Genomic DNA, 115343 nt, shown 5'->3' with positions numbered 1-115343 from the left:
GCTCGGTGCATTTCTAAAACAAATAAGGGCGCGACGAAACTCGCCGCGCCCTGATTACTCTGCTGTGGCCGTCACTTTGTAAAAACGGCGCATCACAATAGGGGTCAGGTACATCGGGATTTGATAAGCCCCGATGAACACCAGAAGTGAAGCGGTGACCTCAGATGGCAGCGCGATCAAAAAAATCGCGACATTCCGGTTTCCAGCGACAATGGATAAAGCGGTGGTTTTGTCTGCAGTCAAATGATTGCGCGCCAGAAAAAACATCACCAGTTGTGCGCCGAAATTGATCAAAAACGCAAATCCGATCCAAAACGCGGCAAGACCCGGATCGGTAAGGGCTGCTGCGGTTACGGAAGGCATCAAACCGATCACAAAGACTGCAAGGGTAATTGTTGCCAACCCTTCCAGGTTTTTGAGTGCGGTTTCGGACGGGTTTCTCAGAAAAAAACGCCGCAACAGCACTCCAGCGACAGTTGCCCCCGCTATGGTCAGAAAAAGGCGTAAAACTGCGATCAAAACGGATTGAAAATCACCCAACTCTGGTACTAGCGCGAATATCGGAAAGACCGTCAGCGGTAGAACCGCGGTCCCGATAACCATCAAGCGCAAGGCGTATTCTGGTGGGTGCCCCATCATCAGGCACATATTAGCACTGCCCGAGATGGATGGGGCCGCCATCATAATCAACAGAGATAGAAAGACCGGCGTGCCGGTCCATCCACCGATCAGGCCAATAGTCACTACGACCAGCGGCAAAATCAGCTGAAACGAAATCACTGTATTTCCAACCTGGCGTAGTTCGACCAGAGACCCCAACAGCAGAGACGGCTCAATGCGAAGGACGGTCAGAAACAGCAGCAGTGCAACTAGCGGCGGCAAGACTGCCCGCATCGGTTCGGCCAACGCAGGCAGCAGCAATCCTGCGGCCAACCCTGCGACCAGAACATAAGGACCGTTGCGCGCCGCAAGATGAAGAGGGTTCAACGCCCCCTACCCACCCGGGCTTTGTCTGAGGTTTTCCGGCAACCACGTAGCAAGTTCCGGGAACCAGATCAGGACGAAGACCATCAGCACCATGATCAAGAACATCGGTATCGCGGCTCGGGCGATATAACTCATCTCATGGTTAGTCATGCCTTGCATCACAAACAGGTTGAAGCCGATCGGCGGTGTGATCTGCGCCATTTCAACAACGACCACGATGAAGATACCGAACCAGATCAGGTCGATACCCGCATCCCGGATCATAGGCTCGACCACGGCCATCGTCAGCACAACTGAAGAGATGCCATCGAGGAAGCAACCCAGGATGACATAGAAGACCAAAAGAACCATCAACAATTCAAACCGTGTCAGCTCCCATCCGGCGATCAGGTCAGCCAACCCGCGCGGTAGGCCGGTAAATCCCATGGATAAGGAAAGGAACGCAGCCCCGGCCAGGATAAGGGCGATCATCGCGCTGGTTCGGGTTGCCCCCATCAGGCTTTCCGTAAATGTCTTCCAGGTCAACGACCCCTGCCCCGCGGCCAGCAGCAGACCACCGATCACACCAAAGGCGGCGGCTTCGGTCGCCGTGGCATAGCCAAGGTACATGGAGCCAATCACCACCATGATCAGCAGGATCACCGGCAACAAGAAGCGTGAGTTTTTGAGCTTTTCAGAAAAGCTCAGTTTGCCCTCACTGTTAGGGTTCCAGTCTTTACCCAATTTCGAATAAATTGCGACATATCCCATGAACATCGTCGCCAACACCAATCCGGGCAGGATGCCCGCAAAGAACAGTTTGGTGATCGATTCATTGATGGTCACGCCATACACGATCAGCGTCAGCGACGGTGGGATCATCAAACCCAACGTCGCGGCACCTGTAAGTGTACCAATAATCATCCGTTCGGGGTAATTGCGTTTGCGCAGTTCAGGAATCGACATCTTACCAACTGTAGTCAGTGTGGCCGCTGACGAGCCGGACACGGCCGCAAAGACCGTACAACCCACGATATTGGTATGGACCAACCCGCCTGGCAAGGGCGCCATCCACGGCGAAAGCCCTTTAAACATGTCTTCCGATAATCGCGTTCGATACAGGATCTCGCCCATCCAAATGAACATCGGAAGTGCGGTCAAAGTCCAAGAGGAGGATGCCGACCAAATGGTCGTGATCATCACGTCGCCTACGGGGCGGGTCGTGAAAAGCTCCATTCCTACCCAGGCAACGCCCATAAGCGCCAGCCCGACCCAGACGCCGGTACCCAGAAGGGTGAACAGAACAAACAGGAAGAGGATGATAACAGACAGGTTTTCCATGAGCTCACTCCCCGTGGCTCTGATCGGCCAGATCACGGACGATGCGGTGATCGCCACGGAACAGGACGTGGATCAGATGGTCTGTCAGGGCGATTGCAAGAATGACTGCGCCAATCAGCATTGCAGACTGCGGAATCCAAAGCGCGGTTCTGTCCTGCCCTTGGCTGATGTCGTTGAATTTCCAACTCCAATAGACAAAACGATAAGCATACCAGCAAAAATACCACATCACCGCCGCGCCAACAGTAAAGCACCAAATTTCAAGGATGCGCCGAACCCGGTCGGGAACCGCATTGAGCAGGATAGAGACACGAATGTGGCTGCCACGGTTCAGCGCATTGGCAAAAGCCAGAAAAGACGCGGCGGCCATGGCATAGCCCGCGTAATCGGGGGCACCGGGGAAAACTTCACCAGTCCAGCGGGCAAGCATCTGAACAACGATCAGCAGCAAAATCGCGATCAGGCTAAGTGCCGCCAAAACCCCCGCCGCCAGATAGATGAAATCCAATACGGACCTGAGCCCTCGTAGCGCTGCCATGCTATCCCCACTATTGGTGTATTGATGAAAACGGGCGGCAGATTGCTCGACCGCCCGGCTCTGGACAATTACTGAGACGAATTGAATGCGTCGACGATGGCTTTGCCCTCGTCTCCGGCGGCCTCTAGCCACTCGTTCGTCATGGTAACGCCGATTTCTTTCAGCTCGTTGGTCATCTGCTCGGATGCCGGGCCTACTGTCATGCCGCCGTCACGCAGACCTTGCAAAGTGAAGCCAGTGTATTCCTTTGCACGCCAGTTGCCTGCGTATTCGGCAAGCTCTGCGCAGCCCTTGATGACGTTCTTGTTGGCATCAGACACGCCGCCCCAAACGTCTGAGTTCACCATGACGTAGTTGCGTGGCAGCCAGGCATCCACTTCGTAGAAGTAGTTCAGGCTTTCCCAAACCTTGCGGTCGTAGCCGGTTGAACCAGAAGACACCATTGAATCCGCGACACCAGTGGCAAATGCCTGGCTGATCTCGGCGGCCTCGATTGTCACCGGCAGCATACCGGTCAGTTCTGCCAAACGAGACGTCGCGTTATTGTAGGACCGGAATTTGATGCCTTCCATATCCGCGACCGAGGTGACCTCATCCTTGAAATACAATCCTTGCGGCGGCCATGGCACGGCATACAGCAACGTCAGGTTCTGTTCAGCCAGTAGTTTCTCGATGGATGGCTTCGCGGCCTCCCAAAGTTTGGCGCTGTCGTCGAACGAGGTTGCAAGGAAGGGGATCGAGTCAAACCCGAACAATGCATTCTCATTCTGGTGGCCGGACAGCAGACGCTCGCCAATTGGGGCCTGCCCGGTCTGAATGGCGCGCTTGATGTCGGCCCCCTTGAACAGCGAACCCGAAGGGTGTGTGACGATTTCAATCTCACCTCCGGTGCCCGTCGTCACGCATTTGGCAAATTCCGCACCTGTGGCTGAATGGAAGTTCGACGCCGAATATGCCATCGGCATATCCCATTTCTCGGCCGTCGCCGGTGCGGTTGCTGCGGCTGTCAAAGCGGTTGCCGCCAAAAGGCTTGTCAATTTCTTCATCTTTTTCTCCCTGTTTAATTTTGTGTTTCCGGCCTGTTTTACCGTTGCTTCTTAAGTCACGTAGCGAGATGGCGCATAAACGCTCATGTCCGCGTTTGGGGTCCTGCCCGCGATCATCTGCGCCAGTAGACGCCCTGTTTTCGGCCCGCCCGTCAGGCCGATGTGATGGTGGCCAAAACCCATATACGCACCGTCAACCCCCGGCACCTCGCCAATGATCGGGATCGAGTCTGCCGGCGCAGGCCGGTGCCCCATCCATTCCACTTCGTCCTTCCATGTCACGCCCGGAAAGGCCGCCCGAGCGTTCTTGCGCATCAGTTCGAACGGCGCGCGCGAGGGCGGCGCGTCCAGCCCGCCGAATTCCACAATCCCGGCCAGCCGAATGCGGCCATCCATCGGCGTGGCAACGAACTTGCCCGAAGCAACCATAACCGGACTTTTCGGCATCGCGGAAGGTTCCACTAATTCAAGATGATAACCACGTTCTGTCTCTAGAGGAACAGAAACACCCAATTTGCTGGCCAAAGGCCCGGACCAGACACCAGCAGTGACGATGGCAGTGTCGCAAGCGATTGTCTCACCGGCCGCCCGTACGCCAATGACCTTGCCGTTATCGCGGACAACATCTTCTACTGCTGCGCGGATAATCCTGCCGCCGTTGACTTCGACATGCGCGGCCAGGTCTTTCACATACCGTCCGGGGTCAGTGATATGTCCGTGATCAGAGAATTTAGCAGCAAACCCGATATCCTTGCTGAAGATCGGGTCATAGGTGTGGAAGGCGTCGCCCTCGAGTTCCTGCCATTTAAACCCATTCTTGCGGCGGACATCCCAACCAAAGGCGTCGCCTTCAAAGTGCTGGCGGTTTTCATAGAGGAACAGATAATCCGAAGGCACGATCCATTTTTCGGCAGCCGTTCCCTGAGCCAACGCTTGATGGTCATCCAAGCTGTCCCCAACAATAGGGGTCAGTGCTGCGGCGATCCGTTCCACATCGCTTGCGTTGGCGTGTTTCAAATAACGCGTCAGCCATGGCAACAGCTTGGGCACATAACCCCATTTCATGAACAAGGGCTGCGACGGATCAAACAGCATTTTCGGTGCTTTTTTTAACAAACCCGGCACCGTTACCGGGATGATCGAGCACGACGCCAGCACGCCGCCATTGCCATGCGAGGTGCCTTCGCCCGGTCCGGCCTTGTCGATCAGGATGACATTATGCCCGTCACGCTGCAGCCACACGGCGGCAGACACGCCGACAATTCCGGCGCCGATAATCGCTATGGTTCTGGATTCGCTCATCCCCCCACCACTTTCGAGACGGCATAGTGGTCTAGCTTGGCAACATCCGGCCTTGCGCCCAAACCCGTTCCGTCAGGCACAACGACATGCCCCTGCTTTATCTCGAAGGGTTCTTCGAGGATATCCTCGGCCAAAAAGTAAGAGGCCTGATAGAATTCGCAGCCCAGTGTAATTTCCGGCGTCGCGGCGATCATATGAGTTCCGGCCAGATGTGCCAAACCAGCTTCGAACATATCCCCGCCATAAGCGCTGAGACCATGTGCAGCGGCTACACGTGCAACTGTTTGCCCACGCGTTATACCGCCGGATTTCATGATTTTGACTGATACGCCGTCGCAAATACCCTCACGCGCGGCCCGTTCCATATCCTCTGGTCCAAAAACACTTTCGTCGGCCAGCAATGGGACATCTGTCAATTGCCTCAGCCTCGCCATCATGCCGTAGTGGTGTGCGCGAACAGGTTGCTCGATGAAATCTGGATGAAACTGCGCGACGTCTCGCACTTGAGCCGGCGCATCCTCGATCGTCAGGCCCTGATTATAGTCTACACGTACCGAGAACTGTGGATATTGCTTCGCCAAATGCTCAAGCCGCATAATATCGAAGGCATGGTCCTTGAAACCTGTCTTCAACTTCACAATCCGCACGCCATCGTCCTGCAATCGCGCAAGCAGATCGATATCCTGCGCAAAATCGGGGTTCGCGACAGAACAACTCAGCGGGATCGTGTCACGGCATTTTCCACCCAACAAAGACCAAACAGGTACGGCGCTGATCCTGCCCGTCAAATCCAAAAGTGCAGTTTCCAGCGCCGCTTTGGCCTCGGTGCAATGCGCCACTGCGTATGCGGCCCGCGACATGATTGCAGCCCTGTCAGCGACTCGCGCGCCCATCACCAACGGCCGGAGATAGCGATCCAACGCGGCATAGGTTGCTTCGGGCGTTCCTGTGAATACCGACCAGGGTGAGGCTTCACCGTATCCCTTGCTGCCATCCTCGGATGTCAGGCGCAGAATAACGACCTCGCATACGCCTTCGACAGACCCAATGCCGTGGTCCCGGCGGGATGTGACAGGCAGTTCAAGATGCCACAGGTCATAGCCGATGATTTTTTGTGACAGATCGCCCATTCGTCCTCCCCAGCGATGGGTGGCAGCCTGCCTTGACCAATATATCATTTCAAATACTATATTTTCATAAGTCCATCATAAGAAATGATGAGGTAGACTGTGTCTTTGCGTTTTCGTCAGTTGCAGGCGTTCCATGCCATCATGGAAACCGGAACCGTGACAGCGGCCGCCTCTGTGCTGGGAATCTCGCAGCCGGGTATCAGCAACCTTCTGGCTCAGCTGGAGCGGGAGGCTCGGCTGCCCTTGTTTGAACGCAACAAAGGACGTCTTTTGCCGACGCCAGAGGCCGAGCTTTTGTATCGTGAGGTCGATACAGTCGTTCGTGGGCTGGACCATGTCGCGCAGGCTGTCTCAGATCTACAGAACAAGCACCCCGGTCAATTGCAGGTCGCCGCTCCTCATCTACTCTCGTTTGGCTTCATGCCCCAAGAGATTGCGCGTTTTGCCAGATCGCGCCCCAACCTGTCCGTCAGTTTTCAGTCCCAGTACTCGTCGAAAATTCAGGAGTGGGTTATCTCTGGCCTGTTCGAGATTGGTATCGTCGAGATGCCAATTCTACACGACACACTGAACTATCAGGTCTTTCATTTTGAAACGATGGCGACATTCCCGGAGGGAAGCCATCTGGCCGCCCATGACGTTCTGACACCAGAGTTATTGGAAAACGAACCCTTTATTGTCATGGGCCCTGAACATCAAACCCACCGTCGGACGCGCGACATTTTTCAGGTTGCCGGACGCGCGTGGCAAACGCGAATTCACACGCATTTGTCAGAAAACCTGCTGAGCTTTGTAAAACAAGGCATGGGTGTCGCGATGATCGACCCATTCACCGTTACCTTCGATGGAGAGAGCGGGTATCAAACCCGCCCTTTCAAACCTGCAGTCACGCTGGACCTTGCGATTATCACTGCAAAGGGGCGCCCTTTGTCGACGATTGCGCAGGAATTCTTGGCCCAGTTGACTCCATCAATCGCGTCTTACGCTACCCACTCCGAAACCGGTGCCGCCGCTTCGTGAAGCGGCTGCGAGTGAATGTCGACCAGCGTCGGACCATCGTGTTCAACTGCCAGTTTCAATACACGACGCAGGTCGCCCGGGTCTTTCACCGTCCAAGATTTGACGCCAAACGCTGAAGCAACCGCAGCGTGATCGGTTCGGTTGAAGTCCACGTTGTAATAACGTTGACTAAATCCCGCATCCTGTCCGGCTTTGATCCAGCCAAAGACCGAGTTTGAGAATACGATCGAGGTAATGGGCATCTTGTGCCGCACCATCGTTTCAAACTCACCGCAAGTGAAGCCGAAAGAGCCATCCCCCATGACAGACAGTGTCTTCACCGACGGTCGGCCCACGTGGGCCCCCATAGCAGCACCCAGCGAATATCCCAGCGCACCATGCGCCCGATTGGTGATAAAATGGCGCCCCGGCTTACGCCAGCGGTAATGGGCACTGAAGTAGGGGCATGGGGTGCCCGGATCAGCGACGACAATCGCGTCGTCGTCCAAAATGTCCGCAAGAGCTGCCATAACTGCTTCTGGCCGGATCGGGGTTTCGCGGCTGGTCGCAAGCGGAACAAACGCGGCCAGCTTGGCCTCCCAAGCCGCACGGGCCTGTGCCGCACCGTCGAAACCTGGCAAATCACCCCGCGCCTCAAGCGATCGCGCCAATGCCTCAAGTGCCAAACGGGCGTCGGCACAGATGGCGACTTCGGTTTGATAATTCGCTCCGATCACCATCGGATTGCTGTCTATGTGGATAATCGTGGCGTCCCGCCCGGGGCTGCGCCAGCGCTCGGTCGTCACCGATCCCGCTCGGCATCCGACAAATACAACAACATCTGCCTGATCAACAACGGCGCGCGTAGCCGGAACACCACCGTTCGACCCAACGACGCCCAAGGCAAGCGGGTCAGTTTCCGCAATAGATCCTTGGCCGGAAACCGTTGTTGCAATCGGGATATCCAAAAGAGCTGCGACTCGACGCAACGCCCCCTCGGCGCCGGAAAGAACCGGCCCGCCGCCACAAACGATGACTGCCGATTTGGCTTTGATCAGGAGGTCAGAAGCTGCTTCAATGGCGTCCAGATCCGGCCCTGCGCGTTCCGCAGGATAACTGCGGTGGCGTGTGTCTGCCCAGATTTCAGCCTCGTCCACCTGCCCTTTTTGCGTGTCAAAGGGCAATGCCAGATGTGTCGCGCCTGGCGTTCCGGTCGTCATTGCCCGAAAAGCCGTGCGCACCATTGCCGGCAGGCGCGTGGCGTCATCGAGGGACGTGTTCCACTTTGCCAGTGGCTTGAAAAGCGCGGCCTGATCCAACTCGGTCAACGGGTACTTTCCCCGACTGGTCGTCGCCACATCAGAGGTGATCGCCAAAATAGGAACCGAGCTTTCGCTGGCCTCAACAACGCCCGGCAGAATGTAGGTCGCACCGCCACCGGACGGACCCTCGCAAACACCCGGCTTTCCGGTCACGCGCGCATATCCGTCGGCCATATAGGCCGCGTGACGCTCATCTCGCGTCAGAATGTGCTGAATGCCATGATCCATGCGTGCCAACGCGTCATAGAATGGCAGCGTTGTATCGCCGCACAGGCCGAACATGTGTTTCACACCGTGTGCTTCCAACATGCGCACCATTGCTTCGGCTCCTGTCAGATAGTTCGTCCCGGTCATGGCTGGGTTCCTTTGGTTTACATTGCACACAGCGCTGTATACAGTTTTGTATATTGATTTCAAGAGCGACCTGTGTCACGCCTTGAAAAACTGGAAAAGGCAGTACTTATGGCGGGTCCGCGCGTTGACGACATCTATGATCAGGTAAAGGCGATGGCCGTCTCGTTTCGTCTGCGACCAGGTGATCGGTTGAATGAAGTGGCGCTGTCGAAGGAATTGGGCGTCAGCCGTACACCCCTACGCGAAGCGCTGAATAGGCTAGTGGCGGAACGCCTGTTTGATTTTCGCCCCGGCCAGGGGTTTTTCTGTCGCCCGCTGGATGCGCAAAGTGTGTTCGACCTGTTCGAACTACGCCAAATCATCGAATCCGCCGCAGCGCGCAGCGCCTGCGCCAAAGCGTCAGACGAAGATCTGAAAGCTCTACGTGACGAGCTTTATTCGACCGGCATCGACATAACCGGCCTGACAGTCGAAGAGGCCGTTAGCAGGGACGAGGCTTTTCATTTGGGCATCGCCAGACTTTCGGGCAACAACGAAATGATTCAGACCCTTACCCGGATCAACGAACGCATCCGCTATATCCGTTGGATTTCCATGAGCTTGGATCGCGTCCAACGCTCGAAAGGCGAGCATAAGAGGGTCATGCAAGCTTTGATGGATCGTGACGCGGACGAAGCAGCGCGCGTGTTGAGTGCGCACATTTCCAAGCGAATGGATCAGGTTCAGGAATCGGTGCGCCACGGGATATCCAGCATCTACATGGAAGGGCCCGAAGAAATCTCGGCGCGCGTTATTGAGGAGACGCACGGATGATCGCCCAAGGCGGAAAATCCATTTACGGAGCGTCGGTCGGCATTCTTATGCTGGACGCTCAGTTCCCGCGCATACCCGGAGATATGGGCAATGCGGTGACATGGCCGTTTCCGGTGCTTTATCGCATCGTTCGGGATGCTTCACCAGATCGGGTGGTTCGGCGCCGAGCTGACGGCATGTTGGACGCCTTCGTTGAAGCAGCGCGTGAACTGGTCAAGGATGGCGCGGATGGCATCACCACGAATTGCGGGTTTCTGTCTCTGTTTCAGAAAGAACTGTCCGAGGCTGTGCCAGTCCCGGTTGTGACATCCTCGTTGATGCAGGTCGAAATGGTGAATCGAGTTCTTCCCGCCGGTAAACGCGCCGGAATTCTGACCATATCGGCATCCACACTGACCAACGATCACCTGCAAAGCGCCCACGTTCCGGACGACACACCCATTGGCACCACCGAAGGCGGGCGCGAATTCACTCGCGCAATACTGGGGAACGAACCTAGCCTGGATGTCGAAAAGGCGCGTGCAGACAATGTTGATGCAGCGCTCGCGTTGCAGTCTCAAAACCCTGACCTTGGCGCAATTGTTCTGGAATGCACGAATATGTGCCCTTACGCGTCAGATATTCAGCGCGCCACGGGATTGCCCGTCTTTTCGATCGTGACGTTGGTCAGTTGGTTTCAAGCCGGACTTTTGCCGCCGCGCTTCCCCGATCCTTAGGGAGAGCAACGGCCGTTCGAATCCACAAAGTCGTGCATTGCGCTTACCGGTAAAAACCCGTAAGCGTCCAGCCCGCCGGTCGCAGCCTACCCGGCTATCAAAACAAGGACTGAAAACATGAATACTACATTGGTCTGCTCCGGCGGACTGGATTCCGTGTCGCTTGCCCATGTGTTGGCCGCGGAAGGAAACCTCTCGCGGCTTGTGTCTTTCGACTATGGCCAACGCCACACCAAAGAACTGACCTTCGCTGCCCTCTGCGCGCAGCGGCTGGACGTGCCCCATCACGTGATTGACCTGCGTTCCGTAGGTGCATCGCTGACGGGTTCGGCCCTGACCGACGACGTGGACGTACCTGATGGCCATTACGCGGAAGAAACGATGAAGGTGACGGTTGTTCCCAATCGCAACGCGATCATGCTGACCATCGCTTATGGTGTGGCAGCAGCGCAGGGGGATGATGCGGTGGCTGCTGCCGTACATGGCGGGGACCACTTCATCTATCCCGATTGCCGCCCCACATTCACCGATGCGTTCGACACCATGCAACGCGCAGCGCTGGACGGCTATGCCGAGGTCGCGCTGCATGTGCCGTTCGTGCACCGAAGCAAAGCCGACATTGTCCGAGAAGGCGCGCGCGTGGACACTCCGTTCGATCAGACATGGTCCTGCTACAAAGGCGGTGACCAGCATTGCGGCCGATGCGGAACATGCGTTGAACGGCGCGAGGCGTTCGAGCTGGCCGGAGTGCCGGACCCAACCAAATACGACGACACCGAGTTCTGGAAATCAGCCATCGCAGGAGCAAGTGTCTGATGTACCGGATTACAAAAGAGTTTCACTTTTCCGCCTCACATCAGCTGACCCACTTGCCTGATGATCACCAATGTGCCCGGATGCACGGCCATAACTATATTGTCGTGGTCGAATTGGCCGGACGCGAATTGAACACGGATGGGTTCGTGCGGGATTACCACGAGCTGAAACCGCTTAAGACCTATATCGACGACGAATTTGACCACCGGCACCTGAACAGTGTGCTGAACGTCGTTTCGACTGCCGAAAACCTAGCGCGCCATTTCTTTGACTGGTGTGCAGCCCGCTGGCCGGAAACCGCAGCGGTGAAAGTGTCCGAGACACCCAAGACTTGGGCCGAGTATCGCCCATGACGTTAAGGATATCCGAGATTTTCGGCCCTACAGTGCAGGGTGAAGGCGCGCTGATCGGTCAACCGACAGTGTTTGTACGGTCTGGGGGGTGCGATTTCCGATGCAATTGGTGTGACAGCCTGCACGCCGTCGACAGCGCCTATCGCCAAGATTGGACGCCGATGGAGACCGAGGCTGTTTGGTCCGAGGTCCAGCGTTTATCAGGTCGACGGCCTCTGACCGTGTCCTTGTCTGGTGGCAATCCTGCCATTCAGGACTTTGGCCCCCTGATCCGGCAGGGCGTGGCTGAAGGTTATGCCTTTGCGTGCGAAACCCAAGGTTCGATCGCGAAGCAGTGGTTTGCCGACCTCGCCATGCTGGTTCTCAGCCCAAAACCGCCCAGCAGTGGCGAGGATATGGATTGGACCGCGTTTGAGGCGTGCCTCGACGTACGCCCTGCGCAAACTGTCCTAAAGATCGTGATCTTTGACGATACGGATTTCTGTTGGGCACAAAGCGTTGCGAACCGGTATCCGGACCTTCCCCTTTACCTTCAACCCGGCAACCCGGAAACCGACCCGACCAGCCCGGTTGATTTGACCAAAGCCACCAGCCGTATGGAATGGCTGATCGATAAGACTCTAAATGCCGGGTGGTTCGCACCCCGCATTCTGCCGCAGCTGCATGTGATGATCTGGGGCAATAAACGCGGCGTCTGACCGCAGGAGCATAACATGACTGATAGTATCTACAGCAACCTCACCCAGTTGGGCGGAGACACCAAAATTCCAGCGAGTCCGGAACAGGCAGTTCTGGAACGCGTACAAAATCCGCAGGCTGATGTGGACTACAATGTGCGCTTTACGGCACCCGAGTTCACCTCGCTGTGCCCGATGACGGGCCAGCCGGATTTTGCCCATCTGGTGATTGATTACGTACCTGATCAATGGTTGGTGGAAAGCAAGGCGCTAAAACTGTTTCTCGGCTCTTTCCGCAATCACGGCGCCTTTCACGAAGATTGCACCATCTCGATTGCCCGCCGCCTGCAGGAGTTTCTGGAACCAAGGTGGCTACGCATCGGAGGTTACTGGTATCCGCGTGGAGGCATTCCGATCGACGTGTTCTGGCAAACTGGGCCGCTGCCCGAAGGGGTATGGATCCCAGACCAAGGTGTACCGCCTTACCGTGGGCGTGGTTAACCCACTCGAAACGTGATTTTGTGAGGGCCAAGCCTGATTGAACAATCAAAGGCCCTTACGCTACGCCTTCGCTGTGTTCGTAATTTTGTTTCGCTTACATTCAATATTTTGAAACATCATGACAACCATTCTACGATGGGTTAGATGTTCTTTTAATGTAAGAACATATTCCTGGTGACGTTTGTGGAACAGGTGGCCTTTAATTTTGAGATGGGTGTCGTTTGCGCCCTTCTTGCTTTCACCGTTTTTCTCTTTGTATCTGAAATCGTTAGAATTGACCTTTCTGCCATACTTGTATTGGTCATTATCGGCCTGCTCAGTTACGTGCCTGGGCTCGAAAACCTCGCCAACGTGCCGCACCTTTTTGATGGTTTCGCATCCAACGCGGTGATTTCGATTATCGCCGTCATGATTGTTGGCGCGGGCCTCGACAAGACCGGCATAATGAACAAAGTAGCCGCCGTTATTCTGAAGTACGGCGGTACATCAGAGAAACGTGTGCTGCCCATTATTTCAGGCACTGTCGGTGTTATTTCATCGTTCATGCAAAACGTTGGAGCCGCCGCCCTGTTCCTTCCGGTCGTCAGTCGAATATCCTCTCGGTCAGGCATCCCGCTTTCGCGCTTGCTGATGCCTATGGGGTTCTGCGCCATCCTTGGTGGCACAATGACGATGGTCGGTTCTTCGCCGCTTATTCTGTTGAACGATCTGATCCAGACTGCAAACAACGGCCTGCCCGAAAGTCAACAAATGGCGCAATTTGGCCTGTTCTCTGTAACGCCGATCGGGGTTGTTCTGATTCTGACCGGTATCGCCTATTTTCTTCTGCTCGGTCGTTGGGTTTTACCGGGTGATGAGGGATCCGAGAACACGGGAACAGGACAGGGAACACAGGAGTATCTGCAACGGGTCTATGGCCTGAAAGCGGATGTTTTTGAAGTAATTGTGCCAGCCGAAAGCCCGTTGGTTGGGCAGATATTGGCTGACATAAACCACGAAAACCACCTGTACATCATCTCCACATTCTATCGCGGAAAGACCTCGATGGTTCAGGTCTTGACGGCTGAAATTGCAGCACCATGTCGGTTGGCGATTATCGGCCGGCGTTGGGTCGTTGAAGAATTCGCCGACAAATACGGGCTGACCGTTCTTCCAGAGCTCGACATTTTTGTCGAAGAGTTCGCTCCAACCAATGCCGGAATCGCCGAAGTTGTTGTGACACCGGACAGCAAGCTGATTGGAAAATGCCCTCGTGAGCTTCTGTTTCGCAAGACGTATGGCATGTCGTTGCTTGCCATCCACCGCGGAGAGGAAACGCTCAGCCATGTTGAATCCGACACGCACGAGTCCACTCAAATCGGGCTTGAGGAGTTCCACGCAGGCGACATGTTAGTCGCCCATACCCGCTGGGACAACCTGATGCGGATCAAGCGCGACCCCGACTTTGTGGTCGTGACCACCGACTTCCCCCAAGACGAGCTTCGCCCACAAAAGGTCGGTTGGGCGCTGGCATTTTTTGCCATTTCCCTGTCGATGATCCTGTTCACCGACATTCGCCTGTCCCTCTGTCTTTTGACGGGAGCCGCGGGAATGATGTTGTCTCGAGTGCTGAGCGTTGACGAAGCCTACCGCGCCGTTGGGTGGAATACGGTCTTTCTGCTCGCATGTCTTATTCCATTAGGTCAGGCCGTTCAGAATACCGGCACGGCAGCGTGGATCGCGCAGCAAATCATGATCATTCTGGATGGATGGCCGATCTGGTCCCTTCAGGCAGGAGTTGCGGTTTTGGCGACAGCATTTTCGTTGGTGATGTCCAATGTCGGCGCCACCGTTCTGCTAGTGCCATTGGCCGTTTCAATTGCAGTGGCAGCTGGCGGTAATCCAGCTGTCTTTGCTTTGACGGTAGCCATATCAACCTCGAACAGCTTCATTATCCCAACTCATCAGGTAAACGCCCTGATCATGGGTCCTGCAGGGTACAAGGTGATGGACTTCGTGCGCTCAGGCGGGGTTATGACCATTTTGTTTCTTGTTGTGTCTCTCCTCATGCTCAATCTGCTGTACTGACTATTCGAATGCACGGGGATGGTTCCGCGATTGCTGCAGAAGGGATGGTGTGAGATCGCTCCTTAGGCGCAAGCTAGCGTTCACTGAATGCGCGTTCCATTGTCATCTGAATCGGTTTAAACAGGTAGGATAGTAGTGTCTGTTCGCCCGTTGTCATCTCTGCAACAACAGTCATCCCGGCCTGAAGCGGACGCTCCCACGGACCCGTGCCGACCTTCGCTTCGGTCAGCTCAAACGAAGCTCTGAAATAGGTTTCACCGTTTTGTTCATCCGTCTGAGCCACAGGGTAGATGGATAGCAGGCGTCCTTCGACCTTTCCGAAACGACGCGCATCGAACGTGTCTACGCTTACTGAAGCCGGCTGATCAACCTCAACATGGCCAATCTCGGAATTTGCGATACGTGCTTCAACGATCAAGGCCTGGCGAGTCGGCAAAATTTCAAAGATCACCTCGCCGGGCGCTATGACTTCCCCCGGGTTTGGATACGTTATTGCCTGAACAATTCCACGTGCCGGGGCCGAAATACGCAATGCAGCCAATTTTGAGTTCACGACATCCAGTGAAACTTCTAATTCCGCACGCTTTTGCTCAAGTTCGGCCCGACGGGTCAGCAGCTCATCTCGCAGGGCAAGTGTTTCTTCGGCTTTGGCTGCGCGTGTTAACATCAGCGCACTCTGGGCTTCCGCCAGACGGACCTGAGCGTCAGAAGCCGCTGCGCGCACCACATCCACTTCATCCTCTTCCTCAAGGAAATCGCTCAGAGACTTTAAACCTTGCGCCCGCAGTTGCGCGTATCTTTCCAGAATCTCTTCTTTCTTTCGGACACGATCCTGAGCGAAATGCGCGGCCCGTGCCAGAAGATCCAATGTTTTTTCTTGCTGTTCGATCGATGCCGACTGAATGCGTTGGCTTTCCGCGTAAAGTTTCAGCCTTGCAGCAGCGGCGACCAGGCCTTTGCTATTAAGCGCGGCTATCTCCGACCTTTCAGGTAGAGCCTCCTGATCCAGCACCGCCAGTACAGCAGCCACTGTGGCTAGGTCTCTCTGAACCGCGGCAAGCTGGCCAGATGTGACATCCCTTTCCCGAGTCAGATCCGGGTGTTGAAGCTCAACCAGCAAATCCCCGGCCTCAACCAATTGGCCATCGCGGACATGAACGGCTCTGACAATACCGCCCGGCATCGTTTCAATTTGTGGATATGCGCCAACAGGCAGGATAGTCCCTGGGGCGCGGGTGATTTGGGGAACGGCAGTTTGCCCCGCCAGAACCACAAGACACACGACCATGGTCGAAACCGCAAGCGAGAGGAATGCCGCAAACCGGGGCCGCCTCATTCGACGACTCCAGTTTGCGCGACCCATCGGACCGGATTCGCTAGTTTTCTTAGAAGCTGTGCCCACTATGCCCTCCCAAGCGTTTTCAATACGACCTGAAGTTTCTTGCGACCGGCATCACCTGTGCTGTTCACGACGACCCTGTCGCCATTCAGAAAGATGAACCGGTCAGCTATTTGCATGAAGGAACGATCAGCAGAAGCGATGACCAAAGTACTACGCCCCTGCTGCGTGCGGATCCAATTTTTGAAACACACCCGGCGATGGTTAGACAGACCGTTGGTTGGCTCAGAAAACAAATAGATCGAGGAAGGGCGCGCCATACTGCGTGCAAGGGCTAGTGACTTCAACGTTGCCGAAGGCATCTGCGCCAAATCAACATCCGTTAGCCGGGTGTCAATGCCTTTTGGCAGAAGGCTTTGGTCATCCAACAAATCCATATCAGCCAAAGCACTCATTATGCTGTCGTCAGTAAGAGACGGTGAAGCCAGTCGAAAATTCTGGGCAACGGTGCCGTAGAACAAAGAAGTGTCGTAGGTCGCGTAAGATATGGTTTTCCGCAACTCGTCCCGAGCTATCTGGCGAATGTCGATGCCGTCATGTTCAATCGTACCGGCCAAAGGTGAATAGAACCCGTCGATCAGATCCAGCACGGCAGTACGACCGGCCGCATCGCTTCCCATGATCAAAACCACTTCGCCTGGGTCACAATTGAAACTGGCTTGCGAAAGGACTGGCGCATTCAAAGGGTCTGGCCGGTAAGTGACTGAAGAAAGTGCAATCGCGCCAGTAAGCGTCTTTTGGTGCGTTTGCTCCAGCCCCACCTCGACCTCTTCGCCAAGATCAAGGACCCGGTCTGCCTGACGTCGACTGTTTCGGAAAGACAGCAACTGGGGGAAGCTGGAGTACAGAGACTGAATTGGCGCGAGAATTTTGGACACCAAGGCAATCGAGGCAATTAACGCTCCAAAGCTGATATCGCCGCGCAATGCGCCATGCGCGCACAAGATTATGGCCCCCATCGTGGCAAGTGCCGTAACTGACTGAGCCAATGACTGCGCAAGCGCCTGAAATTGACGGCTGCGGCGCGCTGCTGCTTCTGCTCGCTCTGCAAGAGGCATACAACGATACAGCCATTGCTTTTGCATACCAAGACCGGCAATGGCACGCTGATGCACAATAGCGTCCTGAACGGCTGACTGGCTTGCCGCGCCGGCGTCGGCCGCTTTTTGATCCAGCCGTTTTTGGTGCGGGATGATAACTGCGCCGAGCAAGACCAATATCGCAGCCAACCCGAGTGTCAGCAGCCCGACCTGCGGTGCGAGATATGCAAGAACCGCAAAGAAGATCACCACGAAGGGAAGATCCAGAAGGGTCGTCATAATCTGCCCGGTGAACGCATCGCGCAAAGATTCAAATTGGCGAAAGCGCGATAGCTGTTGACTTACATCCGCCTTCCGGAGTTGGCTCAGCGGTAGAGACATCAGCTTGCGAAACAGCGCAATCATCAATTGCCTCTCGCCACGCCAGCCTACATATGCGAGCGCTCGCGTGCGTGCATGGCGAAAGCACAGGTCCGACGCCCCGACGATCACGACACCGATCATCAAAGACATTAACAAACTGACGGAACCTGACGGGATCACCCACTCATAGATACCCATGATCAACAGGGGCGCCATAAGCCCTAGAATGTTTGACAGCAATGAGGCGGTGAATAGCCAGGGTAACATCGGACCCAACTCTGCAAAGGCAGAGCGGACACTCGTGAACCGTCGGTCAGCTCGGTGATGCGTGAAACGGTCGATCCGGATAACCGTGCACCATTGACGACGAGGCCGGAGGTGCCTCAAATCCGGGTTCTGATCGTCGCTGATCTGCAGTGTTTCGCCTGACTGGCTAAACGCCAGGTAGCATGCACCATTGTCCGGTATGATCAACGCCGGGCATTCGTGGTTGGTGATCTCGTGTTCACGACATCTGATCTGCGTGTAAGGAATATCGAGGTTATCCAGCGTCTCAAAAATGTCGCCCGGACGGAGTTGATCCAGGGTGTGCGGAAACGCCTCAAGCAGTCTGTCTTCAGTATTGCGCCAGCCACCAGTCAATAACAGCTTAAACAGCAAGCCGCTTGCCATCTGAGTATTCATTACGGTCATGCGGCACCTCTTTTCCAAGCCACCGCCGCCGCGCGTTCAAGATTTGCGTCCACTGCCCACGCTGCCAAATCCAGGGCGTTTGAAGTACGCAGGCGAACGCACTTGTCCGTTAGCTGCCTCAACCGAGGGTCCAGGCTGGCCATAAGTATCGTGGGTCTGGGTGAAACAGATTGGAGGTAATCAGCTAACGCCTGACGCTCCTTGGTATCAAGAACCGCTGTCGGTTCATTCATCAAAAGCACCCGCGGCTGCAGTGCCAAGGCTCGTGTCAATGCTATGAGGTGCCGGTTCACTGGATCGGCCTCAAAGCCGGTTCCGGTGTTGAGTAGGGTCGCATAGCCCATGGGCAAGCGGTGAATCCGGTTCTCTAACCCAAGTGCGACGGCAACCTGTTTGGCACGATCAACCGTGGCTGCGTCGCCGAAGGCGCTGATGTTTTCAAGAATTGTCCCCGACAGGATCGCAGGGTCGGTTTCCAACGCGACCAGCGCGTCGTGCCCGCGCCATCCAATCAGCTGCGAGGCTGGCGCGTCATCAATGAACAACCCACCCTCATCAGGCTCACGTTGCCCCGTCAATGCGTCAAAGAACGCTTCGGCCATCCAGCTTGCTTCGGGTTCGATCAATACGCCCTGTCCTTGGTCCACCTGAAAGCTTACTGGAGCAAAGCCTTCTTCTTTCGCCCGATGAATGGACATACCGGACGCTTTGATCTGACCCATTTGATAGTTGTAAAGTCTCGCGCATTGACCAGTTTCAATCTTCTCCATTTCGGTCAGACGTGCCCTTGCAAGGCTTGAGTTTTCAGACTGAACCCACATCGCCATGAGTTTGGTCAGAGGTTGAATAATCCGGCCATTCAACAACATGCAGGCGGCCAATTCGGCGACACCGATCAGGTCGATGATCACCAGATAGGCCCCCACCAATCCCATTGCAGCGACAGCCATCTGAGAAAAAATGGCTCCGAAGCTTTGCGAAAAACCTGCGAATTGAATCAATTTTCTGCTGATATCGACGGTCTGATCCTCAAGGAGTTCAAAGCGGCGGGCCATTTGTGGCTCCATCCGGTTTGCCTTGACCGTGGGCATGTCGGACAAGATCTCAGACAAAAATGCGTACCGGCGTGTATCCAAGGATTTGCGGCGCTTAAACAGAGCCCACTGCCCCCGCTTCATGACAGTTGCAAAAACGATAACGACGCAGAATGCAGCCAGCGGCACCAAGACCACCCACCCCCCGATTAACGCGATCAGAATTGCGAACAAGACCGTAAACGGGAGATCAATCGAAAGCGTTTGCTCCTGCCCTGAATGGTAGTCCCGTAACTGGCCAATAGCTGCGTAGCGTTCGGAATAATTGCTCACAGGCTCGCGCGAGAAGGCCAAAGAATTCGCGTTCAACACTTTGGTCAAAAAGCGGCGATAGTTCCAAATGGCTGCCCCTTCGGCCGTGGTCGTCAAGAGGACGGCACGGCAGTGCCGCAACAACAATTCCATGCCTGCACCGATCACCAGCACAACGGTCAAAATACGAAGGGTTTCGTTAGACTGGAACGGAATGACACGGTCGAATATCAGCAGGATGGATATCGGCATCAGCAAAGACAGAATATTCATAGTCAGGGAGGCAACCCAAAGCGGGATGTCAAAATGCTGTGCCGAGATACGACCGACAAATCCACGCGGTTCCATGATGGTTCACACCCCTTGGTCTTTTTTGCAGGAGTGGCCGGTTGACCTTTAAAACTCGTAAACCCGATGGCCAGTGATTTTTAAAAACTTCCTTTAAATTTAATCGCTTAATTGCCCCCATTAGGCGAACGCATGCTACCAAATATTGTGAATCAGCTGCTGTTTGGGGATTTGTGTCATGGGTAAACTGGAAAACAACCTGGATTTTCACGCAAAGTCCGCGCGGGCGGCTATGGACGAAAAGCAGGAAATCGCCTCTCATCTTTCCCGCAATGCAACCGGACCAAGTGAAGATCCCACGCGTAGTACATTGCACACAGGCCGACAATTCTCTGGTACGTTGGACAGAAAAGCTCTGAGTGAGGGGGCGCCCGACCAGCTGAGCCCTCAAACAGTTCATCAGCAACAATCCAGCAGTGAGACAGGCGCTAACACCGTCACCACTCTGCATACTTCAACGAATAAGGCGAATGGCAGGACGGCCCAGATTGGCGAGGCAGACGAAAAGGGAAGTTTCGAAAATACCGCTGCGGCGGAAACATTCAGAACTGCGATCTCAACTTCCCAAACGATCGAAAGTGTGGACAAAACAAACGCCACCGGGCCCGCTTCTCGTCCAGATTTGCTCGAATTGTCCGATATGGATGCAACCGAGATAGCATCACCAGACACACGGCCGGAAAACAGCGCGCCGCAAGCGATCACTTTGGACAATTCTTCTATCGCTGAGAACGCTGAGGGTGCGGTGATCGGGAACATCTCCGTTGGGGATCCGAATACCTCTGACACTCACAGCTTCGATGTCTCAGATGACCGATTTGAAATCGTGGATGGCAAGTTGCAGCTGAAACCTGACATTTCGCTGGACCATGAAAAAGCGGAACTCATCGAGGTCGACGTCACTGTCACGAACGCTAGCGGGGTCTCTCTGACAGAGCGCTTCAACATCGACGTTCAGGACATGAACGAGGGTCCGACGGGTCTGGCGTTGGACAACTTCACTGTTGCCGAGAACGCTGAAGGTGCGGTGATCGGGAACATTTCCGTTGTGGATCCGGATGCCTCGGACAAGCATAGCTTTGCAGTCTCAGACGACCGATTTGAAATCTTGGATGGCAAGTTGCGGCTGAAACCCGGAATTTCGCTGGACCATGAAGAAACGGAACTCATTGAAGTTAACGTTGAGGTCACGGACGCTGGCGGGATCTCTCTGACAGAGCGCTTCAATGTGGACGTTCAGGATATGAACGAGGGTCCGACGGGTCTGGCATTGAACAACAGTGCCGAAAACCTAATCCAGAATGGTAGCTTCGAAGAGTTTGACCTGAACAAAGGCAAGTGGAAAGGCTTCGGTGCGGATGAAAGCGGGTCCTGGCAGGACGCGCATGGACTGGAAATCTGGGATCATCTCGGCGGCATAAAAGCGTCCGATGGCGATCAGTTGCTTGAGATGGATCATGGTCGAGGTATCGACAGCATTTCTCAGGTCATCCAAACAGAAGCCGGTCAGCTTTATGACCTGGGGATCGACCTGCGTGAGCGTCTCGCAGGCGGAACCGATACTGTCGAGGTCTTATGGAACGGTAATCTGATCGCTGAGCTGGATCCGCAATCCGCTGATTGGGAGACATTCCAGCTGCAGGTCGTTGGAACAGGTCAGGACACGCTGGAACTGCGCGAACCTGAGGGCCAGAACGATACCTATGGTGCGTTAGTCGATAACATCACGTTGACCAGCGCCGAGCAGACGGTGGCTGAAAATGTCGATGGTGCTGTTGTGGGTCAACTCAGTTTCGATGACCCGGATCAGCACGACACTCATCGGTTCGAAATCTCGGATGACCGGTTCGAAGTCGTCGACAATCAATTGCGCCTAAAGCCCGGCGTTGCGTTGGACTATGAAGAGGCGACATCCGTCACCGTTGATGTATCGGTGATTGACGAAGGCGGGTTGCGTCAGACCGAAAACTTTACAGTAAACGTGACCGATACTGCCGAGATGACGTTTTCGTCAGGTTTTCATGCCAAATACTTCGATGTTGATCAGCGCCTTTCAAAGCTGGATGATATCAACTGGATAGCCGATCCAACGCATGAGGAAGTTACTTCTGAAATCAACTACGCCAACGCTCGAGACTCATTCTGGGATGAAGGCTCAAAAGACACTTTCGGCGTGCAGATCAATGGCAATATCGAGGTCGAGGAAGGCGGAGCATTCACCTTCTTTTTGGGTGCCGATGATGGCGCGATGTTGGTGATCAACGGAAAACCGATCGTTGATAACGACGGCCTTCACGGATTTCGGACACGAACCGGTGAAATTGAGTTGGAACCGGGGACGCATTCGATCGAAATCCGTTACTTCGAAAATTACGGGCGGGCGGGACTGAAGCTTGAATGGGAAGGCCCCGGTCTGGACGGGAGAGAAATGGTCACGGCGCCAGACCTATCCGAAGCACAGACCGTATCCGGCATGCCGCTGGCGATCGATGTGGATATGGGACCACTTGCCGTCACCGATAAAACCGCATTCGAACTGACAGGATTGCCAGCTGGAACAATTGTCGAGGCCGGTGGCGCTACGTTCACGGCTAACGTGGACGGGATGGCAGCGCTGGATGGCTGGCAAGGTGGGATGTTCACCATTACTACGCCGTCAGAATTTCAAGGAACGGTTGAAGCGGCCCTGCGTCATTCTACGCCAACCGGAGAGAACAGCAGTAACGACGGCGTGCAAAGCCTGACGTTCGAAGTTGCTGCGGCTGACCTGACGCCGCCTGAGGCGAAGATAGTGGGCGGATTTCATGCCAGCTATTTCGACATGGACAACAGGTTGTCGAAGTTGGACGATATTGACTGGTCCGCGGAACCCTCCCACCAGGAATTTGTGCCTGAAATCAACTATGAAAACAGTCGGAGCTCGTTTTGGGAAGGCGGCTCAAGGGACACGTTTGGAACAAAGCTCGAAGGTAAAATCACCATAGAAGAAGGCGGTACCTACACGTTTTTTGCTGGTGCGGACGATGGTGTCGCGGTCTTTGTCAACGGTGCAAAGATCGTGAACAATGATGGTCTGCATGGGTTTCGAACGCGGTCCGGAGAAATCGATCTGGACGCGGGCACCTATGACATCGAAGTCCGGTATTTTGAAAACTACGGCCATGCTGGGTTGAAATTGGAATGGGACGGGCCGGACACAACTGGGCGCGAGCTTTTGCAGGCAGACCCACAACCGACAGCCGACGAAACCGGAACATTTGAGTTGGGAATCCAACTGGACCATGCAAGTGATCAGGCATTGGTCTCACTGGAAGGTTTGCCGCCAAATACGCTGCTGATCAGCGGTAAGGATGCAGTGATGACGGATGGCGGACCTGCGGATCTTTCCGGCTGGGACCTCGATTACCTGCAGATATCTCCGCCGCCGGGTTTCGAAGGCGCAATCGAAGGGGATATTCTGGTGGCGGATACCGGGTTTAATGGCGCGCAATTAACTTCAGAGTTTCCATTTGCGCTGGAAAACGGGCCGACCGATGGGGCCGCAAAGGGCACCAGCGCTGATCTGCCTGAAACGCTTGGGGCGACAATGCAGGTCGAAACGCCCGGGCCCTGGCACGTGGAACTGACGCAAAGCGATGCCGAAAACGACGGCGATGTCATGGCAGAGGCGGTGTTGAATTGCCCGGGCTCTGAGATATCGTGTATTGAGACCGAAGCCAATGAGCGCATTGACTGGTAGCTGCATTCAATATCGTTTTCGGGCCACAATCCATGTCGGGTTATATGTAAGTGAGACGCCAGACTCGGTTTTGAAATTCCGGGTATAACGCGCAGTAAAGTCGGCCAGACTGGTTTTTGTCCAGACTTTCTGTGCGCGCCCGTTGACCCCAGTTCTTCGAAGATGCTTGAGAACGTCTCGCGGCGTATCAAAGTGCAGGACAGAAAGAGTTTCGCCGCCGGTGATGATTTCCAACTGGTCTTCAATCGCTGCCGCCAGTTCTTCAGATCGACGCAGGCCCGGCGCGCTGGCTGTTGACCCTACCTTGACCAGTTCGCGGTACTGTTCCGGTCCAAATCCTGAAACCGCCAGCCACCCTCCCGGGGTCAATGCCTCGGCCGCGCGCTGCAAAAAGGTTGCGGGGTCGTACAACCACTGGATCATGGACGCCGACGTAATCAGATTAGGCTGAGGCGGCCATTCGATGACGTTGGCGTCGCCGCACAAGAAATCTGCGCTGGCCGCCATTGCGGTGACGGCTGCCTCGGGTGACAGGTCATTGATCGTCAGGTGCCCAATGTCGAATGCACTTGTCATCAGATTCGTGAGGTGGCCGGTGCCACATCCAAATTCCAATGCGGTCGCGAAGCAACGCGGTGCGCCGCAGACCCGCATTTCACGGATAAGGCGATCGGCGATCTGGGCCTGTTGGCCGGCTGCATCGTGATAGCTGCGAAAACTGCGGCTGAAACTTCGCTGGACGCGGTCTGCAATGTGGGCGTTCATGCGATCCACTCTCTCCAACTTTGACCGTCGCGAAACGGGACGTGAGGAGCGTCTATGCCACGCGCTGAGGACTGTTGGTGCGCCCACGCCGCCTGTTGCGCAGAGCTTGGGATAATTCGGTCCCGCTGTGGTATCCAAATCCGGTCAAATGCGACCTCGGGTGCGTTACCGCGGTCGATCACGGCGTGCAGCTCTGACCGCGCGGCCTCAGGATCGATTTCGGGAACCGGCCCGTTCACCCCGGCGCGGCGACAGAACTTTGCGAAACTGGCTTCGGTCAGGTTATCCGCAGTGGCGCGGATCATATCTGGCGCAATACCGCGCGCGGGATCAGCCGGAAATAGTGTACCGCTAACCGCAATCAGCCGGTCAGGACTAAAACCTGTGTGAGCCAACCAATGAGCCGCGGAGGCGACGCCAAAAGAAAAGGCTATCAAATTGACTCGATCATATTGCGCGATGTCAGACAGAGGATTTCCAAGGTCGTGATAGTCGTCGACAAACAGTACATCGCCGTCTGCCGCGAGCCCGGCGAACGGTGCAACTCCCAGAGCCCAACCTCCAAAAATCAGGATCAGTTCTTCCGTGCCTGAGCACGACAACCACCTTTGTTTCATGACAGGCCTCGGACAAGCGACACCATCGCCGATGTTACGCGGCTCAATTCATCGGCAGAGATTACATAGGGCGGCATACAATAGATGTTGTGGGCGAATGGGCGCAACCACACGCCGGTCTCGGGTGCTAAAGCATGTGCAACCGCCGGATCGACCCAATGCTCCATTTCGATAACACCGATTGCTCCAAGCACGCGGACATCAACCACACCGGGCAATTCACGTGCCGCGGCAAGCTCTTGCTTCATCTGGTCGGCAATCGCGCGCACCTCGGCGCGCCAATCTCTGACCGATAGCTGTTCCAGACTCGCCACTGCAGCTGAACAGGCCAGTGGGTTGGCCATATACGTCGGGCCATGCATCAGGACGCTGGCTTCGCTTTCACCAATTCTGCGCGCAACGTTCTCTGTCGTGGCGGTTGCAGCCAGCGTGATATGGCCACCTGTCAACGCTTTACCCAAACAGATGATGTCGGGAACCACCTCGGCATGATCCATTGCAAACAGTTCGCCCGTGCGGCCAAACCCGGTTGCTATTTCGTCAAAAATCACAAGAATATCATGCGCTTTGCACAGTTCTTGCGCTCGTTGTAGCCACTTGGGGTGATAGAAATACATACCACCCGCACCCTGCACCACCGGCTCAAGGATCAATGCTGCAATGTTTTCGGCTTTGGTCTCCAGCAACTCTTGCAACGCATCCAGCCCATTCAAGGTTGGATCATCCGTCCATTCCTGTTCCAACGAGATTGGTGGACGTGGCAAGAAATGCTGGATTGACAGAGCACCACTGAACAACCCGTGCATCCCGTTCACAGGATCGCAAACGCTCATCGCTTTCCAGGTGTCCCCGTGGTATCCGCCGCGAATGGTCGCGAATTGCTTCCGACCAGTATGACCCAGTGCCATCTGATACTGCACCGCCATTTTCAAGGCGACTTCAATCGCAACCGATCCGCTATCGCTGTAGAAAACTCGGTCGATCCCACCCGGCAACAGCTCGATCAGCTTCCGACCCAGGTCAATTGCGGGCTGATGCGTCAGGCCGCCGAACATGACATGTGGCAATTGGTTTAGCTGTTCCTGCATCGCAGCAATAATGGCCGGGTGACGATGACCATGCACCGCACACCACCAGGACGACATAGCGTCAATCATGCGGGTGCCATCGTCGCGTGTCAGCCAAACCCCTTCCGCTTCGGTGATCAAGTGCATCGGTCCGGGGTTCAAAACATTTGTATAAGGATGCCACAAATGGCGGGCGTCAAATTCCAGTCCGGTCACAGGGCCCTCCGAATTGTTCCCATGTCGATTGCTTCGAAGGCATCTGACAGCGTTTCCCGTGAGAGGGTTTCAAGATGTGGTAACCGACCCAAATGGGTGATCTGACACATCTGAGCGATGGTCTGTTCAACGTCCGGCACAGCATCGCCAACAAACGCGACACCGACGACGTTACATCCCGCGTTCCGCAAGGCCATCAGAGACAGGCTTGTGTGGTTGATCGTCCCCAACGCGGTGCGCGCCACAAGAACCACGGGTGCTTGCCACTCTGAGATTACATCAAGAAAGAACGTCGAGCGATTCAGCGGCACCATGACCCCGCCTGCCCCTTCCACGACCAAAGGTCCCTTGACCTGAGGCAGCGCCAGCCGATCAGGCAAAATCTCAACACCCATGTCTTCGGCCGACAAATGCGGCGAGGCCGGCATGTTCAGTCGATAGGCTTCGGGCACGACTTCGGCACCCGAAAGCGCCATGACTGTTTCTGTATCCGTCGCATCCTCAAGCCCCGATTGCACTGGCTTCCAATAGGTCGCGCCAAGAGCGGCTGTCAGCCCCGCCGCAAAAACTGTCTTTCCGACACCGGTGTCAGTGCCTGCCACGATTACAGCGCTCATGCCGCCTCCGCCTGTTGCTGCGCCAGTGTTTCGAACAAGTCGTTTATGTCCTCCTTGCCAACGTTACCGGTGATCGAAACACGCAACCGCGATGTGCCGCGTGGCACGGTCGGCGGCCGGATACCACGGACATCAAAACCTTTGGCCTGTAGTTTTTCGGCCGTTTCCATGGTTTTGGCGTCATCACCCAGAATGATGGGGATAATGTGACTGTTAAGCGCCTCTTTGGGTATTCCGAACTGACGTGCGATGGTATGCGCGTGGCGGGTTCGGGACTGGGCGTTCAGTATCAACGAACGATCCGTTTGCAGATGCTGCAGCACCGCCCGAACCAGGGCCGCATTGAAGGGCGACGGGGCTGTCGCGAAGATAAACGGCCTCGCGCGGTTGATCAGTGTTTCGATGATCACCCGCGGGCCGCAAATCAACCCGCCCGAAACCCCCAATCCTTTCCCGCAGGTGTGCAGAGTCAGCAGATCAGCCTCCAGGCCATGTGCCAAGCCTCTACCGTTCGGACCAAAAACTCCGGTCGCGTGGGCCTCGTCCACGACCAATATGGCGCCATGTCTAAGGGCGAGATCCGATAGCGCGTTCAGAGGCGCAATGTCGCCTTCCATGGAATAGATGCTTTCCACGGCGATCCAGATTTGGCCCGTTCCGCCCTCTGCCAACCATTCCTCAATTGTCAGGCGGGCCGCTGCCACATCGTTGTGGGCAAACGCACGTGTTTGGGCACGCCCCATACGCATGCCTTCATGCGCACTGGCATGAACCAAAGCGTCATAAAGGATCAAGTCTTCGGCTGCTGGGAGGGTCGAAAAAATTGCCTGATTTGCCTGAAAACCCCCGCCCATGAACAAAGCCGCCTCAGCGTTGAAAAACGCGGCAGCCTCATGTTCCAGCGCCTCATGCTCAGGGTGATTGCCCCGCAACAGACGAGAGCCCCCGGATCCCAATGGCACACCCCGCCCCAATGCCTTTTGGGCGGCATCCCGCAGGAGCGATGATTGTGCCAAACCAAGGTAATCGTTGGAAGCAAAGTCCCGACCGCACCGAGGTGCCAACACCCGGCGACGATGCCGGGTGCCCAGCAATTCAAGCATCGAGCTCAAACGACTCAATGCCTTCATTCAGCAGCGTCCAGACAAGATTTTTCAACTGACGTTTCTGCCTGTAGACCCAGCTTCTTGAATAGAATGGCGTCAGTGTCTTCTTCGGGGTTTTCGGCCGTCAAAAGCGTTTCACCAACAAACATTGAGTTAGCGCCAGCGAAGAAGCACATGGCCTGCAATTCATCAGTCATGTCGCTGCGCCCTGCGGACAGGCGAACATAAGACTGCGGCATCATTATCCGCGCCACGGCTATTACCCGCACAAAGTCGATCGGGTCGATGGGCTTCGCGTCTGCCAATGGTGTGTCTTCCTGCGGCATCAGCATGTTGATCGGCACTGAATCCGGTGCCGGGTTCATATTGGCCAAAGTGACAAGCATATCGACCCGGTCCTGAACCTCTTCGCCCATTCCGAGGATACCGCCGGAACAGACCTTGATACCCGCTTCCTGCACACGGTTCACCGTGTCTATCCGGTCTGCAAAGGTGCGAGTGGTGATGACTTCGGGATAGTACCGCTCGGACGTGTCGATGTTGTGGTTGTAATAATCAAGCCCGGCGTCGCGCAAACGGACCACCTGATCGTCGTCCAGCATGCCAAGGGTCATACATGTTTCCATCCCCATCTCGCGCACGCCTTCGACCATGGCAACAAGGGCATCCATATCCCGGTCTTTGGGTTCGCGCCACGCAGCGCCCATGCAGAACCGGGTTGCCCCACCGTCGCGCGCCTTGCGCGCTTCGGTCAGAACGCGCTGAACCTCGATCAATTTGGAGGCCGACAGCTTTGATCCGTTCCGCGCCGATTGCGAGCAATAGGCACAATCCTCGGCGCATCCACCGGTTTTGATCGACAATAGTTTGGATGTCTGAACCTTGTTGGGATCAAAGTTTTCGCGGTGCACTGTCTGAGCGCGAAACAGCAGATCCATCAACGGAAGGTCATACAACGCTTGCGCAGCTTCGCGGGACCACAGCGGGGAGGTGTTTTTCATTTTATAGATACTTTTCGAAAACTCTCATGGCTGTGCATACTTTTATAGATAAAGATCACGATCACAACAAGAATCTGGCCATTGCGTCACTCGGGCGGAATTATGCGAATGCCTCCTGCGGTACGCACGTCCGCACTAGGCCCGGCGAGAAAAGCCCCCGTCTCAAATCGACACATATTGCTATGATTGGGCAAGCAGACCACAATGGTATTCAGTACCTGATTACCCCTCATGGGCCGCGCCGCTGTAAACGCGTCGAATACCAGTGTCACACGTTTGTATTGCAAGTCATGCACAAGGCGCGTCGACCAACATATTGAAAGGATCCGAATGACCTCCTCCAGCCACTTTTTGATGTCTCGTCGCCAGTTCCTTGCCACAACAACCGCCAGCGCCGCGGCAATCACTCTGCACCCGTTTTCGGCCGCTGCCGGTGACAATCAGGCGCATCTGCGGATCATGGAAACAACCGATATCCATGTGCATGTGTTCCCTTACGATTACTACGCGGACAAACCGCGCGATACCGTGGGCCTGTCGCGCACGGCATCGATCATCAACGATATTCGGTCCGAGGCGACCAATTCGTTGCTGGTAGACAATGGTGACTTTTTGCAGGGAAACCCGATGGGTGATTACATCGCCTATGAACGCGGCATGAAGGAAGGCGACGCCCACCCAATCATAACCGCCTTCAATACAGTCGGCTATGACGCTGCGACCTTGGGCAATCACGAATTCAACTACGGCTTGGATTTTCTGGAAAAGTCGCTCGCTGGCGCTGATTTCCCTGTCGTGTTGGCCAACGTCGCCAAGGAACAAGGTGCAGGGCCGCGCGATGATAAGACCCTGGTCAAGCCTTACGCCATTCTGGACCGCGAAATTGAAATGGGCGACGGCAGCAAGCACCCAATCAAGGTCGGCGTCATTGGCTTTACCCCACCTCAGATCATGAATTGGGATCGCAAGCATCTGGAAGGCAACGTTCAGGCCCGCGACATCGTCGATACGGCGAAAGCCTATGTACCAGAAATGCAAGAGCAAGGTTGCGACCTTATCATCGCCCTGTCGCATTCAGGTATCGGTGAGGCAGACCACGCCGACGGGATGGAGAACGCCTCAGTCGCGCTGGCTGGCGTCGATGGCATCGACGCGCTGGTCACAGGCCACAATCACCTGGTCTTCCCTTCGCCCACCTTCGCGGATCGTCCGGGCATCGACGTCGAAAAAGGCACGCTGTTGGGTAAACCTGCGGTCATGGGCGGATTCTGGGGCTCGCATCTGGGCCTGCTTGACCTACTGCTGGAACGCAGCGGGGACGAATGGCGCGTCGTGACAACGACGTCCGAGGCGCGCCCGATCTCAAAGCGCAACGAAGACCGCTCGATCACCGCGCTGGTTGGCGACGACCAGACCGTTCTGAATTCGGTTGCCAAAGATCACGACGAAACACTGGCATATGTGCGCCGCGCCGTTGGCAAGACGTCTGCGCCTTTGCATAGCTATTTTGCGCTCGTCGCGGATGACCCGTCGGTGCAAATCGTGTCGATCGCGCAAAAGTGGTATGTCGAAGAGATGATGAAGGGCACCGAACACGAGGGGCTGCCAATCCTATCGGCCGCTGCCCCGTTCAAGGCCGGTGGCCGTGGTGGACCAGAATACTATACCGACGTCCCAGTGGGCGATGTAGCCATCAAAAACGTAGCTGACCTGTACCTCTATCCAAACACTGTGCGGGCGGTTCGCGTGAACGGCGCGCAGGTCCGGGGCTGGTTGGAGCGTTCGGCGGGTATGTTCAATCAGGTCGAGCCCGGCTCAGCTGACGCAATCCTGCTGAACCCGGAATTCCCGTCCTATAATTTTGACGTAATGGACGGCGTGACCTATCAGATCGACCTGTCCCAGCCTTCGCGCTTTGGGCCAAAAGGTGAAGAGTTGAACCCCGACGCCGCGCGGATCGTGAACCTGTCCTTCAACGGCACTCCGATTACCGACGATATGGAGTTCATCATTGCCACCAACAATTACCGCGCTTCGGGCGGTGGCTCATTCCCGGGTGCGATGGGTGACACGATCGTCTTCGAGGCGCCGGATACCAACCGCGACGTCATCGTACGTTACATTGTCGAACAGGGTACGATCGATCCAAAAGCCGACGCCAATTGGTCTTTCGCCCCACTCGCGGATACTACGGTTCTGTTCGAAACCGGACCAAAGGCCCGCGACTATATGGACGATGTCAAAGGGGTGGCGATCGAAGATGCCGGCGAAGGCTCCGATGGCTTTGCCGCGTTCCGCATCAAACTATAAGCCAAAGAGGTTTTCTCAAGGCCGCCGTCTTTTCCAGAGGACGGCGGTCGCTCACTACAGAAGAACGGTTGTTTAACCCCGAAGTCCGGGTTGCTGTGCATTCAGTCAAGCTCGCCGCTTTCTGACATCAAAATAGCCAGCGGTCGCGTGGAATGAATTTGCGACAAGATGATCATCACAACGGCGGTCAACGGTATTGCCAGTATGGTGCCTGCCAATCCCCACATCGCAGTCCAGATCGTAAGGGAAAACAGCACCATGAACCCGCTCAGGTTCACCGAGTTTCCGACCAATCGGGGCTCAAGGAAATTTCCGACAAACAGCTGCGCCGCCATAAGCGCGACCAACGCAACAACTGCGTGCCAGATACCGCCGAATTGCACGAGGCTGAGCATGACGGGAAACAGGACGCCCACGATAGAACCCAGATACGGAATATAGTTCAGGAGCCCAATCAAAATGGCCCAAAACATCGCGAACTCGATTCCAAGCAACAGCATGATCACATATGAGATCACGGCCAGGATGACGTTGATCAGAGTCTTGGCGCTCAGGTAGCTGCCGATTTTCTGGTTAATCTGAGCGACGATTTTCAACGACCGGTCTGCTGTTTCAGCATCACCCAGCGCCTTTCGAACCTTTTCCGGCATGTCATCCAGATCGGAAAGGATGAACACGATATAAAGGATCGTCATCATCAAGACCGTGCCGAAACCCTGGACCGTAGACAGCGTTCCCTGAACAAATCCCAGGATATTGAAGTTGCCAGCAAGCGTCTGTTCAATCGTGGACCAGTCCGGCAGTTTTTTAACGCCCAGCATGGCCATTGCCGAGTCAAGCAGCGCCTTCAGGTTGGTTTGATACTGCGGGATGTTCTGTGCGACTGCTTGTGCGTTTGCCTCAAGGAATACTCCGATCAGAACCAGCATCAGAAAGATGGCAAGCAGCGCAAGCAAACGGCGGCCTCTGCGCGGAATGTGTCGCAACCCTGGAACACGGCCGATTGTCGAAGCGGTCGAGTCCAGAATGTAAATCCCGATAATGCCCAACAGGACCGGTAGAAAGATGCTTTTGCCCAGCACAAGTAGCCAACCGATGACGAACGCGACGATCAGGCCAGATGCAAGTTTTGTCACGTTAAACTGCAGGATATCTTCGCTTTCGGTCGGACGCATGGTTCCTTTTGTGCCGGGTTCAAGTTTTATATTCAACTTTTATTCACGCAGATTGGGGACCTTAAGCGCGGTGACGGCTGCCCGGTGCAGGAGGTGTTTCGCGACCGCCGGCAAAACACTGCGCGATCGACATCCATTCCGCAGCAACCGGCCCCTCTACCTTCAGCGATGTATCCGCAATGTTGCGTGTTTGGGCTGATACCTGCGCGAACTCCACCGCAGATCCTGTTATCCGGTTGACCCCTTGTTCACCGAACTCCCACAAGGCTCCGGACGGTGCGGTCAATTCCAATCGTGGCATCGCCTCTGGTACGGGTTTGCTGTTGACCTGATAGGCCCAACCAAACGTGTTAATACCCAGAATGACGATGTTTTTTATCCGGTCCCGTTCGACGCGCTCTATGCCAAGAATATCAAAAACCTCTTGTCCATGCGCCCATGTTTCCATCTGACGGGCGGTCATTGACGAGCGCACCGACATATCCGGGCCGGCCCATTTCACCCGGTGTTTGGGGTTGAGATCAGCCCACCGTTTGCCAATGTCCGTGTAAAGTGCCCGCCACGCTTCGCGCAGCTCGTTCCCACGCAGCAAGATCGCTTTATTTTCCGCCGCACGTAGCCCTTCAGCCTTTGCTTGGGTGAAAAGTGCCCCAATCCGTGCAGTAAACGCGTCAGGGTCCTGAAGCGACAAATCGGCCATTTGGTTCCAATAGTGCAGGTGCACCAGAACGTCGTTCAACGTCCATCCCTTGAATTGGGTTTGGGTGGACCATTGGTCGCCCGAAGCATCGGCCAGAATGGCAAACAATGCCTCGCTTTCTTCCAGAAAATCGGTTGCCTGTTGCACTGCGTCTTCCTTCGATCTTGTTTTGGCTGTCTTCGATGGGTCTGGATGCCTTTGGAGAGAGGCGACAGCCGATTCACATCCAAATCCATCTACGTTTCATCAATCTCGATCAATACATCCCCCGCATTCAACTGCTGGCCAACCTCAACATGGACAGAGGTGACGACCCCATCAACGCCAGCGGTGATCTGGTGCTGCATTTTCATGGCTTCGAGAACAGCCAACCGATCTCCCTTGGACACGTTCTGACCCGGTTTCGCGGACACCTCGACCAAGGCGCCCGGCATGGGGGCGGTAACGCGGCCGCCAGCAACGGGTTCCGCACCCAGCGCACCCGGGCGCAGGCGTCTAAAAATCAAACGTTCGGGGCCAATGGCGATCTGGGCTGTGTCGTGCGTTATGTGTGTGGCGGCATCTACGGTCTGGGCATTTATGCGCGCGCGAACCTTTCCGTTGTCACACTTGGTGCACGAGACATCATACGAGTCGCCATAGACCCAAATCGTCCACCCACCCGGGCGGGCGAGTGCGCGCGTTTGTATCTCCGTGTCTCTATAAGCAAACGTCGTAGCAAACGGCGGCAACGCCGCACTGGCCCAACCAAGCTGGTCGGCTGAGACATAGCCCGCCGTTGCCCTGGCACGGGCCTGATCCGCATCCAACAACAGCGCTGTCGCCAATGCGATGTCTCGGGCATTTACTTCGTACGCAGGAAGGCCTTCGGGATAAGTCCGATCCAGAAACGTTGTCGTTGCTTCGCCGGAGATGAAGAATTTGTGCTGTAAAATATCGTCCAAAAACGGTGCATTCGTTACCGTTCCCAGCAAAATGGTTTCTTTCACAGCCATAACCAGCCGCGTGCGTGCCGTTTCGCGGGTTGGGCCATGCGCAATGATCTTTGCGAGCATTGGGTCATAGAAAGGAGATACATCTTGCCCTTGTTGGATACCTGCATCCACACGCACACCGTGGCCGGATGCAGCTTGCCAGAAATCAATTGGGCCGATTGCCGGAAGAAACCCGTTCGCGGGGTCTTCGGCATAAAGGCGCACTTCGATGGCGTGGCCATCCAGGGTGATGTCTTCTTGGGAGACTGAAAGTGCGTCACCTTGTGCGACTGAGATCTGCAGCGCCACAAGATCAAGGCCCGCGACCATTTCGGTAACCGGATGTTCAACCTGCAGACGGGTGTTCATTTCCAGGAAATAGAACGTGCCGGATGGTTCCAGAAGGAATTCCACGGTTCCGGCGCCGCAATAGCCCACAGCACGGGCGGCCTCAATCGCCACAGCCCCCATTTGGGCACGCAATTCTGGCGTCATGGCCGGGCTTGGGGCTTCTTCGATAACTTTCTGGTGGCGGCGCTGAACCGAGCACTCTCTTTCGCCCAGATGAATCACGTTCCCATGCCCATCGGCAAAAATCTGAAATTCGATATGGCGCGCATCGCTGATCGCTTTTTCAAGGATCAGCCCGCCGGATCCAAAAGCGCTCTCGGCCTCAGATCTTGCGATTGAAATCGTCTCGGGAAGTGCCTCAGCGGACTGGACGAGACGCATCCCGCGCCCGCCCCCTCCTGCTGCGGCTTTAACCATGATGGGGAAGCCAATTTTGCAGGCTTTTGCTGTCAAAGCGGTATCAGATTGTTCATCGCCTTCATACCCCGGCACGCAGGGCACACCGGCATCTGTCATCAGGCGTTTGGCAACGGCCTTGTCGCCCATCAGCCGGATTGCCTCGGGTTCGGGTCCGATAAAAGTTAGGCCCGCAGCGCCAACTGCCGCCGCAAACTCTGCGTTTTCGGACAAAAACCCGTAACCCGGGTGGATCGCCCCTGCCCCGGTTTCCTGCGCGGCCTCAATGATCTTTTCAGCTTTCAGGTAGCTGTCTCCGACCGGTCCTTCCCCGATCCAAATCGCTTCATCGGCAAGGTCGACATGCGGGGATTGTGCGTCAGCGGTTGTGTAAACTGCCACGGTGCGCAGTCCAAGCGACCGGGCAGTTCGCAGGATACGCACCGCGATTTCACCGCGGTTGGCAATCAGAAGCGTATCAAAAGTCATGCCTCAACCCCTGCCGTTCTTTGTTTTGGATGGGAACTTCGCGAATTGTTCAGCATGGTCAGAACCTGTGCACCCCGTACGAACTGGGTTTGACCGTCCGCGCACGACCTTCAAGGCAGGTTTCAAGGCAAAAGCCCAGCACACGCCGTGTGTCGCGCGGGTCAATTACGCCGTGATCTATGCACCGACCCGAGGTGTAGAACGCATTCTCCTGTTTGGTGAAGTGCTGCGTAATTGCTGCTTTTTGTGCGGACAACTTGGCTTCGTCCGGATCAATCCCCTTCCGTTTGAACCCAGCCCGCGCGACCATTTCCATCGTTCCGGCTGCCTGCTCGCCACCCATCACACCCGTTGCTGCATTGGGCCACGCAAACAAGAAGTCCGGGTCATAGGCATAGCCGCACATTCCATAATTGCCCGCACCGAAACTTGCCCCGATATAAAGCGTGATCTTTGGCACGTTAACCGAAGTGACGGCCTGAATCATCTTGGCGCCATGTTTGATCATGCCGCCCTGTTCATATTGCGTACCGACCATAAAACCCGTTATATTGTTCAAAAAGATCAAAGGGATATCAGCCTGTCCGCACAACTGAATGAACTGCGCGGCCTTGTTTGCCCCGGCGGGATCAAGTGGTCCGTTGTTTCCTAGGATGCCCAGGGCGATACCGTTGAGCGCGGCCTGCAAACAAACCGTCGCCGGACCATAACCGGGTTTGAAATCCTCAAAGTCCGAGCCATCCACGATACGTGCAACAACTTCGCGGACGTCATAGGGAACACGGTAATCGGTTGGGACAAGACCCGCGATCTCATCCGCATCGTATTTCGGCGGCTGTACCTCTTTGCTGCGACGCACGGGCAAAGATTTGTTCCAATCTAACCGAGCCATTACGTTCCGCGCGATTTCGATTCCGTGCGCATCGTCCTCGGCCAGGTAGTCGACCAGCCCAGATGTGCTGGCGTGCATCTCGGACCCGCCCAGATCGCGGTCATTGGCTTTTTCACCTGTCGCTGCGTGGACCAGCGCGGCCCCAGCTAGTGCAGCCATACCATTATTCTTTACGCCAACCACATAATCCGCAAGACCGGGCATATAGGCCCCACCGGCGGTTGACGGGCCGTGTAGTACTGCAATGTTGGGCAGGCCAGCGGCCGAATGGCGGGCAAGGTTGCGGAACAGTTTTCCGCCATTGGCCCAGAACTCGACCTTGTATTCCATCAAGTTTGCGCCAGCGCTTTCGACAAGATGCACGAATGGCAGGTTCTGTTTCCATGCCATGTCCTGCGCGCTCAGGAATGCTGCGGCCGACATTTCGACCATTGCACCAGCCTTTATCCCCGCATCATCGACGATAATCATGCAACGCACACCGGAGACAAAGCCGATACCGACGAGGAGCGACGCGCCCGGAACAGATTGTTCCGGATCATCGACATCGACGCAATAGCCTGCCAAACCATGCAGCTGTAAAAAAGGCATTCCAGGATCCAGCAACTGGGCCAGTCGGTCACGGGGTGTGATCTGACCCCGGGCCTCCATCCGTTCGCGCCGTTTTTCTGAAAGGGCGATTGGACGTGCTTCAAGTGCGCGCATCTCATCGACCAGCGCCAGCATATCGGCCCGGTTTTTCGCAAAGACCTCAGAGTCGCGGACGATCTGGCTGACAAAACCCATCAGACGCCTCCTTGTTCGGGGTGTACGAATAACTCTGCCGGAATCCTGATCGGTGTGGCCAGCAATATCTGAGCAAAGCTTTTACCTTGTGCGTCATTACGCAAGGAAGCTATGCCGCCGCCACCCAGCGCATTGTTCAGCAAAATGTTCATGGAATGCGTACCGGGCAGATAGAAACGATCGACCCTGCCACACAAGGAGTCAGAGAATACGTCTGCCAGCGATGCTTCGGTCAGCGCTGCCCAAATGTAGGGGAGATATGCTGCATGACGCGCAATTACCCCAATGTTCGCAATATCGCCTTTGTCGCCAGACCTTGCCCATGCAAGATCTTCTAAGGGGCGTGTGACCCACTTTTCTACGCTTTCATTGGCCGGTTCCGGCGCTTTGATCCCAACAGGCACTGGCTCTTGCGGGGAGGTCTTTGGCGGTGTGTAAGCGACGCTCTCGCCGTCCATCGTCACACGAAGGTTTACAGTGTCCGCGGGCACCAGAAAGGAAAACAGAGCGACTACCGGCGAAGGTTTTGGACGCCCTCCCCCGGTAAAAATATGCAATCCCGGTGGCGCAGCCAGTGCTGCACCGGTCATCTCACGCAGGAAGACGCCAACGGCGCGGGGATCGTCGTGCTTCACAGCCGCCTTAAGTGAGATCTCTTCATATTCACCGGTGCCGGGCCGTCCGCCGAAAGCCTCAACCGAAACCTCACGATAATCGGGGGCACCCATTCGGTGTAGTACAGCGCGTGCGCGATCCAATCCCGCTTGGGCAAATGCATCCGATTTTTGTCGTGCCTCGCGCCCGTTGATCAGAAACGTCATTCCCGCGCGAAACCCATCTGCCCAAGTGGCAGACACCTTTAGCTGCCCAGTCGGTGCGCGGCCCTTTGCGCCCGAGACGGTTACTTGGTCCGGCGTTGATTGTTCGATCCTGACATCGGAAAAGTCGCAAACCGCGTCCGGCAAGACATAGGCTCGTGGATCGCCGATCTCATACAGCATCTGTTCACAGACCGACGCAGGGGTCACACATCCGGTCGTACCATCCGGCTTTGTCAGGGCGATTTTGCCATCACCGCTGATCTCGGCGATCGGATAGCCAATTTTGGCGATGTCACCTGCCAATTTCCAGTCCGTGAAATTGCCTCCGGTCGCTTGGGGACCGCATTCCAGAAGATGCCCCGCCAGCGACCCGGCAGCCAACAAGTCATGGTCTTCGTGCCGCCAACCGAAATGAAACATACAAGCGGCCAGCGTTAGTGCGCTGTCGACGCAACGGCCTGTGATGACTATATCAGCGCCGGCCTGTAGCGCCGCCAATATTGGCCCCGCACCGATATATGCATTGACCGAGGCGATTTTCTCAATCGGTGGCATGGGCGCACCGGAGAACATCTCGGTCCGATCAGCGAACTCAGCCGCATGGGGCAGCAGATCGTCGCCTTCGACAACTGCTATTTTCAAGTTCAATCCCAATTCAGCAGATTTGCCCCGCAACGCATCGGCGCAAGCTTTTGGGTTAACACCGCCTGCATTTGACAACACCTTTACGCCACGCTCGGCGATTTTGCTCAAGTTTTGAGCCATAACTTCTGAGACGAAATCGACCGCGTAGCCCTTTTCGGGATCTTTCAAGCGCGCGCGAGCCATGATCGACATGGTGATTTCGGCGAGGTAGTCGTAGACCAGAAAGTCAATCTGTGGGGCACGCAGCAATTGCTGTGTTGCATGAGGGGCATCCCCCCAAAACCCGCTTGCTCCTCCGATCCGCAGAGAATGTGTCACGCCACGTCTCTCCCGTTTTGGCGCGATCTGCAGTTTACAGACCGACTGTTCTGTTTTTATGATTTGCCGATCACGCTGGTCAACGATGATCTGCCACAGCGACGCCACGGAAGATGACGGAAACGATTCAAAAGAAACCCTCGGTCCAGGATCAAAGATCCCGGGATATGCAGGCAAAAATCTGCAATGCCACGGTCACGTGCCTTGATCAGATGGGATATGCAGAGACAACCTTTGCCAAGGTGCAGGCCAAAGCGGGTATCTCGCGTGGCGCAATTACGCATCATTTCCCTACGAAACAGGCTCTGGTCGCTGCGACCGCCTTGCGACTGCTGAGCAAAGCGCAAATCCCGCCGGGGTCTCAGGATCGCGCACCTCAGCCGGTTTATGATCTGATCATGTCTGCCTGGGCCAATATCGTAAATTCCGCAGGCGGGCGCGCCATAGTCGAAATTCTGGTTGCTTGCCGTACCGACGTGGAACTGTTCGGACTGCTCGAACAAAGCCTGAGAGATTGGGACAAATCGAACCTGAGCCTGATCTCAGCCCGATACGCCAGCATATCGGGCGACCGTGATGATACCGCGCTTTTGTGGAGTATCACTCGAAACTTCCTGCGCGGCTTGCTGTTACATGAGAAATTTGTGTCCTCGCCGGAATACCTGACTCAGATGATGGATCGCTTTGCCCGCATGATGGAAAGCCAGCTTCAGCCCGTGCCGGAACATTACGTCGAGGAGGTCGAATGACACTGCCATCCCCTTTCATGACACCGGAACGTGACGCTTTTCGCCGGAACTTTAGTCGCTTCGTCGACACTGAAATCAAACCTCACATTGACCAATGGGAGGCAAATCGCGGCGTCCCTTGGGAACTGCATGCCGCAATCGCCGAGTTTGGGGTCTTCGGCTTTGGGATTGATGAGAAATATGGTGGTCTCGGTTTTGACAACGCGTTCATGCGCCATGACTACAGCGAAATCCTGTTTGGCTGTGGTGCATCCGGTATCGGTGCCGCAGTCGGCGGGCGTACGATTTCAATCAGTCCAATTGCAAGATTTGCTTCGGAAGAATTCAAAGAGAAGGTTCTGCCCGAGATTATCTCGGGACGCATGATGTCGGCGCTTGGGATCACCGAACCGGGCGCAGGTTCTGACGTGGCCAATATTCAAACCCGAGCCGAGCGCAAAGGCAGTAAGTGGATACTGAACGGGGAAAAGACCTATATCACCGGAGGGATGGATGCCGAATGGTTTGTGATCGGCGCCCGTACTGGTGGACCTGGTTTGACCGGTATCTCGTTGTTCTTAGTCCCTCATAATGCGCCCGGGTTCAGCCGTACACCATTAGGTGGCAAGATGGGGTGGCACAGCTCACAGCAGGCGACACTACATTTTGATTGCTGTGAGTTGGATGCAAACGCGCTTCTTGGGCCCGAGAACAAGGGCTTCGTAGCAATCATGGACAATTTCAACTTTGAACGGCTTGGCCTGACGTCCGCTTCGTTAGGCATGATGAAATTGTGTTTCGGCAGCGCACTGGACTGGGCTCGCGAACGTGAGACATTCGGAAAACGGCTGATCGAACATCAGGTTATTGGACACAAGTTTGCGGAAATGTCCGCTCGAATTGAAATGAACGAGGCATATATCGAACGCATCTGCTGGGCGATTGAGCAGGGCCTGATGCCCGTGGCTGAACTTGCCAAGGCCAAGGTGCAGGCCACCACGTCGCTGCAGTTTGTTGCATCCGAGGCCATGCAGATCTTTGGTGGTGCCGCCTATATGCTGGGCAATCCGGTCGAACGAATCTGGCGCGAGATTAAAATCATGGCGATTGGTGGCGGATCCGAAGAGATAATGCGCGATTTGGCAGTGCGCCAAATGGGGTTAGCAGGGCAATAGTTGCTTTTTTTAGGCCTAAACGGGCATCGCGAAGCTGAAGAAGTCGCCGTCAGCGCCACATCAGCCAAATTCCTTGCGCCGCAACTACTCTTTAAAAGCAATGCGGAATTGAACAATCAATTTTGACAACCTACATAACACCAGACTTAGCATACGAGGGGCTTATGGATTTCTGGTTTTTTGTTGGGCTTGGCCTGTTCGTATGGGCCGTTCGTGATTTGGTTTTTGGTTCGACCTACTTGTGGGAACGGGTCACCCGGGCAGAAAATCCAGGAACATATTGGGTATGCGTGCTGGTTTGGTTTGCCGTCGCGGTGGCAATTTTATTCACGTCTCCCACGATCTACTACCTGTTCTCATGACGACACGCCTCATGCGAAACGGCATGTAACCCTGCTTTTGAAGCCATAGCGATCTGGGTTGTCGCCCCAGCTGCACCTGAACAGAAGTTTGCTGCACGGTAATGCATGAGTGTTCAGGAGCTGAAATCCAGTCGACCTTCGAGCACAAGGCTGTGACGTTGGCCAAATGCCATGCTCAGCCGGACCGCAAAACAAAAACCCTTGGGAAAACTTTGGTGCGGGTGGAGGGACTTGAACCCCCACGCCTTGCGGCGCCAGAACCTAAATCTGGTGCGTCTACCAATTTCGCCACACCCGCAACCCAGGCACTCAGTGCCAGAATGTGGGCGTCAATAGCAAAGCTTGCAGCGGAGTGCGAGAGGGAAAATCGCGTTGCATGCAAGATTATTGATGACAACAACGCAATATATTCCCGAGCCGAACGCCGAGCACCTGTAACCTTTGCCGGGAGCTGCCGCCAAGCGGGCCTTGGATAGGCCCAATGTGTTGCTGCGTTGGAAACAAAACAATCGTCCGTTCAAATTACGCTTCAAACAGATCAACAGAATTCCCTTGTCAATTTAGACTGTTTTTATTGTCCCTTTCCTGGCAACATTCCAAGACATTTGGTGATAAAATGAAAACAAGCTTACGTTGAGCATCTCCTTCCCCTCTGGAAAAGCTACCAATGGCGAAAACTCAAAAGCATTCACGACAGGTATTTGTTTTACAGTTGTCACTTGCGTAATCTTGGCTTTAGAAATTTACTAAAACCTATTTAAAACATTATGTTAAGTGGGCTTCACAAAATGTGTCGCTCGCGCATCTCTTTAAAAAGTCAGTTCGCTCAGACTGCGAGCTAAAAGTATTTTTGCCTAAATCGATGTCAAAAATACGCCCATAGGTTGAAGGATAAAAGCAATGCACAACACATTTGCGCCACAATTCAAACGCCAAAATATCTTATTCGCGTCAAAATAAGACCGCCTTGAAAGTCATTGATGAGCGGCAGGAGTTAATGAGTCTTTTTGCCCTCGGGCGCTGTACGAGTTTTTTTCGCTCAACTCCAGTACAAGGGTCTGAAACGTGACCAATATGATGAACTCCGCTGCTGCCGAGCAAGAAGCCGTTGGCCTTGCGCGTGAAAGTTTTCTTGGTGAACTCAAATCCCTGAACCGCGACCATCCGAACACCGGGTTTGGCGTGTCATTGCGCACGCGATCCGGGCGGCGATACCTGCTTGCCAATTCGCGCATGCCATTGCCTGAAACCAAATCTGAGGGCTTTCCGACGGGGCGTCGTCTCGCCCGACTTGAAAACAGCGAGCGTTTCAGTTCGATCGAAGTTTTGGCCGATTGCCACACCTTCGAATCGATTTCTCCGGGGGCCGAAGCCGCAATCCTGGGTAATGCGCTGAATCTCATCGCTCGAATCGACACCATGACCAGCACGCCAACGGACACGTTGGCCGCAACAGGAACCGGAGGCTGAACATGGCGCGCAACGACCATCTTTTGTCAGTTGGCAATGAGGCACTGACGCCCATGACGTCGGCGATGACTTCGCTGACCGCACAGATTGATCAATTGACAGAGGTGGCGGATGCGCGTTCGTCCGCTCGACTTGCGACGCTCAAGACGCGGATGGAGAATTTCACGGCCAGCGTAACTATGGTCGGGCAGGTCAAGGCCGGTAAGTCCTCGATCGTGAACATCCTGGCCGGGCGCCCCGCCCTGCTGCCGTCGGATGTGAACCCGTGGACGTCAGTGGTGACCACACTAAACATCAATACCCGCACCGAAGGGGACAAACGCGCAAAGTTTACCTTCTTCGAACAGGAAGAATGGGACAACTTGATGGTCGGCGGCGGCCGTCTGGGTGAACTGGCAAACCGTGCCGGTGCAGATGACGAGATGGATGACATTCGCCGCCAGATTGGTGAGATGAAGGCCAAATCCGAATCCCGGCTGGGCCAGCATTTCGACCTTATTCTGGGGCAAAGCCATCAGTATGATTACTTCGATGAAGAACTGATCCAGCGCTATGTCTGCCTGGGTGACGAAGACGATCCGGACATCAACCCAAAGACCGGGCGGTTCGCTGATGTGACGAAGTCGGCGGAATTGTATATGGACATTCCGCAATATCCGATTTCGTTGAAACTGTGCGACACGCCGGGTGTCAACGATACCTTTATGGTCCGCGAGCAGATTACTCTGCGCAGCTTGCGCGGATCAGAGGTCTGCGTTGTTGTTCTGGCTGCCAGCCAGGCGTTGACGACAATGGACATGGCGCTGATGCGGATTATCGCGCAATTCGAAAATCGACAGATCATCCTGTTTGTGAACCGAATTGACGAACTGGCAGATCCGGTCAATCAGGTCCCGGAAATCCGTGATCGGATCCTGGATACGCTCAAACAGAACAATATCGATTCCAGCACCAGCGTCATTTTTGGCAGCGCCCTATGGGCTGAAGCCGCGTTGACTGGTAACCCCGAAATTTTGTCTGATGAATCGCGAGAGGCGTTGAACACGTTCTACCTGGCGGCCGGTTTTGGCGATCAGGCCCCCTCGCTCGACAAGATCTGGGCGCTGTCCGGTCTGCCCGATCTGCTGTTGGCCATGAACGAACGCATTGCCGAAGGCGCAGGCAACCGTCTGCTGGATCGAGTGCGCCACCGCGCGCGGAACATCGCCAGCCAAATCCGCGCTACGGCTGTCGCCAAAACCCTTTCGGGTGGCGAAGGTCTCGTGCGCGACTTGGACGGTGTGTCACCCGAAGAAGCGATCGCAACGCTATCGGAGCAGTACGAAAAGAAAGCGGCCGAACTGACCGCATCCTTGCGTGCCAAGGTGTTGGAACGACTGAACTCGGCGGAAACCAACTTTGTCAAACGCGCGACGGACTCGCTGATAGCTCACTTGGAGCTGAATGGCGAACAGGGCACATGGCAGTATGACCCTGCGGGGCTCCGGACTTTGCAAAAGGCGGCATACTTCAGCTTTGCGCGATCGATGCGCAAAGAAGCAAGTGCGCTGTACAATACTGCAGCCGCAGATATTGAGGCCCTTTACCAGAAGATTCTGGGCAACCACTTGGGTGAGTTCAGTATCGAAGCGCCCATCGTTCCGCGTGTACCGCCCCCGCTTGGCATCGGGCGAACCATTGCGCTGGATCTGCAAAGCACGTGGTGGCGCCGCTGGTGGCAACGCCGAAAAGGGTTCGAAGCCTACGCCGCCGACTATACCCGCCTGATCACGTCCGAGGCGAATTCGATCACCAAGGACATTGAGGAAAACCAAGTAGCCGCCGTGTTGGAAAACGTTCGGGCAATCCTGTCGGATTTCATGCGCGAGCAGAAAGAGACGTTGCTTAGCATTTCGGCCTCAGCCGAGAATGACCCAAGCCGCAACGCAGCTCTGATGGCAGGACTGACACCACAGAAATCGCGTGACGATATTCTGGGCGACATCCTGAAAGATCTTAGTAACGAGGCAGCATAAGTAGCGATATGGCAAAAGACTCACAAACCCGTTTCGTCTCGCCCAAAGCATGGGAACGCATCGAGCAGTGGTCCCGCCGCAAGCCGATCTTTGCACTCATGGGTGAATTCAGCGCCGGCAAATCGACGCTGATGAACTTTCTGCTTCGGTCGCATACGCTGCCGACTCAGGTGACGGCCACACAATTGCCTCCCGTCTGGTTCAGTTGGGGCAAGCAATCTGCCTATGTACAGCGCCACGACGGCACACGCGAAAACATCGAGTTGGATGCGTTGGAGTCGGTCGGTGTAAACGACGCCCAATTCGTTCGTATTTTTCTGGAATCCGACATTCTCGAAGCGGTTGATCTGATCGACACGCCGGGTATCTCGGACCCCAAGATTTCAACCGATGTATGGCGTCGCGCCGTAGGTCAGGCCAATGGCGTGCTGTGGTGCACACATGCAACCCAAGCCTGGCGGGAGACCGAGCGGGCGACATGGGTCGCTCTGCCGGAACGGTTGCAGCATAACTCGCTGCTGCTGGTAACACGTGCGGATACATTGGGTCCGAAAGACCGCCAGAAGGTGTTGCGCCGCGTCAACCGTGAGGCCGGACATCTGTTTAACCGGTCAATTTTGTTCTCGGCCCGCGATGCGATTATCGCGCGCGACAAGAGCGGCGATGCTGAACTGTGGGGACGCAGCGGTGGTGGCAAGATGGTGGACAGCTTTCTTGAGATCACCGAGCAGATCATGGACAATCGCGCAGACATGTTGGCGCGGTACCAGATCGACAATAGCCTTGCTGATAGGCCACGTGTCCAACCGATCCGCCCACGCAAAACTACTGAAAGTGCCGAACAGCTCACTCCGCTGAAGCTGGTCAATCCCGTTCAGGACGAAAATGCGCAGGACGAAGTGGTAACCAGCTTTCCTGTACGCCCTGCCCGCGTAGAAGCACGCTCAAACGATACCGAACGTGCCCCCCGGATTGATGCGGATGAGGCAGAGCGGTTGCGCGCTGAGATGACCGCGATATCAGAAGAAACCAAACCTGAAACGGAAACCGATCAGGACGAGCTACGGTCATTCTTCCGGGAAACACCTAGCCAACCTTTAAATTTGGCAGATATCACGGAAATCCCTTCGGAAGAAAACGCGTTTCTTGAACTAGATGACGAGGATTTCGACGAAGAAGATTCCTTGGAACTGGAAGGTGAAGACGAAGCAGAACAGCCTGACATCAACTTCGATGGCCAGGACCCCTTTGGGACATCGAATGAGGGTAAGCTGGCTGATGCGCCTGAAACCAGTGAGGCCGACGAACCTCAAGTAGACGCTCAAAGCGCTGATGTTTCCGTGTCTTCCATTGCTGCCTTGCTTGCCGAGCAATCCAATGGTGCGGCTGATGAATTCGAACCGGAACCTGAAACCAGCGGCCTGATCGAAACACAGGTCGTGCCCATGCCGAACGGCACCTCTTCAGACGCAGAGCCCGAGTCTGAAACGTTGGAGCAACTATTGAGTGTGGACGCCGGATCAACCCTCAGCGCGTCGGCGATGTGGCGTGAGATTACGACAGGCGAAGATCTTCCCGAAGACGTCGAAGGCCTGAAAAAAGTATTCGGAGCCTTCCTTGAAGAGTTCGACAAGATCGCTGCTGAACACAGCGCCCGTGACGCAAATGAAGATGTGCCAACGCTTCCGAAAACCGGAAACAAAGGCGGGGCTGAATGGCATGTTTTATAACGTGAAACCAAGGTAGAAGGACGGGACACCCGATGTCTATCGAAGCCGCACTGAAATCCGCGATGGAAACGATACCCGACTGCGTTGCAGCCGGGTACGTCGACATGGAAACAGGGATGTTATTGGGGACCAGCATTACCGATCAAGAGGACGCAAAGGTGCTGGACAGTCTCGCTCTTGCGGTGGCGAACCTGTTTCAAGGCGGCGGTGTCGGTGCTTTTGAAACATTGCTGCGGCAATCGGGGAATGCCGATGCTGAAAATCCGGGGTTTGGGGAAATCGCTGTGTTTTCAGGGGATAGGCTGAACATATTTTTGAGGACAGAGGCCTATCCGGATCACGTAGTCTGCTACATCTGTCGCAACAGCGCGAATGTAGGATTGGCACTGACAAAATCGCATCTCAGTTTGGGGCCGGTCGCGGCCGCAGTTTAGACGGGACCAGAGGGGGTCACGGCATGATGGATACAGACATACTCGACCTGCTCGAGGATATCGGACGATCATCGGTTGCACGGCTGGAACCTGCCGTTGCGCTATCGGGTGACACGGCCGTTGAGCGTCGCGATAGGGTGCTGCAATCCATCCGTGGTACTGTTTTACCACGTCGGCTGGAGTTCACGGCGGCCAATGGCGATTGCCTCGCGATTGAGGTTAACAGCTCTCGGGTTACCGACGTTTTTCGCGTCCGATCCGGCGTTGCGCCGGACTTTGAAACCGAACAGCGAGAAGCGCTGGCTGGTCAGTTGGCGCAACTGGTAACCGATATTGCCGCGGCACCTGCGCCGCTTAGCATGATCTCGCTGCGACCGGACACCATGCTTGAAGCGGACGATGTAGGCATCACGTTCAGCGAAATTGCCAAAGCCTGCACGACGATCGAAATGCCCGCAGAACCCGTCATATCGGTTGTTCCAGACACCACCGAGCCTAATGTTGATGTGGAATCTGAGGACGATACGGACGGCTTGGTCGGCTTGTTCTACCAAGGCAGCCAACGTTTGGCCGTTGGCCGCATCCAGGCCAAAGCCCCGAACGGGGAATTGATTCAGTCGGATGGCGATTGCGCTGAAGATCAGTCATTGCATGCCGATCAAACCTTACTGGCGCAATTCGCCCGTGACCTTTCAGGCTGGGATGACGACACAGCCAGCGCTCTGGATCATCCACAACTGATCGTTATGCGCCCTTCCGGAGGCAAAGGTTCTGGCTTGGCTGTTATGAATGACGGCAAAGAATTCTCCATGGTAGTTCACGAGGCCCGCAAACTTGGAGCCATAGTGAGTCTGTGGACATCTCTGACGGAGCGTTCCCAATGAATGCGCTCGTAACATTCAATTTTTCGACTAATTCAATCTGTGATTGCAAGTACCCAGGGTAAAAGTATGAGTGAAAGTAACCGTCGTGAGTTAATTCGAATAGCCGAAGATATGAACGGGGTCAGCAATGACGAGACCCGCCAGTTTATTTCGCGCATTGTAGGCGATCTATCCAATCTGAAACCGTCAATCGCATTTGTCGGGCAGATCAAGGCTGGTAAGTCCCGCCTTATCAACGGGTTCACTGGGCAGGCAGAATACCTGCCTTCGGACGTGAATCCTTGGACAACCGTGATCACCGATATGCATTTCGGTCACCCCTCGGGTCGGACCGAAGGGGCCGAATTCCATTTCTTCGATAACCGTCAGTGGCAGGCGTTGATCGCCGAGGGCGAAGAACTGCGCAATATGTTCCCCGATGACGAGGACAGTTATAAGCGCGAAATGATCGAAGAGCAGGTCGACGCGATGAAAACCCGCGCCCAACTGCGATTGGGCGATAGTTACGAGCAGTTGCTCGGCCAACACCACGATCTGGAGCATCTGAACTCGGACGATCTGGCCCGTTATGTTTGCGCCGGCGACGATCCGACCGACAGCGAGGAATATGATCCCGGTTCCGATCGGGGATTGTACAGCGACATCACGCGCAAGGCCGAGGTGTACTTTGACATCGGCCACTTTCCGTTCCCGCTGACCGTCACAGACACGCCTGGCGTCAACGACCCTCTGCTGATCCGCGAAGAAATCTCGCGCCAGTATCTCAAAGAATCCGATTTCTTTGTTGTGGTTTTATCTGCGCATCAGGCCCTTTCACGGGCGGATCTGAAGCTGTTCCGTCTGATGCAGGCTCTGGAACTGGGACAGATCGTCGTGTTCATCAACCGCGTAGACGAGTTGGGCGGCGGAGCCGAAGACGCTGGAAAAGTCCGAACGGATGTTTTGGAGGGCCTTGAAAAAGCACTGGGCAACTCGAACATCGATGTTCTTATGGGCAGCGCCCAATGGGCTCACTATGCGCTGACCGGTGACGATACCGGAGTGAACCACGATCATGTTCTGGCCTGGCTGCGCGCCCACCCCGAGCAGATGAAACAGTATCTGGACGGTGTTGAGGAGATCAAGCAAGGCCCCGGCCCGATCAGTCGCGAGGGTGTTCTGCGCTTTGCGGCAATGATTGCCTCGGGTCTGCCCGATCTGCGCCGTCATGTTACCCATGCTTTGACTCAAGGGCCGCGTGACGAACAGCTCAAGATGGCTTGGCAGCACCTTAACAGCTTTGCCCAAGGTGAACTTGAACGCTCCAAGGCCCATCTGCGCGCGATTGATGATGAAAACTCTGCTGATCTGACCAGCGGCGGTGAAAATGATAAAACACTGGCCGAACTGCGCACTCTGGTTTCGCAAAAAACCACTGAGATCATTGACGACATGGATGATGTGTTGGCCAATCTTCGCGGGGTTATGGATGACACTGTGTCAGAGGCTGTTTCCGCGGTTGTCCGGGGGCCGAATGGCGCGTCACCCCTGTTGGCCAAAGGCGGTGACACCGAGCTGAACTTTTCACCACTGCGGGATCGCATGCGCGAACTGGTTCAGGGTGCAACTCAAGTGGTCCGACAGCGGATGCTCAGCGAACTTTACGCCATAGACATGAACAGCAATGCCGCCCTTCGCGCCCTGCCCGGCTGGCAGGACCCGGCCGACAGTCGGATGAATACCAGTGCGGTTCGTTGGTTCCGCCCAGACACCACCGCGCTTACGCGGGGCATTACCGTGGAATTGCGCGTCAGTTGGCTGTCCCGTCTGATCTCGCGCAAAAGTGTCGTCGCGCGGGCCGAGCGTATGATCGTTCAGGAGTTCGAAATGATCGGGGACGATCTGGTGGACACAGCACGTACAGATCTGCTGGAACGTCTGAACACCGTTCTTGACCACTATCTGGCATTGTTGGCCGGACACCTTGAACAACGGGTCGGATCCGGCCAAACCAATGTTCGTGCAGAAGCACAGGCGGCATTCGATCAGGCGCAACGTGTTGCAGATGATCTGGATGCGGTGTTTGGCGGCAATAACGCCCGCAAGAAATTAGCAGAGGCTGCGGAATGATTGAATTTCCCGGAACCGAACAGGAAGTACGCAAGCTTGAACGCTTCCTGACCGCCACGGAAAACCTGCCTTCAGAGGCAGGTCTGGACAAGATGCGCGAACGCGCCTTGTTTCATGCCGAACGGCTTTCGAACGCGGTCAATATCGGTTTCGCCGGGGAATTCGGGGCCGGGAAATCCAGTCTCGCCAACATGCTGGCCGGGGCCGATATTCTACCCACGGGTCCTCAGCATCTGAAACTGCCATTGGTGATTGTTGCGTATGCGGATACACCGGAAACCACAGTTGGCTGGTGGGACAAGGAACCCAAAGTCTATTCTGGAATCGCTTTGGAAAAAGCTGCGGCCGACAATCCGGACTTTATCTCGGTCGGGCTGAATACTCCGGCCCTGCAGGAAATTTCTCTGTTTGATCTGCCTGGAACTGGCGCGCTGGACGATACCTACAAATCCACCCTGGAACTTTTGTCCTATGTCGATTGCGCCATATGGTGCACTAACGGAACAAACGCCTGGCGAGAGACAGAACGCCACCTTTGGGCACAAGTTCCGCAAGAGTTGCGCTCAAACAGTTTGTTGGCAGTGACCCACACGGACCTTCCTCCGGTTCGTGATGCATTGGACCGTGTTCTGAACCGGCTGGAAAAGGAAAAAGGCGAGTTTTTCCGCTCGGTCGTGCCCATCGGCACGCCGGTGGCCGTCAAGGCTATGGCGCAAGAGCCCGAACCTGATTTCGATTTGTGGGAGACCTGCGGCGGACAAAACCTTGCCGAACAGGTCCTGCAAGTCGCGTCGGAACGGCGTTTGAAAGATTTGGAAGCTGCCAGAAAGGATATCGAGCAGGAGTTTCTTCCATTTCTATCCAGCCAGAATATGCACGACCCTGAGCCGACGCCAGTCGAAACACCCTCGATTCATGCTACTCTGGAATCCGCCCTTCCCCCTCTGGAAAATCCGATCCTCGAAGATTGGCTGGCGGCTATTGCAAGTATCTATGACGACTTGCGCGAAACATCGGATATCGAACCCGCCGCATTCCTGAACAGCTGTCAGGAAATCGTCGAAGACTTTGCAGAGCGTCTTGAGCAAGGGGGCGAAATCGCGGCCGAAGCTGACTGGATTCCTGGTGAGTTCGAAAAGGCCACGGATCTTCTTTTGCTACTGCAATTCGAAAGTGGTGACGCCCCCCTCAAGGATGCGATCAGCATCCTCGCACAGCTCAGCGACAACCTCGCCTGGGCCGGCAGCCGCGTCGATTCCGTTCAGCCAAAAACCGGAACCTGACCTCCACCCGTTTTAATTGAGCCGTGCACGGCGATTCGAAGCCTTTAGAATCGCGGGGGTATTGTTTCGGTTTTGATGCCCAATACGTAAAAAACAGGCACTCAGTCCGCAAATTTTACCGCCTGCTATTCAATATGTGGCGCAAAACTACAACCCCAACACAATATATAGATTTTCACGGCGCTGAGTTCTTAGTGAAGCCATCAGGCGGCCCCAATAATGTCAAATTTGAAACGTCTAACGTTCATGAGTGTCCTGCGGTTGTGTTTGGTTGTGAGTTCGCGGGCTGAAAGCCCAGTTAAGTAAAGCCGCAAAACGATTAGAACGGGCGGAAAGAAATGAGCCACAACCAGGCCGTCGGCGCGACGCACGACGAACCGAAAATTGAAGGACTTCAACCCGGCGCCAAGCTGTTGCGCGGGCAGTATGAAATCCTGCGTTTTATCAGCAATGGCGGGTTTGGAATCACCTATCTTGCGCGTGACAGCCTGGAACGCGAAGTAGTGATTAAAGAGTGCTATCCTGGTGCCCTTTGCCGTCGCAATGGCGATTTGGTTGAACCGGTTGAACCGGGTTACAAAGACGACCTGCGCGCGATCATCGACCTGTTTATCCTCGAAGCGCGCAACCACGCCCGTCTGGTGCACCCCAACATTGTAGACGTACATCAGGTCTTCGAAGACAACGAGACAGCCTATATCGCGATGAACTACATCCGCGGCTGCGATCTGTTGGATTATGTTGAGAACCCTGAAAACAAGGCTGGCCCCGAATTTATCGTTCAGGTCACGGAGAAAATGCTGTCGGCGGTGTCTTTCATCCACCAAAGCGGCATGCTGCATAGGGACATTTCGCCCGACAACATCCTAATAGACGAAAACGGCGATCCGGTTCTGATCGACTTTGGTGCTGCGCGCGAACAGGCTGCGCACCAGTCTGCTGCACTGATGACACTGCGGGTCATCAAGGATGGGTACTCACCGCACGAATTTTACGTGCGCGGCGCTGAGCAAGGGCCGAGCAGTGACCTTTATGTTCTAGCGGCGACGCTCTATCACGCAATCAGTGGTGAACGTCCGATAGACGGCCAAACCCGCCTGAACGCCTTCAACAACAGCCAGCGGGACCCCTACACTCCACTGGCCGGGCGCTTCGAAGGCTATCCCGAAGGGTTCCTTGAAGCCATCGACAAGGCTATGGAAGTTCACTCAACGGATCGCCTGCAGACCGCACTGGATTGGCTGCGTATGTTCCGTGGCCCCAGCGTGATGTTCGACAGCTTCGATTACCGGCCAGTGTCGGTGATCGTTGCGATGGACCAAAAAGACGAAGAAGAAGAAAAAGCCAGGATCAAGGCGGAAAGCGAGAACGCCGAAGCCGTCGTCACCGCTTTGCTGGCCGGTAACACAGACATTGCACTGGGCAATGAGGATAAGAACGACGAGGGGCTTGCTACTTTCACCGCGAAAGAGGAAGCCGCCGTTGCAGTAGACACTGTGGTCAAAAGCGGTTCCAGCGGTGCCGGCAAGGTAGTCGCAGGTGTGGCTGTGGTGGCCGCTTTGGCGGCCGGTGGGTTCTTCTTTATGTCCGGGAAAGATACTCCGGTTGAAGACACCGCATCGACCCAATCACCCGTAACGACGGAAACAGCGGAAGAAGTCGCCGTAGTCGAAACACCCGAGCAGGAAACGGTCGAGCAGGTGACTGCAGCTATTGCGGAGCCGGCGCCAGAACCTACTGAGCCCGCACCGGTTGAGGTCGAAGCCACTCCAGAGCCTGTCGAGCAGGCGCAAGAAGAACCGGTTGCAACGGACCAGGAAGACGCTGGGGCAACGGAAACGGCTGAAGCCGCTACAGTCGAGCCTACGCCACTTGTTCCCGCGGAACCGGTAAACCTGGAAGAACAAAAGCCGGTAAACTTGGCAGAACAACAGACTGCATTTTCGCATTGGGACGTGGACATCCCGTTTCAGACTTCACGACGTCGAGCTTCAACTGGCAACGTGATCGCAGTTACTGGCGTCGACCAGGACATGGACCCGGCAATTGTAGGTGAATGGGTCAAGCGTGGCGCAACCATCTTTACTTTAAACGGCAAGCCGGTGCAGGCAGACACAACATTTGCGGCTCAGGTGCTGAACGATCTGAACGTGGACCCGGACGGCTACATTCGTGTCTCTGCCCGCTATCGTACATTGGGCGAAACCCGCCCACAGAACGGATTGTTGGCGCTGCCCGCGATGCGGGTGCTTGGCCTGGAGAACGGCTATGTTTTCGCAATTCAAAACAAAGACGGCGCCGGGTGGAAAACAGTTCTGACCTCGGTTCCGCCAGAGCCGACAGGCAGCTTGCAGGCAGGCGATATCCTAGTCGCAGAGACGAATTCGGGCACGAGCATTGATGGTTCGGAAAGTCTGGAAGTCTTGCTAGCCGATCTCGTATCCGAAAATCAGCCTCAGGCCAGCTTTAGCATTTTGCGCAACGGGGTCGCGACGAATGCTGAAATGCCTCTAGCGCAGGAGTGATCTGACCGGTTCCTAAGTGATCTGCCAGTGTGTGTTTGCTGAGGGTAGTGCCTTGTTTGGTACCCCTGACGGGAACCGGCCCGTCGCGGAAGTAGAAAGTGTCTTTGTTATCCCAACTATCCGTGCCGTTGTGCAACTTCGCACAGAGGTAAGAAGCAGCCCCACAGGACAGATGTCCTGTGCCAAGAATAAAAGGTGTCGACACCATGTTCAAATACAAAAGCCCTCTTAGCCGGCTTCTCGAAGGTGCCGGCAAACCAAAAGAAACTGAGGCCGAAGAAGTAGCGGAAGCCGCAACTCCAGAGGCGGAAAAGGCCGAGCCAATCGCCGACTTCAATGCCCTGCGCGCAGCTCTGGCGGGTGGCAATATGTCTTCGGACAACTACGAAGAAACTGACGAGCTGGTGCCTGAAGAAAAGATGCCGGATTTCTCTGAGGATGAAGCAGCAGACACCGCTGAAGCCGAAGATGATATCGTCGTCGCAGAGGTCATAGCAGAAGTTCAGGACGTGGCGGACGAGACGCCCGAGCCCGAAACTGAAACTGTTTTGACGCTGCACTCAGCGGTTGAAGAAGTCGCTGATGTGGCGACAGAAGAAGAAGCGGTTACCGAAGAGGTGGTCGAGCACGAGGTGCTTCAAGTTGAAGACCCCGAGCCGGAACAGATTGTAGAAATCGTTGCAGACGAACCTATCGCGGAACCAGAGTCCATCGCAGAGCCGGTTTCAGAAGAACCGGTCGCCGAAGAACCACAGGTTGAAGTCGCACCGGTGGCACAGTCCGCGGCCCCCGAAGATCGCCGCGGCCGCGTCAAGACAACCTTCCTGGGCTTCGAACGCGCTGACACACATGTGCAGGACCTCATCGAAACGGCAGAACCTGCCGCAAAAACAGACAATGCCGAGCAATCGTTCCCGGTTGGTTGGCTGGTCGTTACCGGCGGCCCTGGTCGTGGTGCGAGCATAACGCTGACCGAAGGCTTGATGCAGATTGGTCGCAATGACGATCAGGCCATTCAGCTGGATTTTGGAGACACCGGCATTTCCCGCAGCAACCATGCGGTGATTGCCTATGACCCCGAAGACCGCAAATGTTATCTGGGACACGGCGGTAAGGCGAACCTGGTTCGCCTAAACGGCAAGCCGGTTCTCAGCACCGTTGCACTGTCCAGTGGAGACCTGATCCGCATCAGCGAAACATCAGTTCGCTTTGCCGCATTCTGCGACGATGGCTTTGACTGGCGGGATTCCTGATTGATGCTGGCGACACCGGCATATGATATTGCGCTGATCCTGGATAAGGGCCGGCGTGACACGCAGGAGGACGCGGTCGCCTCGCGCATGTTCGACGCAGCGAATGCAAGCTATGTCGTTGTCGCCGATGGCATGGGCGGACATGCGGCAGGCGAAGTCGCTTCTGATCTTGTGATCCGTGCCTGGCGCGACGCTCTGGATACCGAGCTCGAAGGTTCAGCGGCATCCGAGTCCGCTTTGATAGACGCTTTGCCTCTTGCAGCAATGCAGGCAAACGCATCCATCGCCAGCTATTCCGAGGAACAAGGCGCTGAATTCAACATGGGCTCCACCATGCTGGGCGTTCTGTTGCTGGGACAGCGACTGTTTTGGATTTCTATCGGCGACAGCCCCCTATACCTTTTCCGGGACGGAGAGTTGTCGCAGATCAACGAAGATCATTCGATGGCGCCTGTAATTGATGCGCAAATGGCCGAGGGAACTTTGACTGAGGCCGAAGCGCTTACGCATCCAGACCGAAATCAGCTGACCTCGGTCATCATGGGAGCGGCAATTCCAAAAGTCGATTGCCCAGAGACCCCTTATGAACTGACACCTTCGGATGTTTTGGTTCTGGGAAGCGATGGCCTGCAATACCTCAGCAATGCTGAAATTCAGTCCATTCTTCAATCCAATGCCAGCGCGCTTGCGCAAGACATCGCCGGGGCGCTGCAATCCGCGCTCGACGCGAAAGGCGACCCGGATCAGGACAACACCTCGATCGGTGTCGTCAAACTCACAAAAAACTAACAAGGCAAAGCAACAGGACCCATGAGAAACCATCTGATCATATCAAGCCTGGCACTTGCTGCCGCAGCGGGCACTGCATCGGCGCAACAGGCATGCTCAACTTATGAAATTCAGCGCGGCGACAGCCTGCGCGAGCTTTCGATCGACGTGTACTCGACCGAAGATTTTCGTATCATCTACGATGCCAACCGGGATGTGATCGGCAATAACCCGAACATCATTCGGGTGGGCGACGTTCTGACCATGCCTTGTTTGGAAGACATTGGGCGCGCTTCGACCGTTCCGCAAACTGAGGCCGAGGCCATGGCAGCCGAAATGGCAGCAGAGCTGGTCAAGGCCGCCGAAGATCGCGCAGCCAAAGCCATTGCCGAGGCCGAAGCCCGCGTGGCCGAAGCCGAAGCTGAAGCCAAAAAAGCCAGCGAAGATGCCGTGGTTGTAGCCAAAGAGGCGGCTAAAGACGAAATCGAAGCAGCGCGCGCGGAAGCAGCCGCTCTGATCCGTAATGCGGATGAAGGTGAACGCCCGGAAATTCGCGACCGCCAGTTGCTGATGATCACCGGTGGCAATTACGCGCCCTTCACCGACGAGGCACTGCCCAATCGCGGCCTTTACACCTACCTTGTCGAGACAGCGATGCTGCGTGCCGCACCCGAGCAGGCGTATAAGATCCAGTTCGTCAATGACTGGTCATCGCATCTGGACCTGCTGATGCCGACACTGGCGTTTGATGCCACCTTCCCATGGTCGCGTCCGAACTGCGAAGCGGCAGAAACTTTGTCGGAAAAGGACCGTACGCGGTGCGAAACGTACGACTTCTCTAACCCGTTCTACGAAGTCGTGGACACGTTCTTTGCCCGCGAAGGATCGGGCTATGAGCAAACACTGACCTATGCTGACTTCGCCGGGACAACCATCTGTCGGCCGGAAGGCTGGTCGTTGTCACACATGGATGAGGTCGGATTGTATGAGCCGGCAATCTCGCTTGTGCGTCCCGTTTCACCCGATGACTGCTTTCACGCCGTTATGGACGGGACAGCCGACATCGTCGCAATCGAAGCTCATCTGGCGATCGAAGCTATCGGACGGCTGGGATACGAACACCGTATTATTGAAAACCCCAACCTGGCGGCGATCAAATCCCTTAACGTCATGACCCATAAAGATAATCCAGACGGCGAAGCGATCCTGGAGACGCTGAATCAAGGTCTGGCAATCATGCAGCAATCCGGCGAATGGCGCGACATCGTGTCAACCGCCCTACGCCATCAAATGGAAAACGGCTGAAACACTTTAAAGCCTTCTCAATTACTATCTCTGGAGAAAACAACTAATGCCTAAACTACCGCTCCATAACGTTGCGATGACCTCTGCTGCCGTCATCGCGTTAAGCGCCGGAGCCGCCGCCGCCCAGCAAGCCTGTACGAATTATACGGTACAGGACGGTGACACGATGGCCACCATTGCGATTGCTGCTTACGGCACGTCAAACTACCAGCCAATTTTCAACGCAAACCGGAACTCGATTAGCAACCCCAACGATCTGGCACCTGGTCTGGCACTTGTGCTTCCGTGTGAGGACGGCAGCTTGCCGAACGGCCAAAGCGCACGCGAGATTATTGCAGAACAGCAAGAACGCTTTGCGAGCTCGACCCAAACAAGTTCGTTCAAAGCCCCAATCAAACTGGTTACGGGCAACGGTTGGGCTCCGTTCGCGGATGAGACCCTAAACGGCGGTGGTTTCATCACTCGATTGGGAACCACGGCTCTGCAACGGGCAGGCAATGCGCACGAGTATTCGATCAGCTTTGTCGATGACTGGAACTCGCATATCGAAACCCTGCTTCCGCTGGGCGCGTTTGACGTGTCGATGGCGTGGAACATGCCCGATTGCACCAACCGCAGTTACGAATGGTCCTGGGAAACAGAAATCCGCTGTACGCAATTCCACGCTTCAGCACCTGTGTACGACATCGTCTTGGGTTTCTACACACTTCCCCAAAGCGACTACGCCAGTGCGACCAGCTTTGAAGACCTAAAAGGTGCAACCGTCTGCCGTATGGAAGGATGGTTCATCCACGACCTCGAACAAGAAGGTCTGCAACCAGAAAAAACCATCGATCTGCTGCAACCCGTTACCGCGCGGGAATGCTTGGATGCCGTCCTAACTGGCTCCGCGGATGTCGCGACCTTCGAAGTTCAGCTTTTTGCCGACGCAATGGCTGAAATGGGTCTCAACGAGAACGATCTCGTCGAAAACCCGTATGTCACGACACTTTCAGCCCTGCGGTTCATTACTCACCGGTCCAACCCAATGGGCAAACAATACCTGGCGATGCTGAACAAAGGCCTGAACGAAATGCGGGAGTCTGGCGAATGGTACGCCATCATCTCGGACACACTGAATGAGCACAATGAACGACTGATAGCCTCATCCGGCTAAGGATCCACTTTCCACATTCCAACCCACGGGAGGAAAAATAATGCATAAACAAAAACTTAACACCAAGGTGATGACGGCGACTGCCGTCCTCACACTCACCGCAGGCGCAGCGGCAGCGCAGGAAGCCTGTTCAAACTACACGGTCTCGGACGGTGACACGATGGCCACCATCGCGATCGCTGCCTACGGAACGTCAAACTATCAGCCCATCTTTAACGCAAACCGTAACATCATCACCAACCCGAACGACCTTGCGCCAGGTCTGGTTCTGGCCTTGCCCTGTGAAGATGGCAGCCTGCCAAACGGTCAATCCGCGCAGGAACTGATCGCTGCGGAAGAGCAACGTGCAGCAAGCGTCAAGCGTTCGAATGTCTATGCACCGCCGATCAAAATGGTTGCGGGTAACGGCTGGGAACCCTTTACCAGCGAAGCACTGGGCGGCGGCGGCATCATGACCCGTCTGGCTACGACCAGTCTTCAACGTGCCGGCAACAGCCGCGATTACTCGGTCAGTTTTGTTGATGACTGGAGCTCGCATCTGGACACGTTGTTGCCACTTGGCGCGTTCGATATTTCGATCGCATGGACTGTCCCGGATTGTACGAACCGCTCGTACGAATGGTCGTCAGAAACCGAAGCGCGTTGCACGCAATTCGTGGCTTCTGTCCCTGTTTACGACATCGTAGGCGGTTTCTTCACACTGCCGGAAAGCGACTACGCCAGCGCGACCAAATTCGACGACTTTGTAGGTTCTACCATTTGCCGCATGTCAGGCTGGAGCATGGTTGTTCTGGAAGAAGTCGGATTGAACCGCGAAAACACAACTGTGGTCCAACCCAACTCGGCCCGCGAATGTCTTGATGCCGTTCTGACCGGCACGGCGGATGTCGCCGCGTTCGAGGTCGATCTGTTCGCTTCGACCATGAACGACATGGGACTGACTTCGTCTGATCTGGTTGAAAACCCTTATGTTTCGACCTTGTCCTCGATGAGCTTCCTTGCGCACCGCACCAACCCGTTCGCACGCGAATATATCGCGATGATGAACAAGGGCCTGAACGAAATGCGTGAGTCCGGCGAATGGTACGCGATCATCTCGGACACTCTTCGCGAACAAAACGAAAAACTGAACGCGGCATCTAACTGATCTATCAGATTTCCGAACGAAAAGGGCCGGTCTTACGACCGGCCCTTTTTATTTTTTATCAACCATTTAGAGATAAATTCGCCGCAAATAACACAGAAATACGGGAATCCCCTAATATCCAAATTTCACGAAAGGGTTATCGTGAAATCAAGTAGACCGGTGAGGCTTCGGCCTGACCACTCACTCAAAAAAGGGCCGGCTTTGGGGGTCGGCCCTTTTTTCTTTGGATTTTACGAAATCGGAAGTACCCACGCCGCAAAGCGTGGGAAAATCTGTCAGCCGATGATCGCGTTCAGTGTTGCGCTAGGGCGCATTACCGCTGCGGTTTTGGCGGGATCGGTGTGGTAGTACCCGCCGAGGTCCGCGGCTGGACCCTGAGCGTTTGCCAACTCCGACAGGATCTGATCTTCTTTTTCTGCCAGCTCTTTTGCGATTGGCGCAAATTCAGCCGCCAGTTCCGCGTCATCCGATTGCGCGGCAAGGGCTTCGGCCCAGTAACGCGCGAACCAGTAGTGGCTATCACGGTTGTCCGGCTGCCCGACTTTACGGCTGGGCGACTTGTTGTTGTCCAGAATGCCCTGCGTTGCCGCTTCAGCTGCGGCACCCAAAACGCCTGCCTTGGCGTTGCCTTTGTTGTCAGCCAAGAAGTTCAGTGATTCACCAAGAGCACAGAACTCACCCATCGAGTCCCAGCGAAGGTGGTTTTCCTCGACCAATTGCTGCACATGTTTCGGAGCGGACCCACCTGCACCGGTTTCGAACAAGCCTCCACCGTTCATCAGTTTGACGATCGACAGCATTTTGGCCGATGTACCCAGCTCCAGAATTGGAAACAGGTCGGTCAGGTAATCCCGCAACACGTTACCCGTGATAGCGATGCTGTCCTTGCCTGCTGTGATAGTCTCCAGCGACTGACGGGTTGCTTCGCGAGGGGCCATGATCAAGAACTTGTCAGCCGCGCCAGCTGCCTCGAGCGCAGGTTTGACGTATTTGATCAGCTCCGCGTCATGGGCGCGGTTTGCGTCCAGCCAGAAGATCGCTTCGGATCCGGTCAGGCGCTGACGGTCAATCGCCAGCTGGATCCAATTTTCAATCGGAGCCTTCTTCACAGTGCAAGCACGCCAGATGTCGCCCTTTTCGACCTCGTGCGAATGCAGCGTTTCCCCATTAGCCAGAACGATACGGATTACGCCATCGGCTGGGGCCTGAAACGTGGTCGGGTGCGAGCCGTATTCTTCGGCCTTCTGCGCCATCAGGCCTACGTTGGCCACGGCACCGGCGGTGGCCGGGTTCAGCGCGCCGTTGGCTTTGAAGAAGTTGATGGATTCGTCATACACAGGAGCATAGCAGCGGTCGGGGATCACACAGTTGGTGTCACCCTTCGCGCCAGCCTCATCCCAACCCTTACCGCCTGCGCGGATCACGGCAGGCATCGAGGCGTCGATGATCACGTCCGACGGCACGTGCAGGTTGGTAATGCCCTTGTCTGAATCGACCATGTACATGGACGGGCGGTCAGCCTTGATCGCGTCAATTGCCGCCATGATTTCAGCGTTGCCCTGAACACGTTCCAGTAAGTCACCCAGACCCGAGTTGGGGTTCACTCCCAATGCGTCCAGCTCTGCGCCAAATTTCTCGAACACCGGAGCCAGCCACGCTTTGACGGCATACCCAAAGATGATCGGGTCCGAGACCTTCATCATCGTAGCTTTCATGTGCAGCGAGAACATTGTGCCGTCTTCCTTGGTGTCCTCGATGGCGTCCGCCAGGAAGGATGACAGCGCTTTAACTGACATGAAAGTGGCATCCGCAACGGTGCCCTCGGCCAATGGCCAAGCATCCTTTAGGACGGTGACGTTGCCGTCTTTGCCGACAAATTCGATCTTGGCATCGCCCGCCTGGGCGGCGGATATGGTCGCCGACTTCTCGTTGGCGTAAAAGTCATTGCCAGACATCGATGACACTTTGGTCTTGCTGTCCGAGGCCCACTCACCCATCGAATGAGGGTTCTTTTGGGCGTAGTTCTTTACCGCACGCGCTGCACGGCGGTCGCTGTTGCCTTCCCGCAGAACCGGGTTCACAGCCGAGCCTTTGATGGCGTCATACCGTGCGCGGATCGCTTTTTCCTCGTCGGTTGAGGGCTCTTCGGGATAATTCGGGATGTCGTAGCCCTGCGACTGCAGCTCTTCGATTGCTGCAACCAGCTGCGGGACCGAGGCCGAGATGTTTGGCAGCTTGATCACGTTGGCGTCCGGTGTTTTTACCAGTTCACCCAACGCTGCCAGATCATCGGAGATCCGCTGCGCATCGGTCAGGTTCTCCGGGAAAGTTGCCAGAATACGTCCGGCCAGAGATATATCCTTGGTGCCAACACTAACACCTGCGGCGCTGGCAAACTTGCGAATGATGGGCAGGAACGAGGCGCTGGCCAGTTCGGGCGCTTCGTCTACAATGGTATACAATATGTCGAAGTTCGAGTTATCTGCCATATTCTTTTACCTTTTTTAAGCCTTTCGGGGCGTGCGATCCAAGAGTGTGCCACATATGGGTGGCGAAGGATGGGCGCGATTAACCTACCGCCCAACGGTGACTCTGTATTGACAGGGCCTCCCTTAAATCAGGATGGAGTTGGGATCAATCGTCTAGATGCGGCGCATATTGCCACGGGGCACATCAAAGCCCGAGTTTCTTGAAGTATTGTGCAAAAATTAAGCGCCCCACGTGTCACTCAACCGATACCCCGCTGGCCACGGGTCGTCAGGATCAAGCATGTGTTGATGGGTGCCTGTAATCCAACCGCGTCCGCTGATTTCTGGGACAATTGCGGATCGGGCACCAATTTGTGTTTCCTGAACAATCCGTCCTGTAAAGCAAGAGCCGATGATCGAAATGGCCTCGAAGGTTTGCCCGATCGCCATCTGCCCTTTGGCTGCCATAAGCGCCATACGTGCGGAAACCGCCGTGCCGGTGGGCGAACGATCCACTTTGCCGGGCTGAATGGCAACAGCCGACTTTCCGCGCCATCCAGTTTGGGATTTTTCGAGCGGACCACAAAAGGCACAAAAGGAAATGTGGGACCAATCCGGGTTTTCAGGATGCGAAAACCCCAATTGCTCATTTGCGGCATTCGTAATCGTAACGCCCATCCGAGCGATTTCACGCGCTTCGTCTTCGGTTACATCAAACCCGATTTCCGCGGCATCTACGACCACGAAACTATCGCCACCATAGGCCGTATCTACGGTCAACGTCCCCACACCCGGCACTTCCAATGGAACCGAGAGTTTGCCCGCGAAACTCGGCAAATTCTGCACATGAATCCGAACGGCCTTACCGTCTTGGCACACAGCGCGCACGCGAACCAGCCCGCCCGGCGCTTCAAGCGTCAGAGTGGTCTCAGGTTCTTTCATAGGGATGATGCCGCTGTCCAACAACACGGTGGCGACACAGATAGAATTTGAGCCGGACATAGGCGGCGTGTCCTCAGGCTCCATAATGATAAAGGCGGCGTCAGCTTCGGGGTGTCTGGGAGGGACCAGCAGATTGACGTGCCGAAACACACCGCCGCGCGGTTCGTTTAGTACAAAGTTGCGCAAAGTTTGGTCGCGGGCGATATGCGATCGTTGCTCCCATATCGTGTCACCTGGCGGTGGTGCAACACCACCAACGATTACGTCACCGACCTCGCCTTCGGCATGGGCCGACACAACATGAATGGTTTTGATACTGCGCATATCCTCTCCTTAAAATCGAGAAGCGGCGTAAGGCGACATCGATATAGGCGAGTCTCGACCATCGATCAAAGCCCCTACAATTTGAGCAGTTCCCGCAGATTGGGTCAGGCCCAGATGACCGTGGCCGAAGGCATAAATAGCATCCGGTGTTTTTCGGGATGTGCCAATCACCGGAATGCTGTCCGGTAGTGATGGACGAAATCCCATCCATTGCGTACCCCTGTCCGTCTTCAGACCGGGCAGAAACGCTGCCGCCTTTTCCAACAATGTGTCAGCGCGTTTGTAATTTGGTGGTAAGGTTAATCCGCCCAGTTCAACCGCCCCCCCCACGCGCACACCGCCATTTATTTTGCTGGCAACAAAGCCGTGGCGTGAGAATGTCAGATGCATACGCAAATCGAATGCACCTTCGGGCAACGTGGTATTGTATCCTCGCTCGGTTTCAAGGGGGATGCGATCGCCCAGTGTTTGCGCGATGAGATGAGACCAGGCACCCGCGGCAACCACCACTTTTGCGGCGCGGAGTGCCTCGTCTGCACATTCGATCCGTACACCATCGTCCTGCGGCGACAAGTTTCGGATTTCTTTCTTTTTAATTTGACCGCCGCGGTCTTGAAAAACTTTGGCAAGATGTTCAACCCACAGCTTTGGGTCTACAGTGTTCAGCCAATTCGGGGTAAACCCGGCATGGGTGAACCGAGCGCTAAGGCCTGGCTGTTTCTCAGCAATCGCGCCTTGGCTTTCCAGAAGCTCAAACTCGATCCCATGTTCTCGCCGCAAGTCCCAAGTTGGTAAACTGGCGCGATACTCGGCTTCGGTTTCGTACAATTGCATCTGACCGTCGCGCTGCAACAATTGTTCGCCATCGATGTTTGATATCAACTGTTCAAGTGCAGTTTTGGATAGCGCCATCAATCTGGCCTGAGCTCCAAGGAGATCTTTGTATCGATCCGGACGGCTGGACCGCCAAAACTGATACATCCAAGGTGCAATTTTCAACGCGTATGCCGGAGGAATGGACAGTGGGCCCAACGGGTCCAATAACCACTTCGGAGCTTTTCGCATGATACCCGGCGTGGCCAGAGGCTCGACCTCCGAGAAGGCAAACGCACCAGCGTTGCCAGCTGATGTTTCAGCAGCAACGCCTTTCCGATCCAAGACAAGTACTGAATGCCCTCTTCGCTGCAATTCCAGCGCGGTTGTTATTCCAATTACTCCGGCACCGATGACAACAACATGTGCGGTCATGTATCGATACCGCTTCTGAAAGGGTCATCTTTGTTGAAGAACAACTTGGCGTCGGCCATGACGAAGGATTGGCCGGTGATCGAAGGAATGATGCCCCCGTTGAACCCGGGTTGATAGGACAGCCGATAGGAACTGCCAATTACGCTTTGCTGGATGATCACTTGGCCCGGAGCAAGACGCCCGTCCGCCGCCAGACAGGCCAACCGGGCTGAACTGCCGGTTCCGCAGGGAGAGCGGTCGTAATTGTCATCCGGGCACAGAACGAAATTGCGACTGTAAACTGACGGATCTGGTGAATCATCTTGAAAGATAACGTGGTCAATTGGTTCGCCTTTTTCGCCGCCAACCCCGCGCGTGATCGAAGCCTCTCGGATGGCGATCGTCATATCCGTCAGTTCGCGAATATTGGCAGGCTCGACCGGGATCGGGCTGGGGTCAACGATGAAGAACCAGTTGCCGCCATATGCAACGTCGCCTGTGATCTGGCCATAGCCTGCGACATTAAAGGTAACGCCCTGACGAACCCTCCGACTTTCGATGTTTGTCACGGTAACCGTGTTGGCGTCGTGCAATTTTACCGTCACTACACCGGCAGGCGTTTCGATCCGGTGTTGGCCAATGCCAATTCGCCCCAAGTGAGCCAGCGTGACCGTCAAGCCAATGGTGCCATGACCGCACATGCCCAAGACGGCATCGACGTCAAAGTAGATAACCCCGGCCACGCATGTCGGATCAACAGGCTCGACCAACAACGCACCAACCATAGCAGGCTGACCGCGCGGCTCTAACATGACCGAGCGATAGAACGCCTCATGCTCGGTCGCCAGGCGGCTTGCCCGCTCAGTCAAAGACCCGGATCCAAGTTCCGGCGCGCCATCCAGAATGACGCGCGTCGGTTCACCGCCCGTGTGACTGTCGATCACATGCATTCAGCGATCACCCCACCCTGCCTCGACCAATCGGCGAACCATGTTTGGAACAGATCATATTGCTGCTCGCAATAGTTACGCTGTGCATCGGTCAGTTCATCCGTTTCGTTAAAGTGCAGACGGTATTCCTGCTCTCCGTTCAGGACCAGCAAGTGCTTGTAGTACAGCACCAAATCCGGGCCTTCGTCAAAACTGGAAAGCACTTGAATCGCCTCTGTGAGTTCCTGCGCACGCTGGCGGGCCTCGGCATGGCCTTGCGCCGCCTTTTTGGACAGGGCGGCCAGCAGTAAAGCTTCGCGCGGCAAGGCTGTGCCTATTCCCGTGATCGACCCGGTTGCACCGCAATTTACGAAACCGTGGTAAACCTCGGTATCAACACCAACCATCAGGGTGACCTGATCGTCCTGACTGGTGATGTTTTCAGCCGCATAGCGCAGGTCGTCTTTGCCACCGAACTCCTTGAAACCGATCAGGTTTGAATGTTCCGCGCGCAGGTTAAAAAACAAGTCCGCGCGTGTCGCAAAGCCATAGTATGGGCTGTTGTAGATAATCGCCGGAACATCAGGTGCGGCAGACAAGATCGCTTTGAAATGGTTCTTTTGCGCAGCGGGTGAACTACCGCGGGACAACACGCGCGGAATGACCATCAGGCCGACAGCGCCCACCTTTTGCGCATGCGCCGCGTGGGCTTCGGCGGATTTGGTGTTAATTGCCCCGGTGCCGACGACGACAGGCAGACCCGCATCGGCCAAACGCTCAACCCCTTCCATCCGCTGCGCATCTGTCAACAAGGGCCAATCCCCCATAGAACCGCAGTAAACGACTGCGGACATGCCCGCGTCGATCATCTGCTTTCCTTTGGACACCAACGCATCAAAGTCAGGTGTGCGGTCAGGTTTGCAGGGGGTCATCAGAGCAGGCATCGTGCCGGTGAACACGTTGGTCGACATTGGTAAAATCCTCGAGCGATGGGCGATTGGACGCGCTTTCGGAATCGCCAATAACGGATATTGGATACAAAATCCAGAAAAATTGAAAGCGCGCCGGATCAGTGATCGGGCGCGCTCATATCACAATAAGAGTTTTTTCAGCGAAGCCTGTGACCTGTCTTGGGATCAAACAGCATGGCGCGTTCCGGTCGGACAATAAGCCCGATGCGCTCACCTTGCTTGCTGCGCTGATCATCCCGCTCTTCGACGATCAATTTGTCTCCGTTGGGCGTCAGCAGGTACGTATAGCTAACGCCTCCAAGCGCTTCGGTCAGGTCAACCGTGCAAGTGTCACCTGACCGATCCACTGTGATGTGTTCCGGACGCATGCCAAGAGTCACTTTGCTCATCCCAGCCGGTACATTGATAGGTAAGTCCAACAGTTCACTGAGAGCAGGGTGCGAGACCTTTCCATCGACAATATCGCAATCAAGGAAATTCATGGCCGGCGACCCGATAAATCCCGCCACAAAACGGTTATCTGGGTCCCGATACAAATCCATCGGCGCGCCGACCTGTTCGATCCGACCATCACGCAGCACAACGATCTTGTCGGCCATTGTCATTGCCTCGACCTGATCGTGGGTCACATAGATCATCGTCGCGCCAATTTCATTGTGCAGTCGTGCGATCTCGACCCTCATTTCGACACGCAGCTCGGCATCAAGATTGGAGAGCGGTTCGTCGAACAAGAAAACCTCCGGGCCTCGCACGATGGCGCGCCCGATGGCAACCCGCTGTCGTTGACCGCCTGAAAGGGCCTTGGGCTTGCGTTTAAGGTATTGATCCAACTTGAGGATGTTAGACGCTTCTTGCACTTTCTTGTTGATCTCTGACTTTTCCACGCCATTCATGCGCAGCCCAAAGCCCATGTTCTCGGCCACTGTCATGTGCGGATAAAGGGCATAGGTCTGAAACACCATGGCCACGCCACGCTTGGCCGGGTCCATATGGGTCACTTCGCGGGCACCAATATGGATTTGCCCCTGGGTTGTTTCCTCAAGGCCCGCGATCATTCTCAGCAAGGTGGATTTGCCGCAACCAGACGGGCCTACGAAGACACAGAACTCTCCGTCTTCGATTTCCAGATCAATGCCGTGAATAACCTGCGTCTCGCCATACCGCTTGATCGCCTGGTTCAGAGTCACACCTGTCATGTCGCTTGCATCCTGTCTGTTTCGGCGCCCGGGCGGGTCTCGGGGAACCGCCAGGCCTGTGCTTCGGCTCCGATATGTTCGGCCACACGGCGAACACGAGGAACCCAGGTTTCCAATTGGTCGAAATTCATCCGCTCGGTCGATCCGGTTACGGAAATCGCCCCCAACATTCGCCCGCCCGAAGTCAGAACAGGGCAGGCAATGCAGATGATACCGGGCTCGTGTTCTTCGTCATCAACGGCATAACCACGGCTGCGGATCAGATCGAGATCGGCGCGCAGCGCCGCCTCTGAGGTCAGTGTCTTGTCGGTAAAGCGGTGATAGCTTTGTTGGGAAACGGCGCGGTCCAGCGCAACGTCATCCAGGTACGCCATCATGGCCTTACCCACACCGGTGCAATAGGCGGGACCGACTTTGCCGGCCTGCGAATACATCTCAATCGGCTGGGCCGCGTTGCGTTTGTCCACATAAAGCACCTGATTGGAATCGAGCTGCGCCAGATGCACCGTTTCCCCTGTTTCCCGGCTCAATATGTCCAGAAACGGTCGCGCAATGGGCGCAAGCGAACTTTGCGTCCATGCCGCATGCGCCAGCCGAACCAGCCGCAACCCGGGCGTATATGTCTGTCGGTCCGGGTCATATGACAACATTCCCTGATTGGTCAGCGTTTGCAGAAACCGATACAGGGTCGCTTTGGGAAAGTTACTGCTTTCCAACAGCTCGGCGAACCGCACCGGTCGCGCAAATGCCGCCACCTGATCCAGCACGTCACATGCTTTTCCTATTGTTCCGTCACCAGCCACAGGTGCCTGTTCTCCTCCCATTAACCCATCGCAATCGGCACGAGGGTCTTGACAAGACTAACCGAGTCGATGTGTAGTTTTCAATATATAAAACACGGTTTCATTATTTGGAACCTTAATGACATAAAAATGGAAGCTAAGGGAGGAAACCATGCATTCCATGTTCAAGCGCACCGCTGTCGCTTTGGCAGCCAGTGCCGCACTTGCGGCACCTGTTGCTGCCGAATTGACCGGCGAGCTGCGAATCTTTCTCGACACGTCCAACCCGGCGCCGCGCGCGACGATGGAGGCGATGATCGATCGATTCGCGGAACAGCATCCGGGTCTGGAAATCGAAACCACGGTGATCGACCGAGAGGCATACAAGACCCAGATCCGCAACTTTCTGACTGCGGATACGCCGGACGTGGCGACGTGGTATGCGGCAAACCGCATGAAGCCCTATGTCGAAGCGGGCTTGTTCGAAGACGTGTCGGATCTATGGGCAGAGCCTGAGATCGCCGAGAACCTGGCGTCGACCAAGGGTGCAATGACCATCGACGGCAAGCAGTGGGGCGTCCCCTATACCTATTATCAGTGGGGCGTTTACTATCGCAAAGACATCTTTGACGAGCTGGGCCTGACCGAACCCACAACTTGGGAAGAAGAACTGGCAAACTGTCAGAAGATCGTCGATTCCGGTCGTGCCTGCTATACCATCGGCACCAAGTTCCTGTGGACCGCTGGCGGTTGGTTCGACTATCTCAACATGCGCACCAACGGGTTCGACTTCCACAACCAGCTCGCCAATGGTGAAATCAGCTGGGAAGACGACCGGGTCAAGCAAACCTTCGCCAACTGGAAACAGCTGATCGACATGGGCGCCTTCGTCGACAATCATCAAACTTATAGCTGGCAAGAAGCCCTGCCCTTTATGGTCAATGGCGAAGCCGCTGCGTACCTGATGGGTAACTTTGCCGTTGCACCGCTGCGCGAAGCGGGTTTGACCGATGACCAGTTGGACTTCTACCAATTCGTTTCTATCAACCCGGACGTCGAATTGGCAGAAGACGCGCCAACCGATACCTTCCACATCCCGGCCAATGCTTCGAACAAAGAAGCCGCGCGTGAGTTCTTGCGTTTTGCCGTATCCGCGGCGGAGCAGACGGAAATCAACAATGGCGCAAATCTCGGTCAGCTGCCTGTGAACGCTCAGTCATCCGTTGATGACGACAAGTTCCTGCAGCAAGGGTTTGAGATGCTGTCAGCCAACAGCCCCGGTGGCGTCGCTCAGTTCTGGGACCGGGACGCGCCTGCGGAAATGGCGAAAGTGTCGATGGAAGGCTTCCAGGAATTCATGGTCAAGCCGGACAATGTTGACCGCATCCTGTCCAAGCTGGAACGTGCGCGTGAGCGCATCTACGAGAACTAAACCGGTCTGGCCGGGCTTCTGCCCGGCCTGCACCACTTCGTGCGTAAGGCGGGTGCATTCCCGGCTTACACCTTTGACCTAAATCCGAGTGAGCGCATGTCAGCCGTCGATGTCCCCGAACAGGAAAGCTGGTTCCACAGAAATCAACAGCGCATAGCGCCCTGGCTCTTTCTGGCGCCGGGCCTGCTGTTCTTCATGGTCTATGTGATCATTCCGGTGTTCCAATCCTTCAATCTGTCTTTGTACGAATGGGATGGGCTCGGCGCAGCGGAGTATGTAGGCGTTCGCAACTACGAAGACCTGTATTGGGAGTTTGTTGATCGTGATGCGTTCTATATTTCACTGAAGAACAACCTGATCTGGTTGATCATGTACCTGTTGGCGATCCCTGCAGGTCTGTTCATTGCACTGTTCCTGAACCAGACCGTCTGGGGAATCCGACTGTATAAGTCGCTGTTCTTCTTCCCCTTCGTAATCTCACAGGTTGTTGTTGGCCTCGTTTTCACCTGGTTCTATGATCCGACATTTGGCCTGTTGAACGAATTCCTCGGCCTCTTCGGCTTCGGCCCGTTGAACGTGCTGGGGGACGAACGTTTTGTCACCTACGGCATCATCTTTGCTGGTCTTTGGCCACAAACGGCTTATTGCATGATCCTCTACCTCACTGGCCTGAACGCCGTGGACCCTGAACAGATTGAGGCCGGCCGTCTGGATGGTGCAAAAGGCGGCAGAATGCTGTGGCATATCATTCTGCCGCAACTGCGCCCGGCGACTTTCATTGCTTTTGTTGTCACCATCATTGGCGCTTTGCGTTCCTTCGATCTGATATCGATCATGACCCAGGGCGGTCCGTTCGGCTCGTCTCGTGTGCTGGCCTACTATATGTTCGAGGTCGCGCTGTCAGAATACGGCTTCCGCATGGGTTATGGCGCGGCTATCGCGGTGATCCTTTTCCTGATCATGCTCTGCTTCATCGCCTATTTCCTGTGGTCGATGTATCGCGAAGAAAGGGGGCACTAAGATGTTTCCCAAACCCATCGAAAAACAACCCCGCGGGGCACAGATCACCTACCAGGCGATGCTGCCGCTGGCTCTGCTGCTGTGGCTCGGCCCCCTACTGGCGGTGGCGTTGTTCTCGGTCAAACCGGCCGCCGACTTTACCAACGCAAACTACTGGGGAATGCCGTCCAGTTTTGAGGGCGCCTATAACTATGGGCAGGTATTTTTCAACTCGGACATGCCGCGCTATCTGTTGAATTCGTTCCTAATCACCGTTCCAACTGTGATCGGGGCCGTAGCACTTAGCTGTATGACCGGGTTCGCACTGGGGATCTACAAATTCCGCTCAAACCTCTGGATCTTCTTCATGTTTGTTGCGGGCAACTTTGTCCCGTTCCAGATTCTGATGGTCCCTGTACGCGACCTGACCCTGGAATTGGGTCTCTACAACACCAAAACAGGCCTCGTCTTGTTCCACATCGCATTCCAGACGGGTTTCTGTACCCTGTTTATGCGAAACTTTATCCGCGCCCTGCCCTTTGAGTTGATTGAGGCCGCGCGCGTCGAGGGCATCAGCGAATGGCGTATTTTCTGGTACGTTGTCTTGCCGTTAATGAAGCCAGCGATTGCTGCACTCAGCGTGTTGATCTTTACCTTTATCTGGAACGATTATTTCTGGGCCGTGGTTTTGACTCAGGGCGCGGAAAGCCAGCCCGTGACGGCCGGGATCACCAGTTTCAACGCCCAGTTTCGGGCTGCCTATCAATTGATGAGTGCCGGTTCCATCGTCGCGGCGTTGCCGCCGGTGGCCATGTTTTTCCTCATGCAGAAACACTTCATCGCGGGTTTGACCCTCGGTGCCGTAAAATAACGTCAAACCAAAGGTTTGCCACATGACCAAGATCACCTTTATCGGGGCAGGTTCCACGATATTCATGCAGAATATCGTGGGCGACGCCCTATTGACCCCCGCATTGGCCGACAGCCACTTTGCTCTGATGGACATCGATGCAATGCGTCTTGCAGAAAGCGAGGCCGTCACCAACGCGATGATCCGTTCTGTCGGAACAGGAGCGACCGTTTCCACCCATGCCGACCGGCGCGCCGCCCTGGAGGGTGCCGATTTCGTCATCACCGCTTTTCAGATCGGCGGCTATAAGCCCTGCACGGTCACGGATTTCGAGATTCCCAAACAATACGGTCTACGCCAGACCATCGCCGACACGCTTGGCGTCGGAGGCATTATGCGCGGTCTGCGCACGGTTCCTGTGTTATGGGACGTCGCACAAGACATGATGCAGCTCTGCCCAAACGCGACGCTGCTGCAATATGTAAATCCGATGGCAATCAACACATGGGCTCTGGCTGAGCGTTTTCCGACACTAAAGCATGTCGGCTTGTGCCATTCGGTCCAGAATACGGTCGAGGAACTGGCGCACGATCTGGACCTGCCCAAGGACGAATTCCGCTACAAAGTGGCAGGCGTGAACCACGTCGCCTTTTTCTTGAGGTTAGAGCACGACGGGCGCGATCTCTACCCTGCATTGCGGCAAGGGTATGCCAGCGGACAAATACCAAAACCACCACTGTTGATGCCGCGTTGCGCCAACAAGGTGCGGTATGAAGTGATGGATCATCTGGGCTACTTCTGCACGGAAAGTTCCGAACACCTAGCGGAATACGTACCGTGGTTCATCAAAGACGGCCGACAGGACCTGATCGAGCAGTTCAGCATCCCTCTTGATGAATACCCAACCCGTTGCGAGGAACAGATCGCCAGTTGGAAGGAACAGGCAAAGACCCTGACTGACGGACGTGACATTGAAGTTACCCGCAGCCATGAATTCGCGGCCGACTTGATGAATGCGATCATGACCGACACCCCTTACGTGGCGTATGGAAACTTGCCGAACACCGGACAAATCCCGCAACTTCCGCTTGGTGCTGCTGTAGAAACCCCATGTCTTGTGGACACCAACGGCGTGCAACCTTCGGTCGTCACCGACATTCCACCGCAGCTGATCGCGTTGATGCGCAGCCAGATCAACGTGCAGGAACTGACGGTACGGGCATTGGTTGAGCAGAACCCCGAACACATTTATCACGCCGCCATGATGGACCCGCATACGGCCGCTGAACTGGACCTGCGTCAGATCCGCAGTTTGGTTAGTGACCTGTTGGTGGCACACGCCGATTGGTTGCCAGACTGGTGCAAACCCGCCAAGGCGGCCTGATCCCAATTTAAGAAGGCTGAAAAACAATGACAAAAAAACGCCGCTCTCAGCATTGGTATGGCAAGCTGGACAAGGATGGCTTTATCCACAGATCGTGGATGAAGAACCAAGGCTTTCCCGATCACGCCTTCGATGGTCGTCCGATCATTGGCATCTGCAACACTTGGTCGGAACTGACGCCCTGCAACTCGGGCCTGCGGGATCTGGCCAAAGGCGTCAAACGTGGCGTTTGGGAGGCCGGAGGGTTTCCGGTCGAATTTCCCGTCATGTCACTGGGCGAGACCCAAATGAAACCCACCGCCATGCTGTTCCGCAACCTGCTGGCAATGGATGTCGAGGAATCTATTCGCGCCTATGGCATCGACGGCGTAGTCCTTTTGGGTGGTTGCGATAAGACCACGCCGGGGCAGCTGATGGGGGCCGCTTCGGTAGATCTGCCTTCGATCGTGGTCAGCTCTGGCCCGATGTTGAACGGGAAGTACCAGGGAAAAGACATTGGTTCGGGTACGGATGTTTGGAAATTCTCAGAAGCTGTACGCGCTGGTGAGATGACACTGAAGGACTTCATGAACGCCGAGTCCGGCATGTCGCGCAGCGCCGGGGTCTGCATGACCATGGGCACAGCCTCGACCATGGCGTCGCTGGTCGAAGCGATGGGCATGTCCCTCCCAACCAACGCCGCCCTGCCCGCAGTTGATGCCCGCCGGATGGCGCTGGCACACCTGACCGGCAAACGGATTGTCGAGATGGTCGATGAAGACCTTAAACCTTCGGACATCCTGACCAAAGAGGCCTTTGAGAATGCCATTCTGGCCAACGCAGCCGTTGGAGGCTCGACCAATGCGGTGGTACACCTGCTGGCCCTTGCCGGTCGCGTGGGTGTTGATTTGACGCTGAAAGACTTTGAAATCGGGTCGGATATCCCGCTGCTGGTGAACTGCATGCCGTCTGGAAAATACCTGATGGAAGATTTCTGCTACGCAGGCGGAGTGCCCGTTGTTCTGAACGAGTTAAAGACCTTCCTACGTCCGGCAAGGACCGTTCTGAACAAGGATATCTCGGCCCATTTTGAGGGCGCAGAGTGTTTTAACCCAGACGTGATCCGCCCATTCGATGATCCGGTGAAGCCTGCCGCGGGCTTGCGCGTTCTGCGCGGCAACCTCGCGCCAAACGGGGCCATCGTGAAACCCTCGGCCGCGACGGATACGCTGCTGGAAACTGAAGCTGAGGTCTACGTTTTCGAGAACATCGAGGATTTGAAAGCTAATATCGACCGGGATGATCTGCCAGTGACGTCCGAAACCATTCTGGTCCTAAAGGGCTGCGGCCCAAAGGGCTATCCCGGCATGCCCGAAGTTGGAAACATGCCAATCCCCGGAAAATTGGTCAAAGAAGGCGTGCGCGACATGATCCGTATCTCGGATGCGCGCATGTCAGGCACTGCATATGGCACCGTGATCCTGCATGTAAGCCCCGAGGCGCAAGCCGGAGGCACCTTGGCCCTTGTCAAAACCGGCGATCGTATCCGCGTGTCCGCCAGCAAGGGCGAATTGGAGCTGCTGGTCGATGAAAAGGAATTGGAAACCCGCCGCACCGCTTGGCAACCGGAAGATCCACACTACACGCGCGGTTACGCGAAACTCTATATCGACCACGTTCTGCAGGCCGACAAAGGCGCGGACCTTGATTTTCTCGTTGGCAAAGACACGCGCCTTGTAACCAGAGAGAGCCACTGATGGACAATCCAGCCACATTCCACGACCTAAACGGCGCGTCGGTCTACATCACCGGCGGCGGCTCTGGTGTAGGGGCCGCTCTGACGGATGGTTTTTTGGCTCAGGGCGCAAACGTTGCATTTATCGGCCGCTCAGACGCCACCGCATTTGTTGAAGAAATGCGAGACAAACACGGACGCGCGCCGCTGTTCATGCAGGGCGACATGACGGATACGGAATTGCTGCATGCCACGATGCAAAAAGCTGCAGAAGCGCATGGCCCGATAGACGCGCTGGTCAACAACGCAGCCAATGACAAACGCCACTCGCTTGACGAAACCACCCCCGACTTCTGGGACTGGATGATCGAGGTGAATCTCAAGGCCTACTATTTCGCCTGTCAGGAGGCCGCGCGCCAAATGGCTGGCAAAGGCGGATCAATCGTCAACTTCAGCTCAATCAGCTACATGATGGGGAATGCGGGATATCCGATCTACACAACGTCGAATGCCGGGATCACTGGGATGACCCGGTCCCTGGCGCGCGAGCTGGGGCCGCAAAAAATCCGTGTGAATGCGCTGGCACCCGGATGGGTTTTGACGCAAAAGCAACTTGATATGTGGGCCACGCCCGAAGACCTGGCGGCGCATTTGGAACGCCAGTGCCTGAAAGAACATCTGACACCCGATGACATGATCGCACCAACATTGTTTCTGGCCTCTGAAGCCAGCCGCGCAATGACCGGGCAGTGCATGGCCATTGATGGCGGCGTCGTAGTAACGGGATAAAGCCATGATTGCAGAATGGATTGCTGTCGACTGGGGAACGTCCCAACTGCGGGTCTGGGCCATGCAGGGTGAAACCGTGCTGGCGCAAACGCAGTCCGACCGCGGTATGGCGAGGTTAAACAGAGATGCGTTTCAACCTGCCTTGCTGAACCTGATTGAAGACTGGCTAGGCCCTGAACCGGTCGACGTTGTGGCCTGCGGTATGGTCGGTGCGCGGCAAGGTTGGGTCGAAGCGCCCTACTCGGCCGTACCTTCGGCTCCGCTGCCGGACACGCCGATACGGGTTCCTGGCACCGATGCCCGGATTCGCGCCTTTGTCGTGCCTGGCCTTAAACAGAACGCCCCACCGGATGTCATGCGCGGCGAAGAAACTCAGATCGCCGGGTTTCTGACAAGCCATCCGAACTGGGACGGTGTAGTCTGCCTGCCCGGAACGCATTCAAAATGGGTTCAGGTCAGCGCTGGTGAGGTCGTCAGTTTTCGAACGTTCATGACAGGTGAAATGTTTGAGCTTTTCTGCGAGCAGTCTGTATTGAAGCACTCAATCGATGACGGTTGGGATGCTGACGCTTTCGCGGAAGCCACAGCAGACGCATTGTCTAAACCTGAACAAATGGCCGCACGCCTGTTTGGTCTGCGCGCAGCGGATTTGTTACACGGACAAGACAAGGGAACGGCCCGTGCCAAGCTATCCGGGCTATTGATAGGTGCCGAACTGGGGGCAACCCGTCCCTATTGGTTGGGTCAGCAGCTGGCAATCATCGGCGCTGAAGGAATTTCCCAAATCTATGCCAACGCGCTGCGACAGCAGGGCGCTTTCGTGGACACCGCTAACGCAACCCAATGCACATTGGCAGGCCTGTCACAGGCCCGAAAACTTACGAGGCAAACTGCATGAGCCGCCCCATAATCGCCATTTTGCGTGGCCTGCAACCGGCAGAGGCAGTCAATGTGGGCATTGCCCTGATCGACGCCGGCATTGACAAGATCGAGGTGCCACTGAACTCACCCGACCCGCTGCACAGTATTGAAGTGTTGGTCAAATCAATCGGTGATCAGGCTCTGATCGGTGCCGGAACAGTTCTGACGCCCGAGCAGGCAGAGGCCGTTTCGCAAGTGGGCGGCAAACTGATAGTTTCCCCAAACTATGATGCCGAAGTCATTGGCCGTTCTGTCGCGCTGAACATGCAAAGCTGGCCAGGGGTCTATACCCCGACCGAGGCGTTTGCCGCACTTAAGGCGGGTGCCACGGGCTTAAAACTGTTCCCCGGTGTAACAGCCGGACCTGCTGGTCTGGCCGCGCTGCGACCAGTGCTGCCGACCGGCGCTTTGGTCTACGCAGTTGGCGGCGCCGGGCCTGAGAATTTTGGTGATTGGATCAAGGCCGGGGCGGATGGCTTCGGCATCGGATCGGCCCTGTTCAAGCCGGGAATGTCTGTTGCTGAGATAGCTACTCAGGCGAAACGGATCGTCTCCGCCTATGACGAGGCTATTGAATGAGCTTTGTCTTTGATGACCGGCCCTGTGAGCTTGGCGAAGGACCCCTGTGGCATCCTGAGCGCAAGCAACTGTTCTGGTTCGACATCATCAACAAACGACTGATGACTCAGATAGGGGGCGAACAACACAGCTGGCTGTTTTCAGAACATGTTTCAGCGGCTGGTTGGGTAGACCGGGACACTGTGTTGTTGGCCTCGGAAACCGGTCTTTGGCGATTTGGTCTGGCCAGTGGTCAAAAAGACCTTGTCGCCCCGCTTGAGGAGGGCAATTCGGTCACGCGTTCCAACGATGGGCGTGCCGATCCGTGGGGCGGATTCTGGATCGGGACGATGGGGATGAACGCGGAAAAAGGTGCCGGTGCGATCTACCGGTATTGGCAGGGTGAACTGCGCCAGCTTGTGCCCGCAGTCACAATCTCGAACGCGATCTGTTTTGCCCCGGACAGGTCTTGTGCATATTACACAGATACGGTCACGCAACAGGTCATGCGCTGGTCGCTGGATCCTGAAACAGGTTGGCCCGAGGGTCAAAGCACCGTGTTTTTGGACCTGCGCACTGATGGGCTGTACCCCGATGGTGCAGTTGTTGATGCCAGCGGCAATATCTGGATCGCCCAATGGGGGGCAAGCCGCATTGCTTGTTACGGCCCGATGGGACAATTCCGATCTGCCGTTTCCTGTCAGGCCGCACATACGTCCTGTCCTGCATTTGGCGGTGATGATCTGACAACGATGTTTTGCACCACGGCCCGTCAGGGACTTGATGCAGACACGATCAACAAACAACCAACCAATGGCATGACCTTTGGCGCCTTGGATGCCGGCAAAGGCCAGGCGGAGCACAGAGTCCTTCTATGAAACCAGAACTTGGCGTTTGCTATTATCCGGAACACTGGCCCGAGGCATTGTGGGCCGAAGATGCGGCTCGGATGGTGGAAACCGGCATAAGCTGGGTCCGGATCGGTGAGTTTGCCTGGAGCCGGATGGAACCTGTTCCCGGTGAAATGCAATTCGATTGGCTTGATCGCGCCATCGACACGCTTGGGGCAGCAGGGCTACAGGTCGTATTGGGGACGCCCACGGCAACGCCTCCGCGGTGGATGATTGAGAAGCATCCCGACATGCTGGCCGTGGATGCGCAGGGGAATACCCGCAATTTCGGCTCTCGCAGGCATTATTGTTTCAGCCATTCAGGTTATGTCGAAGAATCCGTTCGCATCGCGCGGATCATGGGCGAGAGGTATGGACGAAACCCGCACGTCGCGGCGTGGCAGATCGACAATGAATACGGGTGCCATGACACGATCATAAGTTACAGCCGATCAGCACTGAGTGCCTTTCGGAGTTGGCTAGAGGATCAATACGGCAGCATTAACGCGCTAAATGAGGCGTGGGGTAACATATTCTGGTCGATGGAATACGCCGAATTCGACCAGATTGATCTGCCCAATCTGACAGTGACCGAACCCAACCCCGCACATGTATTAGCGTTCCGGCGATTTAGTTCGGATCAGGTTGCAGCGTACAACAAGGCGCAAGTGGATGCGCTGCGGGGACTGACGGATGCGCCTTTGTTGCATAACTATATGGGGCGGGTGCTGGATTTCGATCATTTCAAGGTTGGCGACGATCTGGATATCGCCACTTGGGACAGCTATCCAATCGGTTTCCTCTCTGACCGGCTTGAGGCGGACGAAACGCACAAGACCACCTACCTTCAGCAAGGTGACCCTGACATGCAAGCGTTTCACCACGACCTGTACCGCGCGGTCGGCCGCGGACGTTGGTGGGTGATGGAGCAGCAACCCGGCCCTGTGAACTGGGCACCGTATAATCCGGCACCGTTACCCGGAATGGTGAGGCTTTGGTCGCTTGAGGCTATTGCGCACGGGGCTGAGGTCGTCAGCTATTTCCGCTGGCGGCAAGCCCCATTCGCGCAAGAGCAAATGCATGCGGGGCTGCTGACACCCAACAACCGCCCTGCCCCGGCGCTGGTTGAGGCGAAACAAACCGCAGACGCTTTGTCGGAACTGGGCGACATCGTTCAAACGCAGGCTCAGGTGGCGATCCTGTTCGACTACGCCTCGGATTGGGCGTGGGCAACACAGCCCCAGGGGGCGGGATTTGACTACTTTAGACTGGTGTTTTCGACGTATCGCGCCTTGCGGCGGGCGGGGTTGTCAGTAGACTTTGTTTCACAGGACACCCTTCCGCAAGACAGGTATAACATCATATTTGCTCCGGGGCTGGCAACGGTAGACCGCGATATTGAGCGTCGTCTGGGGGAGTCCTGCAATCTGGCCGTCCTGGGCCCACGCAGCGGGGCTATTACGCATGATTTCCAGATTCCAGAGGCGCGCCCCGGTCTGCATGGATTGAATTGCAATGTTGATCTTGTCGAAACCTTGCCACCAAACATACGGCGCAGCGTTGAAGGCGGCGGTGCGGCCCAACATTGGGTAGACAGGGTATCTGGCTCGGCCACCGACTTATTGCGATTTACAGATGGAACGCCCGCGCTGTCAGGAGATGACGACCTTTGGTATCTTGCAGGCTTCCCGGATGACGCATTGTGGAATCGGGTCGTCGAAATGGCCGCGCGCAAAACGGGTGTTGCCCTGTATCAGATGCCCGAGGGACTACGTCAGCGTGAAACGGCCACGCATGTGTTCCTTATCAACTACAACGCGCAACCGATCGCGTGGAACGGTAACGTAATCGACGCGTGCGATGTTGCCATCACAGAAAAAGATGCGCCCGAAAAGGTATAACCTCTCCGGGCGCACGCATTGGTCTTAGCTTCGATACCTACTGGTCGTTCTGCAGAGCATTGGGGTCGAACGCACCACCGAATCCACCATTGTTTGAAGGCGGAGTTTCGGTATCTGAACTCTCTTCCTCGGCATCGCTACCCAGAGCATTGGGTGCGAAGACATTACCAAAACCGCTGTTGTTGGACGGTTTCGGTGCGGATTGCTGTGCACCACCTTGTTCGGCTTCTTCTGCCTCTCGCTTTTTACGCTGTTCTTCACGCTGCTTGCGCAGCTCTTGGATGCGCTGTTCCGCTTCCAGGCGTTTCTGCTCTTTGACGTTGGCGATGCATTGACCAGGGTTGTAGGCCGTCGCGGTACCAACAACGGTGATCGTCGCCACTGCAAACACAACCAGCAGAACGGCCGCCATGTTTCCTGCAAAGAAGCTGGGTAGTTTGATTTTGCCGGCCAACTCCTCGACCGTGGCTTTCTTGCGCGCGGCAGCGACCAACTCCTGACGCTTCAACTTAGCCTCGTTCATCAAGGCAAAGAACACGGTCAGTGCCACGATGATAAAGGCCAGAGCCGAAATGGCGGGCGTGATACCGTACCGCACCTTTTGCGCCAATTCGATTGTCAGCGTCGGGTATTCACCAAAGGTGAAGGTGGTGGTGTTGTAGTTCTCGAACGAAGCGAGGAACGCCAACACTGCTGCGCTCGCAATTGCCGGACGCATAAACGGCAGCAGGATCTTGCGGAATGCCTGAGCATGCGTTGCACCAAGGTCAAGAGCAGCTTCGGTCAGTGCTATGTCATAGCGCTGAAGGCGCGCCACCAGAACCAACATGCAATAACTGGCGATAAAGGTAGACTGACCGATGACTGTCAGAAAGATACCGTTAGACAGGAAACTATCTGCACCCAGCCCCAGCATCCGGTTGATCCGGTCCCAGAACACCAGTGTCGATATCCCCAATACAACGCCTGGGATAAGGATCGGAGCAATGATGATCGTATAGTAGGTCGCCCGCAGTTTCGGCCAGATCTGCGTCAGCATCAGCGCCCCGGCCAGCCCCATTGCCACCGAAAGAACAACCGTTCCGGCCCCAATAATCAGCGAGTTTTTGATACCGTTCAGGATGCGCTGATCCTGAAACAGCTCGCCAAACCACTGGAAGGTCAGGCATTCCCACGGCGTCATTCTCGGGAAAGCCGAAGAGTTGAATGCCGTGACCGACATGATCACGAGCGGGCCCAACAGGTACAGGAAGAAAATGGCCAGATAGACCCAGATGCTTATGCGGAGGAAGGAATTATTCATTTCCCGATATCCCCCATGTTCACCTTGAACAGGCGCATCATCGCAAGCACGAACAGGATACAGGTCACCAGAAGTACGATGGCGTAGGCGGCGCCCTGCGGCCAGTCATTGTTGTCGTTAAACTGCTGATAGATAAGCTGCGTGAACCACAAACTGGACGGCCCGCCCAGAATCTGCGGCGCAGCCAGCGCTCCGGCGCTCAGCATGAACACCATGGTACAGCCCGAACTGATGCCTGGCTTGGCGTAGGGGATGACCACACGCCAGTGAATCCGCCACCAGGGCGCACCAAGATCACGCGCGGCCTCGATCTGGTTTCCATCCAGACTTTCGATCACGTTGTACATCGGGAAGATCATCAGCAGGATGTAGGCATAGCCCAGACCCGCATAGAGCGCGATGTCGTTGCGGATGAAGTCAAACGGTGTGTCCCAGATGCCCAGCCCCATGAACAGGGTGTTCAAAACACCGGTCTCACCAAAGATGATCCGCAGTGCAAAGGCGCGCAGGATCTCGTTGATCCAGTAAGGGATGATCAGCATGATCGCGAAGATGCGTATGTGGCTGCCTTTGGACTGACCCAAGTAGTAGGCAATCGGGTAACAGAGGATCAGGTTGAAGATCGTTACACAAACCGCGGCCAGCAGCGTTCGGAAAAAGACCCGAAGGTCGACTGCGTTATAGGACTGACTCCCGCCCTCGGGGCCATAGATAAGGTACTTGTAGTTCTCCAGCGTATAAACGTCTTTTGGCCCCCCGATCTCGGGCGGCGGTAGGTTGGGACGGAAGGAAAAGTCCAGCATCGACAGCTGGGGCAGGATGATCAGGCCGATTGTCCAGAAAAGGACAAGACCCAGTATCGCCGTACCCATACCGATGCCGTTTCGGTTGAAGAAGTCTTTCAGGAAGCCTGGCATGTCTGGCCCCCTTATTCCGCGGCCAATTCACCAGCCGGAACCAGAACCGCATTGCGGGTCTCGTACTCCAGCGTGATGTTCTGGCCTGTGTGGTCTTCGAAGGATTGTCCGAGGTTTGGCAAAGACACTTTGATTTCTTTGCCGCCATCGCCTTCGGTGAAGATGTTAAAGACGTTACCTTCGAATTCCTCGTGGTTCACACGTGCGGTGACAAAGTGATCGCCGGACGCACCATCTGCAGCGATCGCAAATGCTTCTGGGCGGATGAACATCATGGCGTCATCGCCTTCTTTCAGTTTGCCCTGATTGGCTGTCGAGATGCGAGCAACCAAATCACCGGAGCGGTTGGTCGCGATCAGCGCTTCGTTGCCCATAATTTGTTTAATTTTGCCGCGGAACACGTTGTTTTCGCCTACAAACGAGGCCGCAAAAGCGGTGTTTGGGTCGTTGTAGATGGTCTTGCCATCCGCGATTTGGTCAATCACCCCGGCCCGCATAACGGCGATGTTGTCCGACATAGTCAGCGCCTCACCCTGGTCGTGGGTGATGTAGATAAAGGTGATGCCAACCCGTTGTTGAATTTCGCGCAACTCGGTTCGCATGTGCTGGCGCAGTTTCAAATCCAGCGCTGAAAGCGGTTCGTCCAAAAGCAGAACATCCGGTTCCGCACAAAGGGCGCGGGCGATGGCGACACGCTGACGTTGACCACCCGAAAGCTCGCTGGGCAGTTTGTCCCCCTGCCCAGGCAAGGCGATCATGTCCAGAAGCTCATCCGCCCGTTTGCGGCGTTGAGCAGCACTGGCTCCTTTAATTTCCATCGAGAAGGTGATGTTTTCCCACACTTTCATCAGCGGGAACAAAGCAAGGTTTTGGAATATAAGGGCTGTTGGACGCTTGTTCGGGCCGATGCCCCGCATATCCTTGCCACCGATCAGAACCCGCCCTTCGCTGGGGTCCAAAAACCCGGATACCGCGCGCAGGATCGTGGTCTTGCCGCAGCCCGAGGGGCCCAGAAACGAAAAGAAGTCGCCCCCATTGATGTTCACGTTTGCATCCCTCACGGCGACAAAATCACCGAAACGGATCCACAGGTTTTCCAGATCTACACCGACCCCTGCACTCATTTTTGTTATCTCCGTTTGGCGCAGTTCCCCAACGCGCCGAAAATGCATCCGTCACGCGGTCAATGCGTGCGGGTTCATTGCCCTCCGCGCATTGGCGGAGGGCAGGGTTTCAAAGCGATTAGGCGCTTTTGAACTTGTTGACGAACTCAGTCCGGGTTTCGGCATACCACGGAGCCTCAGCAGGCCACGGGTTTAGATTTGCCAGCGAGTCGCCCGGATAGGCCTCGGCGAAGTTCTTCTTGTAGGTATCGCCGGAATACTGGTCGGCACCGAGAACCGGCGAGTTGTAGCCATGGCTGTCGATCGCCACACCGGCCGGTTTTGCCTGATAGGCAAAATCGATAAAGGCATAGACCTGATCGATATTTGCTGCACCAGACGGCATCGACATACCGTCAACCCATGCCATCGCGCCCTCAACCGGTGCCTGATAATGCACCGGCTCACCGGCCGATTTCAGCGCCAGAGGCGGACCGTCCCAGGTCTGGCCGACGACCACACCTTCGTTCAGCAAGCCGTTCTTCTGGGTGTCAGCGTCATTCCAGATCAGCTTGATCCGGTTTTTGCGTTCGATGCACCAGTCGGTGATCTGGCCCCAAACCTTGCGCATGGTGTCTTCGTCGCCGTATGCGGCCCAAACAGAACCCGGCTCCATTTCACCGGAGCGCTCCATATAAAGGCCAGCACCCAGCATCATCGAATGCGCGCGGCCCATGGTTTTGCCCGCATTCTCTTCCGACCAGACATCCCCGTATGACGGGGCGTCGCCTTCGGGCAGCCACAGGTCCGTGCGATAGGCAATACCTTCGGTGCCCCAGATATGCGGCAACCAATGCACGCCACTGTCACTAAAGTTCCAGGCATCGGTGCCAATCTGCGCCATCGCAGGGTTCACCAGATCAATCGGAACCTTGTTCATGTCGAAAGGCTGCAACAGTTCCAGCGGTTCCCACTGCAACGAGCGGTTATTCGTCGGCGATACGATGTCGAATCCTTGGCCCTTGGTGGCCTTCATCTTGTTGATGATCTCTTCGTTCGACCCGATGCCGGTGTAGTTAACTTTGATTCCAGTCAGAGTTTCAAACTCTTGCAAGAAAGCAGGCGGCAGATAGTCCGACCACATCAGAATGTTGATTTCACCCGAAGAGGCCAGCGCGCTTTTGCTATAAAGTGGTGCTGCCAGAGCAGCCGCGCCTGCACCTTTCAGGACCGAGCGTCTGGAAAGTGTATTCCGTTCAGCCATATTTTGGTTCTCCCGTTATTGGACTGTTTGTTATTATGGGTGCCACGCTAGAACTTTGCGGGGGCGTTGTCAGGCCAAAAGTGACAGAGTGGAAAATTCGTACGTCCGGACCGCAGATTAATCCTGCAAATATGGTTAGTTATCCCCTTGGCCGTTAGTGGCGTTTTGATAACAAAATAGCCGCCAATGGCACCGTTTCGTAAGAAACCGTCACAGGTGCCAGCCGAGGCAGGGACTGTGTTTCAGGCCTCAGTTGAGAAACGGAAACGTTACATTGCGCGCCCTACGACGCCAACGCCCAACGATCGGCTCGTTGAGAACACTTGCCTAGCCCGCACTATTTTTCGGGATGATTTTGGACAGGGGCTGTCACGCATCCGCGAACGGATCCGCACGATTTTTTGAATCACTGGGCACAAGCCACAGTTATTTTCTCATAGACAGCCCCTGGTGAAACAGGTGCACCTTGCCGGGATCCGCTGAAACAGCAACCGTTTGACCCCGCATGTTTTTTTGGACTCCGGGTAGTTTTGCGATTGTAGCGTCCTCGCCGTCATTGGCGGCAAAATACAGCAGCGTGACCTCTCCGAGTGCCTCGGTGAAATCCACAATACCTTCCATAATCGGGTTGCTTTCAACCGGGTAAAAATCTTCGGGGCGCACACCGATATTCACCTGCTTACCTTCATCAGTTGCATCGGTCGGGATGCTGGATACTGCGGTCCCTCCGCCATCAAGCTTTATGACTGTGTGTTCACCAGTCTGCGTGATGACTCCCGGCAAGAGGTTCATTGCAGGCGAACCGATGAACTGGGCGACAAACTCATTGTCGGGCGTTTCGTAAAGTTCAAGCGGGGTGCCGACCTGCGCGATCCCTTTATTGGCCAGAACGACTATCCTGCTGGCCAGTGTCATCGCCTCGACTTGATCGTGGGTCACATAAACCATCGTGCTGTCGGGCATTGCCTCTTTCAGGCGCGCGATTTCAATGCGAGTCGCAACGCGCAGTGCCGCATCAAGATTGGAGAGCGGTTCATCAAACAGATAGACCTTTGGGTCGCGCACGATGGCTCGACCGATTGCTACCCGCTGACGCTGACCACCGGAAAGGGCTTTTGGAAGCCGGTCCAGAAACGGCTCAAGCTGTAGAATGCTCGCGGCGCGCTCAACGGCTGCGTCAACCTCGTCAGCCGGCATTTTGGCGATCTTCAAAGCAAAGGCCATATTCTCGCGCACGGTCATATGCGGGTACAGGGCATAGCTTTGGAAGACCATCGCAATGCCCCGCTGCGCAGGTGGCACGTCGTTCATTACCTGACCTTCGATTTCAAGCGTTCCGCCCGAGATCTTTTCAAGCCCTGCAATCATACGCAGCAAAGTAGATTTGCCACAGCCAGAGGGCCCGACAAAGACGATCAGTTCGCCGCGCTCTATGTCCAGGTTGATGTTTTTTAGGACATCGACGTTGCCATAGGTCTTTGCCACGTCCGTAAGATTGAGTTCCGACATGGCTTACTCCTTTTCGCGCATCATCAAACAGAATTGAGCCGCGCCGAGGGCCATTGTCCCCGCCCCTTCGACGCCGCCCAGTTCTTGCCCGATAAATTGCCAGTTACCGTCAGGCAGTGTGACTTCCGTTCTGTCAGATCCCAGATTGAAAGCGCAGAAGATCTGCTCGGCACCGTCTTCACGAAGGAAGGTCAGGATCGGACCGGATTGTGCCATGTCGCGCTGCTGGCCAGACATTAGTGCGGAATGCGCGTGGCGCAGCGCAATGGCACGGCGATAATGTTGCAGCATGGAGTTTGGGTCTTGCTCTAACCTGTCTACTGCACGCTCGGCCTGAATTTGGCTGACGGGCAGCCAGGGGGCACCGGTACTGAAACCCGACTGTTCGTCCTGCGCCGCCCATACCATCGGGGTACGACAACCATCGCGACCTTTGAATTCCGGCCAGAATTCGATGCCGTAAGGGTCTTGTAGTTGTTCAAATGGCACGTCCGCCTCGGGCAAACCAAGTTCTTCGCCCTGATACAGGCAAGCCGATCCGCGCAGACACATCATGAGAACCGCGTGCTGACGGATGGCCGCATCGTCCAGCGCCCACCGTGTCGCGTGGCGCTGGACATCGTGGTTCGAGAATGCCCAGCAAGGCCAAGCGTCTCCGGCCTTATCTTCCAACTGATCAAACACCTGTTTGGCGTAAGCGGCAGTCAGGGCGCGTTTTTCCAAAAACTCAAACGCATAGCACATATGCATGCGTTTATCGCCCGAGGTGTATGCCCCCATGATCTCAAGACCCCGCTGCGCGTCGCCGACCTCGCCAAGGCAAGCGCGACCTTCATATTCGTCCGTAAGGGCACGCAAACGCTCGAGGAAGGCGATGTTTTCCGGCTGGCTTTTGGAGAAAAGGTGATCCTGATGATTATAGGGGTTCACCATCGGCGCAATGGAAGCATTTCGTTGATCCATTGGCAGGCCAGGATTGTCGCGCAGTTGCTTGTCGTGGAAGTAGAAGTTTATCGTGTCCAGGCGAAAACCATCCACACCCATGTCCAGCCAGAACCGTGCAACGTCCAGCAATGCATCCTGCACGTCTGGGCAATGGAAGTTCAGGTCCGGTTGGGACGTCAAAAAGTTGTGCAGGTAATACTGCAGGCGCCGGGAATCCCATTGCCACGCAGAACCACCAAAGATGGAAAGCCAATTGTTTGGTGGCGTTCCGTCTGGCTTTGGGTCAGCCCAAACGTACCAGTCAGACTTGGCATTCTCACGGCTAGACCGGCTTTCCTTGAACCAAGGATGCTGATCCGACGTGTGTGACAACACAAGGTCAATCATCACCTTCAGACCAATTGAATGTGCCTGCTCCAATAGGCCTTTGAAATCTTCCATTGTGCCGAACATCGGATCGACATCACGATAGTCGCTGACGTCGTATCCGAAGTCTTTCATCGGTGATTTGAAGAAGGGCGAGATCCAGATGGCATCGACGCCAAGCGACGCGATATAACCCAACCGTTGGGTGATCCCTTTAAGATCACCAATCCCGTCGCCGTTGCTGTCTTGAAAGCTGCGCGGATAGATCTGGTAAATCACTCCGCCCCGCCACCAATCGGCGGACGCTTTGGTTGCTTTATGTAGTTCTACGGTGTTCTGCACGTTCATCAGACGCCTCTACTTAACGGAACCGGCCAACAGACCGCGGACCAGATATTTTTGCATTGCGAAAAAGACGATCAGCGGGACGATGATCGAAACAAAGGCCGCTGTGGCAAGGATTTCCCAGTTGCCACCGCGCGTGCCCAAAAGCTCGACGATACGGTTGGTCATAACCGTGGTTTGCCCGGACGCGTCGATCAGGAACACCTTGGCAACCAGCAGGTCATTCCATGTCCAAAGGAACTGAAAGATTGCGAAAGATGCCAAGGCGGGAAAGCTGAGCGGCAGGATCAGTTTGGTGAATATCTGGAACTCAGTCGCCCCATCGACCCGCGCGTTTTCGATAAGGTCACGTGGCAGGCCGGCCATGTAGTTTCGTAGAAGGTAAATCGCCAGCGGCATCCCGAAACCGGTATGCGCCATCCAGACGCCCAGATACCCTTTGCCAATGCCAATATTCAGGTGGAATTTAAGCAACGGGATCAGTGCCAGTTGTAGCGGGACAACAAGCAGGCCAACGACAGCCGCAATAAGCAACGCGCGTCCGGGGAAATCCATCCAGGCCAGCGCGTAGGCCGCAAAAGCCGCCACAAGAATTGGAATGATCGTTGCCGGTATCGTCACGGTCAGTGTGTTGAAAAACGCACGTCCCATACTGTCGGTGCTGTCTTCTGCCAGAAGAACCTTGTGATAGTTGTCTAAGGTGAATTCAGGCGGCAACTCTGCAGTTACAAAAACCCGCGATCCGCGACTGCCGGTGAACTCGTCCGAGTTCTCCATGCGGTAATTTCCTGCGGCATCTACGGTGATTGTACCGCCCTTTCGCAGCTCAGCCGTTTCGCCGGGGGCAAAGGCATCAATCGCGCGAGAGCTGATTCCCCACTTTGAGATTGTCGCTTTAGTTCCTTCGTCAAACAGATTGCCTTCGATCACGTACATCCCGTTTTCCAGAACTTGGGTTTCGGGGGCAGCGCTGCGCAGTGTCAGGTTCTGCTCGGACGGAAACAGCGACCGCCACCAGCCGCTGGTTGCGATCTGATCCGCCGTCCGGAAGGACGAGATCAAAAGACCCAGAGTTGGCACAACCCACAGCACCACCAAAAAGATGACCGAGGCATGGACGACCCAGCGAAGGGCGGGTTTGGTTCCTGCAATATCGCTCATTGCCTTACTCCATCTCTTTCCGCGCGTTGCGCACATTCCAGACGAGAATCGGAGCCACCAGGAGCATAATAACCATGGCCGAAGCGGACCCGACGCCCCAGTCATTCGCTCGGAACAGCTTGTCGTACATGTAGTTGGCGAGAACCTGCGTCTCCCATTGGCCGTTGGTCATGGCGAAGACGATGTCAAAGACCTTGAGGACAGTAATGGTGATCGTGGTCCAGACGACAAGAATAGTGGTTTTGATCTGCGGTACCTTGATCCGAAAAAAGATCTGGAACGGGTTGGCCCCATCCAGAATTGCGGCTTCAATCGTTTCTTCGGGGATACCACGCAGGGCGGCCGACAGGATCACCATGGCAAAACCAGTCTGAATCCAGATCAGGACAACCATCAGCAAAAAGCTGTTCCAGAACGGTATCGTCAGCCATGTCTGCGGTTCGGTCCCGCCAAAGAAAATATACAGCGCATTCAGCATTCCAATCTGATCTTGTTCGGCCGGACGTGTGTCATAAACCAGCTTCCAGATAACCGACGCCCCCACGAACGAGATCGCCATAGGCATAAAGATCAGCGACTTGGCCAGATTCCCCCAACGAATGCGGTCGGTCAGCTGCGCCACCAACAGGCCAAACGCCGTCGACATGGCGGGCACAATGATCAGCCAGAACATGTTGTTGCGCATTGCTTCCCAAAACTTGGGCTCCTTGGCCATCTGGATATAGTTATCCAGCCCTACCCACTTGTAGCCGCCACCCGGGACACGATCAGTCAGTGACAGGCGCAGGGTCTCGACGACCGGATAGGCCAGATACAGGCCCAAAGCGGCCAGCGCTGGAAACAGGAACAACCAAGGCCGGATGATGTTCGCGCGGTTGATGTTGCGGCCAGCATTCGGCCCTCGAGGCGGGAACAGAACTTTGTCAAGAAACTGATTGGATAGGTAGAAATAGCCCACGCAACCTGACACGCCAATGGCGATGGTCAGCAGGCCCTGAAATGCCGGATGCATGCCGCTCTCCCTTGCGACGGTAGGTTCGGGCAACCCGGCTGTGCGGGTTGCCCAATCTCAGACGCCTTAGTCCAGCGCGTCCCACGAAGACTGGATTTCGTCGGCAACGTCCTGGGCAGATGTTCCGCCCGTATAGTCGACCATGCCAGTCCAGAAGGTGCCTGCACCAACGCCGCCCGGCATCAGGTCGGAACCGTCAAACCGGAAGGTGGTGGCCCCCAGAAGAATGTCGTTCATCTTCTTCAGCGTAGGGTCCGAGAAAACTGAAGTATCGACGCCTTTGTGCGGCGTTAAGAAACCGGTCAGCGCCATCCAGGTTTCGTGCGCTTCGGGCGTCTCCAGATATTCAATCAGTGCATGTGCGCCCGGGCTGTCATTGGTGATTGCCCAAACCGTTCCGGCACCAAGCACCGGACTACCAAGATCCTTGCTTTCGTAAGCCGGGAAATAGAAGAAGTCGGCATCTTCGCCCACAACCGTACCTTCAGGGAAGAAGGCCGGAATGAACGAGGCCTGACGATGCATGTAGCACTGCGGAGGGGAGCTGAACATGCCCTTCGGGCTATCGCGGAAGTCAGTCGTTGCGACGGCGCCTGCCCCACCGGCCACGTAATCATCGTTGCGCGCAAACGCACCGAATTCTTCGATCGCGGCGACAACCTTTGGGTCGTTGAACTTCAAGTCGTTGGCAACCCAGGCGTCGTAGTCTTCAGGCGGCAACGTGCGCAGCATCATGTCTTCGACCCAGTCGGTCGCGGGCCAACCGGTCGCGCCGCCGGAACCCAGGCCAATGCACCAAGGCGTTTCACCATCCGCAACTATCTGATCGGTCAGCGCCTTCAATTCTTCCATCGTGGTCGGGATTTCATAACCGGCGTCTTCGAAGTTTTCCGGAACAAACCAAACCAACGATTTCACGTCGACCTTGTAAAAGAAGCCATACAGATGATCCTGTCCGTCCGGCCCCTGGTACGTCCCAAGATCAACCCAAGACTGACCCGCCGCATAGTTGTCGCGAATCCAGTCTGCCGTTCCGTCAGCCAGTGGTGTCAGGAAACCCGCTCTGGCCATGTCCGCAGCCAGACCGGGCTGGGGAAACACTGCAACATTGGGTGCCGATCCAGCCTCGGCATCAATTCTGATCTGCTGCTCAAAGCTGTCCGAGCCGACATAGGTGTACTCATGCCCGGTCGCTGCGGCGAAGCCATCCAGAACCTTTTCGACATTTTCCTGATCAGGCCCCAACCATGGACCGAACACGGTGACCTTGTCGGCATACGCCGCGCCCGCCATCAGGGCGAACGCGGCCGCGCCTGTATAAAGCGAGTGTTTCATGAAGTTTCCTCCCAACTTTGCTCGCGCCCCGAGACTCATTTTCAAAGCGCTTTGGATATCGCACTTTATCCGCTAACATCCAATTTATGTCAATAATCTGTTTACTGATGTCTATATTATCAATATTTAGAGCGGTAACGGCAATATACAGCGGTCGGGCATGATATGCTCGAAATCCGCAAAAAGCAAAATTTGAAGGCGCTTTGAGGCGAAGATGAATCTAAAGCAGCTCTCAGAAATCCTTGGCTTATCTCAAACCACGGTCAGCCGCGCACTGAACGGCTACCCTGAGGTGAACGAGGATACGCGCCAGCGAGTTCAAGCCGCCGCTGCCAAGCACGGCTATCGCCCCAACAGCCGAGCAAAAGGGCTGGCGACCGGGCGGTCGATGGTTATCGGGCATGTGATTCCCAGCTCATCCCAACATGAAATGGTCAACCCAATCTTCGGCGACTTTGTCGCCGGTGCGGCCCGCAAATACTCGGATCATGGGTATGACATGATGTTCACCAATGCGGATGACACTTCGATTGAAGAAGCTTATCGCAGTCTTTTCCAGCGCGGCGCCGTAGATGGAATTGTTTTGCAAGGCCCCAAAGTCAACGAACACCGAATTGAAGTCCTGAATCGAATGGGAGTGCCATTTATCGTACACGGCAGATCAACCGGGGTCGACGTGCCTTATGACTGGATCGACGTGAACAACAAAAGCTCATTCCTGCGCGCCACACGGTTTCTGATCGACCTTGGACATAGGCGGATCGCCCTGATCAACGGGCTTGAGGATATGGATTTCGCTCAACGTCGCCGCGACGGATATCTTGAGGCACTTCGCGACGCAGGCCTCTCACCCGATCCCGATTTGATGCGCAGCGCCGAGATGACCGAGGTCTATGGCCACCATGAAACACGCGATATGTTGCGTCTGGATGACCCACCGACGGCAATCCTGACCGCCTCTATGATATCCGCTATCGGAGTGCGCCGTGCGCTAAACGAAGCGGGCTTGAAGATGGGCAAAGACGTTTCGGTCATCGCCCATGACGACGACCTTTCTTACCTAAAGAACGGGCAGGATGTCCCCATTTTCACGGCCACACGGTCATCCGTACGTCGAGCCGGAGAAATGGCCGCTGAAATGCTGATCGAACGCATCAAATCACCGGAAGACCCGGTTAAAACTAGATTGCTGGAGGCCGAGCTGGTAGTTGGCGGCTCGACCGGCCCCGCTCCCAACAGGTTCTGAAAAATGAAATACACTCGTTCGGACTTCCCCAAAGACTTTCTCTTTGGTGTCGCAACCTCGGCTTATCAAATAGAAGGCCACGCACAAGGTGGTGCGGGGGAAACCCATTGGGATAGCTTTGCCGCTTCACCCGGAAACGTGGTGCGAAACGAAAATGGAGATCTGGCCTGTGACCACCTGAACCGTTTTCCACAAGACTTCGACCTGGTGCGGGACGCGGGTTTTGATTGCTACCGGTTCTCGACAAGCTGGGCGCGTGTTTTGCCTGAAGGGCGTGGCCCCGTTAATCAGGCAGGCCTCGACTATTACGACCGGCTCGCCGACGCGCTGCTGGAACGCGGCATTCGGCCCTGTGCGACCCTGTATCATTGGGAATTGCCCTCTCCGCTTGCTGATCTGGGCGGCTGGCGCAACCGGGATATCGCAAGCTGGTTTGCCGATTTCACCGAGGTCATCATGGGCCGCATCGGCGACCGTATGTACAGTGTTGCGCCGATCAATGAGCCGTGGTGTGTCAGCTGGCTGAGCCACTTTGAAGGCCACCATGCACCCGGAATGCGCGACATTCGCGCGACGGCACGGGCCATGCATCATGTTCTGCTGGCTCATGGTCGCGCCATTGAGGCGATGCGCGGTCTGGGGATGTCGAACCTGGGTGCTGTGTTCAATCTGGAATGGGCCGCGCCCGCTGATGACAGCCCCGCCGCGCGCAAGGCGGCTGAGCTTTATGACGGGATTTACAACCGGTTCTTCCTTGGCGGCGTGTTCAACAAATCCTATCCGCAAAACGTGCTGGACGGGTTGGAGCCTCATCTTCCTTCTGGCTGGCAGAACGATTTTGAAACCATCGGCACGCCTGTCGATTGGTGCGGCTTGAACTATTACACCCGTAAACTGATCGCGCCTGCTGATACGTCGTGGCCAAGCCTGAAAGAGGTTCCCGGACCGCTGCCCAAAACCCAAATGGGGTGGGAGATCGAACCAGACGCCCTGACCCGCTTCCTTACACGCACGATGCGCGATTACACAGGTGATCTGCCGATCTATGTAACGGAAAACGGCATGGCCAGCCCTGAACGTCGGCAGGATGATGACCGCATTGACTACCTCAACCAGCACTTTGGCGCTGTTCAAAAAGCGCTGAACGAAGGCGTTCCAGTCAAGGGTTATTTCGTCTGGTCGCTGCTGGACAATTACGAATGGTCCTTTGGTTATGAAAAACGGTTCGGGTTGGTCGATGTCGATTTCGATACGCTCGAACGGACGCCCAAAACCTCTTACAAAGCGTTGAAATCCGCGTTGTCCGGTGGGGCTGTTTCCCTGCCGATGGCTCAACCTGCCGGAACCATGCATGAACATTGGAATCTTGTTGCGGACATTGGCGGCACAAACACACGTCTGGGTGTCATCTCGAACGGAGAGCTGACTGACCTTCGCAAACACCCAACCGGGTCGCTGCCAGAGCTTCTGGATGCGTTTCACAGCCTGCGCGACGAGATTGGTACCGATCCACGCGCCGTCGTTGCGGCCGGAGCCGGACCCGTCAAGGATGGGACAATCCGGTTGACGAATGCGCATCTTGACCTGTCTGAACGTGATATCGGCAAAGCTACGGGCGCCCAGCATACGTTTGTTATCAATGACTTCACCGCCGCCGCCTGGTCAGTTGCCGAAATCACCGGAGACCATGTTGAGGTCTTGCAAGGGGCAGATACACCACCAACCGGAACGCGATTGGTCGTAGGCCCTGGTACTGGCCTTGGCGTCGGCGCATTGCTGTATTCGGAAGGGCGGTATCATACCGCGTCGGGCGAAGGCGGCCATGTCGGCCTGTCGCCTCGGCACGAGGATGAGGTCGAAATCTTCAAGGCAGCGCGCCAAATCGCGCCCGAGTGCTTCTTTGATAACAGTCTGGTGCTCGAAGCTGAAATGTTCCTCAGCGGCACCGGCCTTCCCATACTATACGAAGCCGCAAGCATGGCATTTGGGCAGGCAGATGCGCCGAAGCGCAGCGCTAAGGACATACTGCAGGATGCGCTTGCGGGCTCCGATCCTATCGCCGTCAAAACTGCGCTTATGTTCAAAACCCATCTCGGGGCTATCATGGGTGACCTCGCCGTAGCGTACATGCCGACAGGTGGTGTTTTCCTCGTGGGTGGCGTCGCCGAGAAAAACCGTTGGTTGTTCAAGGATGTGTTCCGGGATGCCTTCAATGCTGGTGGGCGGTTCAGCGAACTGCGGCGGTCAATGAACCTCTATGTGTCAGAACAGGATGAATTTGGCATTGTTGGCGCTAACAATTTCTGTAAAAGTGCGCTCGCGCGGTAAACTGGCCGCCTGACCTGATTACAGAAAGGACCACGGCATGATTTTGTGCTGCGGTGAAGCCCTGATCGACATGATCGCCGAGCCAACCGTTTCTGGGTCGCGCGGATTCGTGCCCCACTCCGGTGGCGCAGTGTTCAACACAGCCGTAGCGCTGGGTCGGCTAGGCGCGCCAGCGGGTCTTTTGACCGGGCTATCGTCGGATATGTTCGGACAGCAACTGGCGGACGCGCTGCAAACCAGCCATGTAGACGCCAGCCATGTGATCCGATCGGATCGCCCGACGACACTGGCCTTTGTCCAGTTGGAAGATGGCCATGCCAGCTACAACTTTGTCGACGAAAACTCGGCCGGGCGCATGTTGACCCCTGAGGATATGCCAAAACAATTGCCTGCTGCGTCAGCGCTGTATTTTGGCGGGATTAGCCTGGCGTGCGAACCCTGCGCGGATGCTTATGCGGCCCTGCTTGAGCGTCACGGAGCGGACCGAGCGGTCATGCTGGATCCAAATATCCGGCCTGGATTTATCAAGGATCAAACGCGGTATCGTACCCGGCTAAACCGTATGATTGCACAATCTGACATCGTCAAAGTCTCGGATGAGGATCTGGACTGGATCGTTCCGGGACCTGAAACACTGGCCGAGAAAGTACCTTTGCTGCTGCAAGCAGGCCCGGCCGTCGTCATCGTAACGCGCGGCAGTGATGGGGCCTCGGGATATTTGGCAGACGGGTCCGAAACCTCGGTGCCTGTCAAGGCGGTCGAGGTCGTCGATACCGTGGGCGCAGGAGACACGTTCAACGCAGGTGTTCTGGCCGAGTTGGACGGCGCAGGTCGATTGACAAAGGCCAATCTACGAACGCTGGGCCCGGATGATCTGCGTGCGGCGTTGACCAAGGGGGCAGACGTGGCCGCAATCACAGTTTCCCGCGCCGGAGCAAACCCGCCCTGGGCACATGAACTTTGACCCTACGAGGGACCGAGATGAAAAGATCTGATATCAATACCATCAAATCCGAGGCCGAGGCATTCATACGCTCATTCGGCGCTGTTCTGCCCCCATTTGCCAACTGGTCTCCGGAGCAATTGCGCAGCACCCAGGCGCAAGACATACGCGACCGCGGGCTTGGGTGGGACATCACCGATTACGGCCAAGGCCGGTTTGATGAACTTGGCCTGTTCCTTTTTACCTTGCGCAACGGCGATGTGCAGGATCTGAACAAAGGTCGCGGGATGCTTTACGCCGAAAAGCTTTTGATTTCCAGAGACAAACAACTGTCGCCAATGCATCGCCACATCATCAAGGCCGAAGACATTATCAACCGGGGCGGCGGCGACCTGGTTATGGAGATTTATGCCTCGGACCCTGAAGGCGGCATTGACAGAGACAATCCGGTGGTCGTTCCCAGCGACAGCTGCCCCGTCACCATCCAACCCGGCGAGTTGCTGAGGCTGAAGCCCGGCCAGAGCGTCACCCTGATGCCCGGCATTTGGCACGCATTCTGGGCGGAAAAAGGTGACTGCCTGATCGGCGAGGTTTCAACAGTGAACGATGACCGAACCGACAATGTGTTCGAGGATCCCATCCCACGCTATGCAACGATTGAAGAAGATGCCGAGCCGGAGTTCCTGCTGGTATCGGACTATTGATAGGGAGTTAGCGCGCACGTCGGCCTGTTTGCGCCTCATCCGAGCCCGGTGCTGGTAGCAGCATCGGGATAACACCCTTTCCTGAATTCAAAAAATCGAATTAAACTGAGCCGGGACAAAGGAAAAGTCGCGAGCCTGATTTTTGCGCGGCCATCGAAGGACCTGAGAGATGGTAACCAAAGCACAGTTAGAAGCCGAAGTCGCAGAATTGCGACGTCAGCTGGCCGAACAATCCAGCAACTCAGCGTCAAAAGACGACAAACAAGCCGATCCGGATAAATCTATGTCGGACGGAATTGTCGAAACCCTGGACGAGTGGTCAACGCAGCTGGAAGAAGTCATGACTGAGTTAGAGGAATTTCCCCACAAAAGGCCGATCCTGTTCGCCCTGGGGATTTTCACGGTTGGCTATCTTCTAGGCCGTTCCCGGTAGGAGCCCGATCATGAGCCGCATTTCACGTAACGTTTCGATCATCCTGCGCGCCGAACGGCTGATTGCGCAAAGACAACTGGCCGTGGCGGCAAAGCGCACGGGTTTTTATGCAGCTGCCGGGTTGGCCGTCGGGCTGGCGGTTATCATGCTGAACGTCGCAGGGTTCTTTTGGTTGTCCGAGACCATGTCAAAATCTTTGGCGGCGGTCATAGTGGCCGGGGTTAATCTCGTACTTGCGGTTCTTCTCGCTCTGGTGGCAAATTCTATGACCGCAGAAAGCGATACGTCGGCAGCAGTAGAGTTGCGGGATATGGCACTGCACGACATCGAGGATGAAGTCCGGGACAATGTCACCGAGGCGCGAAACATGATTGTCGGTCTCAAACGCGACCCGATCGGGGTGCTGTCGCCCGACATAATCAGCACGCTACTTGGCGTCCTGCTCAGATACGCGCGGCGCGGGAAGAACAAATCGGATCAGTAGCCGTCAGGCCATTCTGGCTGCTGCACGGGCAATCACCATCTCTTCGTTCGTTGGAATGGCCAGAATGCGCACCCGGCTAAAATCGGTCGACAGAACTGTGCCGTTGTCCGCGTTTCTGTTGGGGTCCATTTCAATCCCGATCCAACGCATTCCTTCGCAGACCATCTGACGGATGCGGGCAGCATTTTCGCCGATGCCCCCAGTGAACACCAAAGCATCAATACCTTCCAAAGCAGCAGACAAAGCGCCCAGTTCCCGGCGGATACGGAAGACATAATACTCAATCGCTTTGCGCGCTTCCTGTGTGTCAGCGGCTAGCAGTGTGCGCATATCAGAGGACATGCCGGACAGTCCCAACAAGCCGGACTTGCGATAGAGAAGCTCAGCAATCTCGTCGGCCTCCATCCCCTCTTGCTGCATCATGTACAGCACAACGCCTGGGTCCAGTTGCCCACTGCGTGTGCCCATGGGCAGACCGTCCAGCGCGGAAAATCCCATAGTCGAGGCCACAGCCCGCCCACCCGACACGGCACACATCGATGCACCGTTTCCAAGATGTGCAATAACTACGCGCCCATCGTAAAGGCCCGGCGCGATTTCCTTCAGCTTTTGCGAGACATAGTCATAGCTCAGACCGTGAAACCCGTATCTGCGCACACCCTTCTCGTAAAAACGTTGCGGAAGAGCAAAGGTATCATTCACCCAAGGATGCGTCCGGTGAAACGCGGTGTCGAAACACGCTACTTGAGTTGTGCCGGGAAAAGCCGCAGCGGCAGCCTTGATACCGGCAAGGCTGTAGGGTTGGTGCAAAGGTGCGAAGGGAATGAACCCGCTTAGCGTGTCAAGTACACGATCATCCACCACGACGGGTTCGGAATAAACCGGCCCGCCATGAACGACGCGATGGCCAACGGCCCGGACGTGAATGTCCGGAAGGTATTCGCGGGTAAGTTCGAGAAACGCATTGATCGCTTCGCCATGGGATTTCGCCCCAGAAAGCTGTCGATCGACTGACCGCCCCCCCGCCGACTGGGCCAACAGACGTGGGGCATCCCCCAACCTCTCGATCTGACCGCGCCAGCGCATACTGGGGCGGCGATCCTCGACCAGTTCGTACAACGCGAATTTCAACGAGGACGACCCGGCATTCAGTGCCAGAACATGTTCAGCCATTGATTTTGCCTTCATTCGCAATTGCGTGAAGCGCTGCGACTGCACAGGATGCCAGCCGCGAGGCGTCATCATCCGCGCGGGACGTTAGGATGATCGGCGCCGCAGCACCAACCACGACACCAGCAGCCTCAGCATGAGAGATATATGTCAGCTGTTTGGCCACCATGTTCCCCGCCTCAATGTTCGGAACAACCAGAATATCTGCGACACCCGCAACCTGCGAGGTTATGCCCTTTGTCCGCGCGGCATTCAGATCAACTGCGTTGTCCATGGCCAGGGGGCCATCGACCAGCCCGCCGATGATCTGCCCACGCTCGGCCATTTTCGACAACAGCGCCGCATCGACAGACGACGGCAGGTGCGGGTTGATCGTTTCGACCGCCGACAAAACACCAACCTTGGGCATCTCGATACCGATGGAATGCGCCAGATGGATTGCGTTCTGAACAATGTCGGCCTTGGTTTCGAGATCCGGCGCAATGTTTACAGCTGCATCGGTTACCATAATGGGCCGGGACATGCCGGGCACGTCCATAACGAACACATGCGAAAGGCGTCGCCCGGTCCTCAGCCCCTTTTCGCGGCGCAAAACGGCGCGCAGCAGGACATCTGTATGTAAGTGACCCTTCATCAACATCCGGGCCTTGCCTTCAACGACCAGACCGACTGCGTGATGCGCCGCCGCATCGTGGTGCTGCGCTTCAATGATCTCTATTCCGGACACGTCAGCCTCAAGCTGGGCAGCTGCGGCGGTAATTTTAACCGGATCGCCCACCAAAATCGGAGTGATGATGCTGTTTTTAGCCGCAAGCAACGCCCCGCCCAGCGATTTCGGCTCTTCTGGGGCGACGACAGCCGTCGGCATTGGATCCAGTGGCCGGGCCTTTTCTAACAGGGCATCAAAGTGCCGGTGCCGCTGAACGATTAGCCCCGGGACCTCAACCGAATCGAATGTCAAATGCCGTGGCGGTGGCGTGACCTGTACCGTACCGCTCAGGATCAATGCATTGTCGTTGACCCGGCGCACCTCGGTCGAGCACGTCACGTCGCCATCTTCGCGCTTTTCGATTATGGAAACAAAGGCCGTCAGTTCTTGACCTGCCAAAACCGCCGCATGAAAACTCAGATCTGCCCGACGTGTTTGCGTACCAGCCCCCGGCAAGATGTTCCCGATAACCGCAGCCACCAAACCCGCTGGCCACAACGCGGGCGCGACAGCCTCTGGCTGCCCATCTCCGTCTCCGTCATAGGCCGCCAAATGCAAAGGGTTGTGGTCGCCCGAGGCCGACGCAAACGCGTACAAATCGTCCACGGTGCACAATCGGGTAACCTGTGCTTTGTCGCCCACTTTCAGTTGAGAATAAGTTCGGTTTTCCTGAATTTTCATCTCGTCCGGTTTTGTGTTCGAATGCGCTTTCGTCGTTCCAAGCGTTTGGATTCTGGGCCTTTCGAGGCGAGATCCGCCCATCTTGTTGCTGTCATTTCTGCGACGCAGCGTAGTCGGTATGTCGCCGAAAGACAAATGGCAAAATGGCAGCAAAGTCGCGCGGGGAGGTGCGGATTATCGCTTGACCCAAAATCGGAACTCGGGCAAGCATCAGCCCTGATGGTTCCCTCTGGTTCGCCGAGGGATGAAAAGGGAATACGGTGAGGTTGCCAACCGGCACCAAGTCCGTGACTGCCCCCGCAACTGTAAGCGGTGAGCGACGCCAATTATCCACTGACCCTAATAGGTCGGGAAGGATGGCCAAGCTACGACCCGCAAGTCAGGAGACCTACCATCCAATATTCAACCAACCCGGGGCGGGGCGTCCTGGAAGGAGGCTCTATGACACGTCCTGGACGTGATGACATTACTGGCACCTTCTGTTCGCGCTTGGCCACAAGCGGAGTGGGCCATGCCGAACAATCCTGATCATTTTCTTCTGATTTGCGAAACCTGCGAAGGCTCTGACCGGGCAGCTTCACTGCGAGATGCGCTGGAAGCCAAGCTTCCAACCAGCTTTGGCATCCGTAATGTCTCCTGCATGGCCGGTTGCAGCCGACCCACGACGGTCGGGTTTCAAGCATTAGACAAGGCGCAGTACCTATTCGGTGATATACAATCGGATCAGGATGTGGACGCATTGGTCGAATTTGCGCATCAGTACCACAACAGCGACGACGGCTGGACCGACGCAACAAATCGCCCCCCCGCCCTTCTTGAAAAAACCCTATCGCGCCTTCCGCCGCTCAAGCTGGAGGCCAGCGCATGACTTGCGGGACCTTTCTGGAGGCGCGCGCGCTGGAGTATTACGCCCTGAACGGCGACGTTTTGCTCAAAGACGTCAATTTCGATTTGGATGAGGGGGCTATTCTGGCAATTGCCGGCCCTAACGGCGCGGGCAAGACAACGTTGCTGAATCTATTGTGCGGTGCCGAAGAGATCGTGCTGGGGGACGTTCTGGTAAAGGGACGCAGCCTTCGACAGCTTTCGGCTATGGACCGAGCCCGAATGATTGCCGTGGTCAGCCAGCAGGAGTCTCCTGACGGGCGCTTGTTTCTGCGCGACTATGTGGCCCTTGGACAAATCCCGATCCATGCTGATCGATCTGCCGCAGACCATTCTTTGGAACTGGATCGCATCCTGAACCTGACCAGTCTGGACGCGCTCGCCGACAAACGGATGGCAGTATTGTCGGGAGGGGAACGTCAGCGTGCGCATATTGCGCGGGCGTTGGCCCAAAACCCTTCCCTGTTGTTTCTGGATGAACCGACGAACCACCTGGACCCTGACGCCAAGGGACGGATGCTATCGCTGGTGGCAGAGCTTGGCATAACGGTGGTCATGATTGTCCATGACCTGGTCATGATACCGGAATTCGCCACTCACGTCGCTTTAATGAAGTCCACGCGCCTTACTGGTTTCGGGCCGGTGCACGAGGTGCTGACACCCGAAAGGGTCCGTGAAACGTTTGGTGTCGATTACCTGAGCTTTCAACACGAAGGCCGTGTGATCCCGGCACTGGATATTCGAAGAACCACTATCTCAAATTAGGGAACCCAACATGAAGAAAACACTCTGGTGCGCGGCACTGATCAGCGGCGTTGCAAGCAGCGCAGCGGCGCATGAGATCACCGTAGACAACTGCGGCGAACCTTTAGTGTTCGAAACTCAGCCCGAACGGCTGGTTGTGCACGATATGAACATGACCGATATGGCCTTTGCGTTGGGCCTGCAGGACAAGATCGTTGGTCTGACCGGTATCACCGGCTGGTACAAAACCAGCCCGGAGTTTGACACTCTGCGTGGCGACATCCCGGAACTTGCTCCCAAGTATCCGACAGTTGAAAATCTGGTCGCAGTCGAACCCGACCTTTTCTTTGCGGGCTGGTACTATGGCATGAAGCCGGGTGGTGACGTGACCCCGGACACGCTTGCGCCTTTCGGCATCAAAACGATGATCCTGACCGAAAGCTGCGTGCATCTGGACAAGGAACGCCCCGAAGCCAGCATGGATCTGCTGTTCAACGACGTCCTTCGCCTGGGCAAAGTCATGCACGTTGAAGACAAGGCAGAAGAGCTGGTTTCTGGCTGGCAAGAAGAACTGTCCGCAATCGAGGCGCAGACCGCCGACCTACCCAAACCCCGCGTTTTCCTGCTGGACGGCCCCGCCGACGCACCATTTACGGCCGGTAAGTTCGCCATTCCTGACGCGATGATTTCCGCCGCTGGTGGCGAGAACGTCACCCACGACATGGACACCAGCTGGGGGCGCTCCTCGTGGGAGGCTGTCGCCGCTTCGAACCCCGAATTCCTGGTTTTGCTGGACTATCAGACCGGAAATGGCGCCGCCGATACATTCCAGTTCTTGCAGGATCACCCGGTGATGTCTCAGACGGATGCGGTCAAGAACGAACGCTGGATCGGTCTGCGCTACGAAGAACTGACCCCCGGCCCGGCAAATATCGAAGCCATTTCGAAAATGGCCAAGGCCATGCACCCGGGCTTGAACTGATATGGGCCGACTTGGCCTGACACTCTTGCTGGGGGCGGCTGTACTGGCCGCCCTTTTGCTGATTTCGACTATCTACGGAACCACATCCATTCCGGCCTCGGACGCACTGTCCGCCGTTTTGTTGGGTACTGGAGTGGTGGACGGAGAGATGTCCCCGCTCCACCGTATCGTGTTTGACCTGCGGCTGCCGCGCGCGCTGTTTGCGGCCGTGATTGGGGCCGGGCTGGGCATCGTCGGTGTTGTCCTGCAAACGACCACACGTAATGATCTGGCGGACCCGTTTCTGTTCGGCCTGTCCTCTGGAGCGGCAGCAGGGGCGGTCTTCGTCATCACGGTGACTGGCGATGTGCTGGGCTTTTGGACCCTGCCGCTGGCGGCATTTTTTGGGGGGCTTGTGGCATCAGGCATTGTGCTGGCGCTTGTTCACGGCCTGCGCACAAGCGCGCCCGAGAAACTGATCCTTGCAGGGCTTGCGGTTTCGTTCCTGTTTTCCGCGATTACCAATTACCTCATTTTTGCAGGCGACAGCCGTGCGGCCCATTCTGTCATTTTCTGGATGCTTGGAGGTTTGGGGCTCGCAAGGTGGGAGACATTCCCACTTGTCTGCGCCGGATTGGTGTTGATCCTGGCCTATGCGATGTATCGCAGCCGCTGGCTTGATGCGCTGCTGACCGGTGATCTAACCGCTACCACTTTGGGGGTGCCTGTTCAGGGTTTGCGGTTCCGGATGTTTTTTGTCGCAGCACTTGCGACCGCCGTTTTTGTGTCCGTGGCGGGTGTGATCGGGTTTGTCGGCTTGATGGTTCCCCATATCGCACGAGGTATCGCCGGGCCATTGCACAGTCAGCTTGTACCAACTGCCGCCATTGTCGGCGCAGCTTTGCTGACGGGCTCAGACATCCTCAGCCGTCTGTTACTTGCTCCGCAAGAGCTACCGGTTGGCATTGTCACGACGTCGTTGGGCTCGGTATTTGTCTTTCTTCTGCTGATCCGGACCGCCCGACCGCGGCGGTGATCACAATAGATTGCTTTAGCACGAAAAATTAAAGCTTCCTAAATGACTAATATTTTATAGTCAAAATGACCTAAATCAAAAAAGGCTCCCACGGATCGCGGTATGCGATACACTCGATTTTAGGAATCGAGTGTAGCCAGGTCGCATGCAATGCAACAACTGACCAGCCGACGCGCGTTTCTAAGCGCTAAGATCAGACCTGAGGACGGCACTGTTGCCAGGCCTCCGGGCTCAGTCGATCTGTGCTTTATGGATTTGTGCAGCAAGTGCGGTGAATGCGCAGAGACCTGCCCCGAAGACGTAATCACCGTCGGAGCAGACGGGTATCCTCGGTTCCAGCCCACCGACAACCCCTGCACGTTTTGCGGCGATTGCGCTCAGGTTTGCCCAACCGAAGCATTAAAAATTGACCGTTTGGCTGAGTGGTCATGGCGCGCCGCGCTTAAAGTGGACAATTGTTTATCAATGAACGGCGTCAGTTGCCGCATCTGCCAGGACAACTGCGAGCAAAACGCAATCCGTTTCAAACTGATGACCGGTGGGCGCGCAGAGCCTGCGCTGGACTTTGACACCTGCAATGGCTGCGGGATTTGCCCAAGCTTATGCCCCGCCGATGCCATTGCGCTTGAACGCCAACCTCAACCACAAATGGAAGCCAAACAATGAACATCTGCGGTTGTCTTGCCCACGTCGCACCTAATCACACCGATGCGGCCGCACGGGTGATGAAGAATACACCTGGCGTCGAAATTCACGCTGAAACGGAAGATGGCCGATTTGTTGTTGTCGTCGAAGACACTCCAACCCGCCTTGCATCCGAAACCATCATGGATCTGCACCAGATCCCAGGCGTCATCTCATTGACCCTGACTTATCACCATTTCGAGGATCTCGCGGACGCCCATCCGCAGCCCGATGCCCCAAGCCCAACCACCAGCCGGAGGCCCACGCCATGACACATTCTGAATCTCGCCGGACTTTTCTAAAGGCCTCTGCGGCCGCAGCAACGGCTTCTGCCGCTGGTATCCCGCTGGCTGCGGGTGAAGCCAAAGCTCAGGCCGGGGTACCGGATATCCGCTGGGACAAAGCGGCCTGCCGGTTCTGCGGCACTGGCTGCTCAGTTCTGGTCGGCACAAAAGAAGGCCGTGTGGTCGCGACACAAGGTGACCCCGACGCACCTGTGAACCGAGGGCTGAATTGCATCAAGGGCTACTTCCTGTCCAAGATCATGTACGGCAAAGATCGCCTGACCACGCCTCTGTTGCGCAAGACCAACGGCGTATACGACAAGAACGGTGAGTTCGAGCCCGTCAGCTGGGACGAAGCCTTCGATGTCATGGCCGCGAAATGGAAAGAAGCGCTGGCCAAGAAAGGCCCAACCAGCGTTGGCATGTTCGGATCCGGTCAATGGACGGTTTGGGAAGGCTATGCGGCCTCCAAACTTATGAAAGCCGGGTTCCGGTCGAACAACATCGACCCTAATGCGCGGCATTGCATGGCCTCAGCCGTTGTTGGCTTTATGCGCACCTTCGGCATTGATGAGCCGATGGGATGCTATGATGACTTCGAGCACGCGGATACCTTCGTTCTGTGGGGCTCGAACATGGCTGAGATGCACCCGATCCTGTGGTCGCGCTTGACAGATACGCGCCTGACCAAACCGGGCTGCGAAGTGCACGTGCTGTCGACCTTCGAACATCGCTCGTTCGAACTGGCCGACAACGGCATCGTGTTTGAACCTCAGACCGATCTGGCAATCCTGAACTATATTGCCAACTACATCATCCAGAACAACGCGGTGAACGAGTATTTCGTCAGAAATCACGTAAACATCACCAAGACCGCCACAGACATCGGTTATGGCTTGCGCGAGACCAATCCGCTGCAGCAGGACGCCGCAAACCCGGACTCGGGCAAGCTCGAAAGCATCAGCTTTGAAGAATACGCCGAAGCGGTTGCGCCCTACACCCTGGAATACACCTCTGAACTGTCAGGTGTTCCGGCGGACAAGCTGGAGAAACTCGCGCAGCAATACGCCGACCCGACCCGCAAGGTCATGAGCCTTTGGACCATGGGTTTCAACCAGCATACCCGCGGGTCTTGGGTGAACTCGCTGATGTACAACGTGCACCTGTTGGTCGGCAAAATTTCCGAACCCGGCAACTCACCCTTCTCGCTGACCGGTCAACCTTCGGCCTGTGGCACGGCGCGAGAGGTTGGAACCTTTGCCCACCGTTTGCCGGCAGACATGGTGGTTGCGAATGATGAGCATCGCCAGATTTGCGAAACTGCCTGGAACATTCCTGAAGGCACCATTCCGCCCAAGCCAGGCTTCCACGCCGTGTTGCAGCACCGCAAACTGAAGGATGGCGAACTGAACGCGTATTGGGTTCAGTGCAACAACAATATGCAGGCCGCGCCCAACATCAACGAAGAAGGCTATCCCGGTTACCGCAACCCCGAGAACTTCATAACAGTCTCTGACCCCTATCCAACGGTGACCGCAGTTTCAGCCGACCTGATCCTGCCCACGGCCATGTGGGTCGAAAAAGAAGGCGCGTATGGCAACGCGGAACGTCGCACCCAGTTCTGGCGCCAACAGGTGCAGGCACCGGGTGAGGCCAAGTCCGACCTGTGGCAGTTGATGGAATTCTCCAAACGCTTCACCGTCGAAGAAGTCTGGGGCGAAGAACTACTGGCCAAGATGCCAGAACATCGCGGCAAGACCATGTTCGACGTGTTGTACGCCAACGGCAAAGTCGACCAGTTCCCGTTGTCTGAAACGGCTGAGGGCTTCCACAATGACGACGCCGAGCATTTTGGGTTCTACGTTCAGAAAGGTTTGTTCGAAGAATACGCCGATTTCGGACGCGGCCATGCGCACGACCTTGCACCGTTCGAGATGTATCACGAGGCCCGCGGAATGCGCTGGCCCGTCGTTGACGGTAAGGAAACGCTTTATCGCTTCCGCGAGGGGTACGACCCCTACGTGCCCGAAGGCTCGGACGTTAAGTTCTATGGTCACAAGGACGGAAAAGCCAAGATCATCTTTGCCCCCTACGAGCCCGCTGCCGAGGAGCCAGATGAGGAATTCGATCTGTGGCTGTCCACCGGTCGTGTGCTGGAACACTGGCATTCGGGTTCGATGACCCGCCGGGTGCCGGAACTGCACCGCGCGTTTCCTTCGGCCGTCGTCTACATGCATCCGGAGGACGCCAAGGATCGCGGCCTGCGCCGCGGGCAGGAAATCGTACTGTCCACCCGCCGGGGCGAGGTCACCAGCCGGGTCGAGACCCGTGGCCGCAATAAGGTACCGCGTGGATTGGTGTTCATGCCGTGGTTTGACGAGCATCAGCTCACCAACAAGCTGACACTGGACGCAACTTGCCCGCTGTCGAAAGAGACCGACTACAAGAAATGTGCCTGCAAAGTCGAGCGCGCGTAACGGACAAGCGAGGCAAAGGTCGTCCCCATGCCCTTTGAAGGTAAACCTCTTTCGCCGCAAAGGCGTCGCTTCCTGCAGGATGCGGCGCGTGCGTCGGGTGGCTGCGTGGTTGCCGGGTCATTGTTGGCCTGGCTTGCGCGCGATGCTCGCGCATTGCCGGCCGAGGCGTTACGCCCCCCCGGCGCATTACCGGAAAGGGAATTTCTGTCCGCTTGCATCCGCTGTGGTCTGTGTGTGCGAGACTGCCCTTACGACACATTGAAATTGGCAGAACTCGGTGTGGATGCAGTCGCAACTGGGACTCCTTATTTCACAGCAAGGGATGTGCCATGCGAAATGTGCGACGACATCCCATGCGTTGCTGCATGCCCCACTGGAGCTTTGGATCCGTCTCTCGATAATATCGACGATGCTAAAATGGGCGTCGCTGTTCTTGTCGATCAGGAAAACTGTCTGAACTTCCTCGGTCTGCGCTGCGATGTCTGTTACCGGGTCTGTCCGGTAATTGATGAGGCGATCACGCTGGAAACGGCCCACAACGAACGCTCAGGCCATCATGCGATGTTCATCCCGACCGTTCACGCCGATCGCTGCACAGGTTGCGGTGTGTGCGAAAAAAGCTGTGTGCTGCCCGAGGCTGCGATCAAAGTCCTGCCTGCCCGTCTGGCGCGTGGCAGCAGTGCTGATCACTACCGCAAAGGCTGGGAGGAAAAGGAGGCCAAAGGCGGTCCCCTTGTCGAAGGCATCATCGACCTGCCAGACCGCTTGCCAGGACCAGGCACCGACAATCTTGCCGCCCCGGGCGGTTTCACACCCTCATATGAATTGCCGGGGGTCGGGCAATGAGTGCGCGCACACACTTGCCTGTCGGAACGGAGGCCATCCAGCAAAAGGGGTGGGCAGGCGCTCACAAGTACCTGCTGCTGCGCCGTGCCAGCCAACTGTTCTTTTTGGCCTTGTTTCTGCTGGGACCGTGGTTCGGGATCTGGATCGTTGAGGGTACGCTTGCCGGATCTTTAACGCTGGGCGTGTTGCCGCTGACGGACCCATTTATCTTACTGCAAAGCGCGATTGCCGGACATTGGCCTGCATGGACAGCGCTGTTAGGCGGGGTGATCGTTCTGGTTGCCTACGCTCTGATTGGTGGACGCGTCTATTGTTCGTGGGTTTGCCCGATCAACCCGGTTACCGATGCGGCCAACTGGTTGCATAGACGCTTGGACCTGCCAAAAGGATGGCAGCCCAAGCGCGGCACGCGCCTTTGGATTTTAGCCACTGTCCTGATCGTCTCGGGCCTAACAGGCGTGATCGCATGGGAGCTGGTCAACCCGATTACCATGCTGCATCGCGGGCTGATTTTCGGCGCCGGGTTCGTGTGGGCCATGATCGTCGCCATCTTTGTGTTCGACCTGTTTGTTTCGCGGCACGGCTGGTGCGGTCATGTTTGTCCGGTTGGTGCTTTTTATAGTCTAATTGGTGCCAAAGGATTGCTGAGGATCAGCGCCTCGAACCGGACAGCTTGCGATGATTGCATGGATTGCTATGTCGTTTGCCCTGAAAGCCAGGTCATATCCCCTGCGCTTAAGGGCGGCCCGAATTCAACGCCTCTGATCCTGTCTCCAGACTGCACCACCTGCGGTCGCTGCATCGACGTATGCGCAGTCGACGTTTTCAAATTTACTCACCGGTTCGACGACAAGATCGCCGCACCTACCGATCCAGTTCCCGCGCCCGATCCGCGCGCAGCCAGACCTATCTGAGGGAGTGCCAAGATGAATAAGCCAACCCGAACAGGCCTTACAGCCCTTATCCCCGTTTTGCTTTTGGGCGGGTTCGCCCTTGCGCAATCAGCTCAGGTAGAATCCCTGCGGGGGGCCGATGTGGATGAACTGATCCCCTTGGAACAGATCCATAAGAACGTCGAAGGGCGCATGCAACGCAACTATCGCCAGCAGCCACCGCTGATTCCGCACTCGATCGAGCAATACCAGATAGATACGCGCACCAATCAGTGCCTGTCCTGTCACGATTGGACCAAAGCCGGGGAACGCAATGCGCCAACCCTATCGATGACGCACTATCTGGATCGCGACGGCAACGAATTGGATCACATCGCGGGCACCCGTTACTTCTGCAACCAGTGTCACGTTCCGCAAGCGGACGCACCGCCATTGGTCGAAAATGTCTTTCAGCCGTCCTCGGGCAATTAATCCAACGCAAGAATGAAAGGAGCACCGATATGGCAGACTCTCCTGAAAAACGCGGTTGGATTGGCCGCCTCTGGAACTGGATCTGGACCCCGGCGGTTGCCTTTAGCTCGGGCTTTCTGATCCTAGCTGGCTTTCTTGCCGGTATCCTGTTCTGGGGCGGCTTCCACTGGACGCTTGAACTGACCAACACCGAAGAGTTCTGTACCTCGTGCCACACGATGGAGACCAATCTGGGTGAGTACCGTGAGACGATCCACTACAACAACCACTCTGGTGTGCGGGCCATTTGCTCGGATTGTCACGTACCACATGAATGGAACCACAAGATCAAAGCCAAGATCATGGCGGTCAAAGATGTCTATCACGAGCTCGCAGGCACAATCAGCACGCCGGAAAAATATGAAGAACATCGTCTGAGCATGGCGACTGCCGTCTGGAAGAAGATGAAAGCATCCGACAGCCGCGAGTGCCGGAACTGCCATAACTTCGACTATATGGATTTCACGTTGCAAGAAGCTCGCGCCGCCTCTGAACACCAGCGCGCCATTGATGAAAACATGACCTGTATCGATTGCCACCAGGGCATCGCCCACAGCCTGCCGCCCGGATATCAGGAGCGTTATCAGGAAGTGACCGAAACCCTTGCCAGCAAAAAGCAAGATAGGTTGCAACAACAAGCCGCAGCTGACGGAGATGACATCAAATCATTTCTGAGCACACGGGCAGACTGAAAAGGGACACGACATGCTGGAAATACTGGGAACAATCGGTGCCAATATCATCAGTCTGCCGGGTATTCTTGGGCTGGCATTGGGAATGATGACGCGTCGAATTTGGCTTGGCGCATTAATGGGCGGCATTGTCGGAATACTGACGACAGTGATCTTCGCACATGGTTCATTTGCTGCGGCCGGCACATTTGAACTGTTGGTCGCAATTGTCATCGGTCTTTGCGCCGGTAGCGTTGGGTCAGTCATCCGCATTAAGGGGGCAACGGTCTGATGCCGACGGCCACCTGAGCGGCCGCAAACATGCTTGGCGGCGCTTCACCGAAAATGTTCAGGAAACGCGACAAACGATATGAATTCAGTAGTATAACCTTGTTATAGCCTTTGGGCTTGTTGTGGTGGTCGTTGAAAAAGGCCGCTGTGAAGGAGGACAGGTATGCTGCGAACACGACAATTTGGGTCTTTCTTAACCTGTGTGTTTGCAGCTGCTATCGCACTTTTACTAGCCGATCAGAGCATGGCTCAGTCAGAAACGACCGGGTCCGGGGCGTCGGTGGAAACTTCGGGATGGGCCAAGGTTCAAGAGATCCTGAACCACCGCTGCGTGGTGTGCCATAGTTGTTATGACGCACCCTGCCAACTAAAACTGACGTCGCCTGCCGGCTTGTTGCGAGGTGCGAGTAAAGAGGCGGTATACCACACCGAACGACTAGAAGATGCACAACCAACTCGGCTTGGCATTGACGCGCAAACAGTTGCCGGATGGCGGGCTCTTGGGTTTTACTCTGTTCTTCCGTCTTCCAAAGTGGCCGGCGAAGGTGGAACAGTGTTGGAACGTTACCTTCAGCTTGGTAGGCAAGCACCACTGACAGCTAACGCACCTGTCCCAACCGAACTTGGATTGTCGATTGATAGGCCACTGGCCTGCCCTACTACACAGGAATTCGATGCCTTTAGCACCGCAAACCCAAAAGCGGGAATGCCCTATGCAACAGCTCCGCTTAGCGACAATGAATACCAGGTACTAATGGCGTGGGTCCAAAACGGTGCGCCATTGCCATCGGGCGCACCGGAAATCCCCGAAGACACCCAAAATCAGATCGCGGCGTGGGAGGCTTTTCTGAACACCCCCGACCTGCGCCATCAATTGATGAGCAGGTATCTTTACGAGCATCTGTTCTTGGCGCGCCTCCACTTTCCAAACGGTAATCCAAGGCAGTTCTTTCAGCTTGTGCGGTCCGCCAGTCCACCAGGGGCAAAGATCGATATAATCGCAACACGCCGCCCTTTCGATGATCCCAGCGCAGAGCCATTCTACTATCGCCTGCAGCCATTCGAAGAGACGATCGTACACAAAGATCATCTGGTTTACAGTATCGGTCCGGATCGTCTGGCGCGATACCAACAGCTATTTCTGGATCCGGAGTGGTCTGTCGCTGAATTGCCAGCGTACGGAGAAGATGAAGGCGGCAACCCGTTCAGTACATTTGCCGTGATACCGGCCCGCAGCCGCTATCAGTTTCTTTTGGACGACGCGTTGTTTTTTGTACGCAGCTTTATCCGCGGCCCGGTTTGTCACGGCGAAACCGCAGTGGACGTGATCGAAGACCGGTTCTGGGTTAGCTTCCTTGATCCGGATGCCGATCTGTCCGTTACAGATCCCAGCTTTTTGGCCGAAGGGGCTTCCTTTCTTGAATTGCCCGTGGGCGAGTTAGACGGAAGGTTCTTGGGAGATATTCAGGGGATGTCCCACGAAAACCAGATCAAATATCTTGAGTTTCGGGATGCTCGATATGGCGACAGCGCAGCGCACAAAAAAGGGTTTGGATATGATGCGATCTGGGATGGCGGGGGCACCAACCCTCAAGCCTTAATTACCGTGTTCCGTCACTTCGACAACGCCTCTGCTATGACCGGGTTTCACGGCGGCATCCCCGAAACCGGATGGGTCATCGATTTTCCGGTTTTCGAGCGTATCTACTATGACCTTGTTGCCGGTTACGACGTCTTCGGCCGTGTTGAACATCAGCTTTCAACTCGTTTGTACATGGACGAGTTGCGGATGGAGAGTGAAGACAACTTTCTGAACTTCATGCCACGTGGCGATAGACAAAAGATGCACAAAACCTGGTACCAAGGAGCGCTGGCCGAATTGCACACCTATTGGCACCGGCGGCGCGTCGATGACAGCTTTCCGACTGGCATTAGTTTTGAAACAGACACACCTAAGCAAGAGTTTCTTTTGGAACTTCTCAATCGCGGCAGCGGTCTTTGGGCCACCGAGGACCCAATCAACAGATGCAACGAGGACGACTGCCCGAGTGGCAATTCAGCGCTAGATGGCGACCTGCGCGAACTTGCGAACCAAACTGGCGAATGGGTCAATTATCTGCCTGATGTATCCCTGCTTTTGGTGGAAAACGATGACGGTTCCACAGCCCTATTTTCGCTGCTCCACGACAAGGCCCACTACAATGTGGCGTTCCTGTTCGAAGAAAAAGATCGCAGGAACCCACAAGCCGACGTGCTTACCATCCTGCCGGGCGTGATCGGAAGCTATACGAATTTTTTCTTTCGGCTGCGACAAGACGAAGTGGCGTCATTTGCAAACGACCTCAAATCAGTGCGGTCACAGGTGGAATGGGTCGATTTCGTAGCATCTTATGGGCTGCGCCGGACAAGTCCGGACTTCTGGAAAACAAGCGATAAAGTGATGGCCATGTTTCTGACAAGCAACCCTGTTCAAGCAGGAGTGCTCGACCTGAACCGCTACAAAGATCCGCGATCCGATAGTGATCCCGAAAACAACTAAGTTGAACCATTGAAACTTACGCTCGGACCCGTACGCTCAACACGCCATTGCTTTGCAGCACTGATACGTTGTTGAGCTGAGTGTGCTGGGACCCACAGCAACACAACGCGTATGGCAAGGGTAGATAAACTGCCCTGCCCCTGTCGGTCGGACGACTGGGTCTACTTGTGGGTTGTTGCACCGTGATAACTGCTGACCGCTGGCGTTCCCTGGGAAGGGAATATCACCGTGAAAGTGTCGTTTTGCTGGACCTTCCCTATATACCCGCTCATTTCATAGTCTGTTGTCATACGACCAGTGACCGTCACAACGCCCTCTTCTTCTCGAGTACCCAGCACTTTGAAAGCCAAACCTGTTTCTTTGTATCCCGTAAAGTAATGTTGATACTCTTCAGGTATTTTAGCATCGATGTATTGCTTCAGATCTTTGGCGCTGTAGGCAATCGTTTCTTCAGGGTAGGCTTTTCCAAAATTAAAAGCGTTTAACGCATTGGCATCGGGCAAGAACATATCGATTGCCGCGTCATATTTTTCATTGATCATATTAGTATAAAACGCTTCGACCAACGACCGGGACTGCGTGAGGCTACCGCCATAAACTGCAGTATCAGCAAGCACAGCGCAAACGGTCGATGCAGCCAGTTTTACAGAGACCACTATGGCCTCTTTTATTTTCTTTGATGACAACAAAAAGGAAATAGGAACTGCATCGGCCATTGGCAAACAGCAGAAAACCTTACTTATGTTTCGAGCAGAGGCGGAACGCGGATCCAACCGCGCAGGTGAATAGCGGAACGTCGGGGTAGCGGTCAGTGCTTTACTTTTCACCCGTGAGGTAACCGATAAGGCGCTTTAGGCTCAGCGCAATATCTTCGGCGGTGATTGGCGTTCCGGCTATGCTTTGCTGGATGTAGTACCGATAAGCGCCATCCAGCATCAAATAGATTTCTACACCACGCACATCGTTGACGGCGAATTTACTTCCGAGTTCGTCACAAGTTGCGACAAACCGAGCCTCGACGTCAGCAACCCTCTGCCTGAGCAGGCTATCGAACATAGCCTGATTGCGAATGTCATACCAAAGCCTGTGCAGATGGGCATAGTTGATGATCGAATGGGCAAACAGCTCAATATAGGCGCTACGCGCCTCATTCGGGCTTATATCTGCATCAAGAATCTCGTTTAGCTGTGAAATAAAACGATCGACCGACAGATCGACGCAATACAACAGCAATCCCTCTTTCTCAGGAAAGTAATATTGTATCTTGCCCAGCGAAACGCCGGTCGATGCTGCAATATCCCGCAAAGTGATGTTTGCGTATCCGGCCCGCGCAATTGTTGTGATCGCGTTCTCTGCCAGTTCGCGACGCTTCTGTTCTCGGTTCCTGTCGCGCTGTTTGGCACGATTCTCTGTCACATCTTTTGTCATCTGCCTCTCTTAGCGCGATTCCCGCAGAATGTGAGTAGGAGCCTGGTGGTGTGGGAACTGGTTCAAAGTACTGAAAATGCGCAGTTTGCCACGAAAGAAAATTGCAATTCATACGTACAATACAAACGTATTGAAAAGATGTCATCCATGTGCAACAAATAATTGTCATAACCGACAAACAAGCCGGCCAAAAGCGAGCAGTAGGCGCAAATCGATGATCAATCCAGCGTACATCAGGATCATTGGCAGGGAACAAGCACGACGACTTGGCCCCAAGTGCTCGGGCTCGCCAGGAGGCGGCCGAGCACAATCAAGCACAACGCTCACCAAAGTCATCTAAGCAACGGGGAGGTGTCAGCCCAGAACTACTCGCACCGCAATAACTATACCGAAAACCCGGCCTAAGACTGGGTTGCAATAAACATCAGGGACAATGAAAAAACGCGCAATCGGCCAGTTCGCCGAACCAATTGGTATTGCCTGTCGCCTGTTAGCCCACTTATGGGGCGCAGCCGGGCATTCAGAAGGACGACACACTCCAAAGTCGCATGTAATTGCGACGTCTTCGCTTCGCGCGCCTCCCTACTGCAACACAAACAGCACCAAAAGCCGGATGGGCATCCATTTGGAAACACGTTTTCGATGGCTGTTCGACCATGCGCCTCACACGGCGCTTTCAACAGACCGATGCGCCCAATTGCGCCGCGGACACATGAAATCCCCTCGGCACAAGCAAAAGACTAAAGCCGGGGAAAGGGAGGGAAGAATGAAGAAAATTGCAACACTAGCATTGGGCGCGGGCTTGATTTCAGGCCCGGTACTTGCGGGCGGGATCGAAGGTTTCCCGTCCGTAAACCGGTTCCTATTTGAAGAAGGCCGCTACGTCGAAATCACAGGGGGTTGGGCTGACTCAAAAACAGAAGGCACTGAATTCGGCCAGCCGACTGGAGACGTCACACCCAGCATAAGCGGCCTGTCCTTAGCCTACAAACAGGACATCGGCGACAAGTGGGCAGTGGCAATTCATGGCTTTAACTCGATCAACTATAAATTGCTTTACCCTTCAGGAACAAGCGCCCCGTCCGCGGGCACCAACGTTCGGTATCGTGGCACCGAAGTCGCCCTGATGGCGCGGTATAAATTCAATGAAAACTTCAGCGCCTTTGCCGGCGTAAGATTTGAAAAAATAAACGACTTTAGCGGCGCACTGATCAATCCTTCTCTCAGCTACTCACTGGATTCCGAGGGGGATTTCAACCCCGGTTTCCTTGTCGGCGCTGCCTATGAGATCCCGTCTCTCGCGTTTCGCGCTGACCTGACCTATTACTCGGAAATCGATCACGATCTGGACGGTGTCGAACAACTCCAACCCCTTTCACCTTCTGACGTGACCACGCAAT

Annotated in this window: 98 protein-coding genes, 1 tRNA gene, 1 pseudogene and 1 riboswitch (2 of these 101 running past the window's edge); of the genes and pseudogenes, 58 read left to right on the top strand and 42 right to left on the bottom strand. The window is 55.7% G+C overall.

Annotated features, from left to right (window positions below; all coding sequences use genetic code 11):
* Positions 1 to 17: the 3' end of a bifunctional aconitate hydratase 2/2-methylisocitrate dehydratase gene (locus ACR0AK_RS16090; protein WP_480794066.1), read on the top strand. 2776 nt of this gene lie to the left of the window's left edge; the window shows 17 of its 2793 coding nt (coding positions 2777–2793); its start codon lies off the left edge, out of view; its stop codon occupies positions 15 to 17.
* 37 nt (positions 18 to 54) lie between these two features.
* Here ACR0AK_RS16090 and ACR0AK_RS16085 read toward each other — a convergent pair whose 3' ends face one another.
* The 6 genes from ACR0AK_RS16085 to ACR0AK_RS16060 all read right to left on the bottom strand — a co-directional run bounded on the left by ACR0AK_RS16085 (position 55) and on the right by ACR0AK_RS16060 (position 6323).
* A complete protein-coding gene (locus tag ACR0AK_RS16085) occupies positions 55 to 987 on the bottom strand; it encodes a hypothetical protein (RefSeq protein WP_480794065.1) in 933 nt (310 codons plus the stop codon).
* 6 nt (positions 988 to 993) lie between these two features.
* Positions 994 to 2307, bottom strand: coding sequence for a TRAP transporter large permease (locus tag ACR0AK_RS16080; protein WP_170560001.1), 1314 nt, complete (start codon positions 2305 to 2307; stop codon positions 994 to 996).
* A 4-nt stretch (positions 2308 to 2311) separates the two neighbouring features.
* A complete protein-coding gene (locus ACR0AK_RS16075; protein ID WP_480794064.1) occupies positions 2312 to 2845 on the bottom strand; it encodes a TRAP transporter small permease in 534 nt (177 codons plus the stop codon).
* Between the two features lie 68 nt (positions 2846 to 2913).
* Positions 2914 to 3891, bottom strand: a complete 978-nt coding sequence (locus ACR0AK_RS16070; RefSeq protein WP_480794063.1) for a TRAP transporter substrate-binding protein — start codon at positions 3889 to 3891, stop codon at positions 2914 to 2916.
* A 51-nt stretch (positions 3892 to 3942) separates the two neighbouring features.
* Positions 3943 to 5193, bottom strand: a complete 1251-nt coding sequence (locus ACR0AK_RS16065; protein WP_480794062.1) for an NAD(P)/FAD-dependent oxidoreductase — start codon at positions 5191 to 5193, stop codon at positions 3943 to 3945.
* The gene (locus ACR0AK_RS16060; RefSeq protein ID WP_480794061.1) at positions 5190 to 6323 is read right to left on the bottom strand and encodes an enolase C-terminal domain-like protein; all 1134 of its coding nucleotides are present in this window, start codon (positions 6321 to 6323) and stop codon (positions 5190 to 5192) included. Before ACR0AK_RS16060 ends, ACR0AK_RS16065 begins: the two co-directional genes overlap by 4 nt.
* A gap of 99 nt (positions 6324 to 6422) precedes the next feature.
* Here ACR0AK_RS16060 and ACR0AK_RS16055 point away from each other — a divergent pair, with 99 nt between their 5' ends.
* Positions 6423 to 7343: a LysR family transcriptional regulator gene (locus ACR0AK_RS16055; RefSeq protein WP_480794060.1), complete on the top strand. Its 921-nt coding sequence runs from the start codon at positions 6423 to 6425 to the stop codon at positions 7341 to 7343.
* On the opposite strand, the gene ACR0AK_RS16050 is transcribed toward ACR0AK_RS16055, so the two are convergent.
* The gene (locus ACR0AK_RS16050) at positions 7304 to 8998 is read right to left on the bottom strand and encodes a thiamine pyrophosphate-binding protein (protein WP_480794059.1); all 1695 of its coding nucleotides are present in this window, start codon (positions 8996 to 8998) and stop codon (positions 7304 to 7306) included. The two genes, ACR0AK_RS16055 and ACR0AK_RS16050, sit on opposite strands and share 40 nt — an antisense overlap.
* 72 nt (positions 8999 to 9070) lie before the next feature.
* Between ACR0AK_RS16050 and ACR0AK_RS16045 the strand changes: the two genes are divergently transcribed.
* From ACR0AK_RS16045 to ACR0AK_RS16015, 7 genes are all read left to right on the top strand, one after another.
* Positions 9071 to 9811: a GntR family transcriptional regulator gene (locus ACR0AK_RS16045; protein ID WP_480794058.1), complete on the top strand. Its 741-nt coding sequence runs from the start codon at positions 9071 to 9073 to the stop codon at positions 9809 to 9811.
* Positions 9808 to 10527 carry an aspartate/glutamate racemase family protein gene (locus tag ACR0AK_RS16040; RefSeq protein WP_480794057.1) on the top strand — a complete coding sequence of 240 codons (720 nt, stop codon included), beginning with the start codon at positions 9808 to 9810 and terminating at the stop codon, positions 10525 to 10527. The genes ACR0AK_RS16045 and ACR0AK_RS16040 overlap by 4 nt, the downstream gene beginning before the upstream one ends.
* A gap of 117 nt (positions 10528 to 10644) precedes the next feature.
* Positions 10645 to 11343 carry a 7-cyano-7-deazaguanine synthase QueC gene (gene queC / locus ACR0AK_RS16035; protein WP_480794056.1) on the top strand — a complete coding sequence of 233 codons (699 nt, stop codon included), beginning with the start codon at positions 10645 to 10647 and terminating at the stop codon, positions 11341 to 11343.
* A complete protein-coding gene (gene queD / locus ACR0AK_RS16030; RefSeq protein ID WP_480794055.1) occupies positions 11343 to 11696 on the top strand; it encodes a 6-carboxytetrahydropterin synthase QueD in 354 nt (117 codons plus the stop codon). Before queC ends, queD begins: the two co-directional genes overlap by 1 nt.
* Positions 11693 to 12394, top strand: coding sequence for a 7-carboxy-7-deazaguanine synthase QueE (gene queE, locus ACR0AK_RS16025; protein ID WP_480794054.1), 702 nt, complete (start codon positions 11693 to 11695; stop codon positions 12392 to 12394). Before queD ends, queE begins: the two co-directional genes overlap by 4 nt.
* A 15-nt stretch (positions 12395 to 12409) precedes the next feature.
* Entirely contained in the window at positions 12410 to 12874 is a 465-nt protein-coding gene (queF, locus tag ACR0AK_RS16020) for a preQ(1) synthase (RefSeq protein ID WP_480794053.1), read from the top strand.
* A 210-nt stretch (positions 12875 to 13084) separates the two neighbouring features.
* Complete coding sequence (locus ACR0AK_RS16015; RefSeq protein ID WP_170560759.1) at positions 13085 to 14941, top strand: SLC13 family permease; 1857 nt, start codon at positions 13085 to 13087, stop codon at positions 14939 to 14941.
* A gap of 73 nt (positions 14942 to 15014) precedes the next feature.
* Here the strand turns inward: ACR0AK_RS16015 and ACR0AK_RS16010 are convergent, their stop codons facing one another.
* The 3 genes from ACR0AK_RS16010 to ACR0AK_RS16000 all read right to left on the bottom strand — a co-directional run bounded on the left by ACR0AK_RS16010 (position 15015) and on the right by ACR0AK_RS16000 (position 20130).
* Positions 15015 to 16277 carry an HlyD family type I secretion periplasmic adaptor subunit gene (locus tag ACR0AK_RS16010; protein ID WP_480794052.1) on the bottom strand — a complete coding sequence of 421 codons (1263 nt, stop codon included), beginning with the start codon at positions 16275 to 16277 and terminating at the stop codon, positions 15015 to 15017.
* Between the two features lie 65 nt (positions 16278 to 16342).
* On the bottom strand, positions 16343 to 18436 hold the full coding sequence (locus tag ACR0AK_RS16005) for a peptidase domain-containing ABC transporter (RefSeq protein ID WP_480794051.1): 2094 nt from the start codon (positions 18434 to 18436) through the stop codon (positions 16343 to 16345).
* Positions 18433 to 20130: an ABC transporter transmembrane domain-containing protein gene (locus ACR0AK_RS16000; RefSeq protein ID WP_480794050.1), complete on the bottom strand. Its 1698-nt coding sequence runs from the start codon at positions 20128 to 20130 to the stop codon at positions 18433 to 18435. The genes ACR0AK_RS16005 and ACR0AK_RS16000 overlap by 4 nt, the downstream gene beginning before the upstream one ends.
* A gap of 178 nt (positions 20131 to 20308) precedes the next feature.
* On the opposite strand from ACR0AK_RS16000, the gene ACR0AK_RS15995 reads away from it, so the two are divergent.
* Entirely contained in the window at positions 20309 to 23869 is a 3561-nt protein-coding gene (locus ACR0AK_RS15995; protein WP_480794049.1) for a PA14 domain-containing protein, read from the top strand.
* A 6-nt stretch (positions 23870 to 23875) separates the two neighbouring features.
* Here the strand turns inward: ACR0AK_RS15995 and ACR0AK_RS15990 are convergent, their stop codons facing one another.
* The 6 genes from ACR0AK_RS15990 to bioB are packed head-to-tail and all read right to left on the bottom strand — an operon-like array spanning position 23876 to position 29258.
* A complete protein-coding gene (locus ACR0AK_RS15990; protein ID WP_480794048.1) occupies positions 23876 to 24634 on the bottom strand; it encodes a methyltransferase in 759 nt (252 codons plus the stop codon).
* Positions 24631 to 25251 (bottom strand): pimeloyl-ACP methyl esterase BioG family protein, encoded by a 621-nt coding sequence (locus ACR0AK_RS15985; protein ID WP_480794047.1) that lies wholly within the window; start codon positions 25249 to 25251, stop codon positions 24631 to 24633. The genes ACR0AK_RS15990 and ACR0AK_RS15985 overlap by 4 nt, the downstream gene beginning before the upstream one ends.
* On the bottom strand, positions 25248 to 26534 hold the full coding sequence (gene bioA / locus ACR0AK_RS15980) for an adenosylmethionine--8-amino-7-oxononanoate transaminase (RefSeq protein ID WP_480794046.1): 1287 nt from the start codon (positions 26532 to 26534) through the stop codon (positions 25248 to 25250). The genes ACR0AK_RS15985 and bioA overlap by 4 nt, the downstream gene beginning before the upstream one ends.
* Positions 26531 to 27151, bottom strand: coding sequence for a dethiobiotin synthase (bioD, locus tag ACR0AK_RS15975; protein WP_480794045.1), 621 nt, complete (start codon positions 27149 to 27151; stop codon positions 26531 to 26533). The genes bioA and bioD overlap by 4 nt, the downstream gene beginning before the upstream one ends.
* On the bottom strand, positions 27148 to 28281 hold the full coding sequence (locus ACR0AK_RS15970) for an 8-amino-7-oxononanoate synthase (protein WP_480794044.1): 1134 nt from the start codon (positions 28279 to 28281) through the stop codon (positions 27148 to 27150). Before ACR0AK_RS15970 ends, bioD begins: the two co-directional genes overlap by 4 nt.
* A complete protein-coding gene (gene bioB / locus ACR0AK_RS15965; RefSeq protein WP_480794043.1) occupies positions 28278 to 29258 on the bottom strand; it encodes a biotin synthase BioB in 981 nt (326 codons plus the stop codon). Before bioB ends, ACR0AK_RS15970 begins: the two co-directional genes overlap by 4 nt.
* Before the next feature lie 330 nt (positions 29259 to 29588).
* Between bioB and ACR0AK_RS15960 the strand changes: the two genes are divergently transcribed.
* Positions 29589 to 31568, top strand: coding sequence for a bifunctional 2',3'-cyclic-nucleotide 2'-phosphodiesterase/3'-nucleotidase (locus tag ACR0AK_RS15960; RefSeq protein WP_480794042.1), 1980 nt, complete (start codon positions 29589 to 29591; stop codon positions 31566 to 31568).
* A 101-nt stretch (positions 31569 to 31669) separates the two neighbouring features.
* On the opposite strand, the gene ACR0AK_RS15955 is transcribed toward ACR0AK_RS15960, so the two are convergent.
* From ACR0AK_RS15955 to ACR0AK_RS15935, 5 genes are all read right to left on the bottom strand, one after another.
* Entirely contained in the window at positions 31670 to 32743 is a 1074-nt protein-coding gene (locus ACR0AK_RS15955; protein WP_480794041.1) for an AI-2E family transporter, read from the bottom strand.
* Positions 32744 to 32804: 61 nt separating this feature from the next.
* Positions 32805 to 33590: a TIGR03084 family metal-binding protein gene (locus tag ACR0AK_RS15950; RefSeq protein ID WP_480794040.1), complete on the bottom strand. Its 786-nt coding sequence runs from the start codon at positions 33588 to 33590 to the stop codon at positions 32805 to 32807.
* Positions 33591 to 33679: 89 nt separating this feature from the next.
* The gene (locus ACR0AK_RS15945) at positions 33680 to 35653 is read right to left on the bottom strand and encodes an acetyl-CoA carboxylase biotin carboxylase subunit (protein WP_170559951.1); all 1974 of its coding nucleotides are present in this window, start codon (positions 35651 to 35653) and stop codon (positions 33680 to 33682) included.
* A gap of 58 nt (positions 35654 to 35711) precedes the next feature.
* Positions 35712 to 37331, bottom strand: coding sequence for an acyl-CoA carboxylase subunit beta (locus ACR0AK_RS15940; protein WP_480794039.1), 1620 nt, complete (start codon positions 37329 to 37331; stop codon positions 35712 to 35714).
* Positions 37331 to 39115, bottom strand: coding sequence for an acyclic terpene utilization AtuA family protein (locus ACR0AK_RS15935; RefSeq protein ID WP_480794038.1), 1785 nt, complete (start codon positions 39113 to 39115; stop codon positions 37331 to 37333). The genes ACR0AK_RS15940 and ACR0AK_RS15935 overlap by 1 nt, the downstream gene beginning before the upstream one ends.
* Positions 39116 to 39228: 113 nt before the next feature.
* Between ACR0AK_RS15935 and ACR0AK_RS15930 the strand changes: the two genes are divergently transcribed.
* The 3 genes from ACR0AK_RS15930 (at position 39229) to ACR0AK_RS15920 (ending at position 41380) form a co-directional block, all read left to right on the top strand.
* Positions 39229 to 39864 carry a TetR/AcrR family transcriptional regulator gene (locus tag ACR0AK_RS15930; RefSeq protein ID WP_480794037.1) on the top strand — a complete coding sequence of 212 codons (636 nt, stop codon included), beginning with the start codon at positions 39229 to 39231 and terminating at the stop codon, positions 39862 to 39864.
* Positions 39861 to 41018, top strand: coding sequence for an acyl-CoA dehydrogenase family protein (locus tag ACR0AK_RS15925; RefSeq protein WP_480794036.1), 1158 nt, complete (start codon positions 39861 to 39863; stop codon positions 41016 to 41018). Before ACR0AK_RS15930 ends, ACR0AK_RS15925 begins: the two co-directional genes overlap by 4 nt.
* Before the next feature lie 164 nt (positions 41019 to 41182).
* On the top strand, positions 41183 to 41380 hold the full coding sequence (locus ACR0AK_RS15920; RefSeq protein WP_480794035.1) for a hypothetical protein: 198 nt from the start codon (positions 41183 to 41185) through the stop codon (positions 41378 to 41380).
* 213 nt (positions 41381 to 41593) lie between these two features.
* On the opposite strand, the gene ACR0AK_RS15915 is transcribed toward ACR0AK_RS15920, so the two are convergent.
* Positions 41594 to 41678: transfer RNA gene (locus ACR0AK_RS15915), tRNA-Leu, on the bottom strand.
* Positions 41679 to 42457: 779 nt separating this feature from the next.
* On the opposite strand from ACR0AK_RS15915, the gene ACR0AK_RS15910 reads away from it, so the two are divergent.
* The 13 genes from ACR0AK_RS15910 (at position 42458) to ACR0AK_RS15850 (ending at position 59459) form a co-directional block, all read left to right on the top strand.
* Positions 42458 to 42850 (top strand): hypothetical protein, encoded by a 393-nt coding sequence (locus ACR0AK_RS15910; protein WP_480794034.1) that lies wholly within the window; start codon positions 42458 to 42460, stop codon positions 42848 to 42850.
* A 2-nt stretch (positions 42851 to 42852) separates the two neighbouring features.
* Positions 42853 to 44865 carry a dynamin family protein gene (locus ACR0AK_RS15905; protein WP_170559929.1) on the top strand — a complete coding sequence of 671 codons (2013 nt, stop codon included), beginning with the start codon at positions 42853 to 42855 and terminating at the stop codon, positions 44863 to 44865.
* An 8-nt stretch (positions 44866 to 44873) separates the two neighbouring features.
* The gene (locus ACR0AK_RS15900) at positions 44874 to 46595 is read left to right on the top strand and encodes a dynamin family protein (protein WP_480794033.1); all 1722 of its coding nucleotides are present in this window, start codon (positions 44874 to 44876) and stop codon (positions 46593 to 46595) included.
* Positions 46596 to 46627: 32 nt separating this feature from the next.
* Entirely contained in the window at positions 46628 to 47029 is a 402-nt protein-coding gene (locus ACR0AK_RS15895; RefSeq protein WP_170559927.1) for a hypothetical protein, read from the top strand.
* Positions 47030 to 47052: 23 nt separating this feature from the next.
* Positions 47053 to 47913, top strand: coding sequence for a hypothetical protein (locus ACR0AK_RS15890; RefSeq protein ID WP_480794032.1), 861 nt, complete (start codon positions 47053 to 47055; stop codon positions 47911 to 47913).
* Positions 47914 to 47979: 66 nt separating this feature from the next.
* Positions 47980 to 50022, top strand: coding sequence for a dynamin family protein (locus ACR0AK_RS15885; protein ID WP_480794031.1), 2043 nt, complete (start codon positions 47980 to 47982; stop codon positions 50020 to 50022).
* Complete coding sequence (locus ACR0AK_RS15880) at positions 50019 to 51305, top strand: dynamin family protein (RefSeq protein ID WP_480794030.1); 1287 nt, start codon at positions 50019 to 50021, stop codon at positions 51303 to 51305. The genes ACR0AK_RS15885 and ACR0AK_RS15880 overlap by 4 nt, the downstream gene beginning before the upstream one ends.
* Before the next feature lie 338 nt (positions 51306 to 51643).
* Positions 51644 to 53830, top strand: a complete 2187-nt coding sequence (locus ACR0AK_RS15875; protein WP_480794029.1) for a serine/threonine protein kinase — start codon at positions 51644 to 51646, stop codon at positions 53828 to 53830.
* A gap of 206 nt (positions 53831 to 54036) precedes the next feature.
* Positions 54037 to 55083, top strand: coding sequence for an FHA domain-containing protein (locus ACR0AK_RS15870; protein WP_480794028.1), 1047 nt, complete (start codon positions 54037 to 54039; stop codon positions 55081 to 55083).
* A 3-nt stretch (positions 55084 to 55086) separates the two neighbouring features.
* A complete protein-coding gene (locus tag ACR0AK_RS15865) occupies positions 55087 to 55872 on the top strand; it encodes a PP2C family protein-serine/threonine phosphatase (RefSeq protein WP_480794027.1) in 786 nt (261 codons plus the stop codon).
* Positions 55873 to 55893: 21 nt separating this feature from the next.
* Positions 55894 to 57156 (top strand): substrate-binding periplasmic protein, encoded by a 1263-nt coding sequence (locus ACR0AK_RS15860; protein ID WP_480794026.1) that lies wholly within the window; start codon positions 55894 to 55896, stop codon positions 57154 to 57156.
* A gap of 46 nt (positions 57157 to 57202) precedes the next feature.
* Entirely contained in the window at positions 57203 to 58312 is a 1110-nt protein-coding gene (locus ACR0AK_RS15855; RefSeq protein ID WP_170559914.1) for a transporter substrate-binding domain-containing protein, read from the top strand.
* 40 nt (positions 58313 to 58352) lie between these two features.
* Entirely contained in the window at positions 58353 to 59459 is a 1107-nt protein-coding gene (locus tag ACR0AK_RS15850) for a transporter substrate-binding domain-containing protein (protein ID WP_170559912.1), read from the top strand.
* 275 nt (positions 59460 to 59734) lie between these two features.
* On the opposite strand, the gene ACR0AK_RS15845 is transcribed toward ACR0AK_RS15850, so the two are convergent.
* The 7 genes from ACR0AK_RS15845 to ACR0AK_RS15815 form a co-directional block, all read right to left on the bottom strand.
* The gene (locus ACR0AK_RS15845; protein WP_480794025.1) at positions 59735 to 61948 is read right to left on the bottom strand and encodes an NADP-dependent isocitrate dehydrogenase; all 2214 of its coding nucleotides are present in this window, start codon (positions 61946 to 61948) and stop codon (positions 59735 to 59737) included.
* A gap of 219 nt (positions 61949 to 62167) precedes the next feature.
* Complete coding sequence (locus ACR0AK_RS15840; protein WP_480794024.1) at positions 62168 to 63193, bottom strand: trans-3-hydroxy-L-proline dehydratase; 1026 nt, start codon at positions 63191 to 63193, stop codon at positions 62168 to 62170.
* 9 nt (positions 63194 to 63202) lie between these two features.
* Positions 63203 to 64441 carry an NAD(P)/FAD-dependent oxidoreductase gene (locus ACR0AK_RS15835; protein WP_480794023.1) on the bottom strand — a complete coding sequence of 413 codons (1239 nt, stop codon included), beginning with the start codon at positions 64439 to 64441 and terminating at the stop codon, positions 63203 to 63205.
* Positions 64438 to 65370 carry a 4-hydroxyproline epimerase gene (locus ACR0AK_RS15830; RefSeq protein WP_480794022.1) on the bottom strand — a complete coding sequence of 311 codons (933 nt, stop codon included), beginning with the start codon at positions 65368 to 65370 and terminating at the stop codon, positions 64438 to 64440. Before ACR0AK_RS15830 ends, ACR0AK_RS15835 begins: the two co-directional genes overlap by 4 nt.
* Positions 65361 to 66320, bottom strand: coding sequence for a dihydrodipicolinate synthase family protein (locus tag ACR0AK_RS15825; protein ID WP_480794021.1), 960 nt, complete (start codon positions 66318 to 66320; stop codon positions 65361 to 65363). The genes ACR0AK_RS15830 and ACR0AK_RS15825 overlap by 10 nt, the downstream gene beginning before the upstream one ends.
* Positions 66321 to 66457: 137 nt before the next feature.
* The gene (locus ACR0AK_RS15820) at positions 66458 to 67516 is read right to left on the bottom strand and encodes an ABC transporter ATP-binding protein (RefSeq protein WP_480794020.1); all 1059 of its coding nucleotides are present in this window, start codon (positions 67514 to 67516) and stop codon (positions 66458 to 66460) included.
* On the bottom strand, positions 67513 to 68319 hold the full coding sequence (locus ACR0AK_RS15815) for an IclR family transcriptional regulator (RefSeq protein ID WP_480794525.1): 807 nt from the start codon (positions 68317 to 68319) through the stop codon (positions 67513 to 67515). Before ACR0AK_RS15815 ends, ACR0AK_RS15820 begins: the two co-directional genes overlap by 4 nt.
* Positions 68320 to 68470: 151 nt before the next feature.
* On the opposite strand from ACR0AK_RS15815, the gene ACR0AK_RS15810 reads away from it, so the two are divergent.
* The 10 genes from ACR0AK_RS15810 (at position 68471) to ACR0AK_RS15765 (ending at position 79736) form a co-directional block, all read left to right on the top strand.
* Positions 68471 to 69730, top strand: coding sequence for an ABC transporter substrate-binding protein (locus tag ACR0AK_RS15810; RefSeq protein WP_170559899.1), 1260 nt, complete (start codon positions 68471 to 68473; stop codon positions 69728 to 69730).
* Between the two features lie 96 nt (positions 69731 to 69826).
* On the top strand, positions 69827 to 70750 hold the full coding sequence (locus ACR0AK_RS15805; protein WP_170559897.1) for a carbohydrate ABC transporter permease: 924 nt from the start codon (positions 69827 to 69829) through the stop codon (positions 70748 to 70750).
* 1 nt (position 70751) lies between these two features.
* The gene (locus ACR0AK_RS15800) at positions 70752 to 71600 is read left to right on the top strand and encodes a carbohydrate ABC transporter permease (RefSeq protein ID WP_170418690.1); all 849 of its coding nucleotides are present in this window, start codon (positions 70752 to 70754) and stop codon (positions 71598 to 71600) included.
* Positions 71601 to 71622: 22 nt separating this feature from the next.
* Entirely contained in the window at positions 71623 to 72963 is a 1341-nt protein-coding gene (melA, locus tag ACR0AK_RS15795; protein ID WP_480794019.1) for an alpha-galactosidase, read from the top strand.
* A 26-nt stretch (positions 72964 to 72989) separates the two neighbouring features.
* A complete protein-coding gene (locus tag ACR0AK_RS15790) occupies positions 72990 to 74699 on the top strand; it encodes an IlvD/Edd family dehydratase (protein WP_480794018.1) in 1710 nt (569 codons plus the stop codon).
* Positions 74699 to 75466: an SDR family NAD(P)-dependent oxidoreductase gene (locus tag ACR0AK_RS15785; RefSeq protein WP_480794017.1), complete on the top strand. Its 768-nt coding sequence runs from the start codon at positions 74699 to 74701 to the stop codon at positions 75464 to 75466. Before ACR0AK_RS15790 ends, ACR0AK_RS15785 begins: the two co-directional genes overlap by 1 nt.
* A gap of 4 nt (positions 75467 to 75470) precedes the next feature.
* Positions 75471 to 76364 carry a 2-dehydro-3-deoxygalactonokinase gene (locus tag ACR0AK_RS15780; RefSeq protein ID WP_480794016.1) on the top strand — a complete coding sequence of 298 codons (894 nt, stop codon included), beginning with the start codon at positions 75471 to 75473 and terminating at the stop codon, positions 76362 to 76364.
* On the top strand, positions 76361 to 76966 hold the full coding sequence (locus ACR0AK_RS15775; protein ID WP_480794015.1) for a 2-dehydro-3-deoxy-6-phosphogalactonate aldolase: 606 nt from the start codon (positions 76361 to 76363) through the stop codon (positions 76964 to 76966). The genes ACR0AK_RS15780 and ACR0AK_RS15775 overlap by 4 nt, the downstream gene beginning before the upstream one ends.
* Positions 76963 to 77823, top strand: a complete 861-nt coding sequence (locus ACR0AK_RS15770; protein WP_480794014.1) for an SMP-30/gluconolactonase/LRE family protein — start codon at positions 76963 to 76965, stop codon at positions 77821 to 77823. The genes ACR0AK_RS15775 and ACR0AK_RS15770 overlap by 4 nt, the downstream gene beginning before the upstream one ends.
* The gene (locus ACR0AK_RS15765; protein WP_480794013.1) at positions 77820 to 79736 is read left to right on the top strand and encodes a beta-galactosidase; all 1917 of its coding nucleotides are present in this window, start codon (positions 77820 to 77822) and stop codon (positions 79734 to 79736) included. Before ACR0AK_RS15770 ends, ACR0AK_RS15765 begins: the two co-directional genes overlap by 4 nt.
* A 37-nt stretch (positions 79737 to 79773) precedes the next feature.
* Here ACR0AK_RS15765 and ACR0AK_RS15760 read toward each other — a convergent pair whose 3' ends face one another.
* The 9 genes from ACR0AK_RS15760 to ACR0AK_RS15720 form a co-directional block, all read right to left on the bottom strand.
* On the bottom strand, positions 79774 to 81039 hold the full coding sequence (locus ACR0AK_RS15760; RefSeq protein ID WP_480794012.1) for an ABC transporter permease: 1266 nt from the start codon (positions 81037 to 81039) through the stop codon (positions 79774 to 79776).
* On the bottom strand, positions 81036 to 81956 hold the full coding sequence (locus ACR0AK_RS15755; RefSeq protein WP_170559879.1) for an ABC transporter permease: 921 nt from the start codon (positions 81954 to 81956) through the stop codon (positions 81036 to 81038). The genes ACR0AK_RS15760 and ACR0AK_RS15755 overlap by 4 nt, the downstream gene beginning before the upstream one ends.
* An 11-nt stretch (positions 81957 to 81967) precedes the next feature.
* Positions 81968 to 83080, bottom strand: a complete 1113-nt coding sequence (locus ACR0AK_RS15750) for an ABC transporter ATP-binding protein (protein WP_480794011.1) — start codon at positions 83078 to 83080, stop codon at positions 81968 to 81970.
* 118 nt (positions 83081 to 83198) lie between these two features.
* A complete protein-coding gene (locus tag ACR0AK_RS15745; RefSeq protein WP_170559877.1) occupies positions 83199 to 84323 on the bottom strand; it encodes an extracellular solute-binding protein in 1125 nt (374 codons plus the stop codon).
* A 426-nt stretch (positions 84324 to 84749) separates the two neighbouring features.
* Entirely contained in the window at positions 84750 to 85832 is a 1083-nt protein-coding gene (locus ACR0AK_RS15740) for an ABC transporter ATP-binding protein (protein ID WP_480794010.1), read from the bottom strand.
* A 3-nt stretch (positions 85833 to 85835) separates the two neighbouring features.
* Positions 85836 to 87491, bottom strand: a complete 1656-nt coding sequence (locus tag ACR0AK_RS15735; protein WP_480794009.1) for an alpha-amylase family glycosyl hydrolase — start codon at positions 87489 to 87491, stop codon at positions 85836 to 85838.
* A gap of 9 nt (positions 87492 to 87500) precedes the next feature.
* The gene (locus tag ACR0AK_RS15730) at positions 87501 to 88649 is read right to left on the bottom strand and encodes a carbohydrate ABC transporter permease (protein WP_480794008.1); all 1149 of its coding nucleotides are present in this window, start codon (positions 88647 to 88649) and stop codon (positions 87501 to 87503) included.
* A 4-nt stretch (positions 88650 to 88653) separates the two neighbouring features.
* Positions 88654 to 89661, bottom strand: a complete 1008-nt coding sequence (locus ACR0AK_RS15725; RefSeq protein WP_170559873.1) for a carbohydrate ABC transporter permease — start codon at positions 89659 to 89661, stop codon at positions 88654 to 88656.
* Between the two features lie 66 nt (positions 89662 to 89727).
* Complete coding sequence (locus ACR0AK_RS15720) at positions 89728 to 90996, bottom strand: ABC transporter substrate-binding protein (RefSeq protein WP_480794007.1); 1269 nt, start codon at positions 90994 to 90996, stop codon at positions 89728 to 89730.
* 214 nt (positions 90997 to 91210) lie between these two features.
* Between ACR0AK_RS15720 and ACR0AK_RS15715 the strand changes: the two genes are divergently transcribed.
* The 7 genes and pseudogenes from ACR0AK_RS15715 (at position 91211) to ACR0AK_RS15685 (ending at position 97134) form a co-directional block, all read left to right on the top strand.
* Positions 91211 to 92242 (top strand): LacI family DNA-binding transcriptional regulator, encoded by a 1032-nt coding sequence (locus ACR0AK_RS15715; protein WP_170559869.1) that lies wholly within the window; start codon positions 91211 to 91213, stop codon positions 92240 to 92242.
* A gap of 3 nt (positions 92243 to 92245) precedes the next feature.
* Positions 92246 to 93547 (top strand): annotated as a pseudogene (locus ACR0AK_RS15710) (GH1 family beta-glucosidase); the annotation flags it as partial.
* 21 nt (positions 93548 to 93568) lie between these two features.
* Positions 93569 to 94570 (top strand): glucokinase, encoded by a 1002-nt coding sequence (locus ACR0AK_RS15705; protein WP_480794524.1) that lies wholly within the window; start codon positions 93569 to 93571, stop codon positions 94568 to 94570.
* Between the two features lie 37 nt (positions 94571 to 94607).
* Positions 94608 to 95534 (top strand): carbohydrate kinase family protein, encoded by a 927-nt coding sequence (locus ACR0AK_RS15700; RefSeq protein ID WP_170559865.1) that lies wholly within the window; start codon positions 94608 to 94610, stop codon positions 95532 to 95534.
* Between the two features lie 17 nt (positions 95535 to 95551).
* Positions 95552 to 96217: a D-lyxose/D-mannose family sugar isomerase gene (locus ACR0AK_RS15695; RefSeq protein ID WP_170559863.1), complete on the top strand. Its 666-nt coding sequence runs from the start codon at positions 95552 to 95554 to the stop codon at positions 96215 to 96217.
* 169 nt (positions 96218 to 96386) lie between these two features.
* Positions 96387 to 96650 carry a hypothetical protein gene (locus ACR0AK_RS15690; protein ID WP_170559862.1) on the top strand — a complete coding sequence of 88 codons (264 nt, stop codon included), beginning with the start codon at positions 96387 to 96389 and terminating at the stop codon, positions 96648 to 96650.
* A gap of 10 nt (positions 96651 to 96660) precedes the next feature.
* A complete protein-coding gene (locus ACR0AK_RS15685) occupies positions 96661 to 97134 on the top strand; it encodes a phage holin family protein (protein WP_170559860.1) in 474 nt (157 codons plus the stop codon).
* Between the two features lie 3 nt (positions 97135 to 97137).
* Here the strand turns inward: ACR0AK_RS15685 and ACR0AK_RS15680 are convergent, their stop codons facing one another.
* Both ACR0AK_RS15680 and ACR0AK_RS15675 read right to left on the bottom strand, forming a co-directional pair.
* Complete coding sequence (locus tag ACR0AK_RS15680; protein ID WP_170559858.1) at positions 97138 to 98307, bottom strand: acetate/propionate family kinase; 1170 nt, start codon at positions 98305 to 98307, stop codon at positions 97138 to 97140.
* Positions 98300 to 99694 carry a bifunctional enoyl-CoA hydratase/phosphate acetyltransferase gene (locus ACR0AK_RS15675; RefSeq protein WP_480794006.1) on the bottom strand — a complete coding sequence of 465 codons (1395 nt, stop codon included), beginning with the start codon at positions 99692 to 99694 and terminating at the stop codon, positions 98300 to 98302. Before ACR0AK_RS15675 ends, ACR0AK_RS15680 begins: the two co-directional genes overlap by 8 nt.
* 203 nt (positions 99695 to 99897) lie before the next feature.
* Positions 99898 to 100104, top strand: a riboswitch (cobalamin riboswitch).
* A gap of 101 nt (positions 100105 to 100205) precedes the next feature.
* On the opposite strand from ACR0AK_RS15675, the gene ACR0AK_RS15670 reads away from it, so the two are divergent.
* The 13 genes from ACR0AK_RS15670 (at position 100206) to ACR0AK_RS15610 (ending at position 112515) form a co-directional block, all read left to right on the top strand.
* Complete coding sequence (locus tag ACR0AK_RS15670; RefSeq protein WP_480794005.1) at positions 100206 to 100562, top strand: DUF1636 family protein; 357 nt, start codon at positions 100206 to 100208, stop codon at positions 100560 to 100562.
* Positions 100559 to 101344 (top strand): ABC transporter ATP-binding protein, encoded by a 786-nt coding sequence (locus ACR0AK_RS15665; protein ID WP_480794004.1) that lies wholly within the window; start codon positions 100559 to 100561, stop codon positions 101342 to 101344. The genes ACR0AK_RS15670 and ACR0AK_RS15665 overlap by 4 nt, the downstream gene beginning before the upstream one ends.
* 10 nt (positions 101345 to 101354) lie before the next feature.
* The gene (locus ACR0AK_RS15660; protein WP_170559850.1) at positions 101355 to 102305 is read left to right on the top strand and encodes an ABC transporter substrate-binding protein; all 951 of its coding nucleotides are present in this window, start codon (positions 101355 to 101357) and stop codon (positions 102303 to 102305) included.
* Between the two features lies 1 nt (position 102306).
* Entirely contained in the window at positions 102307 to 103320 is a 1014-nt protein-coding gene (locus ACR0AK_RS15655) for a FecCD family ABC transporter permease (RefSeq protein WP_170559848.1), read from the top strand.
* 150 nt (positions 103321 to 103470) lie between these two features.
* Positions 103471 to 103986: a ferredoxin-type protein NapF gene (locus tag ACR0AK_RS15650; protein ID WP_480794003.1), complete on the top strand. Its 516-nt coding sequence runs from the start codon at positions 103471 to 103473 to the stop codon at positions 103984 to 103986.
* Positions 103983 to 104276, top strand: a complete 294-nt coding sequence (locus ACR0AK_RS15645) for a chaperone NapD (RefSeq protein ID WP_480794002.1) — start codon at positions 103983 to 103985, stop codon at positions 104274 to 104276. Before ACR0AK_RS15650 ends, ACR0AK_RS15645 begins: the two co-directional genes overlap by 4 nt.
* The gene (gene napA / locus ACR0AK_RS15640) at positions 104273 to 106765 is read left to right on the top strand and encodes a nitrate reductase catalytic subunit NapA (RefSeq protein ID WP_170559842.1); all 2493 of its coding nucleotides are present in this window, start codon (positions 104273 to 104275) and stop codon (positions 106763 to 106765) included. The genes ACR0AK_RS15645 and napA overlap by 4 nt, the downstream gene beginning before the upstream one ends.
* Positions 106766 to 106792: 27 nt before the next feature.
* Positions 106793 to 107611, top strand: coding sequence for a ferredoxin-type protein NapG (gene napG, locus ACR0AK_RS15635; protein WP_480794001.1), 819 nt, complete (start codon positions 106793 to 106795; stop codon positions 107609 to 107611).
* Positions 107608 to 108525 carry a quinol dehydrogenase ferredoxin subunit NapH gene (gene napH / locus ACR0AK_RS15630; RefSeq protein ID WP_480794000.1) on the top strand — a complete coding sequence of 306 codons (918 nt, stop codon included), beginning with the start codon at positions 107608 to 107610 and terminating at the stop codon, positions 108523 to 108525. The genes napG and napH overlap by 4 nt, the downstream gene beginning before the upstream one ends.
* Before the next feature lie 12 nt (positions 108526 to 108537).
* Positions 108538 to 108975 carry a nitrate reductase cytochrome c-type subunit gene (locus ACR0AK_RS15625; protein WP_170559834.1) on the top strand — a complete coding sequence of 146 codons (438 nt, stop codon included), beginning with the start codon at positions 108538 to 108540 and terminating at the stop codon, positions 108973 to 108975.
* A 29-nt stretch (positions 108976 to 109004) separates the two neighbouring features.
* On the top strand, positions 109005 to 109706 hold the full coding sequence (locus tag ACR0AK_RS15620) for a NapC/NirT family cytochrome c (protein WP_170559832.1): 702 nt from the start codon (positions 109005 to 109007) through the stop codon (positions 109704 to 109706).
* A gap of 13 nt (positions 109707 to 109719) precedes the next feature.
* Positions 109720 to 109977, top strand: coding sequence for a hypothetical protein (locus ACR0AK_RS15615; RefSeq protein ID WP_170559829.1), 258 nt, complete (start codon positions 109720 to 109722; stop codon positions 109975 to 109977).
* Positions 109978 to 110139: 162 nt separating this feature from the next.
* Positions 110140 to 112515 (top strand): fatty acid cis/trans isomerase, encoded by a 2376-nt coding sequence (locus tag ACR0AK_RS15610; RefSeq protein ID WP_480793999.1) that lies wholly within the window; start codon positions 110140 to 110142, stop codon positions 112513 to 112515.
* Between the two features lie 161 nt (positions 112516 to 112676).
* Here the strand turns inward: ACR0AK_RS15610 and ACR0AK_RS15605 are convergent, their stop codons facing one another.
* Both ACR0AK_RS15605 and ACR0AK_RS15600 read right to left on the bottom strand, forming a co-directional pair.
* Positions 112677 to 113231 (bottom strand): hypothetical protein, encoded by a 555-nt coding sequence (locus ACR0AK_RS15605; protein WP_480793998.1) that lies wholly within the window; start codon positions 113229 to 113231, stop codon positions 112677 to 112679.
* 100 nt (positions 113232 to 113331) lie between these two features.
* A complete protein-coding gene (locus ACR0AK_RS15600) occupies positions 113332 to 113931 on the bottom strand; it encodes a TetR/AcrR family transcriptional regulator (protein ID WP_480793997.1) in 600 nt (199 codons plus the stop codon).
* A 778-nt stretch (positions 113932 to 114709) separates the two neighbouring features.
* Here ACR0AK_RS15600 and ACR0AK_RS15595 point away from each other — a divergent pair.
* Positions 114710 to 115343, top strand: partial view of a hypothetical protein gene (locus ACR0AK_RS15595; RefSeq protein WP_480793996.1) — the 5' portion only. 431 nt of this gene lie beyond the right edge of the window; the window shows 634 of its 1065 coding nt (coding positions 1–634); it begins with the start codon at positions 114710 to 114712; its stop codon lies beyond the right edge, outside the window.

This window comes from Ruegeria sp. BI12 (assembly GCF_056537985.1).
Note: the sequence above shows the minus strand (reverse complement) of the source record. Positions and strands in the feature narration are given on the sequence as shown.

Coding starts and splice junctions, on each gene's coding strand:
- ACR0AK_RS16070 (WP_480794063.1), bottom strand. CDS start 3,891: ATGAAGAAATTGACAAGCCTTTTGGCGGCAACCGCTTTGACAGCCGCA.
- ACR0AK_RS15940 (WP_480794039.1), bottom strand. CDS start 37,331: ATGGGTTTTGTCAGCCAGATCGTCCGCGACTCTGAGGTCTTTGCGAAA.
- ACR0AK_RS16075 (WP_480794064.1), bottom strand. CDS start 2,845: ATGGCAGCGCTACGAGGGCTCAGGTCCGTATTGGATTTCATCTATCTG.
- ACR0AK_RS15725 (WP_170559873.1), bottom strand. CDS start 89,661: ATGCATCCGGCATTTCAGGGCCTGCTGACCATCGCCATTGGCGTGTCA.
- ACR0AK_RS15830 (WP_480794022.1), bottom strand. CDS start 65,370: ATGCATGTGATCGACAGTCACACGGGCGGTGAACCGACGCGCGTCATT.
- ACR0AK_RS16080 (WP_170560001.1), bottom strand. CDS start 2,307: ATGGAAAACCTGTCTGTTATCATCCTCTTCCTGTTTGTTCTGTTCACC.
- ACR0AK_RS15890 (WP_480794032.1), top strand. CDS start 47,053: ATGATGGATACAGACATACTCGACCTGCTCGAGGATATCGGACGATCA.
- ACR0AK_RS15670 (WP_480794005.1), top strand. CDS start 100,206: ATGCCGAACAATCCTGATCATTTTCTTCTGATTTGCGAAACCTGCGAA.
- ACR0AK_RS15845 (WP_480794025.1), bottom strand. CDS start 61,948: ATGGCAGATAACTCGAACTTCGACATATTGTATACCATTGTAGACGAA.
- ACR0AK_RS16015 (WP_170560759.1), top strand. CDS start 13,085: ATGGGTGTCGTTTGCGCCCTTCTTGCTTTCACCGTTTTTCTCTTTGTA.
- ACR0AK_RS16005 (WP_480794051.1), bottom strand. CDS start 18,436: ATGACCGTAATGAATACTCAGATGGCAAGCGGCTTGCTGTTTAAGCTG.
- queD (WP_480794055.1), top strand. CDS start 11,343: ATGTACCGGATTACAAAAGAGTTTCACTTTTCCGCCTCACATCAGCTG.
- ACR0AK_RS15925 (WP_480794036.1), top strand. CDS start 39,861: ATGACACTGCCATCCCCTTTCATGACACCGGAACGTGACGCTTTTCGC.
- ACR0AK_RS15865 (WP_480794027.1), top strand. CDS start 55,087: ATGCTGGCGACACCGGCATATGATATTGCGCTGATCCTGGATAAGGGC.
- ACR0AK_RS15780 (WP_480794016.1), top strand. CDS start 75,471: ATGATTGCAGAATGGATTGCTGTCGACTGGGGAACGTCCCAACTGCGG.
- ACR0AK_RS15920 (WP_480794035.1), top strand. CDS start 41,183: ATGGATTTCTGGTTTTTTGTTGGGCTTGGCCTGTTCGTATGGGCCGTT.
- ACR0AK_RS15995 (WP_480794049.1), top strand. CDS start 20,309: ATGGGTAAACTGGAAAACAACCTGGATTTTCACGCAAAGTCCGCGCGG.
- ACR0AK_RS15945 (WP_170559951.1), bottom strand. CDS start 35,653: ATGACTTTTGATACGCTTCTGATTGCCAACCGCGGTGAAATCGCGGTG.
- ACR0AK_RS15850 (WP_170559912.1), top strand. CDS start 58,353: ATGCATAAACAAAAACTTAACACCAAGGTGATGACGGCGACTGCCGTC.
- ACR0AK_RS15955 (WP_480794041.1), bottom strand. CDS start 32,743: ATGCGTCCGACCGAAAGCGAAGATATCCTGCAGTTTAACGTGACAAAA.
- ACR0AK_RS15715 (WP_170559869.1), top strand. CDS start 91,211: ATGAATCTAAAGCAGCTCTCAGAAATCCTTGGCTTATCTCAAACCACG.
- ACR0AK_RS15750 (WP_480794011.1), bottom strand. CDS start 83,080: ATGAGTGCAGGGGTCGGTGTAGATCTGGAAAACCTGTGGATCCGTTTC.
- ACR0AK_RS15770 (WP_480794014.1), top strand. CDS start 76,963: ATGAGCTTTGTCTTTGATGACCGGCCCTGTGAGCTTGGCGAAGGACCC.
- ACR0AK_RS16060 (WP_480794061.1), bottom strand. CDS start 6,323: ATGGGCGATCTGTCACAAAAAATCATCGGCTATGACCTGTGGCATCTT.
- ACR0AK_RS15665 (WP_480794004.1), top strand. CDS start 100,559: ATGACTTGCGGGACCTTTCTGGAGGCGCGCGCGCTGGAGTATTACGCC.
- ACR0AK_RS15685 (WP_170559860.1), top strand. CDS start 96,661: ATGAGCCGCATTTCACGTAACGTTTCGATCATCCTGCGCGCCGAACGG.
- ACR0AK_RS15700 (WP_170559865.1), top strand. CDS start 94,608: ATGATTTTGTGCTGCGGTGAAGCCCTGATCGACATGATCGCCGAGCCA.
- melA (WP_480794019.1), top strand. CDS start 71,623: ATGACCAAGATCACCTTTATCGGGGCAGGTTCCACGATATTCATGCAG.
- ACR0AK_RS15660 (WP_170559850.1), top strand. CDS start 101,355: ATGAAGAAAACACTCTGGTGCGCGGCACTGATCAGCGGCGTTGCAAGC.
- ACR0AK_RS15870 (WP_480794028.1), top strand. CDS start 54,037: ATGTTCAAATACAAAAGCCCTCTTAGCCGGCTTCTCGAAGGTGCCGGC.
- ACR0AK_RS15765 (WP_480794013.1), top strand. CDS start 77,820: ATGAAACCAGAACTTGGCGTTTGCTATTATCCGGAACACTGGCCCGAG.
- ACR0AK_RS15625 (WP_170559834.1), top strand. CDS start 108,538: ATGAATAAGCCAACCCGAACAGGCCTTACAGCCCTTATCCCCGTTTTG.
- ACR0AK_RS15675 (WP_480794006.1), bottom strand. CDS start 99,694: ATGAAAATTCAGGAAAACCGAACTTATTCTCAACTGAAAGTGGGCGAC.
- ACR0AK_RS15745 (WP_170559877.1), bottom strand. CDS start 84,323: ATGGCTGAACGGAATACACTTTCCAGACGCTCGGTCCTGAAAGGTGCA.
- ACR0AK_RS15985 (WP_480794047.1), bottom strand. CDS start 25,251: ATGAAACAAAGGTGGTTGTCGTGCTCAGGCACGGAAGAACTGATCCTG.
- ACR0AK_RS15900 (WP_480794033.1), top strand. CDS start 44,874: ATGGCAAAAGACTCACAAACCCGTTTCGTCTCGCCCAAAGCATGGGAA.
- queC (WP_480794056.1), top strand. CDS start 10,645: ATGAATACTACATTGGTCTGCTCCGGCGGACTGGATTCCGTGTCGCTT.
- queE (WP_480794054.1), top strand. CDS start 11,693: ATGACGTTAAGGATATCCGAGATTTTCGGCCCTACAGTGCAGGGTGAA.
- napA (WP_170559842.1), top strand. CDS start 104,273: ATGACACATTCTGAATCTCGCCGGACTTTTCTAAAGGCCTCTGCGGCC.
- ACR0AK_RS15740 (WP_480794010.1), bottom strand. CDS start 85,832: ATGTCGGAACTCAATCTTACGGACGTGGCAAAGACCTATGGCAACGTC.
- ACR0AK_RS15825 (WP_480794021.1), bottom strand. CDS start 66,320: ATGTCGACCAACGTGTTCACCGGCACGATGCCTGCTCTGATGACCCCC.
- ACR0AK_RS15605 (WP_480793998.1), bottom strand. CDS start 113,231: ATGGCCGATGCAGTTCCTATTTCCTTTTTGTTGTCATCAAAGAAAATA.
- ACR0AK_RS15855 (WP_170559914.1), top strand. CDS start 57,203: ATGCCTAAACTACCGCTCCATAACGTTGCGATGACCTCTGCTGCCGTC.
- ACR0AK_RS15875 (WP_480794029.1), top strand. CDS start 51,644: ATGAGCCACAACCAGGCCGTCGGCGCGACGCACGACGAACCGAAAATT.
- ACR0AK_RS15650 (WP_480794003.1), top strand. CDS start 103,471: ATGCAACAACTGACCAGCCGACGCGCGTTTCTAAGCGCTAAGATCAGA.
- ACR0AK_RS16065 (WP_480794062.1), bottom strand. CDS start 5,193: ATGAGCGAATCCAGAACCATAGCGATTATCGGCGCCGGAATTGTCGGC.
- ACR0AK_RS16040 (WP_480794057.1), top strand. CDS start 9,808: ATGATCGCCCAAGGCGGAAAATCCATTTACGGAGCGTCGGTCGGCATT.
- bioB (WP_480794043.1), bottom strand. CDS start 29,258: ATGAAAAACACCTCCCCGCTGTGGTCCCGCGAAGCTGCGCAAGCGTTG.
- ACR0AK_RS15785 (WP_480794017.1), top strand. CDS start 74,699: ATGGACAATCCAGCCACATTCCACGACCTAAACGGCGCGTCGGTCTAC.
- ACR0AK_RS15735 (WP_480794009.1), bottom strand. CDS start 87,491: ATGAACGTGCAGAACACCGTAGAACTACATAAAGCAACCAAAGCGTCC.
- queF (WP_480794053.1), top strand. CDS start 12,410: ATGACTGATAGTATCTACAGCAACCTCACCCAGTTGGGCGGAGACACC.
- ACR0AK_RS15910 (WP_480794034.1), top strand. CDS start 42,458: ATGAACTCCGCTGCTGCCGAGCAAGAAGCCGTTGGCCTTGCGCGTGAA.
- ACR0AK_RS15705 (WP_480794524.1), top strand. CDS start 93,569: ATGGCTCAACCTGCCGGAACCATGCATGAACATTGGAATCTTGTTGCG.
- ACR0AK_RS15835 (WP_480794023.1), bottom strand. CDS start 64,441: ATGACCGCACATGTTGTTGTCATCGGTGCCGGAGTAATTGGAATAACA.
- ACR0AK_RS15760 (WP_480794012.1), bottom strand. CDS start 81,039: ATGAATAATTCCTTCCTCCGCATAAGCATCTGGGTCTATCTGGCCATT.
- ACR0AK_RS15905 (WP_170559929.1), top strand. CDS start 42,853: ATGGCGCGCAACGACCATCTTTTGTCAGTTGGCAATGAGGCACTGACG.
- ACR0AK_RS15755 (WP_170559879.1), bottom strand. CDS start 81,956: ATGCCAGGCTTCCTGAAAGACTTCTTCAACCGAAACGGCATCGGTATG.
- ACR0AK_RS15880 (WP_480794030.1), top strand. CDS start 50,019: ATGATTGAATTTCCCGGAACCGAACAGGAAGTACGCAAGCTTGAACGC.
- ACR0AK_RS15680 (WP_170559858.1), bottom strand. CDS start 98,307: ATGGCTGAACATGTTCTGGCACTGAATGCCGGGTCGTCCTCGTTGAAA.
- ACR0AK_RS15860 (WP_480794026.1), top strand. CDS start 55,894: ATGAGAAACCATCTGATCATATCAAGCCTGGCACTTGCTGCCGCAGCG.
- bioD (WP_480794045.1), bottom strand. CDS start 27,151: ATGAGCGCTGTAATCGTGGCAGGCACTGACACCGGTGTCGGAAAGACA.
- ACR0AK_RS16000 (WP_480794050.1), bottom strand. CDS start 20,130: ATGGAACCGCGTGGATTTGTCGGTCGTATCTCGGCACAGCATTTTGAC.
- ACR0AK_RS15690 (WP_170559862.1), top strand. CDS start 96,387: ATGGTAACCAAAGCACAGTTAGAAGCCGAAGTCGCAGAATTGCGACGT.
- ACR0AK_RS15790 (WP_480794018.1), top strand. CDS start 72,990: ATGACAAAAAAACGCCGCTCTCAGCATTGGTATGGCAAGCTGGACAAG.
- ACR0AK_RS15800 (WP_170418690.1), top strand. CDS start 70,752: ATGTTTCCCAAACCCATCGAAAAACAACCCCGCGGGGCACAGATCACC.
- ACR0AK_RS15775 (WP_480794015.1), top strand. CDS start 76,361: ATGAGCCGCCCCATAATCGCCATTTTGCGTGGCCTGCAACCGGCAGAG.
- ACR0AK_RS15615 (WP_170559829.1), top strand. CDS start 109,720: ATGCTGGAAATACTGGGAACAATCGGTGCCAATATCATCAGTCTGCCG.
- ACR0AK_RS15645 (WP_480794002.1), top strand. CDS start 103,983: ATGAACATCTGCGGTTGTCTTGCCCACGTCGCACCTAATCACACCGAT.
- ACR0AK_RS15990 (WP_480794048.1), bottom strand. CDS start 24,634: ATGAACGCCCACATTGCAGACCGCGTCCAGCGAAGTTTCAGCCGCAGT.
- ACR0AK_RS15805 (WP_170559897.1), top strand. CDS start 69,827: ATGTCAGCCGTCGATGTCCCCGAACAGGAAAGCTGGTTCCACAGAAAT.
- ACR0AK_RS15620 (WP_170559832.1), top strand. CDS start 109,005: ATGGCAGACTCTCCTGAAAAACGCGGTTGGATTGGCCGCCTCTGGAAC.
- ACR0AK_RS15610 (WP_480793999.1), top strand. CDS start 110,140: ATGCTGCGAACACGACAATTTGGGTCTTTCTTAACCTGTGTGTTTGCA.
- ACR0AK_RS15695 (WP_170559863.1), top strand. CDS start 95,552: ATGAAAAGATCTGATATCAATACCATCAAATCCGAGGCCGAGGCATTC.
- ACR0AK_RS15930 (WP_480794037.1), top strand. CDS start 39,229: ATGACGGAAACGATTCAAAAGAAACCCTCGGTCCAGGATCAAAGATCC.
- napH (WP_480794000.1), top strand. CDS start 107,608: ATGAGTGCGCGCACACACTTGCCTGTCGGAACGGAGGCCATCCAGCAA.
- ACR0AK_RS15885 (WP_480794031.1), top strand. CDS start 47,980: ATGAGTGAAAGTAACCGTCGTGAGTTAATTCGAATAGCCGAAGATATG.
- ACR0AK_RS15895 (WP_170559927.1), top strand. CDS start 46,628: ATGTCTATCGAAGCCGCACTGAAATCCGCGATGGAAACGATACCCGAC.
- ACR0AK_RS15810 (WP_170559899.1), top strand. CDS start 68,471: ATGCATTCCATGTTCAAGCGCACCGCTGTCGCTTTGGCAGCCAGTGCC.
- ACR0AK_RS15970 (WP_480794044.1), bottom strand. CDS start 28,281: ATGAAGGCATTGAGTCGTTTGAGCTCGATGCTTGAATTGCTGGGCACC.
- ACR0AK_RS15720 (WP_480794007.1), bottom strand. CDS start 90,996: ATGAAACACTCGCTTTATACAGGCGCGGCCGCGTTCGCCCTGATGGCG.
- ACR0AK_RS15655 (WP_170559848.1), top strand. CDS start 102,307: ATGGGCCGACTTGGCCTGACACTCTTGCTGGGGGCGGCTGTACTGGCC.
- ACR0AK_RS16010 (WP_480794052.1), bottom strand. CDS start 16,277: ATGAGGCGGCCCCGGTTTGCGGCATTCCTCTCGCTTGCGGTTTCGACC.
- ACR0AK_RS16050 (WP_480794059.1), bottom strand. CDS start 8,998: ATGACCGGGACGAACTATCTGACAGGAGCCGAAGCAATGGTGCGCATG.
- ACR0AK_RS15960 (WP_480794042.1), top strand. CDS start 29,589: ATGACCTCCTCCAGCCACTTTTTGATGTCTCGTCGCCAGTTCCTTGCC.
- ACR0AK_RS15840 (WP_480794024.1), bottom strand. CDS start 63,193: ATGCGCAGTATCAAAACCATTCATGTTGTGTCGGCCCATGCCGAAGGC.
- ACR0AK_RS15820 (WP_480794020.1), bottom strand. CDS start 67,516: ATGACAGGTGTGACTCTGAACCAGGCGATCAAGCGGTATGGCGAGACG.
- napG (WP_480794001.1), top strand. CDS start 106,793: ATGCCCTTTGAAGGTAAACCTCTTTCGCCGCAAAGGCGTCGCTTCCTG.
- ACR0AK_RS15730 (WP_480794008.1), bottom strand. CDS start 88,649: ATGAGCGATATTGCAGGAACCAAACCCGCCCTTCGCTGGGTCGTCCAT.